This window comes from Kolteria novifilia, assembly GCA_007748055.1.
Lineage (GTDB): Bacteria > Planctomycetota > Planctomycetia > Kolteriales > Kolteriaceae > Kolteria > Kolteria novifilia.
Genome location: CP036279.1, coordinates 5,940,167 through 6,055,509, shown reverse-complemented (window position 1 = coordinate 6,055,509; position 115,343 = coordinate 5,940,167). Strand labels below are relative to the sequence as shown.

Below are 115,343 nucleotides of genomic sequence, written 5' to 3'. Positions count from 1 at the left end.
GCGCCGACGCATCGCTCTTACCCATGTTGCTGGGGAGCTATCGTCGACTTGGGGTGTTGGCTCCCGTCGATGGTGGGGACCCAAACCGCGCGGTTCGGCCCTTTGCCGCCAATCGGCAGGGCTTCGCGGTCGGAGAAGGGGCCGCGATGTTCGTGCTCGAGTCGGAGGAGTCTTGCGCCGAACGCCAGGCAAGAGCGAGGGTCGAGCTGGCGGGCTGGTCGGCTTGCTCGGATCCCTCGGAGATGGTCCAACTTGGCGATTCCCCAGGGGTGCTGACCGAGTGCATCCGCGAAACCCTCGACGATGCCGGGCTCGCTCCCGAGCAGGTCGGGCACATCAACTGCCACGGCACCGCGACGGCCGCGAACGATCCTTGGGAAACGGCTGGGATTCGTGGAGCGTTCGGGGACCACGCCGATGAACTTCGTCTCACCGCGACCAAGGCCGCGATCGGGCATCTCTTGGGGGCGGCGGGAAGCGTCGAACTCGCGGCGACCGCGTTGGCGCTCGAGCATCAGTTCGTGCCGCCGACGTTGAACCTCGACCGGCCCGACCCGGAATGCGACCTCGACTACACCCCGCACGTCGGCACTGCGCGGCCGATGCGGGCGGCGCTGAAGGCGTCGATCGGGTTCGGAGGGCACATCGCCGCGGCGGTGTTGCGTCGTTGCGATGGAAGCAGCTAGTCGGTCCATGGTGAAGGATTTGATCCAGGTGTACTGGAAAGAGCAAGATGGCGGCTTCGCGTTCGAGGGGGGCGCCCTGAGCGGACGCGTCGTGCTGCGGGGCGCCGAAAAGCCCGGTTCTTGGGTCGAATTGGGGCCGAAATGGCGCGAATTCGCGCCGAAATTGCTCGAAATTGGACCGATTTCCTTCCAAACCGTCGCGGAAGCGGTCGAAATCCAACCTCTCGCGGGCGCCGCGTACGTCCAAGAGCCGACGCTGGTGATCCCCCTTCGGATCGAGTCGCCGGTCGGGTTGGCGGGGACGGTTCGCTTCCTCGTCGGGGAAGAAGGGCTCGATGTCGAGCTTCGACTGCAGACCGTCGAGCCGATCACCGACTTGACGGGAATCATCCGAACGTACTGGTCGACGACGGCTCCCCAACTGCCCCTGGCGGGGGAATCGACGGTGGAGCTTGGCCCCAAGCGTGGCGCGATCGCGCTGCTGGGCGAGGCGGAGCGGCTCGGGATCTTCGCCGACCTGCGCGAGACCGGGACCGCGATGGTGGAGGAGTCGGCTCGGGCGATCGACTACCGTCTCTTCGGTCGGCCGCTCGAGAAGGGGGTCGTGCTCGTGGGGCGATTGGCCCTTCGCACGATTGGGAAAGAGGTCCCGGTGGCGGAATTGGAGAAGCGGCACGCCGAGTGGTTGGCGGGGGGCGCCTTTCTTTGAGCCATCGTTGGATTGTCGCCGTCGGGTCAGGCGGGTATCCTGAAGAGACAGGAAGGGCAGCCGCCGGGGTGGTTGCCATCGTGGTTACCATCCCTTGGGAATCGAATTGGAAGGGCCGTCCCCTATGAGTACGGGCACCGACCTTGGCTCGGTCCCGCGCTTTTCATCGCGCGAGCCGGAAGAACAATATCGCCCGATCGCTCCCATGGCCGTGGTGAGCTTGGGGCTCGGCATCTTGTCGATCCTCGCGTTCGGCGGGCCGGCCTTTTGGTTCTTGCCGGCGATCGCATTCATCATCTCCGGCATCACCTCCTATCGGCTCGAACGGGCCAAGCACGAGTACGCGGGTCAGGTGCTGGCGAAAGCCGGCTTGCTCATCTCGCTCATCGCCGGTGCCGGCGCTGTGACGCAGCACTACGTTCGCTGGGGGATCCTGCGAAGCGAGGCCCTCGAGGAGGCCAACAACTTCCTCGACGACTTGCTGACCAACCGTGCCCCCGACGCGTTCTTTCTCACCAATCCGCCGATCAGTCGCGTCGGGTTGGAGGGGAGTCCCGAGGACCTCATCTCCCGCAACAAGCAGGCCTATCGCGATTTTCTCCGCAAGCCGATCGTCAAGGAGCTTGGCGGGAAGCTCGATCAGACGCAAGTGACCCTGCTCGAAACGGTGCCGGTCGGTCAAGAGCGGGGCTACGACGTCATCTTTGTTCGCTACGCCCTCGAGGTGGGTGACAACGTCCTGGAGTGCTCGCTGCAGCTTCAGGGATCGGTCGCCTATAGCGGTGAATGGAGTGGGCGTCAGTGGTATGTCAGCGCGACGCACCTCGTTCCCAAGAGTGAGGCGCCCAAGCCGTAGGGCACTGGTCCATCGCGGACTTGGGGTGCCACTGACCGCTTGTCAGCCAGTGACAAGGGATTCGGGTTGTACAAACACCGAATTCAAGTTGGAGCAGAGCACTAGGGGGCCGTCGCCCCTAGCTGTCCGTTGATTTAGATGGTCCGACGGCGGCGATCGTTCCCGGTTCTCCCTCTGAGGAAACGCGGATGAGACAGCGCAACTGGATACGGTTTCCCAAGGACATTTCCCGGGTGACGCTCAAGCCCCTGGGGGAGGATGCCAGCGGTCTGCGCGAGGCGGAGGTCATCGACGAATCGTTCGGCGGTCTGGGCATCCGCGTTCTCGACGCGGAGGGGCTCGAGATCGGGCAACGGATCGACGTCGTCTACGGCCAAGGCTCGATCACCGCGACGATCATCTACATCGACGACGAAGAGAACGCTTCGTACCGCATCGGCATTCGCTGGATCGAACCACCCGAAGAAGACGAAGACGAGGACGAGTAGTCGTCAGCGCGACCGCGTTCACTTCTTCGCTGCGATCTCCGAATGCTTTGTCAGATCCAAGTGTTCGGGTGGCACTGGCTGCTTGTCAGCCAGTGAGAAGTGACCGTGGATTCACAACCCGAAATCTTGCGTTTGACGCAGCCCTCGCGTCCCGATGGGCAAGTTCGCTATTTGAAGCCTCTTCCCTCAATCATGCGGAAGCGCGCCGAGTCAGTAGCGATTCCCGCAAGCCCGCGGCGAGCGTGGGTATGGCACCCAAGAGCCTTCTGGGCAATTTACCAAGCATTCGTGGCACGAGACGTCGCCGTCCGCTTCGTCGACGAGGGTGTCGACGGTAAGGATCGCGGGAACGGCGCGCTCGTCGAGACCTTCGAATTGAGCGCGGAGGGCGAGTGATCGCGAACGCTCGGTTGGCGAAGGCCGAAACCGCCGCCAGCGCGAAAGTGGACTCGTGACCAAGTGGCGAGTCGCGCGAAACATCAATCGGTTCTCCAGATTCACATGCCAGGAGTTCGCAAGCGGAGGGAGACTACTCGCTTGCTCTTTCGCTGGGAGAGGTACGCCTCAAGCGCAGGCAACAACCCTTTGGGGTGCGTCCATCGAAATGCGAAACACATGCGTCAGCTGATGACGCTGTCGGTTCGCGAACAATAGAAAGGATCAATCTCTCTCGGGAGGAATTCGTCCCGTATGCTACAAACGCGATACTCTACGGCTGTGGGAGGTGTATCATTCCATCCGCACTGGAAGTCTCGGTCCAAAAAAGCGGCTAAACAACTTAGGATTCGTGTAGGTGTGATGAGGATCGGACCCCTTTCGAGGACCTGCGGTGGGCGATCTGGTGAACTTTCTGTTGTCGCTGCTCGTGGTGGGAGCGGCTCTTTACGTGTTTGGGCTGCCGCTGTTGGTGTTGGCGTTTCACCGGATCGAAGCGAACCCCGAAATCGAGATCGTCGATCCCGAGGACAACACGCTTCCCCGACAAGTGAACGATCACTTGGAGCAGGTCGAGGAGGAGCTTCACCAGCTCGACTTCGAGGCCGTCGAGACGCTTTGCCTCCCCAAACAGGCGACCGGGACCGCGACCATTCTTCGCGTCTACATCAACCAACGCGAAGCGTGCGCCGCGATGGCGGTGACGATCTACGGCAAAGCGGCCGAGCATTGGTCGCTGGTGACGCAGTATGTCGAGTTCATGACACAGCTTCAATCGGGCGAGGTCTTCCTCACCGGGAATCCCAACGCGGTCAGCGCCTTCCGGACACCGCCGAACACGTTCGCCCTGCACGTGCCGTGGATCAAGAGCATCGCGACGCTCTACCGCGTGCACGATGCGGTGCTGATGGCGAAGGCTTCCTCGTCGAGGCGGATCCTCACCTTGGAAACGCGCGATCATGGCGACGTGGTGCGTTGGCTGGCGACGGAGCTCGCGGTCGAGTATGACTCGGCGCTCGATGACGGCTACCTGCGATTGACGAACGATGGTACCAGCTACGTCCCGACGTTCGTCGGCACGTACTTCATGACCTGGTCGCAGTTGTTTCCCTTCAAGAGAGTTTTCGAGCGACGTCGCGACGCGCGTGCCCGAGAGATCATCGAGGAGTTGGGCGTGACGGTGGAACGGGAATAGCTCGCGGGCTCGATTCCCTGGTGGCGACCGAACCGCTCACTTGCGCCGTTTCATGCGCGGCTTCTTCTTCGGGCCGGGGCCACGCGGGGGACCGGGACGCTTCGACTTCGCGAGGGTCGCGCGGCGGGTGGAGGCCGACTTGCGGTGCGGGCGGACGACGCGCTTGGTGACTTCGGGCTCCTGGCTGGGGAACGCGAGTCGCCGAAGCATGCTCACTTCCTCCTCCGTGGCGGAGCGGGCGTGGCCGAGCGGCAAGCGACGGATGCGAATCGGCCCGATCGCGCTGCGTTCGAGGGTCATCACCTTGTGGCCGAAGCGAGCGAACATCCGGCGGATCTCGCGGTTGCGGCCTTCGTTCAAGACGAGCCGCAGTCGCGTCGAATCCCCCTTCGACCCGAGGCGATGAATCTCGCGAGCCCGGACCTTGCCCTCGGCGAGCCAAACCCCCTGAAGAAGCTGGTCGATGACGTCCTTGCCGACGCGTCCGGCGACGGTGATCGTGTAGCTCTTGGAGACGTTGAATCGCGGATGGGTCAGCCGGTTGGCCATCTCGCCGTCGTTGGTCAGCAGGATCAGTCCGGTGCTGTTTTCATCGAGACGGCCGACGGTGTAGATGCGTTTGCCGATGGGCGGGAGCAGGTCGAGCACGGTGGGGCGACCGTGGGTATCACGGCTGGTGCAGAGGTAGCCGGCGGGTTTGTTGACCAGCCAGTAGGCCTTCCGCTCGGCGGTGACCGATTCGTGGTCAACCTCGATCGACTGCTTCTCGGGATCGACGCGCAGGCCGAGTTCGCGCACCGGCTTGCCGTCGACGCTGACGCGCCCCGCGGCGATGATCTCATCGCAGTGACGCCGGGAGCCGACGCCCGCCGAGGCGAGGAACTTGTTCAAGCGGACGTGATCGTCCTTCGTTTCGTCCATGGTGTCCGCCAAGTGAGCGCGAGTCCGTTGGGGCGCGACTCCCGCGAGCGACTGCCGTCGATTCCCAAGGGAAGCATTGTACGAATCGGCGAAGATGGGGCGAAAACCGAGGTTCTGAACAATCTGTAGAACCGTCGTATTCTTGTAGTTGGCGTGGATTGGATGGTTGATAGGTCGTATGATGTGCGTTAAAAGGTTGTTTTGAGTGCGGATTGAATCATCTGTGATGTGTTGGAGGCGAACCGTTGAAGAATTATGCGTTTTGGAACAACAAAGGAGGTACCGGGAAAACGAGCTTGGCCTTCCAGGCTTCGAGCATGTACGCTGAGCAGAACCCATCGGAGAAGATCCTCATACTCGATCTGTGCCCCCAAGCGAATCTATCAGAGTTGTTTCTTGGTGGTTTGATGGGGAAAGGAAGTGAGAATCTTACGACCTTGCAAGGAGAGAACCCACGGCGAACGGTTGGTGGCTATTTCGACTTGAGATTGCCATCTCCATACTCTCCTCCAGATTTCGATGCTAAGAATTTCGCCTCGTCTTCAGAATTTGTGGGTCGATGGTGGCTCGGGGAGGTTCCCGAGATTGTGATAGAGAGCGTATTTGAGGGTGCTGGGGTCGCGAAAGCCGTAGGATCGGCGGGTCGTCAATTTGACCTTCAGATTCATTCCCTCGACGGCGCCCGCGGAAATCTCTCCTTTTGCCTCGAACCAATTGAAGATCTGCTCGGCGTGACGCTCGAGGGTTCGTGCCAGGTTGCGCATCGGTTCGATCCGTGTGCTCAAGGCCCGATCGAGCCACTCCTGGAAGAAGGATCCGATCCGCCAGGGAGCCTTGTAGTCCCAAAGCCGCTGGAAGTCTTCCTTCATCAGGTAGCACTTGACCGTCCTGAGGTTGTGCGTCAACAACTCGTTGAGACGAAGGACCTCCTTGCGTTTGAGGTTGCCGCGACGCTTGAGCAGCAGCCAACGCGTCCGCTTGAGCACCTCGAAGCCCTTGCGTTTGAGTTCGCGTGCCTCCTGGGCCCGCACCTTGTCGATCGCCTTGTTGAACAACTGCATGATGTGGAAGCGGTCGAGGATGTGCAGGGCCCCATTGGCCTCGCGAGCGATGACCGACAGGTAGGCCTTCCACATGTCGCTGCAGATGTACTTCAGCCGCTCGGTTCGCCGCCTGCCGAAGAAACGAAAGAAACGACCGAGCGTCTCCTTGGTCCGGTCTTGCCCGACCCAAAGCAGACGACGCGATCCGCGGTCGATCTGATAGACCAGGGTGAAGTACTGATGGCCCTTGCGGTAGGCGACCTCGTCGATGCCGATCGCCTCGATCCCTTCCAGGTCGCGATGGCGGATTCCCCAGCAAACCGCCATTTTCACCGCACGAAAGACGGTGTGCCAACTCGTGCCGAAAATCGCGGCGGTCTCGCGCCAGCTCAAGCGTTTGGCCCAACGGGCAAGGAACCATTGGAAGCTCGACGTCGTCCGCTCCTTGCCCGACGCCCAGGGAATGCGTTCCACCTTCACCCCGCAAGCAGGGCATGCGACCCGCCGCGCCGCGTAGACGAACCAGACCGCCAGGCCCCACAACGGCACGTGCTGAAAACGGCGTTCCGGCAAGTGGTCGTACGTGCCGCCACGATTCCCGCAACCCGAACAGATCGGCCGGCTGCGACGCCGTGGGCGAACCCGAACCAGCAGTCCCTCTTTCGACGAATCGGCCCAAGCCGCCGATTCGTAGACGAAACTCCCGTGACGCTCCAAGGCGTTGAGGATAACCTGAAGTCGCATCCCGTCTCTCGCGGCTGGCGTTTGAAGAAGTCCTTGCAAACTCCATCATGCGCCACTCGAGAGCGGGATGCTCTTTTTGGCCTCCTGCCGACTCCTCTCCTTTCCGCTTGACCAGTGGAACATCCTCCCCGCCAACGGCCAAGGAGGAGTCTTTGCCGGGCGACCGAAGCCGAGCCACGATGGCGAGGATGCAGGGCGAGCGAAGCGAGAAGACCAGGCAAAGCAGCAGCCGGACGCGGCCCTTGGCATACGGCGGTAACCTCCACTACCAAGCGGAACGGAGAAGACACTCACCACCCACAGATTTGGCAATAGAGCCAGAATTTCCTGTGTAGGCCTTTCACGTTTAATTCTTCAATACCAGGAAACATTCTGTTGCTAGCAGGTGATCCAATTCTTGAACTTCAATCGAATGCGATCGCCACACTTGCGAACGCACAGATCCCTGGCCAGAAGCCGTGGCTAGCGGTTGCGGATTGGATTTCAAACTTCATACACAACGTATCAGAAGACTTTGACACCGTGTTCATCGATACAAACCCGAGTTTTGCGATGTACACGCAGATTGCTTTGTCTGCAGCAAAGTCGCTTGTCTTGCCTGTCATGCCTGACGATTCGTCTCGACGAGCGGTTCAAAATGCGATCGCTCTGATTCATGGCCACAGGCTTCCTTCCGAGATGTACTCGGATTACTCGTTCACCACAAAGCTGAAGGACGACAACAGAGAGCTGCCGAGAATTCATCTGCTTGCAAAGAATCGATTGACGCAATACATGGGCGCCGCGTCAGCTTACGGCTCAGTCATGAGAGAGATTGAGAAGTACATTGAAGACGCCATGCGAGATAGGCCAGACATCTTCACCTTTTCGTCAATAGCGAACGGAGTTGAAGACATTCGGGACTTTGGGACGACAGGAGTCGTAGCATTTGCGCAAGGGAAACCATTTACTCAGCTCGCAACAGGAGCACACAATATAAGTGGTCGCAACACTCAAATTACAGGTGAAAACTTGAGGAAGTGTAGAGATGCGATGCAAGGAATCGTGCGACGTCTATAGGTGCCACTCGGTGTTCATTCTGGTGATTCGTTTTTCGAGGTAAGATTGGCGAGATGATCGGCGAGACGCTCGAGGGCGACGGTCGCGGCGACGACGTCGTGACGTTGGGAGGCTTCGCCGAGGAGTTCGACCGCTTGGTCAAGACCTCGAGTCTGGCCGCGGAACCAGGCGCGCTTTCCGGGCCCGGGTCGTTGGGCATTCCACTGCGGGACGAGCCCCGCCAATTCTCGCTGATGAAGCGACAAGGCTTCCCAGTCGTCGTTGTAGAACGCGACGAGGCACTCGCGGAGTCGTTCCTTGGTGGCGACGCGCAAGTCGTCGAGCGAGGCGCTCGGGGCAAGTTCGGTCGGTCCGGCATCGCGCTTCGCGACCGCTTCACAGCCTGTGAGAAGGAGGCAGACGAGGAGGAAGAGGCTAGTTGCCGGTCTGGGAAACCACCGACTGAGGCGGGTTGAAACCGGTGGTTGGCCCGGAGTTCTGGTACGGGTAGCCGAGGAAGTAACGAGCATCGCGGATTTCCGCCTGCACACTCGGCGGCGACGGGGTGGTCGGTACCCGATCTCCAGGCAGCGAAAGCCGTTCCCCGGCACACCCGGCCGAGAGGACCATTGATCCCAGGATAACTAGCTTGGACGTTCGCAACGCTCGTTCCCACCTCTGTTCGGACAAGGCACTATTGACCCTTATCACCCTCTTCGGCAGATCGCGTCGCGAACTTGAATGATAGTCGAAAAAAAAGTTCTTTCCCCTCCGATTCTCGCGAGGAGACAAGTTAGGGGGAAAGGGTGACTCCAAGGATCGTCACCTCGCCACTATTGGGATGCCACGTCGCTTCCGAGGCGGAGGCGGGAAGCAGCACCGTCGTTCCCTTGGGGAAACCGCGGCGTTCGGTGGGACTCTCCAACTCGACGAAGCCGTCGAGGATCATCCAGATCGAGAGCTTGTTCTCGTACGGATTGCGCAAGGGCGCCGAGAATCGGTAGCGGTCCATCGCGAAGAAGGGACTGCGAGAAAGCCCCTGGCCCTGGACACCGTCGGGGAATCCGGCGATCTCGGTCGGCTCGAGCGGGTGCAGGGGGCCGCGATTCCAGTCGATCGACTCGAGCGACTCCTCGATGTGAAGCTGGCGGGGGACGCCGTCGGTGCCGAGCCGGTTCCAGTCGAAGAGTCGAAAAGTGGCGTCGCTGGACTGCTGGACCTCGGCGATCATGACGCCGCCGCCGACGGTGTGGACGGTGCCGGCTTCGAGGAGCAGACAATCGCCCACTTTGGGCTGGAAGGAATAGAGGCACTCGTCGGTAGTGCCCGCCTCGAGGTGCCGCTGCAAGTCATCGCGGGTGACCCCCTCCTTGAGACCGGCGTAGATACGTCCTTCCGGCTGGACGTCGAGGACGACCCACGACTCGGTCTTGCCGCGTTCGTTGCCGAGCAGTCGGGCGGCGGTCTCGTCGTCGGGGTGAACTTGAACCGAGAGGAGCTTCTGGGCGTCGAGGAACTTGATCAGGAGGGGGAATTCATCGTTCTCGGGCCGGTTGGTGCCGTAGAGTTCCGCGGCGCGCTCGGCACAGAGGTCGGTGAGGAGCATTCCCTCGAAGGGGCCGTCGGCGACCCGGCTGACCGAGTGGCGATGAGCGCTGACTTCCCAAGACTCGCCGTAGGAACCGTCGTCGGGGAGGGTCTTGCCGAGAACCGACTCGAGCCGGCGTCCTCCCCAGATTTGAGGGCGAAGGTAGGGATCGAGGACCAACGGTGGAAGCGCCATGTCATCTCCAGCGGTAGAGGCCTACCGGCGCTGACAGGCAAGGATTCGTGTCAGTCCTCGAAGACGAAGTTCACGTTCTGTGATCCGCTCTTCTCGAACCGGCGATGCACGATCAGGAACTGCCTGTCGGCCAGCAATGTGTCCACATCGGCGAAGAACTGCCCAAGCATCGCGGCCTCCGAGGGGAAGAGCTGCTGATCGGGGCTGGGCTCCGAATTCTTCGACAGGAACAAGATATGATACGGCCCCGGCCGTGACACGCTGACTTCGAATTGACCGTCATCGCCGACATACCCGATATCGCCTCCCCACTGGCGGAGCTGATCGAGACCGGGCTTGTGCTGAAGCTGTTGATCTTGCGGCCGCAGTCCGAGCGCTTCGATCCGAACGTTGGGCTTCTTACCCGAGGGGAAGACGACAACGGTGCTTCCCACATCGCCCGCTTCGACACCATCCTTCGCGTATTGAATCGTCCCACGAACCTTGGGCTGTTCCTCGGGCGGAAGTTCCGGGCCGAGATCCTCGACCGCGGGATCCTCGGGCTCGGACTCTGAAGGCGCTTCGTTGACGGACGCGGTTGAGACACTCCGACTGGGAACGACGTAGCGACCAAAGACGACGCCCACGACCAAGGCCACCACCAGGCTCACGGCGAAGATCATCACCGACACCGTCCGGCCCTGGGTCGGTTCGGATGGAGGAGGTGCCAAGAGCGAGGCGTCGCCCGGCAGGGGAGCGGGAGCTTCGGTGCTGACCGGCTCGCTCTTCTCCTTCGGCTTGGGCGTCGCTTGAGGTCGCGGCGTCTTCGGTTCGGGACGTTCGAGCGTGGTCGACGCCGCCGCGGCGGCCGTGGTGGTGGGACGCGACCGCTTCGAGGGCCGGGGACGGGGAGAACCTTCGAGTAAGCTGTCGAAATCGCTCCGCTCCAGGATGGAGGGAGCGGGGGCCTCTTCCCGCGAAGACTCCGCGGGTTGCTCCTCTTCGATGGCTTCGACGTCCGACTCTTGCTCGGAAGCGGCGTTGGGCGCTTCGAACTCATCCTCGTAGGGAACGATATTCTCGGCCCCGCAACGGGGACAATTGATCTCCGTCCCCGCCTTGCGACGGGCGATTCCCATCAGTTGAGCACAGCTCGAGCAGCGAAACTTAATAGGCATTCTTGAAACCGAGTCGTTGAAAGGTCAGGATCAAAGACTGGCACGGAAGTCGTCTCCGACTTGTTTAGGGTACGTCGTCGCTGGCCGATTCTCAATCGTTTCTTTGCGGCGGCGCGGGGGCCGTCCCTTCGATCAGAGCGTTTTCGCCGGTCACGTCGAGTTCGAGGATCGTGGCGCCATGGAGTTTCTTTCCCCCCTTTCCGTTTGGGGATGGTCGGCGGCGCTCGCGGCCCCGGTGGCGATCGTCGCACTCTATTTTCTCAAGCTCAGGCGGCATCCCGTCGAGGTCTCCAGCACGCTCCTTTGGCGTCGCTCGATCGAGGACCTACGGGTCAACACCTTCTGGCAACGACTGCGCCGAAATATCCTCCTGCTGTTGCAACTCCTGGTCGTGATGGCGCTGCTCGCGGCGCTGCTGCGACCGACCCTCGCCGCGACCAAGACCGGACGACGATTGATTTTGCTGCTCGACAACTCCGCGAGCATGTCGGCGACCGATGGTGCGACGAGCGGCGGGGCCTCGAGTCGCCTCCAACTCGCCAAGTCCAAAGCGACTCAACTCGTCGAACAGATGCGCGACGGCGACGCGGCGATGGTCATCGCCTTTAGCAACGTCGCCCGCGTCGTCAGTCCCTACACCGCCAATCAGGCCGAGCTTCGCAACGCGATCGCGTCGATCGAGCCGACCGCAAGGCAGACCGACATCCGCGAGGCGCTTTCGGTCGCCAGCGGGCTCGCCAATCCGCAGAAGGCAGGCGAGGAAGACCCGGAAGCCGTTCCCGCCGACCTCTACCTCTACAGTGATGGTCGCTTCGACACGCCCGAGGAACTCGCGCTGGGAAACCTCTCGTTAACCTACCTCGCGATGGGGACATCCGATCGCAACGCGGGCATCGTCGCTTTCTCCGCGCGTCCCGATCCGCTCGATCCGGATCGGATGACCCTCTTCGCACGATTGGCCAATCCGGGGAGCGAGCCCATCGAGGGATCGGCGGTCCTCGCGGTCGATGGGCGGACGATCGACGTCCAGTCGGTCAAGATCCCCGAGGGAGGCGAGCAGGCGCTGCGGTTCGTTGTCGGTTCGGGCGAGCGGGAGGTCTTCGAGCTTCGCCTCGAGGTGGAGGATGATCTCGCCGTCGACAATCGGGCGTGGACGGTGGTCAACCCGCCTCGCAAGGCCCGCGTTCTGGTGGTGGGGGATGACGATCCGCCGCTCGAGGCGGTTCTTCGGACCGAGGCGATGGGGCGCTGGGCGACGATCGAACGGCAGCCGGCGTCGTTCGCCGATCGCGACCTGGCCAGCGATGTCTCCGTGGCCGACTACGACCTGATCATCTTTGATCGCTGCACGCCCAAGTCGATGCCCGAGACCAACACCTTCTTTCTGGGAGCGTTGCCGCCGACGTTCGATGTTGGTCAAACGGAGATGACCCCCGCTCCGGCGATCGTGACCGTCGACACGAGTCATCCGGTGATGCGTCTGCTCAGCCTCGACGACGTCGCGGTGACCGAGTCGATCAAGGTCGCGCCCCCGCGCGGAGCGAGTCTGCTCGTCGAGAGCGATCGCGGGCCGCTGATCTTCGCGTTGGAACGCGGCGTCATGACCGACCTGGTCCAGACCTTTCCGTTGCTCGGGCTCGATGGGGCTTGGCAGACCGATTGGCCGCTCAAGTTGAGTTTTCCTCTCTATGTCGTCAATGCGATCCGGTTCCTGGGAGGCGTCGACGTCGAAGGAGGACCGAGCACGCGTCCGGGGGAGCCGATCGAGATCCGAACGGGGGGCAGCGAGGAAGTGGCGGTGGTGACCCTTCCCGACCAGCGCCGCGTCGAACTCGAGAAACGACGCGGGGGGCGGGCGATGCTTCTCGAGACGGAGGAGCCCGGGGTCTACCGAATCGAGTCGGACGAGGAGGTACGGCTGAGCACCGTCAATCTCTTCGACCGTGCGGAGACCTCCATTGGGCCGAGGGAAACGATCACCATCGGGGCGGTGGAGACGACCGACGCTCGCAGCGACTTGAGCTTTCGTTGGGAGTTTTGGCGTCCCCTGGCGGTGCTCGCGTTTCTCCTCCTTCTCTTCGAGTGGTACGTCTACCATCGCCGGGTGGCGATCTAGCCGATCATCGCGTCATCGCTTTGATCGTCAGTTCGTTCGAGCCTTCGTTGACGGTCGCTCGCAACGGCGAGGTGGCCTGGGCACGGAAAATCTTGGGAAAGGCTTTCGTGTCACCCTCAGGCTGCTTGCTTCGTTCGGGATTCTTGATCAAATCCTCGTCGGAAGGAGTGCTCATCGGCTTGAGGGGCAAGGGGCCGAACATCACCTGATAGTCTCCGGTGGGGATGGCCGGTCTACCATTGCCATTGATCAGTTTGAACGTTCCGTCGGAGCCGATCTTGCTCCAGCCGCCGAATCCCTTGTTACCGACGAAGGTGATCTTCCCGCCCATGACGGGGTTGCCGTTTAGGAGCAGCTTGCCCTCGACGGTGCCGGAGGGCCCGAGGTCCGAGGCGCCACAACCAGTCACCAGTGTCACGAGCGACAACGTCAGAAGCGACTTGATCGGACAGTTGGTCATCGAAACGAGTCTCCATGGCGATGTTTCGGTTCTTCAGAATTCGACCAGCTCGCCATCGTCGCGCGTTGCCAAGCGTTTGAGCGCCAGCAAGTCAAATCCCTCCGACAAGAAGTGAACCGATCCATCGAGCATCAGGATGTTGGCACCGCCACCGTGAGTGCTGTTGAACGGAAGGTTTTGGGGATTGTTGGAACTGATTCCATCGAGTATGCCGTCCGCTCGCGCGAAGAACTTGTTGCCGATCGGATAGCGAACAGTCGTGAGATTCCAAAGGCGCCCGATGTTGTTGCCCGACGGTTGAGCTCCCATTTGGAAACCGTGACCACAGGATGGACTGACGATCTCTTGCCCGGAACCGTCGATCACGGTGAAGTAGTCGGTTGCTTCGCCGGCGATCATGGTCTTCGCGGTTCCATCGGTGACTTCGGCGAGGCGGATGCTCTCGTTGTGCATCAAGAGGCCTCCTCGTGAGTAGATGGGATCGTTGCTTCCCCTGGCACCGTCGGCGCAGCAATTGGCGCCGGTTTGCGTCCTCGTTTCCGTGAACCCACCGCCAGGAGCGGCACCGGAGACACCCATGTAGGAGGGGTCTTGGGAGAGCATTCCTTCGTCGCCCATTTCGTCCACCGGCGACGACGGACAACGCATGACTGGAAAACGAACACCCCGGAGCAGATCCCTGTTGACGGCCGCGCTCCAACCCGACCACGCCACTTCGGCGTCGAATCCGTCATAGATCGCTTGCTGGTCGAGATAGGGCATCATTCCGATCCACCACGAGTGGCCGATGGAGGCGCCCGATCCGTCGACATTCCCAATCGGCAGCGTCCCGTGCGACTCGGCGTAGGAATTGAACGCCACACCGAGTTGCTTCAAATTGCTCTGGCACTGCATTTTTCTCGCCGCTTCGCGAGCCTGTTGCACGGCGGGAAGGAGCAGGCCCACCAGGATGCCGATAATCGCGATCACAACCAGTAGTTCCACCAACGTGAATCCCGACGTGCCTGGCCGGCGTTTCATGGGATACTCCTTTTGATGAGCGATGGGCGACAAAAGAATAAGGTGATTTGCAGTATAGCTGGTTCGACTCTTGCATGAAAGAGGCGGTCGCTCAACGCGATCAGCCACGCTCTGATCGCCCCCGCCGTCGATTGATCGTCGGTTCGCGCGAACGCGTGTCGCATCCCCCCTCCGGGTGTCACGTTCCCGTCTCGTCGTGGGGACGCGGAGAAGACCCGGTAGGGCGGACCCTTGATCGTGCTTCCTCGGATTTCGCTTCTGACCCGCCTCGCTTGACAACCTCCCCGACCCATCTAGGGTGACACGTCGCTTGACCCACCGAGTCGCTTACCGGCTCGCTCCGTTTCTTCCCGAGGATGCCCTTTTCGGGGAAAGCCTGGGAGGGGCGATTCGCTATAACCCCCGGTAAGCGGACGATGGGGACCGTCGGCTCGAATCGACGAACCCCGTCTTCGCGAGGGGGCTTTCCCTTCCCAGAGATCAACAACCCACGGCGACAATGACGAACACCATGGCAACCGACCCGAGCGAATCGACCGAGCACAAGCAGGAGCCGCCCGCGGACCTTCCCGCGGTCAAGCCACCGACGACGGGCTTCTTTCTGCAACTCTTCGTACTCCCCGCGGTGATCGTCTTTGGGATCATGCTGGTTTGGTTTCTTTTCGGGAAGCTCGCCCACAACGATCGCTCGGTCGAAGGCTACGTCGAAGCGATTAAGAGTGGCGGTGGCGAACGTTGGAAGGCGGCTCACGACCTGACGCACTTGCTGCGTTCGGGGTCGGTGCACACGAAGAACCTCGAACTTGCCGTCAGCCTCAAGGGGTTGCTCGAGAACCAGTTGGCGACTGAGGAAACCGAGGAGAACGGACGTCGACGTCCCAGAGCCGCCGAACCGGACGACGAAGAGCGTTTGCGGCTGGTGGAGTACCTCTGCGGCGCGCTGGGATGCTTCGAGTTCACGATTGGCGTTCCCGCTCTGCGCCGCGCCGCGGAACCCGAGCAGCCCTTCCTGATTCGCAAGGCGGCGTTGGTCTCGATCGCGCGACTCGCCGATCAACTTGGCGACGTCGATGACCCGAACGTCGTTCCCGAGGTCGTGGAGTACTCGCGTGAGGACGATCAGCAGGTTCGGGAGGTCGCGACCTACACACTCGGATTCTTGGATGACAGTCGTTCGGTCTCGGCGCTCAAGGCGGCGCTGAACGACCCGTCGGTTCACGTGAGGATCAATGCCTCGGTCGCGTTGGCGTCCCACGGCGATGAGGCGGCGATCCCGGCGCTAAGCCAACTGCTGGACGTTGCTCAACTGGCCGAGCAATTTCAGACGGAAGGATCGTCCACGGAAGAGGCGAGTGTGGAGAAAGCGAGGCTGACGGTCGCGGTGGCGCTCGCGGCTCTCAAGCGGCTCGCGGAACGCAATCCCAACGCGGATCTATCATCCATTCGTACTAGTGTCGAACGCCTAGCGGGCGATGAGTCGGGCTTTCTGAGGGTTCGTGCGAAAGAGGTCTTGGTCGCGATGCCCGGCGAGGCATCGACGGCCCAGTAAGAGGGAAGTGTGCTCAATGGCTGACAACGACAAGCGTGCTAAAATCGCCAAGGAATTGGCCAAATCCTACAACATGGAACTCGAAACGGTCATCAACTACATGGCCAACTCGGTCGCCCTCGACGGAGTTCGCGCCGAGGAAATCAAGAAGTCGCTCCAGGCGGAAGTTCAAGACGAACTGACGCATGCCTCCCAACTCGCCAGTCGCATCAAGACGATCGGCGGCCGTATTCCCGGGTCGAAGCAGCTCGCGTTCGATCAGGACAGCCTACAACCGCCCGAGGACACGACCGATGTCGTCGCGGTGATCAAGGGAGTGATTGACGCCGAGGATGGCGCGATCAAGCAGTACAACAAACTGATCAAGTTGTGTGATGGGATCGACTACGTGACCCAGGACCTGTGCATCACGTTGCTCGCCGACGAGGAAGAGCATCGGCGGATCTTCACGGGGTACCTCACCGAGTACCAGAAGCGAGGCAGCTAAGCGCAAGCTTCGGCACCGAGTGTAACCGAAGATCGAACTCCTCAACGGCCGGGCACTGTCCCGGTCTATTTCAATGGGAGTGAAGTGGGTCGAGAGCGACGTGTGGCGATCATCAACTGCTGATCGAGAACGACGGGATGAAGATGCGGTCGATCAGCATGCGCTTGGCGGTGAATGAGGTGCGAATCGACTCGAGGATGCGGTACTTGAGGGTCGTGAGCCCGGGCTGGCGAAACTCGCGGTAGTCAGCGCTGCGGATCGTTCGGACGATCGCTTCCCGAACCCGTTGGCGGCGCTTCTCGTAGAGGACGTTGAACTCGGCTTCGCCATCGAAGGGGACCAGGGCCGCGACCGCGACGTCGACCGTCATCGGCGGCCCGGGAAAGCTGTCATTGCGTTCGCGGTACTCGCCCAACGAGACTTCCACGCCGTCGGCGAGCGGTTGTCCATCGACGCCGGTCGCGCGCACATCGGCGACCTTGGGCTTTTTCTCCTCGGCGTCCTTGCCGTCCTCGCTGTCGACGCTGTAGAAGGCAAGCAAGACCCCCTCGAGCAAGAAGATCCCCCCCAAGAGGAAGAGCCCAATATTGCGCTTCACGAATTCCACGTGTTCGCTCCTCGCCCCGAGATCGTCTAGCGATGTCGAGGGCTCCGCTCCTAGATCTGGTAGACGTCGAAATTCGGAATGATCACGCCCTGGACGGAGGGTTTCTCGCGCCCGATGATCTCGCGGATCGCTTTGGTGATCTGCGCCTTGACGTACTCGAGATCGTCCTCGCGCAGATCCTCCGGTCGGGCCTGCCGAATGACAATGGTGATCGCTTCCTTGATCTTGTTCGTGTTAAGCTCGTAGGCGGTCGAGAACTCCTCTTCAAGGCTCTTCTCCACCGCGGCGAAGACCGTGAAGTCGACACGGAGGGGCAATCCGGGCTCTTCGTGGTTGGTGACGGTGAAGCTGCCGATTTCAATCTCAGCCAAATCGACGACGGCGACTTCCTTCTCGGTGTCGGCGGCGGCTTCCTCTCCCGAGGAGAGCACCAGAGATAGGAAGACACCTTCCACGAGTAGCGACGCGATCAGAATGATCACAAAAAATCGGTACTTCTGGAGGAGCTGCATCAGTCGGCCCTTGATCCTACTCTGGGGACTCTTCCTGATCCCGAAGGCCTGTCGGTGCCGGGACTCGTTTGGGTACACCGAGGGTTATTTCAGCTAAACTATAGCTGACGTTCTTGGATGTGTCTGGGAATGGGAGAAACTTCACGAGATTCGGGCACGGAGTGGAGTGACTAGTTGTGGCCACGCTTCGGATGAGGAACGTACTGGAGGCTACGGACATACTCGACGACCCGACGGACGACCTCCTCCGGCTCCTCGCGCACCATCACTTTATCACCATCTCGCAAGGTAAGAAGCGTGTCCGGCGTTTTTTCAATGAACTTAATCAATTCTGAATTAAGCACAAACGCTTGACCGTTCAGTCGCGTCAGTTTGATCACGTCGACTTCCCCGTCATCCGCTCTTCGCCGTTGAGCATCCGCAAGTAGCTCTCGTAGCGCCCCCAAGTAATGAGCCCTTCGGCGACCGCGGTCTTAATGGCGCAGTCCTCTTCATGCAGGTGCTGGCATCCTGGGAACCGGCAGTGAATGGTGAAGGCGCGGAACTCGATGAAATGCCCGTGCACCTCCTCGGGCTCGATGTCGGCGAGCTCGAACTGCCGAATGCCAGGTGTATCGATCACGGTCCCGCCATCCTCCAAACGGAGCAGTTGGGCGGTCGTCGTCGTGTGCTTTCCCTTCCCCGACTTGTCGCTGATGTTCCCGACCTTGAGATGGAGACTGGGATCGAGGGCGTTGAGCAGTGAACTCTTTCCGACGCCGCTCTGCCCGACGATGACCGTCTGACTTCCCGCAAGCATTCGCTTGAGCAAGTCGAGGCCTTGGCCGGTCGAGGCGCTCGCCAGAATGATGTCATAGCCGAGCTGACTGTAGAGACCCATGATGGGCATGATGACGCGCGTCTTAATGAGATCGGCCTTGTTCAAACAGATCAGGGGGCGGACGCCGCCGAGTTCGGCCGTGACCAGGTAGCGGTCGATTAAGTTCGGTTTGAGCACCGGTTCCAAGAGCGAGCCGACGATCAGTACCCGGTCGACGTTGGCGGCGATGACTTGTTCGCGATGCCGGTAGCGTCTGGTCAGCATCCCGCCGCGTGGCTCGACGCTGACGATCATCCCCTCGTCGTTGGGAGCGGGGCGAAACCAGACCCAGTCGCCGGTGGCGATAACGCTGCGTTCGTCGATCTGCAACGACTTGAGCAGCCGACGGGTGTAGCAACGGCGGGTCGTTCCCTCTTCGGTCACCACGACACAGTGGAGCCCTTGAACCATTAGGACGCGGCCTCGTTCGCAATCCTCGGTGACGGCGAGCGAATTGGTTTCGGTGTCGATCTGGACGGTACGCTTGCGGGAGACGCCTCCCTTGGCGCGCACGCGTTCTCCCTTTGCGCTAAGCGCGTCGGCGTCCTCGTCTTGATGATACGCGCGGGTCAGGTCGCCATCGCGCCGTCGGGAGGTGCGATTCTTCTGGAGGGCGACGCGCATCTTTCGTTTCTTCGCCATGTCCTCATGGTAGCAAAATGCCTCAATGAGTGAGGGAGACTTCGCGGTGCGGCAGGTTGGAGGTTGTCCGTCGGGCTTTCGGATTTTGAAGGACGGGTCCTCGGTATCGAGAGCCCGCCCCCTCTTCATTCCCCCTTGGACAAAGGAGGGACACTAGTGCTCCCCCTTGTCCAAGGGGGAGTTAGAGCGGGTCTTCTTCCTCACGCGGATCGATCCAGCTTTCGGCGGTCCCGAAGCCTTGTCCGATGGGAAGCAGGAGGGGGCTTCTTCCAACGTCGTTCGCGAGGGAACCGATGACTTGGCGGCGACCCCAGTCGTCCGGAATCCCCGACGAAGCCTAGAACGAGGTGTTGGCGGCGTCGAAGGGGGCCATTTCGGGAGAGAAGTTCTCGAAACGCGTCAGCTCCTTGCGGAAGGTCAGCCGCACGTCGCCGACCGGGCCACTTCGCTGTTTGGCGACGATGACGTCGGCGAGCCCCGGATTCTCGTCGGCGTTGTACGCGTCGTCGCGATGCAGCAGCAGAACCGCGTCGGCATCCTGCTCGATACTTCCACTTTCTCGAAGGTCGGCCATGCGCGGACGGTGGCCTTCACGCGACTCGACCGAGCGATTGAGCTGCGAAAGAGCGATGACGGGAACGTCGAGTTCCTTCGCGAGGTTCTTGATCCGCCGCGAGATCACGCTGATCTGCTCCTGGCGACTGGCGGTACGGTCGTCGGCCTCGATGAGCTGCAAGTAGTCGATCACGATCATGGAGAGCTTGTCGCCGTGCCGGCGCCGTTCCCGTTCCAGCCGCCGCGCCGACGAAGCAATGCGGAGCATCGATTGCCCCGGCGTGTCGTCGATGTAAATCGGGGCGTTGCTGAGTTCCTCGGAGGCGTGGATGAGCTTCTGCATGTCATCGGCGCCCGTTCGTCCTTTCCGCAGCATGTGGCCGTTCACTTGAGCGCGGGCGCAAAGCATACGCTCGGCCAATTCGAGCGCCGACATTTCCAAGCTGCAAAAGAGGACCGGCATATTGTTCTCGAGGGCCGCGTGCTCGACGAGGTTGAGGGCGAACGCGGTCTTTCCCATCGCCGGCCGGGCGGCCACGACGATCATCTCCGAACCTTTCCACCCGTCGGTCATCTCGTCGAGGTCGGAAAAGCCGCTTGGGACTCCGCCGAGGGCGAGCCCGTCGCGATCGTGCCGCAAGCTAATCCGGTCGAAGACCCCCTTGATGGCCGAGGCCAAATCGATGGTGGTGGCGCTGCTGCCATCCTCGAGGATCCGGAAGATCTTCTTCTCGGACTCCGCCATCAAGTCGTCGGGTCGCGTCGACTCGTCGTAGGCGTCGCGAAGGATCTCGGTGCAGGCATGAATCAGATGGCGCGCGACTGCCTTCTCGCGAACGATCTGCGCGTAGTGCAGGACGTTGGCGGCGGTGAGCGTCTCGTCGTAGATCTCGACGATCGCGGGGGCTCCGCCGACATCGAGCAACTGGCCGCGACGGGCGAGTTCCTCCCCCAGCGTCAACGGATCGACGGGATGGTTCTCGTTGGAGAGATCGACGACGGCCTCGTACATCGTGCGGTGGTGGGCACTGTAGAAGTCGTCGACGCCGAGCTTGGGCAGGACGTCGGCAATGCACTCGTTGTCACGCAGGATGCTCCCGAGCACGGCCCGCTCGGCGGCGAGGTTCTGCGGCGGCAACGTCTCCGAGAGAAGCTCTCGGGTCGACTTGGTCATCTTGCGCGAGGCGCTGCGAGTCGTCTTGGCCGCCATGGGGGGCATCCTTGCGCTGACTGAGATTCGAGGAGAGCGCAGCCGCGTTGGGCGGGCCAATCACTCTCGAGGTGGCTCCGAATCGTGAGGGAGCTAGAGCTTGCTAGGTAATGTCGACGACCTAGATTACTTGGGCGAGCGGCCGCTGGCAACGCCCCAGATCGCGAGATTTCGGTGGTCCTTTCGGGACCTGGACTTGCGCTCGAACCAAGCCGGATGATGTTGGGCTCTCTGGTAGATCAGCCCATTGCTTGACTCTTCGAGGACCGAGCGGCGCGTGTGTCAGGCAGTGGCCCGAGCAACGGGAACATCGTGGTAGCGGGCATCGATGGCCAACGGAAATAGTGGGTCAAGACCCACCCTACTCCAGGTTGCTTTCAGGTAGGTCAGGCCATTGCCTGCCGTTTGGAGAACCGAGCGGCGCGCGTGCCAAGTAGCGGCCCGACCTACGGAACATCCTTAGGAGCGGGCGGCGGTTGCGAAAGGAAAATGGCGGGGCAGGGCCCCGCCGGGCGTCAGGCGGTGGGAGCTTCCGCGTTGTTCGGAACGACCCAGACCTTGACCTCCGAGGTGACTTCGCCGGCAAGCTGAAGCGCGACGTTGTAGAGGCCGAGCTCCTTGAGCGGGCCTTCGAGGCGGACTTGATCCGCGGTGATCTCGAATTTTTCCTTCTTCAAGGCGTCGACGATGTCGGTCGCGGTGACCGAGCCGTAGAGGTGGCCTTCCTCGTTGGCGTTGGCCTCGATGGTCACACTGACCTTCTCGAGCTTCTTGGCCAAGACCTGAAGGTCGGCGACACGAGCAAGACGCAAGGCTTCGACCTTGGCCTTGTGCTTCTCGATGCGAAGAAGGGCCTCGGGCGTGACGTAGGTCGCCATGCCCTGCGGGATCAGATAGTTGCGGCCGTAGCCCGGCTTGACTTCGACGAGGTCCCCTTGCTGCCCGAGATCGAGAACCGGCTCGATGAGGATGAGCTGCATGCCCCCGTGCGGCCCGCGCGGCATCTGACGGCGTTTGCGAATCTTCTTGGGGAACCGATTCACTTCAGGCTCGGTACGCCCCTTCTTCTGCTTCTTCGACTTCTTGCTGGTTTGTTGGGACATCGGATTACTCTCGAAATCAGATACGTCTTACGATTCGTTGGACTGAAGCGCTCCGGCGCCGCGATCGGCGCTGGCCCGGATCAGAAAGGAATGTCCTCGTCTCCCGAGCTTGGACCATCAAAGTCGTTGCTGGGTTGTTGGTAGTCGTCACGCGGGGCCCCTCCGCCCGAGTCACCTTGGTGGTCGGAGTAGGAGGGGGAGCCTTGGTGCGATCGGCCACCGCCGCCGCCACCGGGAGGACCTCCCTCGCCACGCGAGTCGAGGAACTGAAGGTTCTCGGCGACCACGTTGAGCTTGGATCGCTTCTGGCCCTCTTGGGAGGTCCATTGATCGAACTTGAGGCGACCCTCGACGAAGACTTGCCGACCTTTCGCGAGGTACTGATTGGCGAGCTCGGCGGTCCGGCCCCAAGCGGTGACATCGACGAAGACGGTTTCTTCCTGACGCTGACCGTCCTGTCCCTTGCGGTAGTTGTTGACGGCGAGGCCGAGATCGGAGACGGCAGTACCCGAAGGGGTGTAACGCAGCTCCGGGTCGCGCGTCAGCCGACCAATCAGCAAGACTTTGTTCAGGTTTGCCATCGGTCCCTCCTTCGCGAGCGAACGTCAAACGCCGGGTCGGCATGGCCACCAAACGAGTCCCGAGGGGGACTACGCCTTGGCGGTCTCGGCGGCCTCTTGCTTGGTCTCTTCCTTGGCTCCCTCTTCGCCAGCGGCCTCCGCGGCGCCTTCTTCTCCGGACCCTTCCTCCTCGGAGTGGGTTCCATGAAGCTGGGCCAGGATGCGATCGGCGATGCTCGGGTGCAACTTGACCACCATGTGGCGGAGGATCAAGTCGACGGCGAGACGGAAGTCGGCTTCCATCTTCGGAATCCCCTGGGAATCCGAGCGGAAGTAGGTCAGCAGGTAGCCGCCCTTGCGGAACTTCTTGATCGGATACGCGAGCTTCGGCTCACCCCAGTGACGAGAGAAAAGGATCTCTCCTCCATGCCGCTCGATCATGCCATTGGCGGTCGCCATGGAGTTGTCCCAGTCGGACGATGCTTTGTTCGGCTCGATGAGAAACAGACACTCGTAGATGTTGACGGCCAACGGTCTACACTCCTGTGATTCGTCCAGATGGGCCTGCTCTAGTTAGCCCCACACTGTTCCGTTGAATTCGTTCATGGCGTCCAGCACGCCGCGACGACACCACCATTCCACCGCTCGGCCGGCGTCAATGAGAACCTCATCGACGACCTTCTGCTGACTGGCGGAAAAGCCACTTAGCACGTAGTCGGCAGTCTCTTGCGTCTCCCGGGCCGACCCGACGCCCACTCGAAAACGAGCGAACTCCTGGGTTCCCATGTGGGAGAAAATGTCCTTGAGCCCGTTGTGACCGCCTGAACCACCCTTGGCCCGGATCCGAACCCGGCCGATGGGCAAGTCGACGTCGTCGCAGACGACAAGAACATCCTCGGGCGAGAGCTTGTAGAAGCTCATCGCTTGCTTGACGGAGCGTCCGCTCCGATTCATGAAGGTCTGCGGCTTCAACAGCACCATCTTATCGCCGTCGAGCCGACAATCGCAGACCTGTCCATCAAATTGTCGTTGCCACGACGAGGCACCGTTCGAACTCGCCACTTGATCGAGAATCATGAACCCGATGTTGTGGCGGTGACGACGATACTTCTCGCCAGGGTTTCCGAGTCCAACCACGAGCTTCATCGTGTCGTAACCCACTGCCAGAGCAGGGAGTTAGTCGCCATCGCCCTGGTCTTCGCCACCCTCGCGGCGAATGACTTCCGGCTCGGCGGGACCCTCGGACGCCTCGTCTCCGTCGGATTCCTCTTCCGGGGTGGCGACTTGAACCACCACCTGGTCGGCTGGTAGCGTCGGGGCCAACCCCTCGTCCAACTCGAGGTCGCCGATTGTGATCTGCTGATCCAGGTGCAAGTCGTTGATATTGACGCTGATCTGTTGCGGCAGGTTCCCAGCCTGGCACTCAAGCTCCAGGTCGTGAAGCATCTGCTCGACCACGCCACCCTCGTTCACGCCCGGCGCCGAGCCGCGAAGAACGATCGGAACTTCGATCGTGACGCGTTCGTCCTTGTTGACGCGGTTGAAGTCGATGTGGAGAATCTCGCGGCCAAAGACGTCCCACTGGACTTCCCGGATGACCGCCGACTCCTTGGTGCCATCGATGGTCAAGTCGAGCAAGCCGTGGGCACCGTGCCGGATCAACGCTTCCAGCTCCGATGCATTGACCGTCACGGGGACACAGTGTTCCTTGTGTCCGTAAATGATTCCTGGGACGAGACCCTCGCTCCGAAGTCGTCGGGCGGCTCGAGTCCCCTTTTGCTCACGGCGTTCGACAGCTATTGTCGCTGATTCAACCATTGCTCGTTCCCTGTCCGAGTCTTGCCGGACCGATTCGGACGCACGGAACTCGCGGGCGCCCTGGAGGCCTGCGGGAGCGTCCGAACGTCGAACTATCTCAATCGCCTTGGAAGTTACTCTCCGCGATGACTCACGGAGCAAACGGTTCATTATGGAAAACGGCGCACCAATCGCAAGTGTCGGCTTGGAAACTCGCGGCCCTCGCTCAGAATTCCTCGTCAAAGCCCGTAATCGGCTCTCCCAACTCCTCCACGATATAGACATAGGAGTGGGTACGGGGGAGATAGGCGATCCGTGAAGACCGGTCGCGAGGGCCCGTTCGCGGGATATGCCGCTTGCCGTGTAACCCGTGTTCTTCGTTGGTCTTGAAACATATTCTGTTGCTCTGGATCCTTTCGACTTTCGCTCACACGGACAGCATCGACCATGCCGGCAAACCTGACACCCCAGTACAAGAAGGCCGAGGAGAAGTATCGTCGGGCGCAGACCCCCGACGAGCAGATTCTCTGCATTGAGGAGATGTTTCGGGAGCTTCCCAAGCACAAAGGGACCGAAAAGCTCCAGGCCGAACTCAAAACTCGCCTCAAAGAGCTCCGAACCGATGTCGAATCGGGCAAAAAATCCCCCAAAAAGACGCCGCAACAGAAGATTCCCAGGCAGGGAGCCGGCCAGATCCCGATCATCGGCGCCCCCAACAGTGGTAAGAGCCGTCTTCTCGCGGAGTTGACCTCGGCGAAGCCGGAGATTGCGGACTACCCCTTCACCACCCGCGAGGCCCAACCTGGGATGATGACTTGGGAGGATGTCCGGGTCCAACTCATCGACACGCCGCCGCTGGCCGAGCACCAAGTCGACGGCTCGCTGATCAACATGGTGCGCTCCGCCAATCTCGTCGCCCTCTGTTTCGACGGCTCGAGCGACGATGCTCCCGACCAGACCGCCGAGGTGCTGAAGCTACTGCGCGAGCGAAAGATCGAGCTCGCCGGCGACAGCGGATTTTCCGAGGAGGACTTCACCGTCGCGCGGGTGAAGACACTGCTCGTCGTCACCCATGCGGATGATCCGGAGCGCGACGTTCGCTTGGAGTTCCTCGACGAGCAAGTGAAGCGCGATTTCGAGACCGTCGAGGTTGAACTCGATCGGCCGGAGTCGGTGGAAGCTCTTCGCGAGCGGCTCTACCGAGGGCTCGATGTCTTCCGCGTCTACACCAAGTCGCCCGGCGCAAAGGCGGAGTTGAAGGATCCCTTCACGCTTCCCGCCGGCGGAACCGTCAAGGATCTGGCGGGACTCATCCACCGCGACCTGGAGGAGAAGGTGAAGTTCGCGAAGGTTTGGGGCGAGGAGGTCCGCGACGGCCAATCGGTCGGCACCGACCACGTCCTCCAGGACCGGGATCTGGTCGAACTGCACACTTAGCAGTCCTGATGGTCAATTCATTGTCTAAGTGACTTTCGGGTGCCATGCCCACGCTCGCCGTGGGCATGCAGGAAAGACTCACGCTCGCCGTGGGCATGCAGGAAAGACTCACGCTCGCCGTGGGCATGCAGGAAAGACTCACGCTCGCCGTGGGCATGCAGGAAAGACTCACGCTCGCCGTGGGCATGCAGGAGACGCTTGTGATCGGGCAATCTCCCGCACGATCACAGGGGCCGAGATTTCATGAACGAACTTGCCAATCAGGACCTTGGCAGTCCGTTGACTAAAGATGGCCATTTGCCGTCGGCAGCGATTCGATCAACGGGCTGTTGGCCGACGGTGCCAAGGAGGGGCGTTGAGCAGCGCGGCGACGATCAAGCGACTGGGTATTCACTACACGCCGACGGCGCTCGCGGAGTTCCTCGCCGAGCGGGGGTGGGCCTACGTCGACTCGGTTCGTGATCGTACCCGAGTGCTCGACCCGGCATGTGGCGATGGGGAACTTCTGCTTGCCTGTCATCGCGTCGCCCCCACTCCGCGGGCGGGGCAAATCGAACTGACGGGTATTGATCTTGAGGACGAGACGCTCGCGGTTGCGCAAGCGCGGCTTTGCGAGGCGAGGATTGCCCGTCCAACCCTCCGCCGGGGCGACTTTGTCGAGGAGTCGCTTGAGCCCTCCTATGACTTGGTCATCGCCAATCCTCCCTACGTGCGCACCCAGCAACTCGGCGCCGCGAGAACCCGTGAGCTAGCGAAGCGTTTTGGGCTCTCCGGCCGCATCGATTTGGCGCATGTCTTCGTGAAGCGGATGACCGAGGTCGTGCGTCCAGGGGGCGTCATCGCTCTGCTGACGTCGAATCGCTTTCTCTTCACCCGAGCCGGTCGTTGCGTGCGTGAGATGCTCTCTGGGGAGTTCCGCGTCCGCGAGGTGTGGGATCTGGGCGACGCGAAGCTCTTCAAGGCAGCGGTTCTGCCCGCAGTGGTGGTGATCGTTCGCGAGCCGAGCGGGGGGGGAAGCCGGACGCCGTTTGTTCGGATTTATGAGGATGCGGGGGCGGAGGGACCCCCTCCTTCTCCCCCTTGGACAAGGGGGAGCGAAAAGGAAGCCCCTTGGACAAGGGGGAGCGAAAAGGAAGCCCCTTGGACAAGGGGGAGCGAAAAGGAAGAAGGTCTGGCTGAAGCGAACGGGTTGCTCGATTTACTTCGGGCTGGCTGGAGTGGTTCGGTGGCGACTTCCGAGGGGCGGTACCGGATCGAACGGGGGGAGTTGGCGTTCCCCACGGACCCGTCACTACCTTGGTATCTCTTAAATGAGGAGAACGCCGCTTGGCTCGACCAAATCGACCGAGCGAAGGTGGCGACGTTCGGAGATGTGGGCAAGATCCGCGTCGGCATCAAGACGACGGCCGATGTGGTCTTCGTTCGCAACGACTGGGCGTCGCTGCCCGACGATGGGCGACCGGAAGATGAACTCCTACGTCCATTGCTCACTCATCGGGAGGCGGAACGTTGGTGTTGTGCCGGCGAGGTGGTCTGCCGCGTCCTCTATCCTCACGAGATCCATCAGGGTCGGCGGCGGCCGGTCGCGCTCCAGCGCTATCCGGGCGCCGAAGCCTATCTAAAGGAACACGAAGCGATCCTGCGAAAGCGATCCTACGTCACCAAGGCCAATCGCCGATGGTACGAGATCTGGGTGCCGCAGGACCCCGACGGCTGGTCGGAGCCGAAGATCGTCGCGCCGGACATCGCGACGGAGCCTCGATTCGGGCTCGATGAGAGCGGGGCGGTCGTGAACGGCGACTGCTACTGGATCACCCTTCGCGAGGGGCGCGAGGCCGACTGGCTGCTCCTTATGTTGGGGATCGCCAACTCGTCGCTGATGACGCAGTACTATGACGCCCGCTTTCACAACAAGCTCTACTCGGGTCGCCGGCGGTTCATGACCCAGTACGTCTCGGCGTGTCCCCTACCCGATCTCGGTTCGGCGCCCGCGCGGGCGTTGGTCCGTCTGGTCAAGCGGCTCCTCGAGGGGCGAAGCGACGCGCGGGCCGAGTCGCGAGTCAATGAGTTGGCGTGGCGCTGCTTCGGGCTGACCGAGCCGGGTGGTCGACCAGGTGGTCGGCAAACCTAGCATCCCGTCAGAACCTGTTGTTCGGGTGCCACTGGCTGCTTGTCAGCCAGTGAGAACGAGTCGCGCAACTGAGATCCCGAAAGTAGACGGTTGACAGTGCACGAGTAAGTGACCGGGCGTTCAACGAACACGTCGTTGTTTCGTGACAAAGTTACCCAGTCTTGTCTCGTTCTCCTGGTCGGATGCTCCGACGGGGCGTCGTCTTGCAACAACTTCCACGCGCGACGCTTGGGGCTTGTAAGTTTCACAAAGAGAGTCACTTGGGGCCCAAATGGCGGATCATCGGCTTGACCCCGAAACTGGGGCCGCCTATGGTTCGCCCCGCTTGGGCCGGCAACAGAGGCACCGCAACGTGATGAGGCCCATGGTGTTGCGTAAAAACTCAGAGGTTCGGTTCGGTGGGTCGGGAACGCCATGATCGTCGAAACCCACGGCGATGACTTGGTGATCAAGGCACCGGCGAAAGTGAACCTCCACTTGGAGATCTTGGGCAAGCGGCCCGACGGCTATCACGAGCTGGAAACGCTCTTTCTGTCCGTCTCGCTGTACGACACCTTGATCTTTAAGCAGCAGCCCGCCGAGGTGTCGGTTCGCGTTCGCGGATCGTCGCTGGATGGTGGGCGGGACAACTTGGTCACTCGGGCGATCCATTTGGTTCGTCAGGAAGCAGGCATCTCGCATGGCATCTCGGTTGAACTGACGAAGGAGATACCCGCCGCGGCCGGTTTGGCAGGCGGGTCGAGTGATGCGGCGGCCACGCTGGCGGGGCTCAACCAATGGTGGAACCTTGGTTGGTCCCCGGAGCGTCTAGCCGCGTTAGGCGCCCAGTTGGGGAGTGACATCCCCTTCTTTTTCCACACCCCCACCGCCGTGGCGCGGGGGCGAGGAGAACAAGTCGAGCCGTGTCGGTGCAAGACGCCGCTCGACTTTGTCATCGTGAGTCCGGAGGAGGGGCTAAGCACGGCGGACGTCTATCGTCGCGTCGTGGTTCCCCCGAAGCCGGTCTCGATTGAACCGATCCGCTCGGCGCTGGAGCAGGGGGATCGAAGGGAAGTTGGAAAGTTGCTTTTCAATCGCTTGGAGGAGGCGTCGGTCCCGCTGTGCCCGGCCGTCGCCAAGATCAAGCACCGAGTCGGCCAGGATGGGATCGGGCAACTGATGAGCGGAAGCGGAAGTTCCGTCTTCGTTCTGATGGACTCCCCCCAAGCGGCCGAGCGGCTCGGAAAGCAACTCATTGCCGAAAGACTCGGCAGGATCTACGTGGTACAGAGTTCTTCTTGAGACGCCAGAAGGAGACGACAGTGGAGATCACGGAAGTTCGCATTAAGCTCATGGATGACAACAATGAGCGTCTTCAGGCCTTCTGCTCGGTGACTTTCGATGACTGTTTCGTCGTTCGCGACGTGAAAATCATCGAGGGAACCAAGGGCAGTTTCGTTGCCATGCCCAGTCGCAAGCTGACCGATCGGTGCAACTCTTGCGGCTATAAAAATCATTTGCGTGCCCGGTTTTGCAACCAGTGTGGTTCCAAGCTGGATGAAAACCGCGCCACTCGCGACGTCGACGGTCGTGCCAAGCTTCACGCCGACATCGCCCACCCGATCAATTCCGGTTGCCGCGAGCGGGTTCAAGGCGCCATCCTCGCCGCCTACGAGGAAGAGCTGATTCGCTCGAAACAGCCCGGCTACAAGCCGACTTATGACGACTTCGAGCCAGAGTACGACTTCGAGGAGAGCGTGCCCAGCTACGGACGGACTCGTCCCGACCAGGGAGAGAGCCGTTTCCCGGCCAGCTACAGCAGCAAGTAACTCATTCTTACTGCTCTGAAATCGTGGGCCGCACGACCTCCGCGCGAGGGCGTGCGGCCTGCTTGATGCGCCGATTCCCTTCTTTGACACCCGCCTCAACGTGACCTATTCTCTTGCCAGTGCTCCCCTCACTCTCTGGGTGGCGTGTGCGCGTCATCCTGGCGGAAGTTCACCCCGTCTTGCCGCACGAACACTAGCGAGCGAACACAAGGTCTCCACGAGTCAGTCCGTACTTGGCGGACCGCTCATTTGCGGGAAGGGAAATTCGTCATGCTTCGGCAGGTCCACCCCGGTCGGCGCCGTCGCGCCGCGATTATCGTCCTCTCCGCCTTCATGATGGTCTTCCTCATCGGGATGGTGGCGTTTGGGGTCGATTTGGGTTACATCCAGCTCGTGAAAGCGGAACTGCAGCGGACCGCGGATGCCGCCGCTCACGCCGCCGCGATGAACATCGGCATGGGGGAGAGTCAGGCAAGGTTGGCCGCCCAACAAGTCGCCCTTCAAAATCGCGTGGCCGGGCTCGACTACGAGCTTGACGGCACCGCGGTCGACTTCGGTCGACGCGACTGGGACGGCAACGACTTCACCTACAACTGGACCGCGGCGGAGATCAATGCGGTGCGCGTCGTCGCGAGCCGGGACGAGGCCGCTCCCCAAGGCCCGGTGGCTCTCTTTTTCGCCCCCGTGCTCGGCTTCCAAGAGACGATGATCACCGCCGAGTCGATCGTCGCGATCAACCCACGCGACATCGTGATGGTGATCGACCTCTCCGGTTCGATGCACCACGACAGCGAGCCCTGGACGTGGGCGGCCCAGAACGACCTCGGTCAAGATCCCGACACGGGCGAGGGTGGCGGCGACGCCGTTCGTAGCGACCTTTGGGACGACATGGGACTGACCGACGCCGGCATCGATTTCACCGACCTGACGCCGGGAACGTCCGATGATAAGCGAAACAACAACTTCGACTTCCAGGATCGTGTGAACAACCGCCAAGTCGATCTCCCGGTCATGGACATCAACGATGACGGGGTCGTCGACAGCAGCGACGCCCAAGCGTCGGTCGACTTCTACGTCTCGGAGATCAAGAAGCGCTACAGCAACGCGGGCAAGAGTCACAACAACTTCCAGAATTCGGTCGGGCTCGACGCCGATGGCAACATTCAGGCTCGGCTCAACTTCGACGATGTTCGCTATCTCACCAGCGACTCGGACATCATGGGGATGTGGAAGGACCACTCGACGCCGCAAGCGGCCGACCTCGCTCAAGACTATGCCGCCGGCAACACCGGAGCCTCGACCGACAACCGTTCCTCGACGGTCTCGGCGTACGACTTCATCACCGACCAATACCTTTCGACCACGATGCGGCACGCCAAGCCGAGCCTGACCAACGCCGCCACGCGCGACACCTACCGGACCTTCTGGCGCGGCTATCTCTCCTACACCCGCGGCTACAGTAGCGGCTCGGGGTCGAGCAACGGGATCGATGGATTCTCGAACCCCAGCACCAACAGCAGCAACAATAGCCACAAGGACCGCTACGGCTGGGATGGCAACTTTAAGACGGAACTTGCCAATCTCAAGAACGTCGCCAACTACAAGTCTTACATCCAGTTCATGATGGACCACGGGTTCAACATGAAGGTCGGGCTCGAGGACGACGGCAGCGCCGCTCCGCTCTCGGAGATGTTCTACACCCCGATGTCCTCGCGCTGGGCCGACGACACCGGCGACGATTCGAACGCCTATCGCCGCTTCGATTCGGACCTGAACACCTATCGTCCGATCCGCGAGCAGCCGACCGCGGGCGTCTCCGACGCGATCTTGGCGGCCCTCAAGGAGATCAAGGAGCAGAACGCGTCGCTGCACTCGACCATTCGCGACAAGGTGGCGATCGTCACCTTCCACTCGTCCTTCACGCCGATCACGGGCAATGAGACCAATCGCTTCCTCGACCCGGTCGACGACTACGATCAGCTCGTCAGCGATGTGGTGAACAAGGCCTCGCAGTCGCTGCCTAACGCCTACTCGAATGTCGACGGCACCGGCGGTTCGACCAACACGATGTCGGGCTTGCGAAACGCGGGCAACTTCATTGACTCGATGGGCGGCCGCTCGTTCAGCACCAAGTGGGTCGTGCTCTTCACCGACGGCGTTCCCAACGAGATCACCTCGCCCGATTCGATCTCCAATGACGAGTACCACAATACCTTTGTCGACATGGACGGCGATGGCACGAAGGAGACGCAGTACTACTACAGTCAGAACGGCAACGATGCCCGCAATGCGAGTCTCAAGGAAGTCGCCGACCTCGCGAAGGCTCACGATGCCTACGTGCATACGATCACGGCTGGTGCGGGGCACGACAAGGACATCACCAAGAGGATGTCCGCCCTCACCGATGGCGAGTACATCGACTCGGGCAACTACTTCCACGACTACACGGAGCTTCTGATCGAAGCGTTCGAGAGTCTCGCCAACCGTCGGTCAATTCATTTCGGCATCGACGACTGATGTGAGACGGGTCGTTGCCTGTCGCAAGTCGCCTTCGCGGCGAGTCACGATCAACGATGGGTCAGGCCAAGTGCCTGGCCCATGGTCGTTTCTTGGGAGGGTAGTGGTAGGTCAGGCCATGGCCTGACGCGAGTTGCAGCGGACGAGGTCTTGACCCTCGGGGCCCTGCCCACGCTCGTCGCGGGTATACGGGAAACGCCTGCGCTTGGGCAATCTTCCGCACGAATCTGAGGGCCGAGATTGATCAAGAAAGCCGTTCGTTGGCGGCAGCGAATGGTTCAACGGGCAATTAGACAACCCCTTGCGGGGTTGGTGTTCCTTTCGGTCGTTACCCAGGGTGCGCGAAGCGCGACCCTGGGCTTCACCAGAGAACGGCGTTGCCGTTCGGACATTGGAGAGCGGCGTTGCCGTTCGGACATTGGAGAACGGCGTTGCCGTTCGGACATCGGAGAGCGGCGTTGCCGTTCGGACATTGGAGAACGGCGTTGCCGTTCGGACATCGGAGAGCGGCGTTGCCGTTCGGACATCGGAGAGCGGCGTTGCCGTTCGGACATTGGAGAACGGCGTTGCCGTTCGGACATCGGAGAGCGGCGTTGCCGTTCGGACATCGGAGAGCGGCGTTGCCGTTCGGACATTGGAGAGCGGCGTTGCCGTTCGGACATTGGAGAACGGCGTTGCCGTTCGGACATCGGAGAGCGGCGTTGCCGTTCGGACATCGGAGAGCGGCGTTGCCGTTCGGACATCGGAGAGCGGCGTTGCCGTTCGGACATCGGAGAGCGGCGTTGCCGTTCGGACATCGGAGAGCGGCGTTGCCGTTCGGACATTGGAGAGCGGCGTTGCCGTTCGGGCATCGGAGTGCGGCGATATTCGGAAGAGTCGTCTACTTCGATTCATGAAACACAATCGCCCAGGCCCGCGAGGAGCGAACCTGGGCAGTGTGGTGGGATGGTTGGGAGCGACTGACGCTCCACCCTGGCCGAGTGAGTCTGATGTTACTCACCCTGGCCGAGTGAGTCTGATGTTACTCACCCTGGCCGAGTGAGTCTGATGTTACTCACCCTGGCCGAGTGAGTCTGATGTTACTCACCCTGGCCGAGTGAGTAGCCAATCTCGCCGTCGAAGGTGCAAAGGCTCTCGGTCTTGATGAAGTCGATCGACGCCCCGGCACAGCGTTGCAGGAGGCCGACGATCTGCTCGTGCGTGATCGTCTGACCGGCTTCCGGCGCGACGAAGCGGCAACGGGTGTGGTCGGCGCAGTAGGTCTCCGGGGCCCCTTCGGGCCAGACCTTGACGCCCCGGCTGGTGATCAGCTTGAGCTTGAGATCGCCCGCGACGGCCAAGAGTTTCTCCGAGAGCTTGTTGGCATCGCGCGTCGCGTCGCAAACGAAGACGTCGACACCGACCAACTCCTTCTTCTGAGGAGTGGGGGGCGTGTACTCGAAGGGCTTGATCCCGTCGGTGCCCTTCTTGTAAGTGACGGCCGCGAGCTGTTCCGGCTTTTGGCCGAGACGAGCGACGACCGCTTGGGCGAACTCCTTCGTGCCGACCTTTTCCTTGCTGACGCTCTCGTCGTAGATGTCGTAGGTGTGAACGCCATCCTCGATGGTCCGCAGCCACGCGTTGTGGACTCGCTCAGCCATCTCCGCCTCGCCGATATGGACGAGCATCAAGATGCTGCCGAGGAGCAGACCCGACGGATTGGCGAGGTTCTGGCCCGCGCGGCGAGGGGCGGATCCGTGGATCGCCTCGAACATCGCCGCCGTCGGGCCGATGTTCGCCGAGCCCGCGAGACCGACCGAGCCGGCGATCTGGGCGGCGACGTCGGAGAGGACGTCCCCGTAGAGGTTGGGCATGACGATGACGTCGAAGTTCTCGGGCGTGTCGGCGAGCTTTGCGGCGCCGATGTCGACGATCCAGTGCTCGTTTTCAATGTCGGGGTACTTGGCGGCGACCTCGTCGAAGACCTTGTGGAAGAGGCCGTCGGTCAGCTTCATGATGTTGTCTTTGGTGAAGCAGGTGACCTTCTTGCGGTTGTTGAGCCGAGCGTAGTCGAACGCGTAGTGGCAGATTTTCTCGCAGCCGGGCCGCGAGATCAGCTTGAGGCACTGGTAGACCTCGTCGGTCTGACGATGCTCGATGCCGGCGTAGAGGTCCTCCTCGTTCTCGCGAACGATGACGACGTTCATGACCGGGTGTTTGGTCTGGATGAAGGGGTGGTAGGAAACGCATGGGCGGACGTTGGCGTAGAGGCCGAGCGTCTTGCGGACGGTGACGTTGAGGCTCTTGTAGCCGCCACCCTGGGGGGTCGTGATCGGGGCCTTGAGGAAGACCTTGGTCCGTCGGAGCGACTCCCAAGCGGAGGGCTCGATGCCCGAGGTGTGGCCCGCCTTGTAAACGGCTTCGCCGATCGCGATCTCTTCGATTTCGAGCGGGGCGCCCGCTTCTTTGAGAATCGTGAGGGTCGCATCCATGATTTCCGGGCCGATGCCGTCGCCTTTTGCGACTGTGATCGGAATCGTTGCCATCGCGGGCAGGTCCTTTCTCTAGCCTCTGGTCGTTGAATGATCAGAGGCATCTTAGGGAATTTGGCCGCCGCGAGGACGGCTCGGCAAAACGTCCACCTCGCCGCGTCCGGTGAGTCGGGGATATGACTTACCGACCGCTAGCCTCCTCCGAACGGTGATCCGGTCAGACGTTCGTAGGCATCGAGATACTTCTGGCGCGTCTTGACGATGATTTCCTCGGGCATCGCGGGGGGAGGGCTGTTTTTGTCGAACCCGACCTCTTCGAGCCAATCGCGAACGAATTGCTTGTCGAACGAGGGCTGCGGGCCACCGGCCGCGTAGGTGTCAGCGGGCCAGTAGCGCGAGCTGTCGGGAGTCAGCACTTCGTCGATGAGGATCAACTCGCCGGAGGGGAGGTGGCCGAATTCGAACTTGGTGTCCGCGAGGATCAGTCCGCACGACTTGGCGTGCTCGGCCGCCCGGGTGTAGATCGAGAGGCTGCGCACTTCGAGTTGCCGGGTCAGCTCCTTGCCGACGAGCTCCGCCATCCGCTCGCGGGAGATGTTCTCGTCGTGACCACTGGTCGCTTTGGTGGCGGGGGTGAAGATCGGCTCGGGCAGCGGGGAACTCTCGACCAGTCCGCTCGGTAGTTCGTGACCGCAGACGGTTCCCGCCTGGCGATATTCCTTCCACGCCGATCCCGAGAGGTAGCCGCGCACGACGCACTCGATCGGGACGACGTTGGTCTTTTTCGCGAGCATCGACCGGCCCCCAAAGACCTCGGGGTGTTCGGCAAACGCACCGCCCATCTCTTCCAGCGCCATCGAGAGAAAGTGGTTCGGCTCGTTCAGGTGCTGGAACCAAAAGAGACTGATTTGAGTGAGGATTTTCCCCTTGTCGGGGACACCGTTGGGAAGCACCCAGTCGAACGCGCTGATGCGGTCGCTGGCGACGAGGACCAGCCGATCGCCCAAGTCGTAGAGGTCGCGGACCTTGCCCTGGGTCCGAGGTAGTCCGGGGACGCTCGTTTCGAGTACCGCGTTCATGATCGTTATCCGCCACCAGCGCGAGAGTAGTTGGCACCAGCGTGCGTTTTACTCAAACCGGCCGATCTCGTCGCGTTGCGAAAGGGGACGGCGCGCCGATGGGGAAGCGACTGGGACGACGAGAAAACGGTCTTGGGTGCCATGCCCACGCTGCGTGGGCATGCGGGAAGAGCCTGGACGGAGCGAAGTGTGTTCTCCACTCGTGCGACAGAAGGTACCGCTGAGTCCCTGGATCGCCAGATCGCTACGGCGTCCAGAACGACTCGGCGGGGAGGCTGAGTCGTCGCATCACGTCGCGTGTGGTGGAAGGCGTGTCGATCGTCAGTTCGCCGTCGATCACGACATAGCTCAGCCCCGCGCTGCCGAGGACGAGGCGAAGGGTCTCCTCGACGGTCTTGTCGCGGCAGTAGACGTGGAAGGCGATCGCATCGTCGGGCACGTCGAAGTGAATCGTCATGCCGGTGGTGTGATGAAAGAAGAGCGCGACGTCCTCGAGGCTCGCTCCCTTGAAGTCGCAACTGATCTTCCGATTGGCGATCGTCGACCACTCGGCCCGCGACGCTCCGGTCGCGAAGAGGGTCCGGTGCGGCTCCTGAGCGGGTCTGGAAGCCGATTTCCGGGGAACGAAGCTCATCTGCTTGTGCGCCGCACCATCGGTGGGCTCGGGCTTCTGTTCGGGTCGGATGACGTCGCCGGTTGGTTTTTGGCTTTCGTGCGTCGTTTCCTCGACGAGCTTTCGCGTCGATTCGAGCATCGCTTCGAGCCAAGGGGGCGACTGTTTGGTCTGTTCACGCTGCCAGTCGGCGAGCTGGCGATCGGCTTTCGCTTCGCCGAGGCTGGACGGGAGACGTCCCGGTTCCTTGGCCGCATCCCAGTGGGGCTTGCGGACAATCCGTTGGGTCGGTTTCTCGACGGTCACCATGATCACGCCCGGCGGAAGCTGCGATGCGTCGGCCAAGGGGCGAGCGAGAATGAGCGTTTCATCTTCGGCGGATCGTTGCAGGAGCACGTAGCCCTTGTCGCCCATCGCGATCGCGACCGGCCCGTCCTTGACGAGTTCGGCGTCGAGCACGATTTCCTGGGGCGCGGCGGACGGGGCCTCGGGTTTCGCGTCGACGGTTGGGGCTTGTTTTCTCTCGGTGACTTGAACTTGGACGAAGCAGGCACACTCGGAGATCTGCTTCCAGTAGCCCTTGGTCGCTTCGACGAGCTTGGAGGCGGGGCAGCAGGAAGGGCACGAGGAGCACGAGGAGAGCGGGCAGCGGCCCGGTTTCTCCGCTTCTTCCCCGTAGCCTTGGGCGGGCCACAGGGCCAACAGGGCAACGAGGGCAGCTTGGGAGAGACTCGCTGACTTCAAACTGGCGATCATGAAACCTCCATGTCCCATGCGGGAGTGCTGCCGACGACTGTCGGGCATCGGCTCAAGGTGAACCTAGTGCCACGCGCGGACCCATAGTCGACGAGCCAATTGGTGTCAACAGGGCCTGTTTTGTTCCATTCGGGAACGAAACGTCTTAGAAACCGATCGTTTCAGGGCCAAATCGTGTCCGAAATCGCCGCCGAATGGACGGTTTTTGTATCCTGATTCTTTTGGGGAACGCTCGCGCGGGGCCGCTTGTGGGCGCCGAGGCTTCCGATGGCGGTCGGAAGTCGGACGGCGAGCGATCACCCCGACGCGGTGAGCCATCGCGACCCACGCGAGTAATCTTGACGACCCACCGAACTTTGACCGCGCGATCCGCCTCCCGTGAGACTGGGAGGACAGGGGAAAATCCAACGACGAAGGACCAACGATGACCGAGAAGCTCAACAAGTACAGTTCCCGCGTGACTCAACCCCCCGCCCAGGGGGCCTCGCAAGCGATGCTCTACGGCACCGGCATGACCGAAGAGGACATGGACAAGGCCCAAGTCGGCATCGCGAGCATGTGGTACGACGGCAACACCTGCAACATGCACTTGCTCGAGCTCGGAACCTTGGTCAAGGAGAGCGTCCAGGAAGCGGACCTGGTCGGGATGCGGTTCAACACCATCGGGGTCAGCGACGGGATCTCGATGGGGACCGAGGGGATGAACTTCTCGCTACAGTCGCGCGACTTGATCGCCGACTCGATCGAGACCGTCATGGGGGCTCAATGGTACGACGCTCTGGTCTGCATCCCCGGTTGCGACAAGAACATGCCCGGTTCGCTGATCGCGATGGGACGGCTCAATCGCCCGGCGCTGATGGTCTACGGCGGCACGATCTCCGCCGGATGTTCCGATGGGCAAAAGCTCGACATCGTCTCCGCCTTCCAGAGCTACGGCGAGTTTCTCTCCGGTCACATCGACGATAGCGCCCGTCGGTCGATCGTTCGCAAGTCCTGTCCCGGGCCGGGAGCCTGCGGCGGCATGTACACCGCCAACACGATGGCCTCTTCCATCGAAGCGCTCGGCATGAGCTTGCCCTACAGTTCCTGCACTCCCGCCAACAACCCAGGCAAGGCCGAGGAGTGTCGCAAGAAGATCGGACCCGCGATCCGCAATCTCCTCGAACGCGATCTCAAGCCACGCGACATCATGACCCGACGGTCGTTCGAGAACGCGATCCGCTTGGTGATGATCCTTGGCGGCTCGACCAACGCGGTCCTTCACCTCATCGCGATCGCCCGCTCGATCGGTGTCGAGCTCACCATCGACGACTTCCAGACGTTCAGCGACAACACGCCTTACCTCGCGGACCTCAAGCCGAGTGGGAAGTACGTGATGGAAGATCTCCACGCGATCGGAGGCGTTCCAGGCGTTCTCAAGATGATGCTCGCCGAGGGCCTGCTGCACGGCGACTGCATGACGGTGACCGGCAAGACGATCGCCGAGAACCTCGAGGAACTGCCGGGGCTCGACGAGGGACAAGAGATGATTCGCCCCCTCTCCAACCCGATCAAAGCGACCGGGCACCTCCGCATTCTCTACGGCAACGTCGCGACCGAGGGAGCCGTCGCCAAGATCACCGGCAAGGAGGGGCTCAAGTTTGTCGGCCCCGCCAAGGTCTTCGACTCGGAAGAAGAGACCCTCAAGGCGCTCGAGGAGAAGAAGATCGAGAAGGGCGACGTTATCGTCATCCGCTACGAAGGTCCGACCGGCGGTCCGGGCATGCCGGAGATGCTGACCGTTACCTCGGCGATCATGGGGGCGGGACTCGGAACCGACGTCGCGCTGTTGACCGATGGTCGTTTCTCGGGCGGAACCCACGGGTTCGTCGTCGGCCACATCACCCCGGAGGCCCAACTCGGGGGCACGATCGCCTACCTTCAGGAAGGCGACGTCATCACCATCGATGCCGACAATTGCGAAATCAACGTCGATGTCAGTGACGAGGAGATGGCCAGTCGCCGGGCCGCTTGGACGGCTCCTCCCTACGAGGCGACGCGCGGGACGCTCTACAAGTACATCAAGACCGTCAAGTCGGCCGCCTATGGCTGTGTCACCGACGAGTAGACGCTTCCCCAAGTTGTCGCCAGTCGGCGTTCGCTCCTAAAGAGCGAACGTCAGGATGAAGGCGATGATGCCCAAGATCGCGATCACCACGAACCAGATCGGCTTGCCCGCGAAGACCGACGACGAGCCCGGCGTGATGTAGTCGCCACAGATCGGGCATTGCTCGGCATCCTCGTAGACCTCACGGCCGCACGATGGGCAAGTCACGGTTTGGGTGATCAGGTCATCGTCGTCCTCGTTGTCGGGTTCGGGATACTCTCGGTCTTCGAAGGGACGATCACGCACGATTGGGGTCCTCGGCGACGTCATGGCGTTCGGGAAGAGCGACACGACGCTCGCGGGAAAGTGAAAGTAGTTGATCTTCGTCGAGTCGACAGGGAGACGACGTCTCCACCACGAGCCGCATCATAGCGTATCGGTCTCGGGATTGGCGACCTCTTCCGAGACGGTGCGCCGAACGCTGGTTCGGCGACGCTTGCGGATCGGGGCGGGGGCCAACAGCGCCGAGATGATGCCGACGACGGCGACGATCGTCCAGAGCGTCCAACTCGCGACCGGCGCCATGATCACCGCGGGCGCCAGGGCCGTCGACCAAACCATGCCGGTCGGCATGGGGCCCGCCACCGAGAGTCCCTCCCGACGGCAACGCGCGATCCAGCGACGGTCGTGCGCCAGAGGCCAACGAACGCGGAGAAGCGTGAACCCGAGGATGCCCGCCGCCAGCATCACCGGCACGGCCCACGTCCAGGCATCGGGAACTTCGATCCCGAGAACGCTCAACGTCATCGGGACCATCAGCCATGCCGCCAGCGCCGCGAAGGCCGAGTTCTCCAACAGCTTGTGAAGAACCGCGAAGGGGCTCTCCGACGGGAGCATGCCATCGCGGCGGCTCGGATCGCTAAGGACCGCGATCAGAAAGGCCGCGAGCAAGCGTCCGAAGACTTGGAGCCAGACGAACCACGGCGACTCGCCGACAAGTCCCGGCTCTTGAGCGATCCAGATCGCCCAGGCTCCGACCGCGATCGAAACCAGCAGCGTCGTCGCTCCCGGAAGAAACGACCAGTTCTGTCGCTGCCACGCGAAGACCATCACGCTACCAATGCTCGCCCCCGTCAGGACCAACAGCGGCAATTGAAACTCGCTGCGGATCAGGATCGACGAGAGGACCGCGAAGGTGGCGATCAGGCTTCCCTGAAGAATCGTGAGCCAGGAGCCCGCGGCCCGCAGCCGTGCGAAGCGGATCGTCGACGGGAAGGCGACGCCCTCCTCGGTCGCGAGACGGGCGAGAAACTCCCAAGCGAGGAAGCCGACCAGAAAGGCTGGAAGAACGACCAGACCAGGGGTGTAGGGGGCGCAGAGGCCGACGAGGAACGCAATGGTCCAAAGACGCCATGCGGGAGCGGCCCATTGGCCGATCCGGGCGATGGAGAGGCGAAACGGGCGATGAGGCGGGCGACGAGGTCGCGAAGCGTCAGCAGTGGACACGTTGAGCGCCATGGGACTTCGACCCTCCGCTCTCCTCGGCATGGGAGGGTTGGTAGAGAGCATCATGGTCATGACAGAGCAGGCCCCGGACGATCGGGGCGGCGCCGGCATCAGTCGGCTCCCCGCGAAACCCGATCAACGAATGTTCCCCTCCTTCATTCGCCGACGCCCATCAAGTATTGGGTTTGCCCGATGCTTGACCGGACAATGCTTGGGCTCTCCCGACCCCCGATTGGATCGGGAGAATGACCCTTGTCACGTGCTACTTGCGGATGTCGTAGCAGAAGAGATGCTCCTGGTCACGCAGATAGAGCTTGCCGTCGGCGATGACCGGATGGGTCCAGATCCGGCCCTTCTTGCGATCGAACGAGGTCTTGATCGGGATCTCGAAGTTGCCGCGTGGCTTCCAGCCTTCGGGACTCGCCTCGACGAGGAAGCACTTCCCCTCTTCCTGCCCGTAGCAGTAGAGGTTGCCGTCGGCGTAAGCGATCGAGCCCTTGGAGAGGGCGTTGCGTTCGCGCCAGACGAGTTCGCCGGTCAAGAAGTCCTGGCAGATCCAGCCGACCTTGTCGGAGTGGCCGTAGATGTGGCCTTGCCAGAGGACGACGCCGCCGTGGTGGTTCTTCATGACCTTGTTGAAGTAGACTTCCTCGTCCTCGACGGTCGATCCCTTGGGCACGACCTTGACCAAACCGCTGCCGGTGCCGTAGCCGGACGTGGAATAGACGTAGTTATCGTGGAAAACCGGGGTGGGGATAACGGCGACGGAGTTTGCGGTTTTTTCAAAGTTCCACAAGTATTTTCCGTCCTCGAGATTGATCGCGACCAAGCCTTCCTTGCTCATGGTGAGCCCCATCGTCACCTTGCCCACCGTCGCCTTGATGATCGACGAATATTGGGCGCCGGTATCGAACCCGGTGCTCTTCCAGATCGTCTCGCCACTCTTCTTGTCGAGGGCGACCATGAAGTTGGTGCCACCCGGTGTGCAGTAGATTACGTCGCCATCGACGAGGGGAGACTCGGAATAGCCCCACTTGGGGATGCTGCCACCGAAGTCCTCGACGAGGCTCTTCGTCCAAACGACTTTCCCATCGACGGCCGAGAGGCAGTTCAGATTTCCCTCGCCGGAGAGAGCGTAGACCTTGTCGCCATCGATGGTCGGCGTGCTTCGCGGTCCGTCGCCCCATCCATTGACGTAAATCTCTCCGATGGGGGTCGTCCACAGGATCTTGTTGCTCTTGATGTCGAGACCCATGCAGGCCGTTTTGTCGTCGGCGGTGCCGAGAATGAAGAGTCGATCATCGCGCACGGAAGGGCCGGAATAGCCCATTCCCAGGCCAGAATTGCTCCAAACGAGCTTTGGGCCGCCCTCGGGCCACTCGCTGAGCAGGTCGGTTTCGAGAGAGATTCCGTCGCGGTTGATGCCGCGCCACTGGGGCCACGCGTCTTGGTCGGCGGCTTGGGACGTCGGCTTGAGGGAGACGCTGCGCGTGGGGGAGTTCGGTCGCCGGGGCTCGTCTCCCGTCGCCGCGGTGGCGACCAGAAGGAGCATCAAGGTGGTGAGTCGGAATGCGGCCATGGGGTGTGTTCCTCGTGGTTGGCTGATCACCTCGCGTCATCACGTTCGCGCCGATGGCGGTTCGCGATGGACGTCGCTGGGGTCAGTATGGTGGCGTGCCTGGCGCACGGCAAGCGAAAGGGCCGCCTTTCGCGGGTGTCGGGAACGGGGTGACTCGGGGCAACGACGCCGGAGGTGGGCCTTCGTTCCCACACGGCGCGGCGCCATCCCTCGCGACTGTCATTGTTATGTCAGTATGCGGGGACGGAGGGGGCGAGAGGGTGCGCGCGGCGCGGGCCGGAGGGCCGATCGACCAGTGTTTTCCCGAGAAAAAGTCGAAAACTTCCCATTGATTCCCGTTTCGAAGCTTTCTAACATCTAGCCGCTAACGCGTTGGGACAACAAAACAACTTAGATGGAGAATGTAAGGCCCATGGCCAAGACAGCGGCAGCACCTCCCAAGCCAGCCACCAAGTCGCAGATCATCACGGAGCTGGCGGAGAAGACGGGCTTGACCAAGAAGGACGTCCAAGCCGTCTTCGACGAGATGGGCACCATGATCGGCAAGCACCTCAGCAAGCGTGGACCAGGCGTCTTCAGCGTCCCTGGACTCGTCAAGCTCAAGGTTCAGCGCAAGCCCGCCACCAAGGCGCGCCCCGGGAAGAACCCCTTCACCGGCGAAGACATCATGATCAAGGCCAAGCCGGCCCGCAACGTCGTCAAGGCGCTGCCCCTCAAAGCCCTGAAAGACATGGTCTAACAGGTTCCGCTTACGGAGTTCCCCACTCCCTGAGGTGATCTTCCATCCAGCGTTGAGGGGACGTCGACGTCCCCTCGCTCGCTTCTTCACGCGAGACCTCCACCGGGTTCGCCAGGTCTCGATCCCACTGAGCCACGGTCCCGGTCCCTTCCTTGCGACGTCGGCTCTCGACGTTCTCCCCTTCTTCGGCGCCTCCCGCCACCTTCAGCGATCGTCACTCGGCGTGCTTCCCCTTCGGTGGGCGGATTCGCTCCCCAATGCGTTACCTGCTTGATCGCATTGCGGTCGCCTCTTACCATGGTGCGAGCGTGGCGCTGGGCCATGGTCGGAACATCCCTGCTGAAGGAGTTCTGGGTTCCTCTCCCCGATCGCCAAGGGAGTGTGGCGATCGCGAGACTCCGATGAATGAGAGCCTCGACGATCGCGCATCGTTGGAACCCGACGATCGGCAGTCGTCGCCGCCTGTCCGAAACCACGTGCCCGCCCTGGTCGGTCCCTTGGGCGGATTGGAGTTGGACCCGCCCATCACGACCGATGCACTTACCCACCTTACGAGGAGAATTCTCATCGTGGATCATCGAAACCTCCTGAGCCGTTCGCTCAGGCTTCCGGCGTTCGCGGCAGCCCTGGTGCTGTTGCTCTCGCCCGCGGCTCGTGCCGATCACGAGGTCGTCGTCACCAACGGGGAGCACGAACTGCTCGATGCGCCGGTAACGGCGGTGCTTCCCAAGGGTCTGGCAGGAAAGTCGGTTCGGCTTGTCGCCGATGACGGTAAACCAGTGGTCTCGCAGAGCGACAAAAAGGAGGGCAAGCCGGCTCTCACCTGGATCATTCCCAAGATCGCTCCCAAGCAGACCCTTCGCTACAAACTCGTCCCGGGCGAGGCCGCGACCGCTCCCGCCGGGGAAGGGGTCGAGATCAAGGAGACTGGCGAGGGCGTCGAGATCACGATCAACGGCAAGCTCTTCACGGTTTATCGCACGAAGAAGGGCGTCGCCAACAAACCCTACTGGTGGCCGATCATCGGTCCGACCGGCAAACCCGTCACGCGGGCCTACCCGATGGTGGAGGGGGCCGCCAACGAACGCGACGACCATCATCACCACCGCTCGCTCTGGTTCACGCACGAGGACGTCAGTGGGGAGAACTATTGGCATGAAGTCGACAAAGCGGCTTCGACGGTGCACCAGGAGATCGTCGATATCCAGAACGGCCCCGTCTTCGGGGAGTTCACGGCCCGGACCGATTGGATCGATACCAAGGGCAACAAGACGGCCGACGACATCCGGACCATGCGAGTCTACAACGTGCCCGACGCCCGTCTCATGGACGTCATGGTCACCGTCAACGCATCCCAAAAGGAACTGGTTTGGGGCGATCGCAAGGACGGCATGTTCGGCGTTCGCGTCGCCGGGACGATGAAGGTTGATGCGAAGAAGGGTGGCACGATCCGCAACGCCAACGGCGTCGAGAACAAGGAAGCCTGGGGTAAGCGAGCCCCGTGGTGCGACTACTTCGGTCCCCTCGAGGGGGAGACGGTCGGCATCGCCATTTTCGACAAGCCGACGAACCTTCGCCATCCGACCTACTGGCACGTCCGCACGTATGGCTTGTTCACCGCCAACCCATTCGGCATCGGTTATTTCAAGGGCGATCGCAAGAAGTACGACGGCACCTACGTCGTCCCCAAGGGGGATCAGCTTCGCTTCGACTACCGCATCTATATCCACAAGGGTGATACCGAGCAGGCTCATGTCGGCGATGTCTACGCCGCGTACGCCGACCCGCCCGAGGTGGTGGTCAAGTAGGCGGCTCGCCGCCACTCGCTTCCCTGGGTTCGTCGCCATGGCGGATCCGGGGCGTGTCTTCATCTCTTTGAACGCGTTCACGTTCTCTCATCAGCATCGCCAAGAAACGCAAAACGCCGACCCTCCCCCGTGGGGCGAGTCGGCGTTGTCGCATCAGCGATGGTGTCAACGGAAGCTCAGAAGCCGTCGATGACCTGGTTGTCGCGAACGTGAGCCAGTCGCTCGAAGGTGCTGTCGACCGTCTCAAGCGAGTTCGAATCGGTCGTGGCCGCGGGAGCGCGAGTCTGAACGTGGTCGATCGTCTCGCCGATGAACTTCACTGCTCCGTCACCCATGAGGAAGTTTGCGCCGCCTGGGTGCTGGCTGCTGAATCCCATCCGGGCGCTGTTGTAGTCGTTGGCGTCGGTCAGGTCATTGATCGGCCAACCGGTCGTGCCGAGGACCGCACACAGTCCGCTGCCGCGCGACGAGGGGCTCGAGAGGGTAGATCCGGTGAAGCCGAAGACGTTGCCGGCGTAGAGGTTGTTACCTTGAATTCGCCAGGTGCGCTCCCCAATGAGGAAGGTCTTCGTCGTTCCGTCCAAGAGATCATCCAACCCCAGGGGTCGCGCTGTCGCGGTGCCGCCACCACCAAGGCTGAAGACCGGTCCCAGCACCCCGGTCCAGTCGTTGGCGGTGTAGGCATGAGAGGTGCTGCCGACGTAGTTCGAGAGAGCGAGGCTCTCGCCCCCAACTTGATACTGGCTGTTGACGACGTCGCCATTGTCCGAAGGGCAGCGGAAGGCCGCGACGCGCTGCTGCATCTCGGGGAGGACTTCCGCGGCACCCGTCGCGGAGACCGCCTGGCCGAGCGAACGCCCACCAACGTTGAGCCGGTCATAGAGGGCCGACTTGTCGAGGTGGGGCAACAGGTGGGCACCCCAGCTCCAGTAAGTCGAGTCGGCCGCTCCACCGTCGACGGCTCCGACGCCATAGGGGAAGACGCTGTGGCCGTCGAGGTAGTTGTGCATCGCTTCGCCGAATTGGCGGAGATTCGATTGGCACTGCATCCGTCGGGCCGCTTCGCGCGCCTGCTGAATGGCCGGCAAGAGAAGGGCGACCAAGACACCGATGATGGCGATGACCACCAAGAGTTCGATGAGGGTGAACGCCCCGCGTTTGTTTCTCAGCATCCTATTGCTTCCTCAAGCTGCTTTGGTCGACTTCTTCGGCCTAGACGACAGACGAGGCCATCCACGGCATGCTTGACCGGAACATGCCGCTCTCTATTTCCGACGCACCAGACTCTTCGAAGCATGGTCGTCACTAGGAGACACGTAACAATGACACTTGTATGAGTGCGTGCCCTTACGACTCGCGACGGGCATTACATGATGGAGTGTTTGTGGATCCTCTTAGGAGGTAGGATCGCCATCGAGTGACGACTTGCCTCAAAACGGCAACGGACGGCCACGCATGTTGCACTGTGCGACCGTAGTGACTTCAACCTTAGAACCCGCTCGCGCTCAGAAAGTTCCGTCCGTGTTCGCAATTTCTTTGGAATGCGATCATGAGCGTTAGCAAGGAGTTCGATCTTCAAGGAATTGTACCGCGACGAACACCCGTTTTCGTGAATTTTCTCACGCATTCGCGTTGTCGTTGATTTCGTGGTCTTCCTGGCGTCACTCCTTTCGCCACAAGACTCGGTCAATCCGTTCCTCCATTCGGATAAGGTTCTCGATTCCCTCAAAGCAGTCCTTAGATAGGCGTCTTGGTATAGTGAGTGGGTGTTTGCGTGCATTGGCCGGTTGGCCTTAAGGCTCTACCAGCGACATCGTCCCCTGCGAACCAATACGGTTGTTCGGCTTAGAAATCGCCTAGGATCTGTCCGTCATTGATAGAGAAGAGACGCTCATAGGTGCTGTCGACCGGCAAGACGTCGTTGCCACCACCGCCTCCCGTCGATGCGCCCACGTGATCAATCGACTCGTTGACGAATCGCACCGAACCGTCGACCATCAGGAACTGGGCACCGCCGGGGTGATTACTGCTGAACCCCTTGACCGCGTCGACACCCGGCCAATTGATCGGCCAGGTTCCGCCAGCGAGGACGCCGGCGATTCCACGATCGCGATTGTCCTCGGCGTGGCCATTGATGCCAAAGATGTTGCCTGCCTTACGGCTGATGTTCCCGATCTGCCAGGCTCGCTCGCCGATCGCGAACGTCTTACTCGTTCCATCGGTGACGTCGGCCAAACGCACCGTTTGACCTGACCCCAGATAGGGGGTGCCGAGGAACCCGTTCCGGATGTAGCGAAGGCGGGCGTGATTCGAGGCGCCGATGTAGTTTGACGTCGCCAGCGCCTCGCAACCGCTCGTACAGTTGGTGTTTCCTCCGCTGCCGCGAGGGATTTGAAAACCGGTATTTGTCGCGGGACCATTGTCGGTCGGGCAACGAAAGACGCTGATCTTGCGCTGCATCAGGGGAAGCCGTGCCGGGTCGTCGATGACCGCGTCGAGAGCTTCATTGCCGACGTTTAGCTGTTCCCAGAGGGCTTGCTTGTCGAGGTAGGGCAAGAGCATGGCGCCCCAAGCCCAGTTGGCGTTGCTCGTCGCACCGGGATTGTTGTGCCGTCGACCGTGGCCATAGGGGAAGGTGTTGTGGCTATCGTGGTAGTTGTGAAGAGCGGCGCCCAACTGCTTCAGGTGATTCTGGCACTGGGACCGACGTGCCGCTTCGCGAGCTTGCTGGACGGCCGGGAGAAGCAACGCGACAAGGATTCCGATGATGGCGATCACGACCAAGAGCTCAACGAGCGTGAAGGCGCGTCCGGTTGCCCGACGATTCATGGTTGTTTCCCCTTTGTCGTCTCACCAGCGGACTTGCCGCCGCCTCTGACCGGCCAATGTCTCGGTGATCGACGGTTGCCCCAAGATGAGGTGCGGCCCCTCGAGAACCAGTGGCTGATGCGAGATCGTCACCGTAGCCGCTCTAGAAAGCGACGGGCACGACCGGTTCGCATCGTCTCACCGGTAGTGAGTCCGGAGGGCCTAGCCTTGTTTCACTGTGTCTCGTGCCGAGAAGTCCCGGCGTCGTTGAATTCCCCAATCGAGACCATCCGCAAGACAATGCCGATAGAAGCCGGCGGTTGAATTGACTCGTTCGAGACAGCGTTTGTCTTGCTTCCGCGGTTCCTTGGGAAAGGATGTTAACAGTGGAATCAGGGAGGTGCAAGCAGTTTGGAACAAGTTGCTGCATTTAGTGAGAGTGTAATGCCGCTTTTCTGAGCCGGGACCACCGTGAGTGGAAATCATTCGAAACGGTAACAAAGGAAGGTCGGCTCGGCCGATCACTTACCCGACGCATGGTCGGCCGTTGAGAAGGGAGGAGTGGCATAGCCGTTTGAGCGTCATGGAAACAGACGTGGTCTCGGACTGGGGCACTCCAAGTGGTGTTCGGAGTTCCGTCGACCAAGAGCAAGAGAGGAGCATGTTCGCGGAGGAGGGGGCGATTGGTCGTCTCACGTAGAGACTGGATGTTGCAATCTAGATGTCGAGTTCGTCGGCGAGCCCCGAGTGATCCATGATGAAGCCGTAGCGAAGGGAAGGATCCTTGCCCAGCAATGTGACGAACGTCGCATCGGCTTCGACCTCGGAATCGATTTTCACCTCGAGCAGCGTCCGGGTTTCGGGCTTGAGGGTCGTTTCCGAGAGCGTGCGCGCTGGCATTTCCCCGAGGCCCTTGAAGCGAGTGATCTCCGGGCGGGCATTCTTCGGGAGCGACGCGAGGATCTCCTCGCGATGGACATCGTCGTGGGCCCAGTGGGTTTGATCCTTGCCGACCTTGATCTTGTAGAGCGGCGGTTTGGCGATGAAGAGTCGCCGTTGACGAATCAATTCCGGCATATGCCTGAAAAAGAAGGTGAGCAAGAGGGTGGAGATGTGATGCCCGTCGTAGTCGGCATCCATCAACAGGATGATCTTGCCGTAGCGCAGGGTACTGATGTTGAAATTGTCGCCGATGCCGGTGCCGAGGGCCTGGACGATGTCGGCCAGTTCCGCGTGCTTGAGCGCTCGAGCATGGGTCACCCCCTCGCTGTTGAGGATCTTGCCTCGTAGCGGCAAGACGGCCTGGAAGCGGGCGCTTCGTCCCTGTTTCGCCGAGCCGCCGGCCGAGTCCCCTTCGACGATGAAGAGCTCGGACTCCTCCGGCTTGGTCGAGCTGGTACAGTCCGCGAGCTTGCCAGGAAGGTTGACGCGTCGGGTGCCGTGCCCCTTTCGTTTGACCTCCTTGGCGGCATCGCGTGACGCTTGGCGGGCCCGGGCGGCCATGATGATTCGGCCGATGATCCGATCGGCGAGCGACGGATTGTTGTTGAGCCAGTCCTCGAGGGCCGGACGCACGACGCCGTCGACGTTGGCGTTGAGCTCGGGGTTGTTGAGTCGCTCCTTAGTCTGTCCTTGAAACTGCGGTTCGCGGACGAAGACCGAGAGAACGCCGACGACTCCCTCGCGAATGTCGTCGGGCGTGATGGACACTCCCTTGAGTGGGACTTTGTGAGTCTCGAGATAGCCGCGCACCGCCTTGACGACGGCCGAGCGCATTCCCGATTCGTGAGTGCCGCCCGATGCCGTCCGGATGCCGTTGACGTAAGAGCGGATCGATTCCTCGGTCGACTCGGTCCACTGGAACGCGGCCTCGATCCGTTCGCCCTCGCTTCGGATCGCGTGAATGACGACGTCGGCGAGCGGTTTCTTGTTCCCCTCGCCCACGAGCTTGGTGACGTAGTCGACGATGCCTCCAGGATTGGAGAGGGTGTGACGCTCCCCCTTGGTTTCGTCGACAAAGGTGATCTTCAAGCCGCCGTGGATGAAGGAGATGTCCTCGAGGTGTAGCTTGATCGTTTCCGCGACGAACTGGGTGCGTGGGAAGATCTTCTCGTCGGGGCGAAAGAAGATCGTCGTGCCCGTGCCGCGAACCGCGCCCCCCTTGGTCATGCCGTTGACGGGAATACCGCGGCGGAACTCCTGACGGTACTCGCGTCCCCCACGTTTGACGGTGGCGACCATCTCCTTGGAGAGGGCGTTGACGACCGAGGCACCGACGCCGTGCAGTCCGCCGGAGTGCGTGTAGTTGGCATCGGAGAATTTGCCGCCAGCATGAAGCGTGGTGAGGATCAGTTCGAGGGCCGACTTCTTGAACTTCGGATGTTTGTCGATGGGGATGCCGCGGCCGTTGTCGCCAATGCTGACCGATCGACCGTCCTTGTGGAGCGTGACGGTGAGGGTGTCGGCATGGCCGTTGAGGTATTCGTCGACCGCGTTATCGACGATTTCCCAGAGCAAATGGTGCAGTCCCCGGGAGTCGACGCCGCCGATGTACATGGCGGGTCGTTTCCGGACCGGTTCGAGTCCTTCGAGGACTTCGATGTTCTGTGCGGTGTAACCACTCATCCTTGCCGTCGTCGCCTCATGCCTCAACAGTCTTATTCGAGAAGCCACCAGCGTATCTTGCCGCCAGCACTTTGCAAGTCGAGCCCGCTTTCCTGGTGCGGTGCGGCGTGTCCACCGCTTCTGGGAGTGCGTCTCTTCATGAGGGGGTAGCCCCGGTTGCCGTGCTACTGGGGCGGCGCAGCCGCGAGAATTCCTGGGCGGAGGTGGAATCTCGGACGGGGACGCGCGAGCGGCCGTTTCTTTCGAGACTTCCTGAAGCTACGCGTTACCCATTCGCTCACCGGTCATCGGGATTCTCTCCGGATCGCTCGCTTTTGGTGTCCGTGCCCCAAGGACGCGAGCCGCTTCACCTTGAGTCGATCGAGGCTAGCCACTAAGCTTCTTTAGTGAGAGAGTTTAGCCGAGCGAGGAGGTTCGATGCCGAAGGCAGGGCGAAAGACATTCGAGTTTGTGGAGCCAATCGGCATGCGGGTGCTCGTCCGAAAGGACGAACCCAAACGCGAGACCAAGGGAGGGATCGCTCTTCCCGATCAAGCCGAGATTCCGACGATCACCGGCCGAATCGTGGCGATTTCCGCACAAATCGAGAACGACGAGGATATTCCCCTCAGGCAGTACGACAAGATCCTGTTTCACCCCAAGAATGCCATTCCGGTTGACTTCGAACAGGACAACCAACTCTTTGTCATTCCGGTCGAAGATGTCGTGGCGGTCTTCCGACGGGAGAAATCCGAACCTACCGAGGACTAGGCTTCGTCTCAAAAGTTGATCGTCGGCCCGAGGCACAGCGAGTTGGTGGGGGACGAGGAGGTCGAAACAGGCGAATCCGTTGGATTCGTCGATGCAGACCGACAAAGTCCAGCGGCAACGTAGCCAGCCGAAGCCAGAGCCGACTTTTGAGACGGAGCCTAGCAGCCTTGGCCCTCACAATCATTGGGGCCCACTGGCTGCTGGTCAGCCAGTGACGACTGGCCAAGTTTCCACCAACGGGCGCTTCGAACGGTAGGACTAGCGACGTAGCTCGAGAGTGGCTTCCGGTTCCGATCGATTCTCATCCCAAGCCGCGAAGAACTCGGCCATTTTCCACGAGACATCGGGGAAATGCCACGCGATCGTGTAGTGCCCACACGGATACCAAACGATTGGCGGCTTGCCGGCACGCTCCCAAAGCTTGATGCCGCACTTGGTCGGCACACTCTCGTCCTTGCTCGCGTTGAGCATCAACACCTTGCGACCCCGAAGCCGTGATGCGTAGGTCAGCGGATCGTAGGGGGCCATCACCTCGTTGAAGGATTCGCGCGTTCCTCCTCGTCCCTGCCAGATCTTCGAGAACTCCCGCGCCTCGCGTTCCTGGGACTCGTAGAGCAGGTCACCAAAGTCACCTCCCGCGAGAATCAGGCACGAACGGTCGATTCGTGGTTCCAGCGATGCGGTCAGGGCCCCGGCGATGCCTCCCAAGCTCACGCCCGTGATGCCGATGCGGCCATCCATGCTCGGCATCGTCTCGATGAGATCGCACGCCCGGCGCAAGTCGAGCACCGTCTGCCGCATCGCCCGGAGCCCTCGGTCGAGATCCTTCGACACCATTCGCACACGGCCGGTCTTGGGACGGCGTTCGCCGTAGTACGGCATCTTCACGAACATCGACGCGACGCCGCAGCGGCCAAGGATCCGGCAAAGGAATCGCGAGAGTTCAAAGTCCCCGCCGGTGATGTGAAGCACGATCACGCAAGGGAAGGGGCCGGGGCCATAGGGGCGAAAGAGCTCTCCATGAACGGTGTTGTTCTCCGGATGCTGTGTCGTGACCGGCGACGGGAATCGGACCTTCGAACGGAGGATGCCGCTCTCGACGCCGTCGGTTTCAATCTCGTAGGTGAAGTCGTCCCGAGCCAACTGGTAGAGATCCGGTTGATCGTCCGGTTCATCGCGGTCGGGGGTGACGGTTCCCTTTTGGAGGGGCTCGAGATCGTCTTCGCCGAGCCGTGCTTCTCGCCCGGCGAGAAGTTGCTGCAAGTCCCAGCCTTTGGCCGCGAGCCCCTTTCCGCCGATCCACCAACGTTGGGAACTTGGCTGAAAGACGACGGTTCGCGGTTCGCCGCTTTCGAGTGCCTGACGCAGCGAGATCGCTGATTTCGAAACGGGTTTGTTGCTCTCTCTCTCGTCGTTGGGGCGCGCAGGGATCTCACGCTTTTCGGGGGCTTTGCCATCGATGATGTGGAAGCGAACGCCGTCGGGAACGTTCCCTTCCAGGAGGGTTGCCGCTTGGTCGAGGCTTTGGGACTGGCGAAGTGTTTCGCGGAGAAGGAGTCCCGCTTGCACGGAGAATCGCTCTGATTGCATGGCTGGCCCATCGCTCCCCAAGGAGATGGCGATTCCCATGTCGTTCATCCCCGCCTGTCCGAAAACCGATCCGGGAGAGGTGAGCAGAACGTAGGGACGCCCTTCCTTCGGTCGATAGACGACGAAGGGGAGGGCACTGGCCGTTGGAAAGGTGTCGGGAACGACGAGGAGTGAACGTCGATCGGTGCAATCGGGGCCCACGTAGGAGGCGAGTGACTCGGCGTTCGGCAGGGAAAGGGGCTGCAGAAGCAGCAGTTTGTCCGTGGAAAGGTCGGTCCCTTCGGCGAGGCCGCGGAGTTCAGCAAGGAAATCCTTGGGCCACGCATCAGGATCGTTCGGTGCTCCCGAGGGAGCACCTCGTGTTGGAGAAGCGATCGCCCTTCGGATCGTCTCGCGTGAAGCTTGTCCCCGCCGCTTGGCGAACTCGCTGGGGGTTTCTGACTGCTGCACAATCGGTTCGGAAGAAGCCATGGCCACCGCAACACCGAGCGTGGTGAGCAGTAGCAGCGACGTGACGATTCGAAGCATGGACGCCATCCTTGCGTTGGAGAATCGTTGAGGCTTTACCCCGCTTCCGTAGGGTGGGTCTTGACCCACCACGTCTGCGAACCATCTTCCGCGTCAGGCAATAGCCTGACCTACGGTCTTGAGCTTCCCTCTCCCCGTGGGAGAGGGAGCCTCTTGTTCCCCTCTCCCACGGGGAGAGGGGTTAGGGGTGAGGGGGCTTTCTCCAGACAAATCGCCTTGTCCTTCCGGGCGTGTCGTCCCCTCACCCGACTCACTTCGTTCGCCGACCTCTCCCCTGGGGAGAGGTCGGCGAATACCTGACATTCAGGCGTCGTGCAACCACTACCCCCGCTTCAGGCCTCCGAAGTCGCGCAGCTCGTAGCCGATGCCGGTGTAGTCGAGAAGCCGACACAAGGCACGAAGGGCGACGCCCATCCCGTCGGGACCGCTGAAACCGCCGAACTGTCCACCCCCCTTGAGGTGGGGTTCCAAGTCGAGAAAGACGCCGGGGACGCCCATCGCGCTTAGCCGCGATGTCAGGCCCGGGATGTGATCCTTGAAGTCGCGGAAGATCATCTCGTGGCCACTGTCCCCCTCGTCGGCGGGAACGAAGTTCTTCAGGCGCTCCTCGTCGACGTGACCTTCCCAGGTCAGATCGGGGTCGATGCGATAATCCTTGACGTGCATCCAGCCCATGCCGTGACGCATCTTGAGGTACTCCTCGTAGCACGCGGCCGCGGGGAGATTCTGCGACGAGAGATTGCCGCCATCGAAGATGAGCGTCATCGCCGCGCTATTGACATTGTCGTAGAGACGCGCGAGATTGCCGCCGGTGTTACCGAGCAGGTTGGCTTCGATCTCCAAGCCGTAGATGACGCCATTCTCGTGGCACTTTTGGGCGATGGCGCCAAGCTGATCGATCGCCTGTTGGAAGTAGGGTTCGAACTCCTTGCCGCGAGGAGGGTAGAAGGAGAAGCCGCGAATGAGCTTGGTCTGAAATTTGTGCGCCAAGTCGATGGCGTGCTGGACGTCCTCCGCAAGGTACTTGTCGAAGGGGACGTAGACATTACTCGAGCCATCATCCTCGTCGACGAGTTTCACCTTGCCGATCGGCGACCCGATCGAGGTCACTTTCATGTCGTAGCGTTGGTGAAGATCGAGCAGTTTGTTGATCTCCGCGTCGGAGAGCTTCATCACGTTCTTGATGCCGCTGCCGACGTCGACAAAGCGAATGCTGTAGTATTCGAGTCCAAGGGCGGCGAAGACCGCCAGTTGTTCCACCGCGGTTTTCCCGATCGCGCACTCGTCCGCGAATCCGCTGAGAATGACCTTGGGCTTTTCCGACATAGGGGTGTTACCTCGTTCGTTCATCGAAAGTTTCGAGAAAGCCACAGGCTACAAAGTGTTTCGGAGATTTCAAAGAGCGTCCCTCGATCCGAGACTAGCGCGACCGCGTCCTCACACCGTTAGCGAGCCGTGATCTCGATCGAGTCGGAGGCCTCCATGTCGACCCACGAAAGGCCGTGCTCGCGAGAGAGGAGTAGGTGGCGCCGGGCCATGCCGGGATCCGATTCGGGGCAATCGGTGCGGAAGTGCGTCCCGCGCGATTCCGATCGTTCGGTCGCCGCGGCGATGATCAGGGACGCGACGACGAGCATGTTTTGGAGCTCCCACCCCTCCGCGTCGGGGAACTCCCGCGAGAGGACGTATTGGGACCAAAACTGCACGCTCTCGGCCGCGGTGGCGAGTTTGCTGGCGTCGCGTTCAATCCCCACCGAGCGAAACATCATGCTTTGCAAGGAGTTGCGGATATCGGCGACGTCGAGTTCCTGCTCGGCATGCTGGGCGACATCGTGCGACACCGCGAGCGGCCGATAGTCGTCGGCTTCGGCGAGGGCTCGTTCGCTGGCCCCGCTGCCGCAGCGCTCGCCGAAGACGAGGGCCTCGAGCAGACTGTTCGAGGCGAGTCGATTGGCTCCATGCAGGCCGGTGCACGCCACTTCACCACAGGCCCAAAGCCCCTCCAGCGAGGACTTCCCCTGCGCGTCCGTCGCGATTCCTCCCACCATGTAGTGGGCGCCCGGACGCACGGGGATCGGATCGCGCGCGAAGTCGAGACCACACTTGCGACATGCCTTGGTGATGCCGGGAAAGCGTTCGCGCACCTTGTCGGCATTGAGGTGGGACAGATCGAGGTAGACGCACGAGTGTTGCGTCCGCGACATCTGCGTCGCGATCGCCCGGGCGACGACGTCGCGCGGAGCCAGCTCCTTTTGTGGCGTGAACTCGGGCATGAAGCGATGGCCGTTGCAGTCCCGGAGGTAGGCTCCCTCGCCGCGAACCGCTTCGCTGACCAAGGATCGCGACGAGCCGGCGACATAGAGCACCGTCGGGTGGAACTGCACGAACTCCATGTCTCGCAGCGTGGCCCCCGCCCGGTAGGCCATCGCCATGCCGTCGCCAGTCGCGATCGAGGGATTGGTCGTTTCGCGGAAGAGCTGTCCCGAGCCACCCGCCGCGATGACCGTTTGCTTAGCCCAAATCGCTTGGATGGGACCCGACCGGGAATAGGTGAGCGCCCCCACGCAGCGCCCCTCGTTGGTCAGCAAGTCGACGATGAAGGTCTTCTCGTCGACGAGAATGTTGGGACGGCTGCGCACTTCCTCGAGAACAGCCCGCATCACTTCCTTGCCGGTCGCGTCCCCCAAGGCATGAACGACGCGGCTGGCACTGTGGCCCCCTTCGCGCGTCAGGGCCAGATCGCCGTTGGCCTCGTCGAACGCGGTTCCCCACTCGATGAGTTCGCGAACGCGGAGCGGTCCCTCTCGGACGACGAGTTGGGCGATCTTCGGGTCGCAGAGTCCCTTGCCCGCGTCGAGGGTGTCCTGGACGTGGGCGTCGAAGCTGTCTTCCGGATCCCAGACCGCGGCGATGCCTCCCTGGGCATAGTGGCTATTGCTCTTGCGCGCTTTGACCTTGGTGATGATCATGACGCTGCACGCCGGATCGACCGCGAGCGCGGCTCGCAAGCCCGCCAATCCGGAACCGACGATCAGGACGTCGGTGAATCGATGGATGATTCGCTTGGGATGAAAGGAGACAAGGTATCGGGGCGGGTCGCTGGCAAGCATTCCACTCTTCCACGATCTTACGGCTATGCGAGTCGCCCCTGAACCTCGTCGGACGTCCGCCCCACCATGTCTACGGGGGCAGACGGAAATGCCTATTCGGTCGCCGACTTCGGAGCCTGCTTGGGCGCCGAGGGCTTGTTCTTGCCCGCCGTGGCGAGACTGCGCGTGTAGGCCTCGAAGAGTTCCCGGTACTCCGGTGGCGGAGCGACCCGCTGCGCTTCGAGCAGTTTCCTTTCCCCATCGGTGAGGCCACTGCCCTGGCGACTGACGCTCTTGCGGAGGTTGGTGCCCTGGCCGAAGTCGTTTCGGTTCCTGATCGGTGCTTGGGCCGTCACTTCCTTCTGCTTGACGTTTTCGCGAAGGCGGTTGGCGAACTCCCGAAGTTCCTGCTCGGTCATCCCGGTCCTTTTGAGCAGTTCTGGGTCGACCTTTTTGTCCTTGAGGGCGTCCTCGAGCTTCTTGAGGACTAGATTCCCAGCCTTCTTGAGGTCGCGTTCATCGACGGCGTCGCCGGTGTTGTCGACGATCTCTCCCTCTCCTTGCACGTCGGTCCGTTCGCCCTTGGGGGCGTTCGTCGGAAGGCCTGACGGGCTCTTCTGCCCCGGTTGCTTGCCGTTCGCTCCGCCCATTTTCCCTTGCTGTCCTTGCTGTCCTTGCTGTCCTTGCTGTCCTTGCTGTCCTTGCTGTCCTTGCTGTCCTTGCTGTCCTTGCTGTCCTTGCTGTCCTTGCTGTCCTTGCTGTCCTTGCTGTCCTTGCTGTCCTTGCTGTCCTTGCTGCATCGCCTGCTGTTGACCTGGCTGTTGACCTGGCTGTTGACCTGGCTGTTGACCTGGCTGTTGACCTGGCTGTTGACCTGGCTGTTGACCTGGCTGTTGACCTGGCTGTTGACCTGGCTGTTGACCTGGCTGTTGACCTGGCTGTTGACCTGGCTGTTGACCTGGCTGTTGACCTGGCTGTTGACCTGGCTGTTGACCTGGCTGTTGACCTGGCTGTTGACCTGGCTGTTGACCTGGCTGTTGACCTGGCTGTTGACCTGGCTGTTGACCTGGCTGTTGACCTGGCTGTTGACCTGGCTGTTGACCTGGCTGTTGACCTGGCTGTTGACCTGGCTGTTGACCTGGCTGTTGACCTGGCTGTTGACCTGGCTGTTGACCTGGCTGTTGACCTGGCTGTTGACCTGGCTGTTGACCTGGCTGTTGACCTGGCTGTTGACCTGGCTGTTGACCTGGCTGTTGACCTGGCTGTTGACCTGGTTGTTGGCCTGGTTGTTGGCCTGGTTGTTGGCCTGGTTGTTGGCCTGGTTGTTGGCCTGGTTGTTGGCCTGGTTGTTGGCCTGGTTGTTGGCCTGGTTGTTGGCCTGGTTGTTGGCCTGGTTGTTGGCCTGGTTGATTCTGATCGGCGCGGGCCATCGCGGTGCCGTCTTCCGGATTTTGACCGTTCTCTTGCCCGGCGTTTGGCTGCTGGTTCGCTCCCTGTTGGTTGCCCGGTTGTTGTTCGCCTGTCGGACGCTGCTGGCCGCCTTGCTGCTGTTGGTTCGACGCGGTCATGGAGGAACCGGGACGCTCCTCCTGCCCGACGCCCTCTTGAGCCCCGCCGGAGTTGCGATTGTCGCCCTGTTCTTCGCTCGGGCTACCGCTGGCGCTTTGGCCGGCCGTCGAACTCTCTCCCTGGTTGGCCTTGCCGTCGGTGTTGCCTTGAGCGGTCGCGGCGGACTCGCCTTGTCCCTCCTTCTTGGAGCCGGCGGGATTGGCCTGGTCGCCAGGTTGCTGCTTCGACTCGGGCCGGGGCTGGTTGTCGTCGGCACGTCGGGTGGCATCGCCGTTGTTTTGCTCGGCGGCGTTTCCGGGTGTCGAGGCGTCGGGACGAGCCATGTTCGGGTCGTTGCCCTCTTGGCCGGCCCCCTGGTTGGCTCGCGCGAGTTGGTTGCCTTGTTCGTTCCCCTGTTGATCGGGAGAGGCGCCCGGTTGCCGAGCGGCTCCCTGATTCTCTCCTTGGTTCGGCTGACCGTCCGGACCCTCGGCGCCGCCGGTCATTTGGCGTTTCCCGTCAGCACCTTGTTGCTGGTTGCCTTGGTTCGACGCGAGTTGGTTCTCTTGGTTGCCGCCTGGTTCTCCGGTGCCGTTTTGGCCCTCTTGCCCAGGTTGCGCCATCCGCTCGTTCGCGCCGTCCTGTCCCTGCTCACGCTGTCCGGGTGCCTGGTTTTCGCCCTGTTTGGGCTGCTCGCCAGCACTGTTCTGGCCCTCTTGGCCGGGTTGGGCCATGCGCTCATTGGCACCATTCTGCCCCTGGTTGTTGCCGTTTTGGGGCTGATTGCCGGGCTGGTTGGCTCCCTCCTGGCCGGGTTGCTGTTGGCCCTTTTCGCCTTGCTGACCCGCTTGCTTCCCAGCCCCCTGATTGTTCATCCGTTGCTGGTTGGAACCTTGCTGACCCTGCTGTTGTCTTCCGTCTTGCCCTTGCTGTCGCTTGCCATTTTGCCCTTGCTGGGTCTGTTGTTGCTGCTCGTTGCCTTGCTGTCGTTGAGCATCTTGGCCCTGTTGGGGCTGCTGTCCGTTTTGCTTCTGTTGTTGGCTGGCGTCGGCCATCTGCTCTTGCTGGTCGCCCTCGCCGCGCTCGCGGTTGTTCAAGAGATCGTCGAGCCGTTCGAGGGTCTTCTGATCGTCCTGGCTGAGTTCGGGTTCGTTGGCGTTGTCACCGTTGTTGTTTTGGCCGGGCTGTTGCTGATTGGGATTGCCTTGTTGACCTTGCCGCGGTTGGCCGGGCTGTTGCATCGCCTGTTGGCCCTGGCCGCCGTTCTGCTGTTGCTCTTGGCCGGCCTGCCCATCTTGTTGCTGTTGTTGACCGTTGGCTTGTTGCTGTTGGCCGTTCGGTTGCTGTTGCTGCTCGCCGGCCTGCTGACGCTGGCCATCTCCCGGCTGGTTCTGTTGTTGGCCCTGGTTCGGTCGTTTCGCGAGCTCTTCTGGTTCGCGCGGCTCGACGATGACAAGCTTGCGGGCTTGGTCCTTGGTGTCGACTTGGTTGGAAGTGGGGCGCTTCCCGTCGCGCGCGACCGCCCAGTATTCGAGAACGTCGTTCGGTTTGAGATCGTGCTTCTTGAGGTCGAGCATGATGAGGAACTTGCGCGAGGTACCGAGCGGCTCAATGGTCCCATCCGCGGCAGGCTTGGGAAGAACCTCGTCCATGATGATTCGCTCTCGGCTGACGTCGCGAACGACGAACTGCACGCGGCTGAGCCCGAAATCGTCACTCGCCGAGAGTCGGAACAGGACCGGTTTGTCGGCGGGGACCGAGGTGACCAGATCCCGCGGCTCCTCGAAGGAGAGCGTGGGAGGAATGTCGGGGGTGACTTCGATCTTCTTGATGGGCCGGGTGAGCGGATGGCGCCCGTAGAGGTCGGCGAAGTCAATCGAGTAGGTGGCTTCATCGGTCAGCTTCAGCGTCGCCTTGAGGGCGTTGCGGGTTCCCTCGACCGGTTTCATCCGCAGACGCGTCCGTTCCTGGTTGATCGTCAGCAAGAGGCGGCCGGAGTCATCATCGACAGGCGTCGTCGTGATCGCGACGATGTCGACTTCCGTCCCTTCGACCTCCTTGATGTTGCCGTCGCCGAGTTGCTCGCGGGGCTGAAGGCCGGTGTAGGCCGGCGGGCGATAAGTGATGTTGTACGACTCGACCATCGGCGCCGTGACGATACTAACGTGGTAGATCGGGCTGCGGTAGTCGTTGGCTTCCAGGTAGTAGCTGAAGGATTGCTGCAGGTCGTGGCGTTTGAGCTGCCAACTCCCGTTCTCGTTGATCGGCGGTTCGAGTTCCCAGGGCTCCCAGTAGTCGGTCCCCTCGAGCTCCAAGTAGGCGACGACCCGTTCGGGCTGACGTCCTTGGGCGTAGGCGGTGATCGTCAACGCGCTGCCGGAGGGGATCTCCGCTTCGGGAGGATCTTGGGAAATCTCTAGCGTCGTCTCCGTGGGCGGAGCGATCTCGGCCATGGGAAAGAGAACTCGCTGGAACGACGGAATGGGATCCTTGGTGGTGAAGAAGGAGTAGAAGCAGAAGAGGACGATGACGCCGGCGAGGACGTAAAGGGCATAGAGCACCGGCCGCGCGTTGATCGCCTCGTGCAAGTCGATCCGCGAGAGATCCTTGGCCGCCCGCGTCTCGATCACCTTCATGATCGGTTCGGGGATGTCTTCGCCGCGAGCGTGCAGTTGCATCCAATTGGTGATGCTGTTCTTGGTGCGCGGTTCGGCTTTCTCCACTTCGTGGGCCGCATAGAGGGGATTGACGCGGCGCATCGCCGGATAGATCACCGCGTAGGAGACATACGCGATCGTGGCGACGACGAAGAGACCCAACAGGGAAAGTCGGAACGTCATCGAAAGGATGAAGATCTGGTCGAGAATCGCCACCAGCAGGACGTAGCTTATCGCGGCGACGGCGATAATCGTCGCTCCGATCACCACGTCGATCATCTTGATCCGACGCTTTGCGTTGGTCAGTTGGTGGGCGAGATAATCGCGATACTCGAGAACGTGCTGCGAGTCGGTACTCATGGAGTTCCTCGTTGTCGCATCCTGGCGGTGCCCAATGGGGACGCGGAAGTGTCCGACGAAGGCCTCGGGACGTGGCGCACCGACCCACCGCATTATAACGTGGGACGATCGTCGACGCATCCTCGGACGTAAATCCAGAGCAGAAGGGCGGATTGGTCTCCGGACTTCTCGCAAGTATAACGCCCCAGGCGACGAACAGAGTCTCGGTAGCCATCTTGTCGACCAACGAAGGACGAGCGAACGGTCGCCCGTCCACCCCGTCCACGATGTGGGATGCCCTTCGGCCCCCGCGTCCGGGAGATCGTCTATGAGCTTCGAGAGGGAGTTGGAACGCTTCGGACCCGATGCCGGCGCCGTGACTCCATCCCCGTCCGAGGCCGAAGCCTACACCAAGCGGTTGGCGACGTCGCACTACGAGAACTTTCCCGTCCTTTCGGTCTTCGTCCCCAAGGGACTACGACAAGACTTCGCCAACATCTATGCCTATTGCCGATGGTCGGACGATCTCGCCGACGAAGTGGGGGATCGCGACCGTTCGCTGCGGCTGCTCGATTGGTGGCAAGCCGAACTTGAGGCGTGCTACCTCGGGGCTCCTCGGCATCCGGTGATGGTGGCCCTTTCGCGGACGATCGAGGAGTTTTCAATTCCGCGCGATCCCTTCGTGGATCTGCTTGGGGCCTTTCGCCGCGATCAGCGCCAGCAGCGTTACGCGACCTTCGAAGAGCTGCGCGACTATTGTCGGGGATCGGCCGATCCGGTGGGACGATTGGTCCTATATCTCTGTCGGGCGTTCCGGGAGGAGACGGCGGCACTCTCCGATTCGGTCTGCACCGGTCTGCAACTGGCCAACTTTTGGCAAGATGTGGCAATCGACATCGACAAAGGTCGGATCTACTTGCCGGAAGAGGATCGGGAACGATTCGGCGTTGGTGAAAGCGAGATTCGCGACCGCGAGTTCAGCGATCGTTTCGCGGCGCTGATGGCCTTCGAGGTGGAGCGAGCGGAAGACTGGCTCCGACGGGGGCTTCCCGTCGCGGATTTCTTGCCGACGCGATTGGGCATCGTCGTTGGCGGATTCGCTCGCGGCGGGCTGGCGATTCTCCGAAAGGTGAGGGGGATCGGCTACAATGTGCTCGAGCGTCGTCCCAAGGTGACGAAATGGGACCTCGCCGGGGTGCTCTGCCGCTCGGTGGGTTCCCGCGTGTGGAGACCCGCTCGCCAACCATCCGATTCAACGTTGGGAACCATGACATGTCCATCGGGCAGCCACGACTCGTGAGCACGCCGAACGCTTGTGGGCCTTGCGGCACGTCCAGTTCGTTGGCCGCCTCGTACGCCGATTGCCAGCGGCTCGCGAAACGCAGCGCGCGGAACTTCTACTACTCGTTTCTGGTCCTTCCCAAGCCCCAGCGGCTGTCGATGTGTGCTCTGTACGCCTTTCTGCGCAAGACCGACGATTTGGGCGACAGCGAGGAGTCGGTCGAGAGCAAGCGCGCCAAACTCCAGCACTGGCGCTTTCAATTCGACAAGGCGATGGCCGGCGAGATTCCGGAGATCTGTTGGTGGCGCGCCTTCGTCGACACCGTCCAGAAATACCAGATCCCGCGGGCATACTTCGATCACGTCATCGACGGCGTGATGGATGACTTGGTCAAGACTCGCTACGCCTCGTTCGGGGAACTCTACCAATACTGCTACAAAGTAGCGTCAGTTGTCGGCTTGTCGTGCCTGCGGATCTGGGGAGCCACCGACGAGGAGGCGGCGCTTCCCGCCGAGTGGTGCGGGATCGCGTTTCAGTTGACCAACGTGCTGCGAGACGTTGTCGAGGACAAGCAGCGCGATCGCGTCTATCTTCCCCAAGACGAATTGATCCGCTTCGGGGTCGCCGAGGAGGAGCTCGAGGGGCCGCGCGCCTCGGAAGCGTTCGTGGAAATGATGCGGTTTCAGGTCGCGCGTGCCGAAGACTACTACGCCCGCTCGGAGGTGCTCTTCGATCATCTCCCTGGCGACGCGCATGCCGTGCTCCGCGTGATGCGTGATGTCTACCATGGGCTGTTGGGGAAGATCGCGCGGGATCCCTCGCAGGTGCTCAGCCGGCGGGTGAGTCTCAGTCCGGCGCGGAAGATCGCGATCGTCGCTCGTGGCATGTCTTCCCAGTGGCTGACGCGATCGTCCTGAGTCCTAGTCATCCAGAGGGCCTCGGTTGGCTTGCGATGCACTTGCTGGCAAGCAGCCAGTGGGCACCCACCAAGCGATGGTGATGACGTAGAGCCGGCAACGAGTGACCCGGTCTTCATCCTGCGAGTCGTTTTCAAGGAACAATGATGCTTGCCGAGTCGACAAGCCGCGAAGACTCGCTCGCCCCTCGGGTCACCATTGTCGGGGGAGGTCTTGCGGGACTCGCGGCGGCGAGCGTCCTGGCGACCCGGGAGGTCAAGGTCACCATCCTCGAAGCTCGTCCCTATCTAGGGGGACGTGCCTCCTCGTTCCGCGATCCCACCAACGACGCTCTTCTCGACAACTGCCAACACGTCAGCATGGGCTGTTGCACGAATCTCGCCGACTTCTGCGAGCGCGTCGGCATCGCCGACTTGCTCAAGGACGAGGAGACGCTCTACTTCCAGGACGAAAGAGGACGGCTCAGCACGATGCGCTCGGCGCCGCTTCCCGCTCCCTTTCACCTGCTGCCGAGTTTCTTGCGATTGCGTCATCTTTCGCTGGGCGAGAAGGCTCGGATCGCCAGAGGTCTGCACGCGCTCTTTCGGACTCCGACGGTCGGGAGCGACGTCTCGTTCCGTGATTGGCTCATGGCCAACGGGCAGACCGCGCGGACCTGTGATCGGTACTGGGGAGTCATTCTGGTCAGCGCGCTCAACGAGTCGCTCGATCGCATCGATTTTCGCTACGCTCGCCAGGTCTTCGTCGAAGGGTTCGCGATGAACCCGCGGGCATCGGTCGTGAAAGTTCCCTCGGTCACGCTCCACGAGTTCTACGGCGAACGACTGGAACGGTGGCTCGCCGATCACGGGGTCACCGTTCGGCTCAACAGCGCCGTCAAGCTCCTCTCGTCGAATGAGGGAACGATTGGTGATTGCCGGTTGCGTTCGGGGGAGGTCGTCACCGCCGACCACTACATCCTCGCGATTCCCGGTCAGCGGGTACTCTCGCTGCTGCCGGTCGAGTTCGCCGAACACGAGGATGCTCTCGCGAGGATCGGCCAAATGGAATACTCGCCGATCACGAGTGTCCATTGCTGGTTCGACCGGCCGGTGATGGATCTTCCCCATTTGGTGGTGATTGGGCGCAAGATCCAGTGGCTCTTTAAGAGAACCGCCGAAACCTCCGCAACCGCCGCAACGGACGAAGGTTGCTATCTCCAGGCGGTCGTCAGCGCCTCGCGCGAGCTGGTGTCGCTCGGTAAGGATGCGATTCAAGCGGCAATCCTCGAGGAGATCGTGGAGATGTTCCCGGAGGCACGTGACGCGCGGCTCGAGCATTGCCGCGTGGTGACCGAACGGACGGCGACGTTTTCCGTGACACCGGGGATCGATCGGCTTAGACCAACTCAACGGACGGCGATCGGGAATCTTTGGCTGGCCGGGGACTACACCGACACCGACTGGCCCGCGACGATGGAGGGAGCGGTGCGGAGCGGCTATCTCGCCGCCAATGCCCTTCTCAAGTCGCTCGGTCGCGCGCCCCAATCGTTGGCCGAGCCCTTGCCGGCGAGTTGGTTCGCGAGAAAGCTCATCAAGTCCGCCGCCCTTGGCAATGGGTCGAGTAGCTAGACGAAAGGTGCCTCGTTGATGGATGACCGACGTCCAGTGGAATTGGTTGCTCGCGACGGAGAACGCATCCAAGCGGAGTTCCATCTCTGGGAAGCGACCCACGAGGATCCCGAGGAGGTTCGGCTCGACTTGGTCTTCGGACAACGACAAATTCGGTCGATTGGCCGAACCTTCTACGGAGCGATGGTCGCCATTCGGCAGGAACTCGAACGTGATGGGCTTCGCCTGAATTGCTTTGGGGCGAGCAAGACGGTCTATCCGGTCGGGGAATCGCTCAAGCGAAACTACGGGCGAACCGCGTATAAACTCTCGTTTCGCCAGCCCCCTCGCGTGGCCAATCGCGTGTCGATTTTCGAAACCGATCGAACGGTCCAACCAGCCAGCGTGGAGGAACAGAAGGCCTTCTACGAAGAGTGGGAAAAGTCACTTCGCCAGTTCTGACGAGATTAGACCGCCCCGTTTTCACGCCTCTCGTCGGTCTCGCCCGACAAGAGTGCCGGGGCCACCGCCTGGATGACCTGGAGACTTCTCTCCTGAGTCAGGTCGATCTGCGGACCATCCATCAAGACCTCGCCGTCGGGGCCATGCGTCAGCACGACGATGGGCAAGGTGTAGTCGATGCCGTTCGAGCGGACGACGCGCGCCACGGCCTGGTTGCTGAGCAGGACGTCGCTGCCGAGCGGAAAGAGGGAGAGGACGCGCAAGAGAGCCTGAACGAGCTTCGGCTCGAAGGCGCCATCGCGGGTCAAGTCGAGCATGGTTTCGAGTGCTCGGTAGGGAAGAACCGGCAATTGGTGCGGTCGTCCCGTCACCAACGCGAGGTAGGTATCGGCCACACCCAAGATCTGCGAATAGGGGTGAATCTGGCCGCCGTGACAACCCGAGGGGTAGCCTTTGCCGTTGCGACGCTCGTGAACCTGATAGGCGGCGAGTCGCACGACGTGCGGAAGCCCGTGAGCGCGGGCGAGGATCGCGGCAGTGTGCTCGACGTGTCGCGTCACCAGGTCGAACTCGTCGTCGGTCAGTTGCCGGTCGGCTCCACGAACCTCCGGCGGAACTTGGAGCATTCCGACATCGTGCAGGAGGCCGGCGAGCCCGACGAGCATCACGTTTCTCGCGTCGTAGCCGATTTCCGACGCGATCCCCATGGCGAGTGTCGCCAATTGGAGCGAATGGCGAACGAGATAATCTTGGCGATCGCCGATCAGGGCGCTGGCGTGCACGAGATCGGCATCGGCCCGAAGGTGGTCCATATAGCCGAGGATGATCTCGCCGAAGGGCCCGACGTCAATCGGGTCGGAAGCACCCTGCTCCGGTGTCTCTTTCATGGAGGCGAAGATGTCGCGAAGCTGCCGCTCCGAGCGAGCGTCGTGTTCGCTTAGCGACGTTCGCGTCTCCTCGTCGTAGGGTTGTCCTCGCAGGTCGCGAAAACGATCCTTGAAGGGTGGACCGGCGCGAACGACCGACAGGGCGTGTGGCTTGACGAGATCTCGTTCGATCGTTCGGGCGGCGTCGGTTCGAGCGCCTTGGGGAGCGGGCACGCGTGGCGGACGGGCGGACGTGTTCACCCCACGTTCCGCGAGAAAACCAGCCTCGAGATCGGTAAGCTCGACAAATCCGATCTGACTTTGTTGCAACATCCAGAGGAATCGAGGCGTGACGCGCTGCCCCGCCGGGAGCAGGACACTGCCTCCGCGACTTTGGAAGACGTGTTGAGCCTCGTAGCCCAGCGGAAGAGCCATCACCGAGAACGTCCTCGAGCTTCCCGCGGGAGAGACCGGCTGCGCGGTCAGCGGCGTCGACAAGGGGGACGTCAGTGGATGGTTCATCGCGGACTCCGATCTTCGCCACGGGATTCCTTCCGTGGCAAGACGATCGCTCTCATCGTGCCATCTGAGCGATTCCGATCAAGAGGGAGCGAAATCGCTGAGTTAATCGTCGTCTGATATCTAAGTGGCCTTCATAGGGGGCGAGTCGTCGGCGTGAGGCCGGGACCGACGACGGTCATGTGTAGATGGGGACGCTGCGAATCCTCTTCTAGTTTAGATTGTGCCGTGGCTGTTTGACTGAAATCAACCGAAATTCGTCACAAGGAGAACGTCATTCGCTCCAAGAAGTGACCAGGATGGTGATAATGGTGCAAGATCTCGGGCCGGAAGGCCTTCTTTTCAGGCTAACTTGTCAGCCCTTTGGTCAATGCCATGAAGGCATCCTCGAGACTGATCTCTTCCTCCCGGAACAGTCGGAGCCGGAATCCATTCTCGAGCAAGAGAGTGGGAATGAAACTGTAATCGGTCTCGGGATCGTCGATCCGCACCACCAAGTGGTCGACCTTCACCTCGACGTTGCTGATGTTGTCTTGCTTGGCGAGCAACTCGGCCGCCTCGTTGTCCCGATCGCCGGTGCTGATCTGAAGGACCACGTTCTCGCGGACTTGCTTCATCACGTCGGCGACCAGACCATCGACCATCAGCTCGCCGCGCTCGATGATGCCAATTTTGTTGCAGATATCGGCCAGTTCGGGCAGGATATGGCTCGAAACGAGGATCGTCTTGCCCATCGAGCGCAGTTCCTTGAGCAAACCGCGGATTTCGATGCGGGCACGCGGATCGAGGCCGCTGGCGGGTTCGTCCAGGAGAAGAACCTGCGGATCGTGCAGGAGGACTCTTGCCAGTCCGAGACGCTGCGTCATCCCACGCGAGAGGCTCGTCACCAGCGCGTCGCGCTTGTAGGTCAGATCGACGAGTTCGAGCACGTCCTCGCAGATCTTGCGGCGTTGTGGGCCCTTGATCCGGTAGGCCGCCGCGAAGAACTCGAGATACTCGATCACTTTCATGTCGTCGTAGACGCCGAAGAAGTCGGGCATGTAGCCGATCAGCCGACGAATGTCTTGGGCCCCGGTATAGATCGAATAGCCACAGACCGTCGCTTCGCCGTAGCTCGGATTGAGCAGGGTGGCGAGCATCCGCATCGTGGTCGTCTTGCCGGCACCGTTCGGTCCGATGAACCCGTAGACGTCGCCCTTGTTGAGCGTCATGTTCAGGCGGTTGACGGCGTAGAAGTCGCCGTACATCTTCGTCAAATCGCGGGTTTCGATCATGGATTGTCTCTATGGGGTTCGAGGACGACTCGCAGAAAGACGTCGTTGCGGATGTTGTCGGGGAGGCTCGCCGAGGCACCATCCTCGTTCGCGTCCTCGTTGAGCCAAAGGGTGCCTCCGGGGGAGCTGACGCGGCCGAAGACGATGATCTTTCCCAACTCCAGTTGGTCGCTCAAGTCGAGGTCCGAGAGGTAGTTGTTGGGGAAGCCGCGAACGGTCTCGGGCGTCTTCTGGGCGAAGAGAATCGTGCGGACGACGTCGACGACGTTGTTGCGCCGAAGGCTCTCCGCGGCGAGCGAGTAGTCGCTGGTCCCGCCGAGCCGTTGCTTTCCCAGGTACCCGACCAATGTTCGGGAGCGGGTCGCCGCGATATCGACGGCGACGCCCGGTTGCAGCTTCGGCAGAAGATAGACCTGGCCGCCGTAGGCGACCATGACGTCCTCGAGGGGGACCTCGAGGTTGTTGGTGACCGTTCCGGTCAGAAAGACGTCTTCGGCGTGCAAATCCGCATCAAGGACGTTGCCCGCGCGGGCGAGCCACCGCGAAACGAAAGTCTTGACCGACCAGACTTGAATCGGCACGTCGAGAAGGCCCTTCGCGTCGGGCCCTTCGTAGTCGTATCCCTGGCGGCCGAGAAGTCCGACCCCGCCTCGGGAAAGCCCACGCACCGCGTCCTCCGGTGATCCGAGCCAGGAGACCAGACGGTCGGACTGGCTCGCTCCCATCCCGAGATCTTCCCAAGTGCCGTTGGTTCCGAGAGCCGGCGTCGTCGTCAACGAGTAGGTGTCGATCCGGGGACTAAAGAGTGCCATGAAGCTCGAACCGCGCAGCGTCCCCGACTCGGCGTCGACATCGACGATCTGGATCTGGTTGATGCGAAGAGCGTCGCCCTTGATCCAGTGGGCGATGAAGTACGCCGCGACACTGATGACGACCACGAGGGTGGGGAAGGTGATCCACGTCAGCTCAAGTCGCCCCATGCGTTTCAGGACGAAGTAGTCCACAGGGCCGATGAGCAGGATGTAGCCGAAGATGAGGCCGGCCACGAGCCCGAAGGGGACCAGCTTGACGGCGGGAAAATCTTCCAGCTTGCCGAAGAGGAGCGTCGAGAGGTCGCTGACGCCGGAATAGCCGACGCGGCCGACGCCGAAGTTGTCCAGATCGACTTCCTCGGACTTCTTCAAACCCAGCAGCTTCTTCCAGAATGCCTGACGGCCGGTCCACTGCGTGAAGGGTCCGACATCGGTGTCGAACGTCAGGAAGGTGACTTCGCCGAATCCGTAGGCGCCGCTGACGATGAGCGGGCGTCCGTCCTTCTGAAGGACGACCTGGCCGGTGACGTCCTTGAGGTCCGCGATGGTGAGTCCCTGCGTCCCCGCATCGAAGCGTGTCTGGACATCCGCGTAAATCTCGAGGGAATCGGGAACGCGCAGACGGCTCGTTCCGGTGAGCGTTCCCGGCAGCAGAGGGGCGAGAAATCCTTTCGAGACTTCCTGCCAGTTATCCCCACAGGAGACAACCAGATGGCCGCCCTGACGGACCCAACTGAGAAGGGCTTCCGTGCGGAGCGGGGGAATGCGACGTAAGGCATCGGCGTTGCCCGTCGGCAAAACGACGGTGTCGACCGCACCGTAAGCGAACCACTGCGAGGGAAGCTCGGCGGGCGACTGGATCAACACGACGTTGTCCGGCTTGGCCGGTTGGCCGATCTCGTGAGGGCCTCCCGCGGCTTCGAGAAGTCCGGTGGGCCGTCCGAAGCCCACATGCAGCGACTGCTCGAAGTCGAGCAACTTGATGTCGGTGGCGTCGACCAGTCCGAACGAACGACCTTCCAAGGGGGCTCCCTCGTCGCCGTAGAGACCGACGACGATCGCCGAGGTCGGATCGCCCAGCTTGATGAAGTGGTGGATCGTGTCACGACTGTTGGCGGGGACAAAGGACTCACGACCGATCGTCGTCTGCATGTCGTCGCTGTCGGGAGTTGAAAGCCGGATCGCTCGAATCGGATCGTCCTTGGCTTGGACGTCCACGGCGATCGGCACCCAGAAGCCGAGCTTGACGAACCCCTGGAAGCCGACCCGGATGTCCTCGACGTCGGCTTTCCCTTGAGCCTGGGCCGGACTGACCGAAGCGAGAACGACCGCGACGCAAAGTAGAGTACGCGCCCATCGTCGGAAGGACTGCCGGCACGGGTGGGGCAGGGATCGCTCGGGCATGGAACCTTGGGAGAGACGCTCGGTCACGGTTTCTCCGAATCGCTACAGGCACAAGGGCTTTTCAGGCATCCAGGACAACCCACTCCGTACTTGTCGAGGAGGGCCTGGTTCAGATCGACATCCATGACGTTGGCGAGCGTCGCCAGCCACGCCAGCACGTCGGCGAATTCGGCCTGTAGCGCGGCGTGATTGTCGCCCCGCACCTCCGCCGCCAGTTCGCCGATCTCCTCCATCAACCACAGAAAGGTTCCCTCGGCCCCGCGAGCCTGGTCCTTGCGGCCATACATCTGTTGGATGTGCTGCTGGAGTTGAGCAAGCGTCAGGGAACGCTCCGTTTCGGGGGCATCGCTTCCGCTCACTTCTCTTCCAATCGCTTCTTTAATTCTACGGCTTCTGCGTTGTTTGGTTCACTTTTTAACACGCGCTGGAGTGGTGCCTTGGCCTCCTCGGCCCGTCCCGCTTTTACCAGCGCGTTGGCGAGCTTCAGCGCGACTCCCATGTTCTTGGGAGCGAGCGACAGCGTCGCCTCATACTCTTTAACGGCGTCGCCCGCGTTGTCCAGCGCCAGCAGGGCATCCCCTTTGGCTTCGTGAGCGGCGAGGTCGTTGACGTCAATGTACAGCACTTCGTTGGCCCAACGGATGGCATCTTCCCACTTCTCCTCTTGCGATGCCAGCTCCAGTCGCTTCTTCCGCACCGTGATGTCGTCCGCGTCGAGTCGCGAGAGCCGTTCCAGGACACCGGCCAACTTCTCGTCGTCGTCCGACTCGATGTAGACTTTCGCGAGGGCTTCCCACCAGCGGCTACGCCCAGGCTCCTTGTCGCGGGCGATCGTGAAGAGTCGCTCGGCTTCGTCGAAATCGCGCTGGCGAAAGGCGATCCCCGCCATCAGTTCCAACACGCGAGGGTCGGGATCGTCCTCGTCGAGAGCCGGTTCGAGGATCTCCAGCGCATCGTCGATCTTGCCGATGCTGAGCTCCATCCGCGCCAGCACGAAGAGAGCCAGCGGGTGTTTCGGGTTCTTCTCGAGAACCTTCTCCGCGAGGCCGCGCGCTTTGGTGTTGTTGCGACGTTGATGATAGTGCAACGCGAGCTTGGCCGCGAGTTCGGGGTCATCGGGGTTGAGCCGGTGAGCTCGTTCGGCCTCGGCGAAGGAGAGCTCCTTCTCCGTCGGGCCCGACTTGATCGAGCGGACCACCTTCTCGAGGTACTCGCGATAACCCTTCTCGAACTCCTTGACGCTGACGCCGAAGACCTTCGGGATCGCGGCGGGGGTTTCCAGCCCGTCGCGGTAGGCGTCGAGAAGCTTCGCGAGCGTCTCCTCGCCGTAACGTTCGATCATGAACTCGGCGTAGAGCAAGCTCTGGCAGTACGCCATCTGCCAGTCGAGTTGCGTCTTCGGGCGAATGAAGCCCCGATTGATGGTGTCGAGATTGAACAGATCCCCCTTGGGCACGCGTTCGACCAGCAATTCATCCCAGATCTGCGGGCGGGGATAGCCTTCCGAGTAGACCGCGAGCGCTTCGGTGTACCAGTGGGGGATCTTGAAGTCGGTCTGGGCGAGCGTGATGATGTGCGTCACTTCGTGGGTGAGCACGCGAGCCCAGTTGTAGGGTTGACGTAGCGAGCGCGGCGAGGCCATCGCCACGACTTGCCCCGTGCAGGCTCCCACCGTCCCGACCCGAGGGAGGCCAATCACCCGAGCGCTGAACCACTTGTGATCGCTGAGGATCTCGATCTTCGTGCGCCCCTCGGTTTGAAAACCAAGCCGTCGGCACCATTCCTCGTGATTCTCTTCCAGGTACTGGGACATGTACTCGCCGAGGATGCGGTCTTCCTCCGGGCCGACATAGACCTCGTAGTGCTCGGTCACGATCGGATCGTACTTGTCGAGGTGTCGGAGCACCTTGACCATGTTCGCGACGCGGACGTGGAAGGGGTCGAGTTGCCGGGCCTCCTCGAAGACGTCGCGGGCCTCGTCCTCCTTGCCGAGCCGCATATAGAGCATGCCCAAGTCGTTTCGCGGCGCCGCGAGATGAGGAGCGACCTCGATCGCCTTCTGGAGATGTTCTTCGGCGAGGTCGAAGCGACGTCGTTGCTCCAGCAGGCTCCCGATCGCGCCGTGAAAGGTGCCCGCGGCCGGGTTGAGCTTCTCCATCTTCTCGACGATCTTCTTCGCCTCGGCGGGTTCGCCCTGGATGTAGTGGCAAGCCGCGGCGCGGGCCAACGATTCCTCGCTGACGGGATTGATCTCAAGCGCCGGCTCGAGGGCGCTGACCGCTTCGTCGGTCTTCTCGTCGGAAATGAACAGGTCGGTCTTCAGCCGATGGGCCGACGGGAGCTTCGGGTTGATCTCGAGGGCCTGGTTCGCGAAGCCGTGAGCCTTGGGAATGTCGAAGTTGTGCAGCGAGGCTTCCCCGAGAGAGACGAGGACCTCCGCGGCGCTCGGGTTGAGCCGGAGGGCCTCACGCAATGCGGGGATACCTTCGGCTTGGTTGTACTTCTCGAGCAGCAAGACTCCCGAGAACCAGGGAGCCTTCCAAAAGTGCTCGTTGGCGGCGAGGGCGTCGACGAGCAGGGTATTGAGGATGAAGTCGAACTCGTCGGGAAGCTTGTTCCAGCGGGCGTACTCGGCGGCCGCCATCGCGACGAGGAGCAGTTCCTCGGGATCGGTCGGCTGCTTGTCGTTGTAGTAGTGGATGAACCATTCGTAGTCGGCATTGGCGTCGGCCTGTTTCCCGGTGAGGGTCTTGACGCGAGCCTGGATCCAGCGGGCGAGAACGTTGTCGTCGTTGGTCTCGCGAGCGGCGGCGGCCTTGTCCAAGGCTTCCTCGTAACGACCATGGCGTAGGTCGATCTCCGCGAGGGCGGCGAGAAGTCGATCGTTGCCGGGGGCTTTCTCGAGCGCGTCGGCCAGCGTTTTCGTCGCCCCCTCGTCGTCCCCCTGCGAGGCGAGGCATCGGGCGTTGCCAAGAGCGACCTCTTCCGGTTCGCCCTCGATCGTGGCGTAGGCTTCGCGCGCTTCGCCGTACTTGCCTTGAAGCCAGAGGTTGTAGGCGTCCTGCAGCGCGTCGGCTTGGGCGGTGGTGGCGAGCCAAACGATCGCCAGGATCGCCAAGAAGGATCGGCGCGGAGAGGGAAGGATCGCTTTCGAGTCAGATGTCACCGAGTCGACCTCGAACGATGAGTCAGGTGATGAACCAACTCATCAACGGTAGCCGGTTGGCTTCGGTCGATCAACTCTTCGTCGACGCGGCACGGGAGGTGGGAACGCCCCGTCGCTCGCGGAATGACCGCGAACGCTGGAGATCCCCACGCGGCGTCAGTAGGGACGCGGACGCATGTTGCGGCTTTGGCTCTGTTTGCGAGGGGGCTGCTCCGCGATCTTCTCCCGACGTCGTTTGCGACGTGGTGAGAACCGTTCGACCGAGTCCCTGATCTCGGCGGCTTCCTGGGCTTCTCCCCAGAGGACTAGTCGGTAGATGGCATCGGAACCGGTCATCCGATAGGCCGGCTTCTCCGCGTCTTCGGCACTGTCGAGTTCGCAGAATTGCCCAGGACGCATCGTGATCTCGATGCGGGATCCGACGTGGTAGAGTTCCGCGTCAACCGTCCCGATCAGATCGTTGCCCGCCCCGGTGAGGGAAGGGTCGTATTCCCAAAGCTCGAGGGTGGTCGCGGCCCGTTCTCCCGGTTCCAGGACCGTGTACCAGAGTCGTTGGCCCCGCTTGGTGGCGTTTGGCCCCTCGTCCTCGACTTCGATCGTCGATTGGGCGGGCGTTCGCATGCCGAAGGCCCGGTAGAAGATCTCGTCGGCGCCGAGGTCCTGACTCTCGAGGCAATGCAGCTCCTCGACCCGGAGGTAGACCCGGTCGGGGGAACCAGGCGTGGCCCGCACGCTGAAGCGAAAGATCGCGGGATCTTGAGAAGGCTTGGCTTCCGGGGCGGGCGGTTGCGCCGTGGCTCCCTGGCGCCAAGCCAGGCAGACGACGGCGATCGCGACCATCACGGTTCCCCATCCGATCGAGCGGCGCATCCTTGCGGTCATCATGAGTCTCGTCTTTCCTCGGTTCGTGTCCGCGAGCGCGGACGCTGCTGTCGCGCGTGCTCATACCGTTCTACGCGGATCGCTTCAACCGCAAGCTGCGCGAGCAAATGGGGAGGAGAGGGGATTCGGACTCTGGTACTCCCCCTTGTCCAAGGATTGATTCCTATGCTGTCCCTTGTCCAAGGATTGTTTCCTATGCTCCCCCTTGTCCAAGGGGGAGTTAGTGGGGGTCTTCTTGGTAAGGAAACACGGCAGCCGACCCCCCTCTTTCCCCCCTTGGACAAGGGGGGATGGAAGAGGCTTTCCCCTTGGACAAGGGGGGGAACAGGTCGGGACGTCGACCGGTCAGGCGGCAGTTTCGGACTTCGTCGCGGGATCGCAAAGGGGAACGTGGTGGCGGGCGCGATAACGACGCATCCCCCAGTAAATCCCCAGGTAGGTCAGCTTCGCCAAGATCAATCCAAGCAGGATGGAGCCCAGCCAGAGCGGCCAAAGGATCTCGAGGAACTTGACCGATGCCATGTCCAGATACTCGGCCCATGTCCGTTGATCGACGTAAATCAGCTCGGAGAACCACGCGCGCGTGATCATCTTGCTGCCCGTCAACCACGCTCCGACGGCGTAGTTGACGTAGTAGATGGGGATGGCGGTGTAGGGATTGCTGATCCAGACGGTCGCGACCGCGATGAGCTTGTTGGCCCGAAGCAGCCACGCGAAAAATGCCGCCAAAATCATCTGAACGCCCACCGTGGGAGTCCAAGCAATGAACATGCCGAGCGCACCACCCCATGCCATCTGGTGAGGGGTTTCGTCAGCATGGAGAATGCGCTGAATGAGATCGCGCACCTTCAGTTTGATCTTCTTGACCACGCCCTTAAGGCTCTCCACACCTGAGGAACGTTCGCAAGCGTTCGTGACCGGAACGCCGCTAGTGTCCGTCAATCGCCATATCTAGTCTATTCGACAAAATCGTCATAGCCGGAGTCACCGGTTTCATCGATCCAACGGACACGGTCTAGCTGGCGTATCCGTTCCGACCAAATCCCCCGGACCTCCCACGCTCACCAATCAAAGTGTTTCGCCTCGTTTCTCCCCGATGGGGAGCCGATTCGATTCTCCGAGGAGGAACTGCATCGATGGGTGGGCCGTCCGCCGCTCGTTATACAGAGCGAGAAGCTTTCGACTGGATCGTCGAACGACGGCGCGGCTACTCGTGCGTTCGCTCCTTGCCGGTGCCAGGGGCCGAGGGCGCTGTTTCCCCAGATCTCGCCACCATCGTTCTACGGCAGCTTCGAGAACACGCCTCTCATCTTAGCAAAGCTTCATTCTTGGAAGTCGCCCGGTCCGACGAATCCCTCATCGGCCAGTGGGAGCGACTTCAGTGTCGCAAGTATACACTCCTACTGCCCGACGCTGGCCAAGCCCCAACACTCGCCTCCTGCTACCCTCGTGTTCGCGTCTACGCTGGCTCTCTTGCCTCGCTCGCGACCGAGAAAGCGAAGACTTTCGACACATTGCTCGCCCTTTACCCCGAGCAAAGCGGAAGTCCCTTCACACTCAACGTGCGGGTGATTTCGCAACTCCTTCGTAAAAAAGGGGTTGCGATTCTTCATGCCAGCCTCGGTCGGGGAAGGTGGAACGCATCGTTGGCATGCGTGAAGGCGCTCGTGGCGAGAGAAGGGCTTGAGTTGATCGACCGGTACCCGTTGGGCGAATCTCGGGGAAGTCTCCTCGTCGTCCGGAAGGGGGCGGTGGCGTAAGTCGTTTGACGTATATAGGCAACGTTGTGCTGCGGTGCGTCGGCTACGATGCGGAGGTCTCTCGCAGCCAGTCAACCAGTTGCTTCATCCCGGTCTCGTTGTCGACTGCCGGTTCATAACCGAGGTCGCGGCGGGCGTTCTCGATGCTGAAGTAGTGATCGCCCGAGAGCTGGCTCGCCAGGAAGCGGGTCATGCGTGGTTCCTGCCGTAGACGGAGCGTCGCGTAGACCGCTTCCATCACTCCCCCGATCGTCGCCGCCGTGCGGTAGGAGATCGCCCGCCGGACAGGGGGCACGTCCAGGCGAGTCAGCAGATCGTTGATCCAGGTCCAGAGTTCCACCGGCGCTCCGTCGCTGATGAAGTAGGCCTTCCCGGCGACATCGGGATTGGAGTCGAGCGCGTCGGCCGCCAGCAGATGGGCATCGGCGGCGTTGTCGACGTAGGTCAGATCGACGCGATTGGTGCCGCTGCCGACGCGAACCAGGTTTCCCTCCTTGGCCCTGGAGACGACCCGTGGGATGAGATGGGCATCGCCCGGACCCCAGATGAGATGAGGTCGTAGCGACGCCGCCCGAAGCCTGTTGTCCCGCCCGGCCCGGAGAACCTTCTCCTCCGCGATCGCTTTAGTTCGGGAGTAGGCGCAGCCGAACCGCTCGGGGTAAGGGGCCGACTCGTTCCAACCCGCGATGTCGACCTTCCCCTTGGGGAAGACAACGCTGGGGGAGCTCGTGTAGACCAGACGCTCGACCCCGTGCTGCTGACACCCGGCGAGGACATTCTCCGTGCCGAGAATGTTCGTCCGTTCGAAGGAGGTTCTAGGCCCCCAAATTCCCGCCAACGCCGCGACGTGGAAGACGACCTCTCGTTCTTGACAGGCATCGGCGACGACCGCGGGATCGGCAAGATCCCCCCGGACCAGCTCGGCACCATCGCGAACGAGATCGGGATAGTCGCCGCGAGCGAAGACCCGCACTTCGTCGCCCCGGCGCAGGAGTTTGTTCACCAGGGCTCGTCCGAGGAAGCCTCCACCGCCGGTGACGAGTACCTTCATGAACGTTCCCGAAGTTGCTTGTCGGCCCAAAGGGCGAGTTTTTCGCGGAAGATCTTCGCGTTGTGGCGGATGTCGACGGGGAAGCTGCGATGGAACAGAAAGCGCCGGATCGCTCTGGTTTGGTCGTGATCGGTCCCAAAAGCGAGCAATTCGCCCCGAAAACGTTCGATCGCGACCGAATTCTTGGGAAAAGCTCCCTTGATCGGTTCGATGACGATGATTGGCTCCTGCTTGGGAGGCGACCCGATGCCGACCAGCGCGGAACGCCGGACGGAGGGATGGTTGTTGAAGACCGCCTCGCAGCGAACGGTGTGGAGCGTTCCATGAAGGGTTTCGACACGGTGGGCCTTGCGTCCACAGAACCAGAGTCGGCCTTCCTCATCGAGGTAGCCGAGGTCGCCCATCCGGTGCCAAACCTCGTCCCCATCGGCGATCTTGGCGAGCTTGGTCGAACCAGGCCGGTGATCGTATGTCTTGGTGACGACCGGGCCCTTGACGACGATCTCGCCGATGGTGCCATCGGGAACGATCAGATCCTCCGACCAGGTCTCGATCGGTTCGTCGCTCGTCCGAATGATGCGCAACGTGATGTTGGGAAAGGGTTTGCCGACGCAGGTGCCGTTGGCGTCGCGGGTCTTTTCCGCGGTCCGCTCAATCACTTCCAAGCTGTCGATCGAGGCGACCGGTAGGGCTTCGGTCGCGCCGTAGGGTGTGTAGGCCTTGCCGGAGCCGACGAGAATGGCTTGAGTACGCTCGAGTAGGTCGGGCGGGACGGGAGCACCCGCCATCAAGATCCGTCGGAGCGAGGGAAGTCGCTGTTCGCGGCTAATGCAATAACGACTGACGCGTTGCCAGATCGCCGGCGAGCCGAACGACTGGGTCGCGCCAAAGTCCTCGATGGCTTCGACGAACTTCGCGGGATCGACGTTCGCGGGTCGACGGGGATCCATGTCGGGAATGACCGTCGTCACTCCCATGGGGGCGTTGAAGAGGGCGAAGAGGGGGAAGCCGGCGACATCGACTTCGCCCGGCTCGATCCGGTAGTAATCACGCAGATGATCGACTTGCGCCCCAAACATGCCGTGCTCGTAGACGACCCCTTTCGGAATTCCCGTGCTGCCCGTCGTAAAGATAATCGCGGCGGTTTCGTCGGTGCTCGTCTCGGCTTGAGGGAAGGGTTTGGGGTCGCTTGGGAGCAGTTCCGACAAGGTCGGAGCGCCCGTGTGGCGGTAGCGCCCCACGCAAACCCTTTTGGTTAGTCGTGGAAAATGTTGGCGAAACAGGAACCGCATCCAGTGGGCCAAGGGGACCGCGACCATCGCCTCGGGTTCGACCTCACGTAAACACTGTAGGAGGCTTCCTCGTGCCATGCCGGGGTCGATCAGGACCGGAATCGAGCCGGTCTTGAAGAGAGCGAACGTCAGGCCGATGAATTCGAGTCCCGGGGGCACCATCAAGAGGGTGCGCGTCCCGCGGCCGATACCCGCCTTGGTCAGGGCGGCGGCGAAACGGTCACTTTCCCGGTCAAGCTGCTGAAAGGTCCAGTGGACGTAGCTCGTGCGACCGCTTCCGTCGCGACTCGCGGGGAAGACGACGGCGGGCTGGTACGGGCGTTCGGCGGCGACCCGGGGAAGATGCCCAGCGATGTTGAAGACCGGCTTGGTGGCCGGTGTCACGATGAAGTCGGACACGAAACCTTCATCAGGAATGGATGGTGGTGTTCGCAAAGAGGAACATGGTACAATTCTAGAAACGCGAGCAAAAGAGTTGATTCGAGCATCGGGTTGGGTACTCTCGTCATTCCCACCACCCAGTTGATGTGGTCTAACTCCCGCCTTTTGCTACGCAGGAGCGCATACGCGATGCCGCAGGATAAGCAAGGAAGAGAAAAGAACAGCCGCAGCAAGGTCCTCATCATCGATGATGACTACGAGATCGTTTCGTCGATCCGGACCGTGCTCGAAGCCAAGGGATATCGGATCGTCAGCGCCAGCGACGGCAATTCCGGACTCGCGGCCGCCGAGCGGGAGAACCCCGACTTGGTCATCGTCGACATGATGATGCCCAAGAAGAGCGGCTTTTTGGTCGTCGAGAAGATCAAGCGGTCGCCGACGCCGCCCCACATGATCATGATCACCGCCAACGAGGGAAGTCGTCACCGCGCCTATGCCGAGCTGCTCGGTGTCGACGCCTACCTGCGCAAGCCCTTCGCGATGGAGAAGCTCGTCGAGGAAGTCGAACGACTCACATGACTCTTCCGGTCCTGTACGAGGACAACCATCTGCTGGTGGTTCACAAAGAGGCCGGACTACTCGTTCAAGGAGATTCGTCCGGTCAGACCTGCCTGCTCGATCTCGCCAAGGACTACCGCAAACGCACCCGCTCGAAACCCGGCAACGTCTACATCGGTCTCGTGCATCGACTCGACCGCCTCGTCAGCGGCGTGGTCGTCCTTGCGCTGACCAGCAAGGCGGCCTCTCGACTCTCACGGCAGTTTCGCGAAAAGACCGTCGACAAACGCTACCTCGCCATCGTCGAGCGTCCCCGGGGATCGCGGGTCCCCAAGGATCGCGAAGGACATTGGGAGGACTCCCTCCTCGTCAGCCCCGAGGGGCGTGTCTCGGTCGAGACGCGATCGAAACAGGGCGATGAGCCGGCGGGGCGGTTGTCGCGGACTCGATGGGTTCGGCTTGAGGAGACGCCTCGCGAACTCCTGTTCGAACTTCTCCCCGAAACGGGACGCAAGCACCAATTGCGCATCGCTTGCGCGTCGCGCGGGATGCCCATCGTGGGAGATCGGCTCTACGGCAGCCGGCGCCCCTTTGGCGATTCGATCGCGCTGCATGCTCGCCAGATTGCGTTCGATCATCCCACGCGTGATGAGCGAATGAGTTTCGCGTGCCCTCCGCCAACATGCTGGAATCAGTTCTCGTTGTCGGCCCTCGACGCGTTCAATCATGTCGCCGTCGATCATTCGTAGGGTGGGCCTCGGCCCACGATTTGGGACTGGCTCACGTGGTCATTGTTGTCCATGAGGTCATGGTTTCGGTATCTCGAGAAGTTTTTGTGGTTCGGAGACGTTGCCCGAGACATCTTACGGCTTCGCCGCCCCTACCCATAGGACTTGGTAGCGGAGCAATCGGGGCGGTCCAGGGATGTGTGACGTGGGTCTTGAAGCAGCTTCCGAAGACGAGACGACTCCGAAACGTCGCGCTTGACGCGTCTGGAAAGCAACTTTAGGATTCAACACAGGTTGCAACCGGTACCGCTCCTTTGACGCAACCACCGCGTCACGGAAGGGGACGGTGCACCATCGGCCAGCAGTCGCCGTTGGGCCAAATCGTGTGTTGACGTTTCGTTTCGCTTCCGACTTCTTCCGAGGGACCATGCCATGCCGAGGATCACGCGCGTCATCAAAACCGCGCAAGTCGCGGGACTTGCCATCGCGATGTTCGGGATGGGGCTCTCGCCGGCTCAAGCGCAGCGACGACGATCGTCGGCTGAGAAAGCCGCTCCCAAGCTCAGCGCCGCGGAACTTTCCGCCGCCCAGAAGGGCAGCGAACCAATCAACGTTCTGACGCGCGACGGCGTCTACCTCACCGGTCGCTTCTGGAAGCCGGACGAATCCAACAAGGAAACGCCCGTCGTGATGCTCTTGCACATGCGGGGCCGGGACCAGAACGATTGGGCCCCCTACGCTCGCTACCTCTGTGACAAGGGCTTCGCGGTGGCGACCTTCGATTTTCGTGGCCACGGAGACAGCAAACAGGTCAATCCCGATCAGTATGTCAGCCCACGCGACGCCCTTCGCGGTATGCGTCGCCCCTCGAGCGACAATCGCGTCGAGCGCATCGACGAGGAGACCGAGTTCCGCAATGGCCGCGAACTCGCGATGCTCGTCAATGACATCGACGCCATCAAGGAATTCCTCATCGAGCAGAACAATGCCGGAAGGATTAACGTGCAGCGACTCGGGGTCGTCGCCGGCGGACCGATGGCGTCGGCGCTCGCGACTCATTTCGCCGCCCGGGAGTACGCCTCCGAGCGAGGTTGGGTCAAGACGGGGGGCGACTTGGCGACACTCATCCTGATCAGTCCGACGCTCAATTACAGCGGCCTGACGGCGGTTTCCGACTTCGACAAATCGAAGCGCGACGAGGAACGTCTGCCGGTCTTCATCGTCTCCAACGACGATCGTTCCGAGAAGAAGTCCGCCGATCAGCTCCGCCGCAAACTCTGGGTTCCGTTCCTCGGCAAGGGGGGCAAGGCCTCGGGACGCGATCGGCCCGAATCGGGCATGATGCTCGTCAAGAGTAAGAAATCGGGCTCCGATCTCTTCCGTCCGCCCGTCGAGAATGTCGACGAGCTTATTCACGGCTATCTTCACAACCGACTCGTCGACAAGCGCTCCTTTCAGTGGAGGCAGCGGACGAAGGAAGAGGATGCTGGCGGCGGCTTCGGCTCGCAGCGGTAAGCTGGGTCGCAAAGCCACTGATGGTTTACGGGCGGCCCCGCTTGCTTGTCAATCGGAGTGACTCAGCCACAAAATGCCCACGGCGAGCGTAGTCCTCTCTGCATGCGTGGGCATGGCACCCAAGAGGGCAAACACGAATCGCGTGAGCAACGAAGTCATCAGTCAGAACTGACCGGCGGAGATCCACGACGCGGCCGCGAGGGCGGCGGTCTCGATCCGCAAGACATGGCGGGCAATTCGTACCCGTTTCCAGCCGTGCTCGTCAGCAGCGGCTAATTCCTCATCGCTCCAGCCGCCTTCTGGACCGACCGCGACCACGCTCGGGCGAGAATCACCGATCGAGCTGATCTCCACGCCTTCCGGATCAAGCAGCCAACCAGCGTTCGACTCCGCGACGGTGAGCGAAAAGAGGTCGCCCAGGGCTCTTGGCTCGTCGATCTCCATCAGCCAATCGCGGCCACACTGCTTGCAGGCTTCGATGACGCCACGCCTGAGGCGGTCCTGCTTGTTGGCCGTCGCGGTTACCACCGCTCGTGAGGTCGCCAAGGGGGCTAGCCTGCCAACATCGAGTTCGGTGCACTTCTCCACGAGCCAGTTCGCCCGGTCTCCTTTGGGAAGAGCCACCGCCAACGTCCATGGGAACGGAGTTGGGGAAAGTGATGGTTCGCCCTGGATGGCGAGACTGGCCGAACGTCTGCCAAGATCGACGATTTCGGCTTGGACGCGCAAACCCCGCCCGTTGAAGAGCTCCACGATCGTGCCTGGACGGGCGCGGAGCACGTTGCGGATGTGGTGTAGTTCGTCACCTTCGAGCGTGAGCAGGCCGGTCGTCGGTTCGAGATCGCCGGCGAAGAGCCGACGGGTCATTCGAGCGTGGTGATGGAGGTATCGCTATTGGGTTGGCCGACACTGCGCGAATAGCGCGCGAGAATGAGCTGGGCGGCTTGAATCTGTTGCCAACTCAACCGTGGAAGCCTCGCTTCGTGCCCTTCCTTGGGAAGAGTCACGGGACGTGTCGCGGTGGCGAGGAAACGATGCAGATAGTCGAGCACTTCGGAGAGCTGGGCGGCTTGGGCAGGCGAGAGCTCTTCCGGAAGGGGCGGAGGATCGCGTTCGAAGATCTCGATATCTTCCGAACCGACCGCGACCGATCCCTGCGTGCCGCCACCGGCGAGCGTCTTGAATCCCCAAAAGGAGTTCGGGGCCTCGCGCTTCTGGTCGTTGGCCTGTTCCTGTCGCAGCAGATCGGCGACCTCGTCGAGATTGCCGAACATGAGAACCGAACGGCCAACGCTGACGCGATCCCCGGCTCGCAAGAGCCGAAGCTGGATCACCTCGCCATTGACACAGGTTCCGTTGGTGCTGTCCAGATCGGTCAGCACCACGCGACCGTCATCCTCTTGCACCTTGACGTGGTATCGGCTGATCCGCTCATCGTTGAGACGGATAGCGTTCCCCTCCTCCCGGCCGATTGTCACCGGAGTAGGAAGGTTCAGATAACTACGCCCTTTATCCACGCCATCGACGACATGGAAGGAGACGTATGCCATCGAATTCTCCCAAGAGCTTGTTCACGGCGGAGGAGGTTGGCTTGTCGAAACCACGTCGAGCCACAACAAAAGAGGAATGTTCGCGCCACTCGATGGAGCGGGACTGGTCCAGTCGTATCCACGGCGACAGGCTCACTCTCGCCGTCAGACTAGGCGCAAAACTCCTCTTTGAGGCTCTTTCCCTCTCCCAAAGCCTACGTTCAAATCGGCCACAATTCAATTGGGAGCCTCGTGAAACCGTGACGTGATTCCAAAAAGCTCGTCGACGCTCAGCATCTCATACGAGCGCGGCGGTCCTTTTTGATGGGAAGCTAGCTAGCGGAAGGGGCCGTCAACTCATCGAGGGCCTCCTTGGCGGCGACATGTCCGATCGCCGGTTGCTGACACGAAAAATCGCGACAAATGTACAGCGTCGGTTTGTCGTCGAGTGCCTGCTTCCCCTCCAAAAGTTTCACCAATGGTTGACCACCTTCCCCTGTCGGGTCCCAAAAGGCAATCACTTTGTTGGGAAGAAATCGGCCGTGGATCGAACGCAAGATCTCCTGGGACTCTTCCTCTAGCCCGTTCCCCGCGAGAGCCATTTCATACGTCGGACCGAGATGAACCCCGAGCGCGACGAGCATCTGTGCCGAGGCCATCGGGTACTTCTTCATCTGGTCGTGAAAGAGCCGCAGCGTTCGTTCGAGCTTCTCAACCAAGTCGCCGCGATCGGTCAGTTTCGCGAGGCGGGCGAGCGCCGTCGCCGCCATGCTGTTGCCAGAGGGAATCGCACCATCCTGCGGGTCCTTCCCCCGCGTGATCAGGCGTTCGTGGTCCTTCCCGGTGAAGAAGAAACCGCCCTCCTGGTCATCCCAGCACTGATCGACCATCTTGTCGACGAGGTCGAGCGACGCCTTGAGCCACTTGGCGTCGAACGTCGCCTCGTAGAGCGTGATCAGCCCGTTGGCGACGTAGGCGTAGTCCTCCAGGTAGGCGTTGAGCTTCGCCTGGCCATCCTTGTGCGTTCTCAGGAGCAGCCCCTCGGGCGTTCGCATTTGCTCGAGGACGAAGGTCGCCGCGGCGCCGGCCGCTTCAGCGTAGCGTGGGAGGTCGAGGACCGAGGCGGCCATCGCGAAGGCATCGATCATCATGCCGTTCCACGCGGTCAAGATCTTGTCGTCGCGTCCCGGAGCGATCCGCTCGGTTCGACGCTCGAAGAGGACCCGACGACACTCCGCCAAGATACTCTCGAGTTCGTCGACGGGAAGGTCGTGAAGTTTGGCGCATTCCTCAAGGGATCTGGGGAGATGTGGGATGTTGTTCCCCTCCCAGTTCCCCGCGGCCGTCACGTCGTAGCAGGAACAAAAGATCTCCGAACGCCGCGGATCGAGGGCCTCGTCGACCTCCGCTTTCGACCAGACGAAGAACTTGCCCTCAACCCCCTCGGAGTCGGCGTCGAGCGTGCTGTGAAAGCCCCCTTCCGGCGAGGTCATCTCGCGGAGGACGAAATCGAGGGTCGCGATCGTCGCCTCCTTGAAGATCTTCCGGCCGGTCGCTTGGTAGGCCTCGAGACACGCCAACGGAATCAGGGCGTTGTCGTAGAGCATTTTCTCGAAGTGAGGCACCAGCCAGCGCGCGTCGGTCGAGTAGCGATGAAAGCCGCCGCCCAACTGGTCGAAGATGCCCCCGCGGATCATGCGTTCGAGCGAGAAGGTGGCGAGTTGCTCGAAGTCGTCGTTGCCGGTGAGTTGGGCCGCCCGCAGCATCAAGCGATACTCGACCGAGTGCGGGAACTTCGGGGCTTGTCCGATGCCTCCCCAGGTGCGATCGAAGTAGCGCTGCAGTTCCCGCGCCGCGTTCTCGATCAAGTCGACCGAGAGTTCCCCGTCGATGGCGTTGAGTTGGGCGATGTCGTGGAGCCGAGCGACCATCTGGTCGGCGCTTTCGAGCACATCCTTCTGGCGGTTGACCCAGGCCTCGTTGACGGCGTGGAGGATCTCCTGAAAGGAGCGCATGCCGTGGCGCCGCTCGGGGGGGAAGTAGGTGCCGCCGAAGAAGGGCTTCAAGTCGGGAGTGAGCCAGACCGACATTGGCCAGCCGCCGTGGCGGGTCATCAACTGCACCGCGTTCATGTAGATCTGATCGAGGTCGGGGCGTTCCTCGCGGTCGACCTTGATGTTGACGAAGAGGTCGTTCATGACCTTGGCGGTTTCGGGATCCTCGAAGCTTTCTCTCTCCATGACGTGGCACCAGTGGCACGCGGAGTAGCCGATCGAGAGGAAGATCGGACGCTGCTCGGCGCGGGCCTTCTCCAGGGCCTCTGATCCCCAGGGGAACCAATCGACGGGGTTGTGGGCGTGTTGCAACAGGTAGGGGCTCGTCTCGTGCGCGAGTCGGTTGCCGGTGGCCGTCATGCTCTTCATCCTTTGGGTCGCGAGGTGTCCGGAGGCCCTCGGTCGAGTTCACTGACATAGGGATGACATCGGATGGCGCGCGGGCGATTCGCGTCGTCGAGCGGTTCCCAACCCCATATACTAGTCAGCATAGGCGGCGGCGAGTCGTTTCGTCTCGATCGGGCTTGTCTCGATCGGGCTTGTCTCGAGAGGTCGCGGAGCGCGTCGCGTGACCGCCGTCACGAAGGGGAGGGCACCACCATGTCGGAAACCAAGCGTGCGCTCGCGCCAGCCTTCGCCGATTTCGCCGAGATCGATCCGGTGCGCTGTCCCTGCGGCTGGGCTTCTCGGGCGTTGACCGACGTACCTGGAGCACCTGTCTCCATCCACCGGGTGGAGATCGACCACGAGGCTCGGGTTCACTATCACCGTCGGCAGACGGAGACCTACTATTTCCTCGAATGCGACGGCGGCGCCGAGGTCGAACTCGACGGCCGTAGCGTCCCGGTTCGCGCGGGCATGGTCGTCATGATCCCCCCCGGCGTGCGGCATCGCGCGGTCGGTAAGATGACGATTCTCAATGTCGTCTCGCCGCCGTTCGATCCCGCGGACGAATGGTTCGACGACGAGGACGGGCTCGCTTGAGAACGCGTGGTCGCGGTGCTCGTCCACGGCTCGCCGGATGCGCCTGTGGGCCGCGAACCTGTCAACGGGTCGCCGTCCAAACGACGAAGAGGACGATCACCACGATGAAATACCCGACGAGGGACAAGTAAACCGGAAGCCAGGGGCGTTCCTTTTGCAACGCCCCCGTTCCGGCAAGGGTGTACTTGGCCGTTTGCTCCTCGCTGGCCCTTCCGCAGAAGGGGGCCACGGCGTACGCGGCTCCCACCGAGAGCGCGCACCCGGTCACGTTCCACCACATCCAGAAGATTTGGTGTTCCAGTGCGAGCCACAAGAAGACGTTCAGCCCCAACCCCGCGCCGACGCCGATTAGGACCGCCGGGCCGGTAACTCGTCTAGAAAGAACCCCCAGCAGAAACGCCGCCAGCAGCGGTCCGTAGAAGACCGAGCCGATCTTGTTGACGATCTCCACCAGCGTGTCGCGCCCATCCATCTGGCTAATCCAGAGTGCCATCAGGGTGATGATCACCCCCCAGATCACCGTGACGACCTTGCTGAGAAAGAGCGTCTTGCGATCGTCGAGCTTGACCCATTGCTCGATGAAATCGCGCATCGTCACCGCCGAGATCGAGTTGATCGACGAGTCGAGACTACTCATCGCCGCCGCGAGAATCGCCGCGAAAATGACCGATCGCAGTCCCGGCGGAATCTGCTCCATCACGTAGACCGGCACGAAGAAGTTCGGGTCGCCGCGCTCGGCGATCGCTTGATTGATCAGCTCCTGCAGTTCGAGATTGTGGGTGTAGGCTCCCCAAAGGGCCATCCCCAGCAGCAGGTAGAGGCACGTCAACGGAAGTCGCAAAAAGCCGTTCATCACCAGCGACAGTCGCGTCTCGTCGGGGTTCTTCGTCGACAGGGCTCGCTGGACTTGGCTCTGATCGACGCCGTAGTAGGAGACGTAGAGCACCAGCCCGCCGAAGAGGAATCCCCAGAACGCGGTCGAGGATCCGTCCCCGAAGCCGTGGTGAGGATCGATGATCGCGGTCCGTTCCGTCGGAAAGTGTGTGAAAAGTTCGCTCCAACCGCCCACTTCCACCACCGCGTAGCCGACACAGATACCCAGCCCCGCGATCAGGATCACCATTTGGATGACGTCGGACCAAACGACTGCCGCGATGCCGCCGATCGTGTCGTAGATGAGGATCGCCACCCCGAGCAGGATGATGGTCTGCTCCATGTCGAGGTCGAGGCAGACCGACAGCACGATCGACGCTCCGTAGAGCCCCGCCCCCGTCCCCAGCGAACGGCTCAGCAGAAAGAGGGCACTGAGCGCCCGCCGCGTCAGCGCGTCGAAGCGAAACTCGAGGTACTCGTAGACGCTGACCAGTTCCAGCTTGCGAAAGAAGGGCAGTAGCAGCAGAGCCACCAGTGCGATCGCAAGCGGCACCGCCAGTTCATACTGAAGCCAGTTCCAACCACCACCCTGCTTGAGCGCCACCCAGGAGGGAATACCGACGAAACTGTTGCTCGAGGTTTGTGTCGCCATCGTCGAGATGCCGATCGCCAGCCAGGGCAGGTTGCGGCCACCGACGTAGTAGTCTTCATTGTTCGACTGGCCACGGCTGAGGTAGACGCTCAGTCCGATCATCGAGCCCAAGTACGCGAGAATGACCACCCAGTCGATTGGCTGCATGATGCGTCTGTTGCTCCTGGTGGTTTCATGGTTGCCGCCACTGGTGCCCATTTGGCGGAGGCCATGGTTTCCTCTCCGACCGACATCGTCCTCGTGCCAGCGCCGAGTCCGGTCCCCCTTCGCGACAGGATGAACCGGAAGTCGCGATCCGGCAACACCAGCTTTCTATGTTGAAGGGCATGAACACGTTGACGCTCGAATGGATCGACAGGCCGGAATGCTTGCGGCACGCTCTCGCGATTCGCCGCGAGGTCTTTATCGCCGAGCAAGCGGTTCCCGAAGAGATCGAAATCGACGAGCACGATGCCGCGCCGCTGACGTCGTCGCGCGTTCGCCACGCCCTGGCGTCGATCCTAGGAAATCCGGCCGGGACGGCACGAATGCTTCTGCCATCCGACCAAGATCAGCTCGTTCGCGTCGGTCGCGTCGCGGTCCGGCAGCCCCATCGGGGGCAAGGCTTGGGCACGGCCCTGATGCGCTTCGCGCAGGACGAAGCACGGGGACTCGGCTATTCGGGCGTCACCGTCGCCGCTCAAGTCATCGTGCGCGACTTCTACGAACGTCTTGGCTACGTCCCTCGCGGAGAGGTCTTCGTGGAGGCGGACATCGATCATCTCTGGATGGATCTGCGTTTTGACGGCGACCGGGGCTCTCGAGAGTGAGCGATTGATGGCCAGGCGCACCGTCCTGATCACGGGAGGAACCGACGGGATCGGACTCGCGCTGGCGAGGCTCTACGCGTCGGCGGGGGAACGGACGATTGTCGTCGGCCGCCGAAGCGCCGAGGAGGTCCTTGAACGACTTCCACCGCGGGTCCTCTACTGCCAAGCCGATCTCGCACGTCCCGACGCCCCGGAAGTTGTCGAGGCCTTTCTTGTCGAACACGACATCGAGCATCTCGACATCCTTCTCCACAATGCCGGCACCGGCTGGTTCGGGCGGCCGGAGGAACAGTCGGCCTCGTCGATCGACGAGGTGATCGACGTCAACCTCTGGACGCCGATCGCCCTGACGCACGAGCTACTGCCTCATCTCTCGGCCGCGAAGGGCAAGCTTGTCTTCGTAACGTCGATGGTCACGGAACTACCCTCGCCGGAATTCACCGTTTACGCCGCGACCAAGGCGGGGCTCGAGGGATTCGCCCGAAGTCTGCGGATCGAGCTTCAGGGCGAGGTCAGCGTTCACGTCGTCCGCCCAGGCGCGACGCGGACGGGGCTTCACGCGAAGGTCGGTCTCACCAGCGAAGCCGCGCGTCGTCGGGTCTTCGCCCCTGCCGACGAGGTCGCTCAGGGTATCGCTCGCGCGGTCGATCGAGGGCTACCTTGGGCCACGATCGGGATGGTCAATCGGCTGGTTTCGTGCCTCGGACGTTATGGCGAGGACGTGCTCGATCCGTTGCTTCGCTTCGGCCGTCGACCTTGGGGGCGGTCTCGTCGAGAGCCGCGCAAGATCGTTGTCACCGGGGCCGCGGATGGCATCGGGCGGGCGCTTGCCCATCAGTACGTGTCGATGGGACGCGTCGTCTTCGGTATTGACGTCGACGCGGACAAGGGGGCTCGGACGCGCGCGGCGTTGAATAAGCTACCGGGCCATTTCGAGTTTTTGCGCGCCGACTTGGCCGCTCGCGAGACCTATCCGACGATCGCTGGCTGGCTCGAAGAGAAGGGGCCCTTCGACATCGTCATTCACAACGCTGGGATCAACGACGTCGGCCCCTTTCGCGACGCGGATCTCGCCACGCAGCGTCGGCTCTTGGAGGTCAATTTGCGGGCGCCGTTGCACCTGAGCGCCGACTTGCTCGCCAACGAAACGATCTCGGCGCACGGGTCGCTCGTTTACCTATCGTCGCTTTCTCGCTACGTCAGCTATCCGGGAGCCGCGGTCTATGCCGCCACCAAGGACGCCCTTGCCGCTTACGCTCGTGGGCTCTCCATCACCGCGGCCGAACGCGATATCGCCGTGCTCACCGTCTTTCCAGGCCCCACGCGCACCGAGCACGCTCGTCGCCACAGTCCCGACAACAGGACCGAAGGCAAGCGGATGGCTCCCGACGAACTCGCCAAGTCGATCGTCACCGCGATCTCCGCGCGACGCAGTCATCTCGTCCCGGGGCTCGGCAACGCCGCGATCGCCTGGTTGGGACACTGCTTCCCGAGCCTTCCCGAACGAATCATGAAACGCGCGATTTGGGAAAAGGTTCGCGAGAGCGATCCGACGGGCAGGTCTTGACCCACCATTCGTAGGCGCACTCCCGTAGGGCAGGCCATCTGCCTGCCACGTACCACCGGCGGTTCGCTTCACACGGACTTCCGGATCTCCGCCGGGGTCGCTTGGCGTTTGATCGCGTCATCCGAGACTTCTTGCGGCTTGCGCCGCACCGGTAGCGAAGCAACCGGTGCTCGCCAAAGAGTTGGTAGCGAAGCAACCGGCGGTAGCAGTTCCCGTAGGGCAGGCCATCTGCCTGCCACGTACCACCGGCGGCTCGCTTCACACGGACTTCCGGATCTCCGCCGGGGTTGCTTGGCGTTTGATCGCGTCATCCGAGACTTCTTGCGGCTTGCGCCGCACCGGTAGCGAAGCAACCGGTGCTTCCCAAGGAGCTAGTAGCGAGGCAACCGGTGCTCGCCAAAGAGTTGGTAGCGAAGCAACCGGTGCTCGCCAAAGAGTTGGTAGCGAAGCAACCGGTGCTCGCCAAAGAGTTGGTAGCGAAGCAACCGGCGGTAGCCAAAGAGTTGGTAGCGAAGCAACCGGTGGTAGCCATAGAGAGGTCGGTTCAAAAGTCGTAGTCGACGGTTACCCGCCCATCTTTGTGGAAGTCGATCTCGATCTCGCAGCCGTGACCGTACTCGAGCTCGATCTCCTTTCGACCGTAGTCGATGTCGCGGAGGCCGTGCGCGGGGATGTCGATCGTGAAGCAGATGCCGGAATAGGGTTGCTTGAAGGTGAAAGGCCGCATCGGCATGAACGGCTTGTCTCCCTTGAAGCGGATTGGGGGCTTCTCTTTCCGCTCGTCGATCACCAGGTTTGCGGTGGCGGGCGGCCCGACAAGAAGGCCGCCGGCGGCGGGAGCGCCAACGATCACTGGGGCACCATACTCGGCGGGTACGCCAACGAGCGGTTGCGGGGCGGGCCCCGCGGGAGCGACTTGGATCTCCTGCCTCAACGAGTCGAGCACGGGATCGGGAGCCTGTTGATCCGGCGACCACGGCACGAAGGTGCTGCGTGGGGGCCGGCCCATCGCGGGAGCCAACACCGGGCGGACGACCGGCGGCGACTGCGCGACATGGTCTTGTGGGAAGATGATCGGCTCTTCCGCGGAGGATGTCGCCGAAACGACGAAGGCGGCGACGAGACTCGGGGCGAAACGGCGGCTGAACATGGCTCCTCCGCGAGGGCGAGGGTCGAACGATACGGGCGGGCGAGGAGAGAACGCGGCGAACGCCTTCCATCTGGGAACGGACCTCCCAACCATCAACAATCGTGCGTTCTAGATCGAGCGATTCAAATCGTTCTCGCTCGATTGTCAGCGATTGAAACAACTTTGGTTCCGGCAATAGCGATTTCACCGACGACACGGACAAAATCCCGATTCGTCCCGGCAGCCCGGTTCGGATAGGCTAGGTTCTCGTATCGGTCGCGGTCTACCCAATCGGCTCGGTGATGAGGGGCGATGAGCAACACGTCGAAATCTTCCTGGTTTGCCCTGGGTATTCCCGACATCCTCTTCCTCATCCTGGTCTTGGGAATCGTTCAGCGCTCCCAGTTTGGGATGCTCGACGATCCGGGGCTCGGCTGGCACCTGCGCAACGTCGATGCCATGTGGCAGCAGGGGGGCTGGCTCATGGAAGACCCTTTCTCGGGGCCGCGGGCCGGAGCCGCTTGGCGGACCAATCAATGGCTTGGCGACCTCGTCCTACGCCTCGGCGAAGCTTGGGGCGGCAAGGAAGGGATCGCCGCGGTCATGACGCTGTTCCTCGCGTTCATGTACCGGATCCTCTACGGGATCTTTCGTTCGGACGGCCTCTCCTGGCCCGCGGCCTTGTTCTGGACCTTTTGGGGCGTCATGGCGACCGCGCTGAGTTGGGGGGCCAGGCCGAACGTCGCGTCGCTTCTCTTCCTGATGCTTCTCGTCCGCGCCTGCAATCTTTTCCACGAGGGTCGCATCAGTAGACGCCGCATGTTCTGGCTGGTGCCCCTGATGACGCTCTGGGCCAACACGCACGGCGGTTTCGTCGCCGGACTGGTGACGCTCGCCGCCACCGCATTGATCGAACTGGGCATCGGCGTCCTGGCTCCCGAACCGGAGCAGCGAAGCGGCGGGATCGCGCGATTCGTCTTTCTCGTCATCCTGTTTCCCGCGTGCGTCGCGGCGACGTTGATCAACCCGTACGGCTGGGGGCTCTACCCGTGGATCTTTCAACTCCTCGGCGATCCCTTCTTCATGGGGTTACATACCGAGTGGAAGTCCCCCGACTTTCACGCGACCGGCGCGTTTCGCTACGAGTCGTTGATGCTCGCATTGCCGGTCCTGCTGACATTCAGCCGTCGCCGCGTGAACGCGCTGGAACTGGCGCTATGCCTCTTGTGGCTTCACTTCGCCCTGTCGGGTCGACGCTACGTCGCTCTTTGGGTGCTGGTTTCCATTCCGATGATGGCTCGCTTGAGTCTCGAGCTTCCCTTTTGGAAGCGACTCGGCGAGCGGTTTCCGATCTCCAGCGACCTGGCAGCTCTGTTGGCGAAACCGCCGAGCCGGCCCGCTCCCTTCTTCTGGAGCCTGGTCATCGCGGTCGTCTTTCTCGGTTGGGCACGGCTGACGGACGACTACGCCGCGCACAACCAGAAACGCATCCCCACGCAAACGCTCGATTGGTTGACCGAACACCACGGCGAGAAGACGATCCTGCACCACTACAACTGGGGAGGCTACGTCACCTGGTCGGGTTGGCCGGAGACCAAGAACTGGATCGATGATCGCAACGAGGTGCAGGGCGAGGAGCACGTGAAGGACTACTTCTCGTTGCTCGACGCGGCTCCCGGTTGGGAGGAACAACTCGTTCGGGGAGGGGTCGAGATTGTCTGTCTGCCCCGCGACACGCCCTTGGTGAGTCGCTTGCTCGAACATCCGGACTGGAGCATCATTCACGAGGGCAAATACGCCGTCGTGCTCGAGCGAAAGAAGCGGGAAGAGACGCCCGACAACTGATCACCGATGCGGGGAACCTGGACTCGGACGCGAGGCGGAGTTCCTTGGGCGAGGGACCATGAGCGATGTCGTGAAACGAACTTGGTACGCCCTTTCGATCGCCGATGTGCTGTTCCTCGTGCTGATCGCGGGGATAATGCCGCGCGCGAAGAACGGCATGCTCGATGATCCGGGGCTCGGTTGGCACCTTCGCAACATCGACGCGATGATCGCACAGGGCGGCTGGCTCTCTGAGGATCCCTTTTCCGGCCCACGGCGTGGAGCCCCTTGGCGAACGAATCAGTGGATCGGTGACCTCGTCCTCCGCTTTGGGGAGGCTTGGGGAGGCAAGGAAGGCATCGCCGTGGTGGTGACGCTCGTCCTCGCCTTCACGTTCCGCTTGCTTTACGGAATGCTTCGCGTCGATGGGGTTCCGTGGCCGGCGGCCGCGGGGTGGACCGTTTGGGCCGCGACCGCGACCGCGATGAGTTGGGCCGCGCGTCCCAATGTCGCGTCGCTACTCTTCATCATGCTCGTCGCACGGGCATGTGTCGGGTTTCACGAGGGCCGCTACTCGCAGCGACGCATGCTTTGGCTCATGCCGCTGATGATGCTCTGGGCCAACACGCACGGCGGCTTCGCGGCGGGGCTACTCACCATGGTCGGGGCGGGAGTCATCGAACTTGGGATCGCGCTGCTGACTTCGAACGCCGAGACTCGGCAAGCGGCTCGATCGCGGGTGCTCGTTTGGGCCTACCTCTTTCCCGGCTGTGTGCTCGCGACGTGCCTGAACCCGTACGGCTGGACACTCTACACGTGGGTCTTCAAGCTGTTGGGAAATTCGTACTTCCTCAGCTTGCACACCGAATGGTTCTCGCCGGACTTCAAGGCTCCGGGCGGGATTCGCTACGAACTGCTCATGCTCGCGGTTCCGCTGCTTCTCGCGGTGAGCCGACGTCGTCCGAACTTGGTTGAGCTTGGGCTCTCGCTTCTTTGGCTACACTACGCCTTGAGCTCGCGGCGCTTCGTCGGCCTTTGGGTACTCGTGGTGGTGCCGATGCTCGCTCGCTTGTGCCTCGACGTCCCAGTCCTTAGAGATTGGGCTTCGCGCGTTTCACTTTCCGAGGGGCTGAGGCAACTCCTCGCCGGCTCGTCGTCGCGCCCGAGGCCGTTTCTTTGGAGCGTCGCGATCGGGGTGGGCCTTCTCGGCTGGGCACGCGTGACCGACGACTACGCGGGGCACAATCCAAGAAAGATTCCCGATCGGGCGCTCGGATGGCTCATCGAGCATCGTCCCGGTAAAACGATTCTTCACGACTACAACTGGGGCGGCTATGTGACGTGGCTCGGTTGGCCCGAGACGCTCAACTGGATCGACGATCGCACCGAGGTGCAGGGGCGCGAACACATCGAGGAATATTTCTCGCTGGCCAATGCGGTCCCCGGTTCGGAGACGATTCTCGACGAAAGAGGGGTCGAAATCGTCTGTTTTCGGCCGAAAACGCCCCTGATCAGCCGCTTGCTGGACCATCCCGACTGGGAGATGATCTACGAGGACGACGTTGCCGTGATTCTCGAACGACGGATCTCCAGCGAGCCCGCGAAGCCATGAGCGAGTCGGGCAAAAATCCGCTGGCCGAGAGTGTACAATGGGTGAAAGGGATCGGTCCCCAACGGGCCGAACTCCTCGTGCGGCTGGGCGTTCGCACCGTCGAGGATCTCCTCTACCTGCTGCCTCGCGACTATCGCGATTTGCGGCAGATCAGCTCCGTCGCGGATCTCACCGGCGATGGCGAACAGGTCGTCGAGGTCACGCTCGATCGGGCCGAGGTTCGCTATTCCCGCACCGGCAAGGAGTGGGTCGAGGCCCATTTCGCCGACCGCAGCGGCTGGCTGAAGGTTCAGTGGTTCCACCGTCCTGACATCGTCGACATGCTCTCCGGAGAGCAACGCTACCGACTGACGGGCAAGTGCCGTTTCCGCGATGGCCGGCGGATGATGTCCAACCCGCGGATCGAGCCGATGGGCGATTCCGAGGAGCCGACCACCCCCGGCATCGAGCCAGTCTACCCGCTGACCGAAGGGCTCCGCCCCGAGCGCTTGCGGGAGGCGATCGCGTGGTGTTTAGAGCGCTTTTCGGACGAGTTTGAGGACGTTTTGCCCGAAAAGGCGCTCAAAAAGCATCGTTTTCTGTCCATTTCGGAGTCAATTCGGGCCATTCACGCCCCCAATACGATCGAAGAGGCCCATCGCGGGCGGCAACAACTCGCCTACGAGGAGTTCCTCGTCCTCCAGGTCGCGCTCGCCCTCAAACGCAAGTCGCGGCAGCGTCGGCCATGCCCCAACGTCCCCGTCTCGCCCCAGGTCGATGCGCGGATTCGCAGGCTATTGCCCTTCCAGCTCACCCCCGACCAGGACCGCGCTGTCGCCGACATCGTTGGAGACCTTGCCGGTACGGCCCCGATGAACCGGCTCTTGCAGGGGGACGTCGGGTCGGGGAAGACGGCGGTCGCGATCTATGCCCTCTTGGCCAGCGTCGCCGCGGGGTACCAAGTCGCGCTGATGGCCCCGACGGAAATCCTTGCACGACAACATTTTCGGACGCTCGACGGGTATCTCTCGGAGAGCCGAGTCCGCCGTCGGCTGCTGACGGGCTCCCTGCCGGCGGGAGAACGAGGAGCGATCCTCGAGAAACTGCACGAGGGGGAAGTCGACCTCGTTGTCGGAACGCATGCTCTTCTGAGTAAAGATGTTACGTTTTCGAAGCTCGGCCTTGTGGTGATCGATGAGCAGCACAAGTTCGGCGTGCGACAACGGGCGGCGTTCGATGAATTGGAGCCTCAGCCGCACCGCTTGGTGATGACCGCGACGCCGATCCCGCGATCATTGGCGATGACGTGGTTCGGAGATCTCGACCTTTCGATCATCCGCTCCCGACCACCGGGACGCGGCGAGACCGAGACCTACCTCGTCCCCGCCGACGCGCGCGATCGAGCCTACGGGCACCTCGAAAAACAGCTCCGTATGGGGCAGCAGGCCATGGTGGTCTCGCCGCGGATCGAGAGCGAGGAGGAAGAGACCCGCGACCTCGCGTCACTCGAATCGGAACTCGCTGCCCGGTTCGCCGACATCCCGCTGGGCGTCGTTCATGGGAAGATGGCCGACAAGGATCGCGACGGCATCCTGCGCCGGTTCCGCAAGGGCGATCTGCGGCTGCTGCTCAGCACGGTGATCATCGAGGTCGGCCTCGACATTCCCAACGCGAACGTCATCGTGATCGAGCATGCCGAGCGCTTCGGCTTGAGCCAGCTTCATCAAATCCGCGGCCGGGTCGGACGGGGCCAGCAGAAGGGAATCTGCCTGCTTATCGACGCCAGCGAGGACGAAGAGACGACCGCGCGGCTGCGAGACTTCGCCGACACCAACGACGGTTTCCGCATCGCCGAGCTTGACGCCCAGCGCCGTGGCATCGGCGACCCGGTCGGAGCCCGCCAGCACGGGTTCCTCGGCTGCCGCGTCGGCGACTTTCTCCGCGATCGCGCGATCCTCGAGCGTGCCCGCGGCGACGCCCGCAAGCTCATCGACCACGACCCCTCCCTCTCCGACCCCGCCTGGGCCATCCTCCGCCGCACCGTCCTCCAGCGTTACGGCAAGACGTTGTCATTGGCGCTGGTGGGCTGAGGCCTGTAGGTGATCTCTCACAACGTAGGGTGGGTCTTGACCCACACCACTCTTGTCTCGGAGGCTCTTGGCGAGCCAACTCTCGCTCCGTTCGCCTCTGCGAGTATTCAATCGTTTTGGCGCCGATGGCTTGTGCAGAGACTTTGAGTTCGCAGAGCAACGAAGATGGGTCAAGACACACCCTGCTTGGCTTAGCCCCTTACATCAACGCTTACTTTGTCGAGTATCTTATTCAATATGGATGTGACGACGTCCGACGCGGGATGTCCCGGCAACGGACTTTCGACCTTGCCACGAGAGAACAACCCTGTCTTCTGTGGAACAATAAACGCACCTCCAGTAAGTGCATCACGTGCTTCCTCTTGAAATAATTGGTTATAAGCTTCGGCAGTAATCTTTATTCGCATGAACCCAATAGCGAAGTATTCGTACTTTGAGATCTCGTTCAGGCATGACCTGCACAAAGACATTAGAATTGATATAGCAAACACAAAGAAGGACACAAAGCCAAGGCCGACCCAGTACTCGGCCTTGAACCCAAAGGCCGGCTCACTGCTTTTCTGATCTACCACTCCTTTTACGGTGGTGTCTCCATAGACGCAAGAAAGGTATCCCAAAGCCATTAGCCCAGCAATCGCCACCAACAAGACGATCATCGTAATGGTCATCATCACTAAGTAGCGTGTCCGATTATGCTGTATGCATGTTTCGCAATACCTGATGGCCCAGTCGATAACCTCAGCAGCCGCCTTCTTTCTCTCCTCTTCCTTGCGGCTTTCTTCTTCTTTGGCCCGCCTAACATATTCACTTTCAGACGGCAGTTCTTCTGGCAGCTCTTCCTCGCCCTCGCTCACGGCAGAGTTCTCCCTAGGCATTTTCCCAATGGCGACTACTGGACCGTGGCCCCAGACCCACGCTATAGTCACTCAGAGAAGGATACTGGAGTTATCCTCCAGATGACACCGAAGGCCGCCCTTCGATGGCGGCCTTGTCGTTGAGCGACAGATCGCGGCAGCAATACTCAGCTATGCCTTGCAAATCATTTGAAGTCACAATGCAAGAGCACGACCTAGCCAAGCCCGTGACTTCCACTTCGCTACGACTCCATGCTTCAAGCTCGAATAGGGCGCGGCACTTGTCTCCACGATCGATGGGGCCCAAATTGAAGAAAGCCTTTTGGGCTGTCAGCGGCGCATTCTCAATTTCTTGGCTCTATTGCCAAATCTGTGGGTGGTGAGTGTCTTCTCCGTTCCGCTTGGTAGTGGAGGTTACCGCCGTATGCCAAGGGCCGCGTCCGGCTGCTGCTTTGCCTGGTCTTCTCGCTTCGCTCGCCCTGCATCCTCGCCATCGTGGCTCGGCTTCGGTCGCCCGGCAAAGACTCCTCCTTGGCCGTTGGCGGGGAGGATGTTCCACTGGTCAAGCGGAAAGGAGAGAAGTCGGCAGGAGGCCAAAAAAGAGCATCCCGCTCTCGAGGGGCGCATGATGGAGTTTGCAAGGACTTCTTCAAACGCCAGCCGCGAGAGACGGGATGCGACTTCAGGTTATCCTCAACGCCTTGGAGCGTCACGGGAGTTTCGTCTACGAATCGGCGGCTTGGGCCGATTCGTCGAAAGAGGGACTGCTGGTTCGGGTTCGCCCACGGCGTCGCAGCCGGCCGATCTGTTCGGGTTGCGGGAATCGTGGCGGCACGTACGACCACTTGCCGGAACGCCGTTTTCAGCACGTGCCGTTGTGGGGCCTGGCGGTCTGGTTCGTCTACGCGGCGCGGCGGGTCGCATGCCCTGCTTGCGGGGTGAAGGTGGAACGCATTCCCTGGGCGTCGGGCAAGGAGCGAACGACGTCGAGCTTCCAATGGTTCCTGGCCCGTTGGGCCAAACGCTTGAGCTGGCGTGAGACCGCCGAGATCTTCGGCACGAGTTGGCACACCGTCTTTCGTGCGGTGAAAATGGCGGTTTGCTGGGGAATCCGCCATCGCGAGCTGGAAGGGATCGAGGCGATCGGCATCGACGAGGTCGCCTACCGCAAGGGGCATCAGTACTTCACCCTGGTCTATCAGATCGACCGCGGATCGCGTCGTCTGCTTTGGGTCGGGCAAGACCGGACCAAGGAGACGCTCGGTCGTTTCTTTCGCTTCTTCGGCAGGCGGCGAACCGAGCGGCTGAAGTACATCTGCAGCGACATGTGGAAAGCCTACCTGTCGGTCATCGCTCGCGAGGCCAATGGGGCCCTGCACATTCTCGACCGCTTCCACATCATGCAGTTGTTCAACAAGGCGATCGACAAGGTGCGGGCCCAGGAGGCACGCGAACTCAAACGCAAGGGCTTCGAGGTGCTCAAGCGGACGCGTTGGCTGCTGCTCAAGCGTCGCGGCAACCTCAAACGCAAGGAGGTCCTTCGTCTCAACGAGTTGTTGACGCACAACCTCAGGACGGTCAAGTGCTACCTGATGAAGGAAGACTTCCAGCGGCTTTGGGACTACAAGGCTCCCTGGCGGATCGGATCCTTCTTCCAGGAGTGGCTCGATCGGGCCTTGAGCACACGGATCGAACCGATGCGCAACCTGGCACGAACCCTCGAGCGTCACGCCGAGCAGATCTTCAATTGGTTCGAGGCAAAAGGAGAGATTTCCGCGGGCGCCGTCGAGGGAATGAATCTGAAGGTCAAATTGACGACCCGCCGATCCTACGGCTTTCGCGACCCCAACACCCTCAAATACGCTCTCTATCACAATCTCGGCAACCTCCCCGAGCCACCATCGACCCACAAATTCTGAAGACGAGGCAATTTCTTTAGTACAGCCAACGAATAGTGCCACTGAAAGGCAAATCAGGCCGACTGCACGAAGTCGATCCTTGATTGGGCGCAATACAACTCGACGGCAACCGAGAAGGCTCACGCCGATCACGAGTGAAACAATACCGAACAACCATGACCAGTTGATGCCTCTCGGGCGGAGCAAGAGGCACCTCCCGTCCCAGATCTCTAGAAGTCTTCTACGCGACACGTATGTGCGCGAGTCTAATGTTGAAAAGTCCCTTGCTTCGACACTATCGCCATCCACAGAAGTAACGAGCACATAGTGCCCTGGCTCGTCAGCTCTCCTTCCAAAATGATGCGGCGATAGATAAATGATCGCGGGGACATGCGAACTGTTAAGCGGATGCCCTGTGAGATTGACACTTTGCGCGGTGACACCAAAACTGGTAGCGACCTCCCGAAGCTGTCCAATGCTAAGTGATGAGAGATCGGCATCGGGATAGAGATCAAGGACACGGCCTTCGACATCTTTGATTGACAAGGAAAGTCCGAGTTGCTGCAAAGCTCCATATAGAGAAGCTGGACCACAGCCAGGTAGTGGCGCGGAGCCGTCTGCTGCATTAAGGACCGAAAATAGAAGCAAAGCCAACATGCTTCAGTCCTTCCGTGAAAAGCGTCGAGCTGCCAACAGTACCGCCCCAACAAGAATAAGCCCGATAACGTTTATTAGGAGAAGATTCCTTCCCCAGTCAGTCACTTTTAAGGTGTCTGGTCCAATCCTCGTATCTGACAACTTCATTTCTTCAATTGCCTTTTGGTGCTCCGCGCGCTCTTTCAACTCCTTCGCGATCTGATTACGGATCTCTTCTGCTGACATTCCTTCCACAAGGGGAACGTTGTCGACTGCTCGATCGATGTAGTGTGTTCCCTTAGGGAACTGCAACGAAAACTCGCTATCGCTCACAGTGTAGCCAGCCTCAATGTACAAATACTCGACCGTGGAATTCGAAACGGTCTTGACAGGGATGTCGAACATTCCGCCGCGAGCGTAGTGTGAGAACTTCGGCAGTTTCAATCCGGCAACATCCGGCTGGTACTTCTTCGTGACAACTTCGGACGGATAGTCGTTAACCCCGCGATCCGAGTATTTGACCTCGGTGCTCTCCAGTAGCTCAGGAAAATCAGCATTCAGGAGAACTCCGTCGAGAAACCTCCTTCGGCGTGTCTCGAGCCGGACGAGACGTCCTGACTTTTCCAAAAAGTAGGCCTCTTGAAATACCTCATCTCGGAGCATGCCTGAAATGCCATCAATTTGAATTTTACTTTGAGACTCCGTGAGCAGCTTTGCGAAAACGATGAGAGTAGGGTCAGGGGTCGCTTTTCGCCCATTGCTCATTTCGTCGGAGTCGCTCGACATAAACCTGTCGACACTGCAGAACATGTCAGAGTCCGCCCATTCCGCTCGAATTTCGCCGACAGGAGGAAAGAGAAATGGTCCGTAGAACATAGGCGCTTTCCCGACCTGCCCGGTTAGAATACCGTCCGTTTCGCCAGACCAAAGGCGATATGGCCATTCAACCGCTGTCGAGTCAAATGAGTAGACACCGATACTCGCATAGAATTCGATGAGCGAATTGACGTTTGGCACAGGAAGTCCGGGAGGAAGCGTCTCGCCTTCATCTTCCTCGAATCGCAATTGCATTGAACGGCCGTCCGTGACAAACTCGTAGTTGAAGACCTGGGCCTGCACAGGATAGGCAAGCTGCATCTCTAAAGAAGCGATCCGCCTGCCCAGCTGCCTCTTCATATTTCGCTCATTAAGGGAGCCTTGTCCCGTCTCCTCGAAACTCTTTCGGGCTTCCTTTAGCCTCCGCTGTAGCGATTTCACATCAGTAGTCCGATCGACCGAGTGACGGCATCGGACCTTTATCGGCATCAGCCGCTGAATCCGCTGGTCATAAGACTTTTTTAGAGCATCAAACTGATCCAATGCACTTGCGCTGCCAACGAAAAGAGATATCGCTGCGATCAGGCCAAGCAACGGGGAAAATGACAAGAGTCGCACAGGAAGACCCTACAGGAAAAAGGAATCCTATCCGGAAGGAAACGCAATTATAACCGGCAACGTTTGAGCGAAACACTTCGGAATCATGGTATCGAGGAAGGCCTCGCGACAGCAGAGGCAGAACGCAGCGACCATTGCGACACAAGAGAGCAAATCAGTAGATTCGCACACGTGGCACGTCACCATGAATGAAGAGATTAGCAATTAGTTCCGCTGCAATTCCGACAGCTTCTCTCCGTTGGAGTGCAAAGCCTATTACAAATGTTCACTCCGGTCATTGGGTCAACCTGATGTTCCACCTCGGCGAGTTCAACAGTCCCGCAGGCCGCTCCACCGGTTTCGCTGCACGTCCCCAATAGATGCCGAATACTTCTCTTGCAGAACTTGCGATTGCCGGATTGCGAGCATCCATCGTCTCCATTATGGAGAAAATAGCACCCTGCAGTGCCTGCTGTGACCCCCCCCTGGAACGGTCGCGCCCGCTTGGTACCACTGGCAGTCAGAAGGCGGAAGACACCTGTCGCATTCCCTTGGGGTCGTCTCGCAGCACTTACAGAAACCACCAATCAGGCGAGATTCCTCCGTCGCCGAGAGCGCAGCAGGGTAATCGGAGCCCACAAGCAAATTCAACGAAAGTAGCAGGAAAGCACCTGCAACGACTTCAATCCTGGAGAATGAGAACACGAGACAACCTCCTCACAAGGGAAACGAATCTAGGCTTTGTCTCAATACTCGTATTGGAGATCACACCAGAGGTATCGTTGGATGAAGGCCATCTTCACCATGCCACCGAAGTTCTTAGCGGTCTTTTCGAAGCGCGAGAAGACGCGGCGGCTTTCTTTGAGCCAGCCGATGAGGCGTTCGACGATATTGCGGCGTCGATACGCCTCGCGATCGAAGGCAACTGGGCGCGCGTCGCGATCTTCGTTTTCCTTGGAAGGGATCACCGGAACGATCTCTAGACCGAGCAGATATTCATCGATCCAGTCCGCGCGGTATCCTTTGTCTCCACCGAGGGCGACAGGCCAAGCCACCGGCTCGCCGTCACCATCACACAACGTCGCGTCGACTCCTTCCAGCAGCGTGTCGACCACGGTCGATTCGTGCACTTGGCCCGCCGTCAGCGAGAAGTGCAACGGATGGCCGTGGCCATCGCAGAGAATGTGGATCTTGGTCGAGAATCCCCCGCGAGAACGGCCTAACGCGTGGTCAGCGGGCTCGTCGGGATCCCCTTTCTGCCGCCACCGCCAGCACAGCGGTGAGCCCGCACGATCGTCCCGTCGATGCACCACAACTCGTGGTCGATTTCTCCGAGATCGACAAAGGCGCTCTGCAAACGTCGCAACACCTCGTCGAGCGTCCCATCGGAGTTCCATTGATCGAACCTTCTCCAGACGGTCTGCCAAGGCCCGAACTCTTCAGGCAAATCACGCCACGGCGAGCCAGCTCTTAGAATCCAGAGAATTCCGTCAACGATCATGCGAGGATCGCGTTGAGGTCGTCCCATCACCTTCGGTTTCGGAAAGACATCCGCGATCATTTCCCATTCGTCATCACTCAACAGTAAGCGAGCCATCGTTGTGCCTTCCTTGGCTGAACCGTTCATCCGGCTGTAAGCTCGCACGCGACTCAATTCATGGCAATATCACATTTGAGACGAAGCCTAGCCTTTTTCGTCTCCTGGGTGAGTTCACTCAACTCTTTACATAGGTTCTTAGAAGCGATCAAGACAGCATCACCATTGACGGCATCAGGCTATTTGCGTTTGGGCAATGTATCAAATGCTTTCGGATTCTTGCCGTCATAGAAATGAATTGCAGGAAAGTCCCCCTTGCTCCAGTAGACCGCCGTGAGACGTTGATGGCCTTTGTTGTCATACAGTCCTAAGAAGGTATCGCCTCCGAGCTTTGGGTTGAGAATGATCCGAGGCTTCTCGGTTTTGCTGTCAAGAATATCTAGTCGACCAAGAATCGTGATTCGACCACTGCCTCCATCATCGGTGGTATGAAGTCTAACCTTTCCGTTAACGGCTGAAATTGTCTTGGCAGTAATCGTCCCTTCGACTATCGCATCACCCTTGATCCTTAGCTGCCCACTCTCGGCTTTCACAGGCAAGCTGTCGAGTGTTTCCTTTGCCTTACTGGCGGCGTGAACAGCATTCGCAGCAGCGACTCTGGCTTTGTCTCGGTTTTCATTTATCTGTCCAATTGCTTCTCCCGCGATCGACTTGTCAATCTCTTTCTTGACGATCGCCTTGGCGTGACTTCGAATTTCGTAGATCGTGACCCCGAATGCGATCACGAATCCAACAGTGACGGCAATCCACAGATATGAGTGTCTTTTCTGTGCATCACTCACCGTAGATAGTTTGTCATTCATTTGTTCAATGCGACCCGCCAGGTCATGCGAGCAGGCCAGTTGCCCCTCTAGACGGGCAACCTGCTCGCGAAGAGAAGCGATTCGCTCCCCGAAAGACTCATCTTGGTCTGGCATACACCTCTCCCAGATCTTAAGGCACCTGCGGCAAGATGATCCTATCCGCCACATGTCCCACGGTCAAGTCTAGTTGGATCACTCATGCCCAAGAAACAAAAACGGCCGCCCGAAGGCGGCCTATCCGTGGAACGAATTGCTCTACACTTCCACCGTCTTCATGCGTCGCACCGCGGAGAGCAGGGAGAGGCCAAGGTCCCCAGCGTCATCCTCGCCGCAGATGTCGACCAGGGACTCGACCAGGCGATCACCGACGCCATTCGACTTGACGAACCCGTCTTCCGAGGAGTACAAATCGGAGAGCAGAGACGCGACCTTTTCTCTTATCTCGGAATCCTCGTCGGCGGCTACCGGCGAGGATTCGCTCTTTTCATCCCACCAATCGCTCGAAATCAACCGAGTGGGGTGGGTTCGACCCACCACGCATTGGAGACGTAGGCTTCTTGCAGGCCAACACTCGCTCCGTCCGCTTCTTCGGCGGGCCCAATCGTTCGAGGCCCGACGAATCGCGCAGAGACCTTGAATCCGCCGAGTCGCGAAGATGGTGGGTCGAGACCGACCCTACTTGGCCAAGCATGCCGAAGGTATGCGAGTGCATAGCCCAGTGTCGCGTCAGCGCACGCTGGGTAACTGGCGAGGTTCCCATGCGAGAACCCTGCATGGGTTCGACCGAGGTGCCATCATGAAGACGAGACACCGTCTCGGAAGGGTCAAACCCGCTTCGGGGTTTGGAATGGGACGCGTGTTCTTCCCAAGGAGCGCTACGCGACCTTGGGCTGTGTACTGAAACGGCGTTGCCGTAGAAGGCAAGGAGGTTGGGCCTTCATTGGGTGTGAACTTGTCTCACAGATCCCATGTGCCTCGTCGGGTGGTCTTGGTCTCACCGCACGCTTCGTCTCGTAGGCTCCTTGCTGCCCAATTCTCGCTCCGCTCGCCTCTGGGAATGCCCAATCGTAAGAGGCTCGACGAATTGCGCAGAGCCTCCAAGGTTGTTGAATAGCGAAGATGGTGAGTCAAGACCCTCTCTACTTGACTGGGCCAACCTTCACCATCGTGTTCCCATGAACGCATGAGACCGGGAAGCTGTTCGCCATTACTCCGACGGGGCTCTTGTGGCTGCGCCACCCAGATTGGCGAGCAAACTGGGCCACCCGGACTTGGATACCCGGCGGTTTGTGCTGAGACCTTGAGTTCGCCGTGCAACGAAGATGGTGGGGCAAGAACCACCCTGCTTGCTACTTTGCCAAACCCGATCAGTCGACGGGCTTGCCCTGGCCGTCGACGGGGTCGATGATCGTGACGCGGTCACCGAGGAATGTCACCAGATCGGGGAGGTCGTATTCTCGCAATACGCCATGAACCGCGTTGACGACTTGGTTCTGCGTTAGCTTGCCGCGGATGACCTCGGTCCAGGAGATCAGTGGCCGGATCAGCTTGACCTCGTCGATCAACTCCGGCGCGAGGACGGCGGCATGCAGCGCCGGCACGCAGAGTTCATCGGTCGCGACGAGCGAGATTGGGGCACTGGGCTTCCCGTCAACTTCCGCCATCAACTTCGCGATCGCGAGGATTTCCTCCGTTCGCTGGGCCACCATGGAGGTCCCGCACAGATAGGCCAGCACCGCATTGCCCGCGTTGACCCCAAAGCTCTCGTTGTACCAGCGACGGCCTTTCGGCTGCGTCGTGCCGATTCCGGAAACGTCGATCGCCAGCACGGACTGCCCCGCGTCGACGAGCGCCTTTAGGTCAGCGTCGTCATCGACCGCTTTGTCGGCACCGGCCGCATGCAGGTAGAGCGTCGTTCCCGTCGGCGCGCCTTCGGGTTTCAGCCACTTGCCTGTGAGGGGCACTTCCGAGGTCGTCGTGAGCACGACGTCCGTTTGCTGTCCGGGTTCGCTGGCCGAGGCCGCGGCGATCTCTTTCTGCTCCGGGATGCCCAAGGTCTTGCGAACGCGCTCGCGCGATTGTGCCGCGGTCTGGTCGCTCCACTTCTCCGCCCGCACCCTTTCCAGGCGTTGGGCTTCTTCGAGGTTGAGATCGAACGCCGAACGGGCGCCCGGAAGCAACATCACCTGCCCTTGCGGCGTGGACCACATCTCCTCATCGGAGAGCAAGTCGATCTTCGGTTCGGTCACCGCGACATCACGGTCCGCCAGCCAACGCAGCATCCACCGCGCCGCCGCTTCTCGGAGCGGCTTCTTGAAGCCGTGGGTGTCGTCGTTCTCGGCGAGATCCACGCGCTCGCCGAAGCCGAATCGCATGTAGACCCGCTTGGCTTCGCGAAAGGCATCCCACGAGCCGCCGATATCGAAAAAGTCCTTCGTCGCCGTGCAGATCAGCGTTGGACGCGGGGCACGCATGATGATGTAATCCGCGTGATTCATTCCCGCGGCGAGTTGCCCGAAGATGTTTTGTTCGGCGTCTTGTGGTCCGGCGGTGGGCAGCAGTCGCTCGAAGCTGGTGATGTAGCAGCTCGGTGCCGCGGCGACGATCCGCTCGTCGAGCGCCATCAGGTACGACGTCTGCGTACCGCCGCCGCTGTTGCCGAAGCAGCCAACCCTCTTGCCATCGATGTCGGGTCGCGATTGCAGGTAGTCGATGCCCCGCATGCCATCCCAGATTTCATACTGAGCCGTGTTCCAGCCGAGCAAGATCGCCCCGATGCCAACTTGGGTGTGGCCGGTCGTGGAGCTCCGGATGGCGGGCGTTCCGCTCGGCTTAAGCAGTTGCTTGCGTTCGCCCTGGCAGATGGGGTCGATGATGAACGCGGCGATGCCGTTGAGGGCCAACAGGGCACACGACGCCTGATACCCGTCGTAAGCTTTGCCGTTCTCGGAGTGACCACACACGACCAGCACGGCCGGATAGGGTGGGGGGAACTTCTTGTCTTGCGGCAGAAAGAGCGTCCCGGAGACAAAATGCCGCGGCCGGCTTTCGAAGATGATTTTCTCGGCACGGTACCCTTCCCGCTGCACGGTGCCCGTGATTTGGGGGTTGAGCGGCGTCCGTTCTGGAAAGCCGCCGATCGCCTCGGTGAAGTACTGTTTCAACCGCTGCTGATGATGGCGAATGTCGTCGACCTTGGTCCGCTGTTCGTAGGCCTCTCGGCGTTTGGCGAGCAGGGCCTGCGATTTCTCCAGCAGCCGGTGATTCACGATCTCGCTGGGAGAAACCGCTCCCGCCTGCTCCGGTTTGGCGGCGGAGGCAACGAGCGGACAAATCAGCAAGCAAGTTGCTGCGAGCAAATAGCGGTGGTGCATCGGTGGGTCCTTCAGCGTTTGAATGGAGCGAATGCGGTGGGAACTCAGTCGTCAGCCTCTGTGGAGGGGATTGTATGGGTGACGGATCTGACGAGCATAGCAAGCGTTGTCGTGGTCGACGAAGCTTGGGTTGGCATCGCAGGCCGTTGATCTACTCGATGCCGGCTACCCCGGCCAGTTCGTTTCTACTCCTTGTTGGTGCAATGACTTCTGGAAGTCTCTCAGGAGGGGGGACGATTGATGGACGGCATGTGGCGTGGTGCGGTGTTGTCGAACGAAGCTGACGAGACAGCCGGCGGCTTCGCCGATACCCCATTCGACGGGATGGAGGCGGTAACAGCCGTTGGTGATGTGCGTCGTCCCGATGTTCTTGTTGGCCGCGATCAGATTCGTCATCCGTTGGGGCAACAACGCCCCGAGTGGGATCTGAAACGGGAGCGAACGGAAGTCGATGTAGTTTTCGCCGGAGGAACTTGGGTGCAGGTCGATGTGATACGACCCGACGCCTACCGAGTCGGGGAAGGTCGCCGCCTTGACCGACGCGGCGAGTTCGCCGGTCACCATCGACCGGTTGTCGCGACCGACGTGCTCTTCGGTGATCGTGAAGAGTGCCCGAATGCGCCGCGACTCTCGCACGTAAGGTGCCTTGGCCAAGCCGTCTTCGGTCCCCATCAGGTCGCGACGTAGGCAGAGGCCGGGAAAGCCGGTCCCGCCGTCGGGACGGGGCGCCTCGGTCTGGAGCCAGTAAAGCAGCGAGAGGCTCAACTGCTTGGCTCGGGCGATGTGTCGTTGGGCTTCCTTGGAAGAGACACCGACCAGCGGCCCGAGGACGTAGTCGTTTTGCGGCCAGTTCACCAGCGTGATGTTGCCCGCGTACGTTCCTGGTTCGAAGTTTCTCACGTCGGCGATTTGGCGATAGCGAAAGAGGTTGAGCGCTTTCGTCCTGCCCAACGCGGGATCGAAGGAAAGTTCTTTCGGCTTCAGGGTCGACGGGGTCGAGTAGGTGAGATCCAGCAGTCTGCCTGGCCAGGGAGGGCTCATGTTGGGGACGAACTCCGACCAGAACCGATACTCGTCCGGTCGATCGATCACGTGATGCTCGCCGTGCCGGTAGTCGGCCGCGAAGCACATGGTGAAGGCCTGTTGATTGAGCGGGTTGGCGACCTCGGCCGCGTGCAGTTCCCGCGTCTGGTCGCGCGACTCGGCCCCGATCACGAATTCGGTTCTGGTGAGTGGCAGCAGGTCACCCAACTCGCTGGCATCGATGAAGTGCGGAGCGTGGAGCGTCAATTCGCGACCGGTTTTGGAGGAACGGACCTGGACCGCGCGGACCGCATCGCCGGTAACGTCGGCGGCAATCGGTTCGTGCTCGCGTAAGAGGATGCATCGGCCCCCGCTACAGTACGGAGCCAGCAAGCCTTCCAGCACGGCCACCGCCACCCACGGTTCGTGGCAGAGTCGCGAGACACTCCCGTTGCCGGGATTCAAACGCGGGTTGGCTCGGGCGGCCGGGGTGAGCGGATAGTGCCGTCGGTAGTAATCGCGAATCGCCTCGCGCAGCTCCCGGTACGAACGATTCGCTCCGTGGTGTTCGATGTGACCGTGTTCGTCGGGAGGGACCGCCTGCGAGGTCAACTGCCCCCCGATCCAGTCGGTCGGCTCGGTGAGGATCACGCGGAGCCCGTTTCGCAGCGCCGCCAACGCGGCGGCACATCCCCCAAGTCCCGCGCCAACGATCACGACGTCGGCCGCGATCTCCCGAGTCTTCCGGTCGGGGCGAGCCTTCTCTTGTGGCTCGGCGGCGATGGCGAGACGAGGTCCATAGGACCAAGCGGCCGCGGCGCCCACGGCGGCCGAGGTCAAGAATTCGCGGCGATTCTTTGGCATGACGAAGGGACTTTCGGGCCTGTGGGAGAGTTCAAACGTCGAGGTCGTGAGGCAGGAAGGTCGCGTGGTTGAGGGCTGCTAGCATTGCTCCCAATTTGAACCGCGGAACGCCCTGGGTGTCAATCACTCGTTCTGGATATCTGGAAAGGAACGATTCCTGGTTCCGTCGTCCGAGTCGTGTCGCCGGCGTTTGGTGGCGGTGAGACCGAAGTCGGACGAGGCGATGTCGAACGCGCCGTTGGGGGCTCGCGAATGCGTCGCTCTCGCGTTGGTTTAAATGTTGTAGGCCGGTGGCTGGTAAGCGGTGAACCCGACTCGTTGCTTCGTCGAATGATGCTTTCTTCTCGTCGGTGGGAGTCAAATGGCTGACAGACTGACACTAACCCTGTTCAAGGGATGTTCCGCGTCGGAGTTACGTGACGCAATCGATCAGTCGGCGCTCGAGTGCGGCGGCAAGGTCTTCTGGAAGGCGGGGAAGGGCTCGCCGGGCGTCTACCTCGGCCTCTACCACAACGACACCACCCACTCGGCGATCGTCTATCAGGAACCTGCGTCCTGGTTCTTCGACAAGGTCGGGGGACGGCTCGACATCCCCTGGATGGAGCTTCGCGGTCAGGAGGGAAGCCACTGGGACTATTCGTTGATGAAGGGCAGCGAGAGTCTCGGCGCGTACAGCTCCTATCCGCAGTATTGGGACGACGATCCGGAGTTCGTCAAATCACATGAGGGGGATCCGGAGCTGTTGGCGAAGCTGTGGGACGTTCCACTGGAGAAGATCGATCGTTACCACTTGCAGTGGGGCGAGATGCTGTCGGAATCGGAGTTCTCCCTGACGGTCGAGAAGATCCATTCGGAGCACGTGACCGTCGAGCGAAACGATCTCGAGACGTTGCTCAAGGGGGCGCGACCCAAGTACGCCCGGCAAGGCAAAGCCTATCCCCACGACAAGCACGAGTATGGCGACCATTGGCAGATGATGGACTTTCTCCACGCCTTGGGCGGTCAGGATCCACGCGACGAGGGTGACCGGCACCACATCGTCCTTCCGGAACCGAAGCGCCCAAGCCCCAAGTTGTCGTGGTTCCAGCGGCTCTCTCGTGCTTGGCGACGAATGACTCGGTGAGTAGGAGATCCCGTGGATCGTGCTCTCCCGTAGGGCCGGTCAATGCCTCGCGTGTCGGTGGGCCTCTTGTGGCTTCGCCACCCAGATTGGCGAGCAATCTGGGCCACCCGGCCCCAAGTTGTCGTGGTTCCAGCGGCTCTCTCGTGCTTGGCGACGAATGACTCGGTGAGTAGGAGATCCCGTGGATCGTGCTCTCCCGTAGGGCCGGTCAATGCCTCGCGTGTCGGTGGGCCTCTTGTGGCTTCGCCACCCAGATTGGCGAGCAATCTGGGCCACCCGGCCCCAAGTTGTCGTGGTTCCAGCGGCTCTCTCGTGCTTGGCGACGAATGACTCGGTGAGCAGGAGATTCCGTGGATCGTGACCTCCCGTAGGGTAGGTCAATGCCTTGCGTGTCGTTGGGCCTTTTGTGGCTTCGCCACCCAGATTGGCGAGCAATCTGGGCCACCCGGCCCCAAGTTGTCGTGGTTCCAGCGGCTCTCTCGTGCTTGGCGACGAATGACTCGGTGAGCAGGAGATCCCGTGGATCGTGACCTCCCGTAGGGTAGGTCAATTCCTCGCGTGTCGGTGGGCCTCTTGTGGCTTCGCCACCCAGATTGGCGAGCAATCTGGGCCACCCGGAATGGAGCACCCGTTGGAGGTTTCCCTACGCGCCGAGGCAGAGGCCGACGAGTTGGACGATGAAGCCGGCGAAGAGGACGCCGAAGCCGAAGCCGACCCAGCGGAGCGATTTCTTCGTGGCGAAGCTGATCGGCTCGTTGAAGGTCGAGACGCAGTCCTCGCGGTTGTCCCGGCCGAGCCCGGCGATCGCTTGGTCGTGATGCTTGAGGGCCTCGCCGTAGAAGTTGAGGATCGAGGGGAGGCTCAGCATCACCGAGAAGGATCCGAGGATCCCGAGGCTAACGCCGACAATGGAGACGACCGTCGCTGGGGTCACGTTTCTCTCTCCTGAGTCGAAGGACGAGTTGGGGCTCTCGATATCTTCGTACGTTGTGCGTTGCCAGCCACCGGTCATCGGTTCGCGAAGGTGCTGCCTGGTCGCCCTGGCTGACGAGCAGGCCGTGTGAATTGGATGTCTTCGCCTACGCCGTGCTCTTTGTCAAGCGGCGTGGTCCAGCAAGAGATCCTCGAAGCATGGTCCGCGACGAAGTCTCTTGCATGCTGCGCATTCCCAGATTGTCAAGCAATCTGGGCCACCCAGGCACCGCTTCCCAAGGCACTCCCCCGAAGAGACACCGTCAATCTCGCCCTGTTTTATCTACAGCCCCCATTCGCTGTCGTCCACGTTGTAGCGGCTATGACGAATAGAAAGATTTTGATGTCTCATGCCTGTTAAGGATTGCCAACAATCAGGAAAGTGAGTGATCTTGATTGATTTCTGTCATTTTGTGTCGCATAATGCCTCCGATGTCAATCGCTACGGGGAATTACCACACTCGACCAGCAGGACGGGCCATGCTGGCGGAAGAAAGACGCCAAAAACTGTCAGAGATCGTCAGCGAACGAGGCTTTGTTCCGCTTCCGGAACTCGTTCAGTTGATCGGCGTCTCGGAGTCGACCGTCCGAAGGGACCTCGAGCACCTGCACGAGGCTGGGATTCTTCGCCGTACCCACGGCGGGGCGATCGCGGCGGGAGAGGCGGCCGGGGCGCTGACCGCGTTCGATGACCGGACCCTGACGCAGGTTTCCGAGAAGAGGCTCGTCGCCCAGCGAATGGCCGAGATCATCCAGGACGGCGAGACCGTCTTGATCGACGGCGGGACGACGACATACGAGCTCGCGCGGCAGTTGATGGGGCGTCACCTTCAGATTGTCACCAACAGCTTGCCGATCGCGACCCTCTGTGCGGCGTCGCGGGAGATCGACCTGGTGCTGCTGGGCGGTTACGTCTACCCGAAGACGGGCGTGGCTCTCGGCGAGTTGGCGCAAGCGTCGCTTCGCGATCTGCACGCCCATCGGCTCATCATGAGCGTCGGCGGGTTGACCGCGAAGGGGCTCTACAACAGCAACCTGCTTCTGGTCGAGACCGAGCGAGCGATGATGGCGTGTGCCGACGAGATCGACGTCATTGCCGACCACACTAAGTTCGGTCGCCAGGCCCTGACGCACCTTTGCGATTGGTCGGGGGTCGACCGCGTTGTCGTCGACGACGGCATCAACGAGGAACAACGACGCATGATCGGTTCGGAGGTCGACGTCGTCATCGTCGATCGGGCCGATGGTACGCGGATACAGGGAGAGAAGTCATGAGTTTGGCGGCGACTCCCGCCATTGATCGGGAACTGGTCGAACGGCTGGTCCGGAAAATGGTCTACGACCGAGTGGCTCCCAGCGTGGGGGAGGGCAACCGGCCCCGGCTGGTGGTCAACATCTCCGCGCGGCACTGCCACGTGACCCAGGAAGACCTCGAGGTCCTCTACGGCCCGGGCTCGAAACTGACGGTTCACAAGGAGCTGTACCAGGAGGGCGAGTTCGCCGCCGAGCAGACGGTGACCGTGATCGGGCCGCGGCAGCGGATCCTCGGTCCGGTGCGGATTCTCGGACCGTGTCGCAAGTTCACCCAGCTCGAGCTGTCGTTCACCGACGGGATCTCGCTGGGGATCGACTTGCCGGTTCGCAAGAGCGGCGATCATCACGACACGCCGGGCTGCTACCTACAGGGGCCGGCGGGGATCCTCGAACTCAAGGCGGGGGTGATCCGCGCCGAGCGACACGTCCATGTCGGGGACGCCGACTGCGAGTACTACGGAATCAAGGATGGGGATCGGGTGAATCTGCGGATTCACAGTGATTGCCCGACGACACTCGAAGGCTTGCTCGTCCGGCACGGTCCGAAGTTTCGGTTGGAGGTCCACCTCGACACCGACGAGGGGAACGCCTGCAACCTGACCAACGCGAGTCTGGTGGAATTGGTCAAGCCCTAGTGTCCAGATTGGTTCATTCGTCGTCCAAGGATCGCTTGGGTGCGATGCCCACGCTCGCCGTGGGCATGCGGGGTACGCTCGCCGTGGGCATGCGGGGCACGCTCGCCGTGGGCATGCGGGGCACGCCTCTGATTCGGCACGCTCCCGCACGAGTGGGGAACGAGTTTTCATGAAGCGAACTGACCAAGCAGGCTGCTAGGTGGTTGGCGCGAAGAGTCACGGGGTTCCGATGGTGGGGCCCGCGAATGGGTCCATGAAGTAGAGCGAAAGGGAGCAATCTTAGATGGCAAAGCAAAGTCGGCCAATCCAGGCCCTCGGCATGATCGAAACCAAGGGGCTCGTCTCGCTGATCGAAGCGGGCGACGCGATGCTCAAGGCCGCCAATGTCGAGCTTCTCGGCTGGCAGAAGGTCGGTTCGGCCCTCGTCGAGCTGTTCGTCGTCGGCGATGTCGCGGCGGTCAAGGCGGCGACCGATGCCGGTGCCGCGGCGGCCAGCAAGGTCGGTGAAGTCGTCAGCGTGCAGGTCATTCCGCGTCCGCACGAGGACCTGGCCAAGGTCCTGCCCGGGCTTTCCCCGGCGAGCACGACCAGCAGCGTGACGGGCTAACGAACAAGACGGATTGGTTACGAAACAAGCGAATCTAGCGACGGAGAAGAACGATGGCGGGAGCCGGAGAGGCGATTGGTTTGATCGAAACAAAGGGCTTGGTCTGTCACTTGGTGGCGACCGACGCCATGTGCAAAGCGGCCGACATCGAGGTCCTCGAGCAAGTCAGCATCGGTGGCGGCTTCGTCACCACGCTGATCAAGGGCGATGTCGGTTCGGTTCGTGCCGCGGTCGACGCGGGTGCCCAGACGGCGAGCCAGTCGGGCGAGCTGGTCAGTGCCCACATCATCCCTCGGCCCGAGCCGGCGATCATCGGGCTGTTCGTGAAATAAGCTCGGGACCGCTGCCTGGTGGACGACGGCACTGGCTGGCAAGCAGCCAGTGGCACCCGTCAGCAGAGGCGTAGGTCAGGCCATTGCCTGACACATGAGACGAAGAACGTGGGATAAGAGACGAGACGATGAAGATCCTGGTCTCCAATATCGGTTCGACAAGCTTCAAGTATCGCCTCTACGCGATGCCGGAAGAGACGCTCCTGGCCCGTGGTGGCGTCGAGCGGATCGGGGCCGAGAACTCACGCTCGTACGTCATCCGGGATGGGGAGACGACCGAGAAGGTCGCTCCGGTCCCCGATCATGGGGAGGCTCTCTCGGCCTGCTTCGGGCAATTGACCGACCCCGAGACGGGTTGTCTCAAGGAAGCGGGCGAGATCGCGGCAATCGGCTTCAAGTCGGTGCACGCGAAGGGTGTCTCGGGCGTGCAGCTCGTCGACGAGAAGGTGCTCGAGGCGATGGAGGCCTTCGCCAAGGTGGCGCCGGCTCACAACCCGCCCTACGTCAAGGCGATGCGGCAACTGAAGTCGGCTTACCCCGAGCTGCCGCTCGTGGCGGCGTTCGAGACCGGTTTTCACCAAACGGTGCCGCGAGCCAACCGGACCTACGCGATTCCCTACGAGTGGATGACCGACCTGGGCGTGGAGCGATGGGGCTTTCACGGCGCCAGCCACCGCTACATCGCCGGACGGATCGCCGAACTGACCGGCGGGAAGGCGAAACGGGTCATCTCATGTCATCTGGGTGGCAGCAGTTCGATCTGTGCCATCGAGAATGGCAAGAGCGTTGGGGCATCGATGGGCATGAGCCCGCAATCGGGGCTCCCCAACAACAACCGCGTTGGCGACTTGGATGTCTTCGCGTTGCCAGCGATTCTCGAGGGGACGGACAAGTCGCTCGAGGAGGTCCTCGACGTGTTGGCCAACCAGAGCGGCCTGCTCGGGATCAGCGGCGTCGGCAACGACCTGCGGGAGATCGAGGAGGCGGCCGCGGGCGGCAACGAGCGGGCCACGCTCGCGATCGACGTGTTCGTTGAGTCGATTCGGGATTACCTCGGCTCCTACCTGGTACGACTAGGCGGTCTCGACGCCCTCGTCTTCACCGGCGGGATCGGCGAGAACTCGAGCGTGATTCGCGAGCGGGTGTGCCGCGGGCTTGACGGCTTCGGCATCGTGCTCGACGCCTCCACGAACGAGTCATTCAAGGGAGAGGGACGCCTCTCTCCCGAGTTGTCGGCGACCGAGGTGTGGGTCGTGCCGACGAATGAAGAGATCATCGTCGCCCGGCAGTCGTACGAGCGACTGACCGCGAAGGACTAGGGAATGTTTCTGGCACGTGTCAC

93 protein-coding genes and 2 pseudogenes (2 of these 95 running past the window's edge) are annotated in these 115,343 nt (G+C 61.4%); 40 read left to right on the top strand and 55 right to left on the bottom strand.

The window, feature by feature from the left end; translation table 11 throughout:
• The 5 genes from Pan216_RS22255 to Pan216_RS22235 all read left to right on the top strand — a co-directional run.
• On the top strand, positions 1-686 hold the 3' portion of the coding sequence (locus tag Pan216_RS22255) for a beta-ketoacyl-[acyl-carrier-protein] synthase family protein (RefSeq protein ID WP_419192848.1). 670 nt of this gene lie to the left of the window's left edge; 686 of the gene's 1,356 nt are visible here — the last part of the coding sequence; its start codon lies off the left edge, out of view; it ends in the stop codon at positions 684-686.
• A 28-nt stretch (positions 687-714) separates the two neighbouring features.
• On the top strand, positions 715-1,395 hold the full coding sequence (locus Pan216_RS22250; protein ID WP_145261511.1) for a hypothetical protein: 681 nt from the start codon (positions 715-717) through the stop codon (positions 1,393-1,395).
• A gap of 124 nt (positions 1,396-1,519) precedes the next feature.
• Positions 1,520-2,251, top strand: coding sequence for a DUF4190 domain-containing protein (locus Pan216_RS22245; RefSeq protein ID WP_145261509.1), 732 nt, complete (start codon positions 1,520-1,522; stop codon positions 2,249-2,251).
• Positions 2,252-2,439: 188 nt separating this feature from the next.
• Positions 2,440-2,739: a PilZ domain-containing protein gene (locus Pan216_RS22240; RefSeq protein WP_145261507.1), complete on the top strand. Its 300-nt coding sequence runs from the start codon at positions 2,440-2,442 to the stop codon at positions 2,737-2,739.
• An 829-nt stretch (positions 2,740-3,568) separates the two neighbouring features.
• On the top strand, positions 3,569-4,369 hold the full coding sequence (locus Pan216_RS22235) for a hypothetical protein (RefSeq protein ID WP_145261505.1): 801 nt from the start codon (positions 3,569-3,571) through the stop codon (positions 4,367-4,369).
• 36 nt (positions 4,370-4,405) lie between these two features.
• Here the strand turns inward: Pan216_RS22235 and Pan216_RS22230 are convergent, their stop codons facing one another.
• The gene (locus tag Pan216_RS22230) at positions 4,406-5,290 is read right to left on the bottom strand and encodes a pseudouridine synthase (protein ID WP_145261503.1); all 885 of its coding nucleotides are present in this window, start codon (positions 5,288-5,290) and stop codon (positions 4,406-4,408) included.
• A gap of 245 nt (positions 5,291-5,535) precedes the next feature.
• Here Pan216_RS22230 and Pan216_RS22225 point away from each other — a divergent pair.
• A pseudogene (locus Pan216_RS22225) lies at positions 5,536-5,823 on the top strand (ParA family protein); the annotation flags it as partial.
• Between the two features lie 9 nt (positions 5,824-5,832).
• On the opposite strand, the gene Pan216_RS22220 reads toward Pan216_RS22225, so the two are convergent.
• Positions 5,833-7,077 (bottom strand): ISL3 family transposase, encoded by a 1,245-nt coding sequence (locus Pan216_RS22220; RefSeq protein WP_145257924.1) that lies wholly within the window; start codon positions 7,075-7,077, stop codon positions 5,833-5,835.
• Between the two features lie 375 nt (positions 7,078-7,452).
• On the opposite strand from Pan216_RS22220, the gene Pan216_RS22210 reads away from it, so the two are divergent.
• Entirely contained in the window at positions 7,453-8,136 is a 684-nt protein-coding gene (locus tag Pan216_RS22210; RefSeq protein WP_419192847.1) for a ParA family protein, read from the top strand.
• A 14-nt stretch (positions 8,137-8,150) separates the two neighbouring features.
• Here Pan216_RS22210 and Pan216_RS22205 read toward each other — a convergent pair whose 3' ends face one another.
• The 3 genes from Pan216_RS22205 to Pan216_RS22195 form a co-directional block, all read right to left on the bottom strand.
• Positions 8,151-8,645: a hypothetical protein gene (locus Pan216_RS22205; protein ID WP_145261499.1), complete on the bottom strand. Its 495-nt coding sequence runs from the start codon at positions 8,643-8,645 to the stop codon at positions 8,151-8,153.
• 263 nt (positions 8,646-8,908) lie between these two features.
• The gene (locus tag Pan216_RS22200; RefSeq protein WP_145261497.1) at positions 8,909-9,898 is read right to left on the bottom strand and encodes a type I phosphomannose isomerase catalytic subunit; all 990 of its coding nucleotides are present in this window, start codon (positions 9,896-9,898) and stop codon (positions 8,909-8,911) included.
• A 50-nt stretch (positions 9,899-9,948) separates the two neighbouring features.
• Entirely contained in the window at positions 9,949-11,055 is a 1,107-nt protein-coding gene (locus Pan216_RS22195; RefSeq protein WP_145261495.1) for a hypothetical protein, read from the bottom strand.
• Positions 11,056-11,233: 178 nt separating this feature from the next.
• Between Pan216_RS22195 and Pan216_RS22190 the strand changes: the two genes are divergently transcribed.
• The gene (locus Pan216_RS22190; RefSeq protein ID WP_145261493.1) at positions 11,234-13,171 is read left to right on the top strand and encodes a vWA domain-containing protein; all 1,938 of its coding nucleotides are present in this window, start codon (positions 11,234-11,236) and stop codon (positions 13,169-13,171) included.
• Positions 13,172-13,175: 4 nt separating this feature from the next.
• On the opposite strand, the gene Pan216_RS22185 is transcribed toward Pan216_RS22190, so the two are convergent.
• A complete protein-coding gene (locus Pan216_RS22185; protein WP_145261491.1) occupies positions 13,176-13,631 on the bottom strand; it encodes a hypothetical protein in 456 nt (151 codons plus the stop codon).
• A gap of 33 nt (positions 13,632-13,664) precedes the next feature.
• On the bottom strand, positions 13,665-14,651 hold the full coding sequence (locus Pan216_RS22180) for a DUF1559 domain-containing protein (protein ID WP_145264261.1): 987 nt from the start codon (positions 14,649-14,651) through the stop codon (positions 13,665-13,667).
• Between the two features lie 511 nt (positions 14,652-15,162).
• Between Pan216_RS22180 and Pan216_RS22175 the strand changes: the two genes are divergently transcribed.
• Both Pan216_RS22175 and Pan216_RS22170 read left to right on the top strand, forming a co-directional pair.
• Complete coding sequence (locus Pan216_RS22175) at positions 15,163-16,200, top strand: HEAT repeat domain-containing protein (protein WP_419192846.1); 1,038 nt, start codon at positions 15,163-15,165, stop codon at positions 16,198-16,200.
• Positions 16,201-16,216: 16 nt separating this feature from the next.
• Positions 16,217-16,687 (top strand): ferritin-like domain-containing protein, encoded by a 471-nt coding sequence (locus Pan216_RS22170; RefSeq protein ID WP_145261487.1) that lies wholly within the window; start codon positions 16,217-16,219, stop codon positions 16,685-16,687.
• A gap of 112 nt (positions 16,688-16,799) precedes the next feature.
• On the opposite strand, the gene Pan216_RS22165 is transcribed toward Pan216_RS22170, so the two are convergent.
• From Pan216_RS22165 to Pan216_RS22120, 10 genes are all read right to left on the bottom strand, one after another.
• Positions 16,800-17,294: a flagellar basal body-associated FliL family protein gene (locus tag Pan216_RS22165; RefSeq protein WP_145261485.1), complete on the bottom strand. Its 495-nt coding sequence runs from the start codon at positions 17,292-17,294 to the stop codon at positions 16,800-16,802.
• 50 nt (positions 17,295-17,344) lie between these two features.
• Complete coding sequence (locus Pan216_RS22160) at positions 17,345-17,806, bottom strand: flagellar basal body-associated FliL family protein (protein ID WP_145261483.1); 462 nt, start codon at positions 17,804-17,806, stop codon at positions 17,345-17,347.
• 170 nt (positions 17,807-17,976) lie between these two features.
• The gene (locus Pan216_RS22155; RefSeq protein ID WP_145261480.1) at positions 17,977-18,186 is read right to left on the bottom strand and encodes a flagellar FlbD family protein; all 210 of its coding nucleotides are present in this window, start codon (positions 18,184-18,186) and stop codon (positions 17,977-17,979) included.
• Positions 18,183-19,307: a ribosome small subunit-dependent GTPase A gene (gene rsgA, locus Pan216_RS22150; RefSeq protein WP_145261478.1), complete on the bottom strand. Its 1,125-nt coding sequence runs from the start codon at positions 19,305-19,307 to the stop codon at positions 18,183-18,185. Before rsgA ends, Pan216_RS22155 begins: the two co-directional genes overlap by 4 nt.
• Before the next feature lie 337 nt (positions 19,308-19,644).
• Positions 19,645-21,072: a replicative DNA helicase gene (gene dnaB / locus Pan216_RS22145; protein ID WP_419192845.1), complete on the bottom strand. Its 1,428-nt coding sequence runs from the start codon at positions 21,070-21,072 to the stop codon at positions 19,645-19,647.
• Positions 21,073-21,587: 515 nt separating this feature from the next.
• On the bottom strand, positions 21,588-22,175 hold the full coding sequence (rplI, locus tag Pan216_RS22140; protein WP_145261474.1) for a 50S ribosomal protein L9: 588 nt from the start codon (positions 22,173-22,175) through the stop codon (positions 21,588-21,590).
• Positions 22,176-22,255: 80 nt separating this feature from the next.
• A complete protein-coding gene (gene ssb / locus Pan216_RS22135) occupies positions 22,256-22,756 on the bottom strand; it encodes a single-stranded DNA-binding protein (protein ID WP_145261472.1) in 501 nt (166 codons plus the stop codon).
• Positions 22,757-22,825: 69 nt separating this feature from the next.
• Positions 22,826-23,266 (bottom strand): 30S ribosomal protein S6, encoded by a 441-nt coding sequence (gene rpsF, locus Pan216_RS22130; protein WP_419192844.1) that lies wholly within the window; start codon positions 23,264-23,266, stop codon positions 22,826-22,828.
• 42 nt (positions 23,267-23,308) lie between these two features.
• Positions 23,309-23,881 (bottom strand): aminoacyl-tRNA hydrolase, encoded by a 573-nt coding sequence (pth, locus tag Pan216_RS22125; RefSeq protein WP_145261468.1) that lies wholly within the window; start codon positions 23,879-23,881, stop codon positions 23,309-23,311.
• A gap of 30 nt (positions 23,882-23,911) precedes the next feature.
• Positions 23,912-24,553, bottom strand: a complete 642-nt coding sequence (locus Pan216_RS22120; RefSeq protein WP_419192843.1) for a 50S ribosomal protein L25 — start codon at positions 24,551-24,553, stop codon at positions 23,912-23,914.
• 426 nt (positions 24,554-24,979) lie between these two features.
• Here Pan216_RS22120 and Pan216_RS22115 point away from each other — a divergent pair, with 426 nt between their 5' ends.
• The 5 genes from Pan216_RS22115 to Pan216_RS22095 all read left to right on the top strand — a co-directional run bounded on the left by Pan216_RS22115 (position 24,980) and on the right by Pan216_RS22095 (position 32,425).
• A complete protein-coding gene (locus Pan216_RS22115; protein ID WP_145261464.1) occupies positions 24,980-25,969 on the top strand; it encodes a GTPase in 990 nt (329 codons plus the stop codon).
• A gap of 355 nt (positions 25,970-26,324) precedes the next feature.
• Positions 26,325-28,100 carry an N-6 DNA methylase family protein gene (locus Pan216_RS22110; RefSeq protein ID WP_419192842.1) on the top strand — a complete coding sequence of 592 codons (1,776 nt, stop codon included), beginning with the start codon at positions 26,325-26,327 and terminating at the stop codon, positions 28,098-28,100.
• Between the two features lie 414 nt (positions 28,101-28,514).
• Complete coding sequence (gene ispE / locus Pan216_RS22105; protein ID WP_145261460.1) at positions 28,515-29,381, top strand: 4-(cytidine 5'-diphospho)-2-C-methyl-D-erythritol kinase; 867 nt, start codon at positions 28,515-28,517, stop codon at positions 29,379-29,381.
• 20 nt (positions 29,382-29,401) lie between these two features.
• Positions 29,402-29,908: a SpoVG family protein gene (locus tag Pan216_RS22100; protein ID WP_145261458.1), complete on the top strand. Its 507-nt coding sequence runs from the start codon at positions 29,402-29,404 to the stop codon at positions 29,906-29,908.
• A gap of 270 nt (positions 29,909-30,178) precedes the next feature.
• Positions 30,179-32,425, top strand: a complete 2,247-nt coding sequence (locus tag Pan216_RS22095) for a pilus assembly protein TadG-related protein (RefSeq protein ID WP_145261456.1) — start codon at positions 30,179-30,181, stop codon at positions 32,423-32,425.
• A 1,079-nt stretch (positions 32,426-33,504) separates the two neighbouring features.
• On the opposite strand, the gene Pan216_RS22085 is transcribed toward Pan216_RS22095, so the two are convergent.
• The 3 genes from Pan216_RS22085 to Pan216_RS22075 all read right to left on the bottom strand — a co-directional run bounded on the left by Pan216_RS22085 (position 33,505) and on the right by Pan216_RS22075 (position 37,344).
• Positions 33,505-34,950: an NADP-dependent isocitrate dehydrogenase gene (locus tag Pan216_RS22085; protein WP_145261453.1), complete on the bottom strand. Its 1,446-nt coding sequence runs from the start codon at positions 34,948-34,950 to the stop codon at positions 33,505-33,507.
• A gap of 137 nt (positions 34,951-35,087) precedes the next feature.
• The gene (locus Pan216_RS22080) at positions 35,088-35,975 is read right to left on the bottom strand and encodes a phosphoribosylaminoimidazolesuccinocarboxamide synthase (protein WP_145261451.1); all 888 of its coding nucleotides are present in this window, start codon (positions 35,973-35,975) and stop codon (positions 35,088-35,090) included.
• A gap of 244 nt (positions 35,976-36,219) precedes the next feature.
• The gene (locus tag Pan216_RS22075) at positions 36,220-37,344 is read right to left on the bottom strand and encodes a hypothetical protein (RefSeq protein ID WP_145261448.1); all 1,125 of its coding nucleotides are present in this window, start codon (positions 37,342-37,344) and stop codon (positions 36,220-36,222) included.
• A gap of 424 nt (positions 37,345-37,768) precedes the next feature.
• Between Pan216_RS22075 and ilvD the strand changes: the two genes are divergently transcribed.
• Entirely contained in the window at positions 37,769-39,451 is a 1,683-nt protein-coding gene (ilvD, locus tag Pan216_RS22070) for a dihydroxy-acid dehydratase (RefSeq protein WP_145261446.1), read from the top strand.
• A gap of 36 nt (positions 39,452-39,487) precedes the next feature.
• On the opposite strand, the gene Pan216_RS22065 is transcribed toward ilvD, so the two are convergent.
• The 3 genes from Pan216_RS22065 to Pan216_RS22055 form a co-directional block, all read right to left on the bottom strand.
• Complete coding sequence (locus Pan216_RS22065) at positions 39,488-39,736, bottom strand: zinc-ribbon domain-containing protein (protein WP_145261444.1); 249 nt, start codon at positions 39,734-39,736, stop codon at positions 39,488-39,490.
• Positions 39,737-39,856: 120 nt separating this feature from the next.
• Positions 39,857-40,948: a hypothetical protein gene (locus Pan216_RS22060; RefSeq protein WP_145261441.1), complete on the bottom strand. Its 1,092-nt coding sequence runs from the start codon at positions 40,946-40,948 to the stop codon at positions 39,857-39,859.
• 250 nt (positions 40,949-41,198) lie between these two features.
• Positions 41,199-42,515 carry a PQQ-binding-like beta-propeller repeat protein gene (locus Pan216_RS22055; protein ID WP_145261440.1) on the bottom strand — a complete coding sequence of 439 codons (1,317 nt, stop codon included), beginning with the start codon at positions 42,513-42,515 and terminating at the stop codon, positions 41,199-41,201.
• Positions 42,516-42,927: 412 nt separating this feature from the next.
• Here Pan216_RS22055 and Pan216_RS22050 point away from each other — a divergent pair, with 412 nt between their 5' ends.
• Both Pan216_RS22050 and Pan216_RS22045 read left to right on the top strand, forming a co-directional pair.
• Complete coding sequence (locus Pan216_RS22050; RefSeq protein ID WP_145261437.1) at positions 42,928-43,254, top strand: HU family DNA-binding protein; 327 nt, start codon at positions 42,928-42,930, stop codon at positions 43,252-43,254.
• 569 nt (positions 43,255-43,823) lie between these two features.
• Entirely contained in the window at positions 43,824-45,062 is a 1,239-nt protein-coding gene (locus Pan216_RS22045; RefSeq protein WP_419192841.1) for a DUF6807 domain-containing protein, read from the top strand.
• A gap of 176 nt (positions 45,063-45,238) precedes the next feature.
• Here the strand turns inward: Pan216_RS22045 and Pan216_RS22040 are convergent, their stop codons facing one another.
• From Pan216_RS22040 to Pan216_RS22030, 3 genes are all read right to left on the bottom strand, one after another.
• Complete coding sequence (locus Pan216_RS22040) at positions 45,239-46,234, bottom strand: DUF1559 family PulG-like putative transporter (protein ID WP_145264258.1); 996 nt, start codon at positions 46,232-46,234, stop codon at positions 45,239-45,241.
• A gap of 673 nt (positions 46,235-46,907) precedes the next feature.
• Positions 46,908-47,891, bottom strand: a complete 984-nt coding sequence (locus Pan216_RS22035; protein WP_145261433.1) for a DUF1559 domain-containing protein — start codon at positions 47,889-47,891, stop codon at positions 46,908-46,910.
• Between the two features lie 696 nt (positions 47,892-48,587).
• Positions 48,588-50,495: a DNA gyrase/topoisomerase IV subunit B gene (locus Pan216_RS22030; RefSeq protein WP_145261431.1), complete on the bottom strand. Its 1,908-nt coding sequence runs from the start codon at positions 50,493-50,495 to the stop codon at positions 48,588-48,590.
• A gap of 417 nt (positions 50,496-50,912) precedes the next feature.
• Between Pan216_RS22030 and Pan216_RS22025 the strand changes: the two genes are divergently transcribed.
• Positions 50,913-51,245, top strand: a complete 333-nt coding sequence (locus Pan216_RS22025) for a co-chaperone GroES (protein ID WP_145261430.1) — start codon at positions 50,913-50,915, stop codon at positions 51,243-51,245.
• A gap of 258 nt (positions 51,246-51,503) precedes the next feature.
• Here the strand turns inward: Pan216_RS22025 and Pan216_RS22020 are convergent, their stop codons facing one another.
• From Pan216_RS22020 to Pan216_RS22005, 4 genes are all read right to left on the bottom strand, one after another.
• A complete protein-coding gene (locus tag Pan216_RS22020) occupies positions 51,504-53,363 on the bottom strand; it encodes an alpha/beta hydrolase family protein (RefSeq protein ID WP_419192840.1) in 1,860 nt (619 codons plus the stop codon).
• Positions 53,364-53,684: 321 nt separating this feature from the next.
• A complete protein-coding gene (locus Pan216_RS22015; protein WP_145261426.1) occupies positions 53,685-54,689 on the bottom strand; it encodes a sugar phosphate isomerase/epimerase family protein in 1,005 nt (334 codons plus the stop codon).
• 119 nt (positions 54,690-54,808) lie between these two features.
• Positions 54,809-56,473 (bottom strand): L-aspartate oxidase, encoded by a 1,665-nt coding sequence (gene nadB / locus Pan216_RS22010; RefSeq protein WP_145261424.1) that lies wholly within the window; start codon positions 56,471-56,473, stop codon positions 54,809-54,811.
• 92 nt (positions 56,474-56,565) lie between these two features.
• Entirely contained in the window at positions 56,566-61,017 is a 4,452-nt protein-coding gene (locus Pan216_RS22005; RefSeq protein WP_145261423.1) for a DUF4175 family protein, read from the bottom strand.
• Between the two features lie 307 nt (positions 61,018-61,324).
• On the opposite strand from Pan216_RS22005, the gene hpnC reads away from it, so the two are divergent.
• From hpnC to Pan216_RS21985, 4 genes are all read left to right on the top strand, one after another.
• Positions 61,325-62,296, top strand: a complete 972-nt coding sequence (gene hpnC, locus Pan216_RS22000; protein ID WP_145261421.1) for a squalene synthase HpnC — start codon at positions 61,325-61,327, stop codon at positions 62,294-62,296.
• Complete coding sequence (locus Pan216_RS21995; RefSeq protein ID WP_419192839.1) at positions 62,269-63,195, top strand: phytoene/squalene synthase family protein; 927 nt, start codon at positions 62,269-62,271, stop codon at positions 63,193-63,195. The genes hpnC and Pan216_RS21995 overlap by 28 nt, the downstream gene beginning before the upstream one ends.
• A 143-nt stretch (positions 63,196-63,338) precedes the next feature.
• Positions 63,339-64,805, top strand: coding sequence for a hydroxysqualene dehydroxylase HpnE (gene hpnE, locus Pan216_RS21990; RefSeq protein WP_145261417.1), 1,467 nt, complete (start codon positions 63,339-63,341; stop codon positions 64,803-64,805).
• A gap of 18 nt (positions 64,806-64,823) precedes the next feature.
• The gene (locus tag Pan216_RS21985) at positions 64,824-65,246 is read left to right on the top strand and encodes a hypothetical protein (protein ID WP_145261415.1); all 423 of its coding nucleotides are present in this window, start codon (positions 64,824-64,826) and stop codon (positions 65,244-65,246) included.
• A 5-nt stretch (positions 65,247-65,251) separates the two neighbouring features.
• On the opposite strand, the gene Pan216_RS21980 is transcribed toward Pan216_RS21985, so the two are convergent.
• The 9 genes from Pan216_RS21980 to Pan216_RS21940 form a co-directional block, all read right to left on the bottom strand.
• Positions 65,252-66,634, bottom strand: coding sequence for an HD-GYP domain-containing protein (locus tag Pan216_RS21980; protein ID WP_145261413.1), 1,383 nt, complete (start codon positions 66,632-66,634; stop codon positions 65,252-65,254).
• Between the two features lie 344 nt (positions 66,635-66,978).
• Positions 66,979-67,905, bottom strand: a complete 927-nt coding sequence (locus Pan216_RS21975) for an ABC transporter ATP-binding protein (protein WP_145261410.1) — start codon at positions 67,903-67,905, stop codon at positions 66,979-66,981.
• Positions 67,902-70,148 (bottom strand): hypothetical protein, encoded by a 2,247-nt coding sequence (locus Pan216_RS21970; protein ID WP_145261408.1) that lies wholly within the window; start codon positions 70,146-70,148, stop codon positions 67,902-67,904. Before Pan216_RS21970 ends, Pan216_RS21975 begins: the two co-directional genes overlap by 4 nt.
• Entirely contained in the window at positions 70,145-70,408 is a 264-nt protein-coding gene (locus Pan216_RS21965; RefSeq protein WP_145264255.1) for a MazG nucleotide pyrophosphohydrolase domain-containing protein, read from the bottom strand. The genes Pan216_RS21970 and Pan216_RS21965 overlap by 4 nt, the downstream gene beginning before the upstream one ends.
• A 68-nt stretch (positions 70,409-70,476) precedes the next feature.
• Complete coding sequence (locus Pan216_RS21960) at positions 70,477-73,287, bottom strand: tetratricopeptide repeat protein (RefSeq protein ID WP_145261406.1); 2,811 nt, start codon at positions 73,285-73,287, stop codon at positions 70,477-70,479.
• Positions 73,288-73,443: 156 nt separating this feature from the next.
• Entirely contained in the window at positions 73,444-74,172 is a 729-nt protein-coding gene (locus tag Pan216_RS21955; RefSeq protein ID WP_145261404.1) for a hypothetical protein, read from the bottom strand.
• Positions 74,173-74,514: 342 nt separating this feature from the next.
• Positions 74,515-75,039: a DUF2062 domain-containing protein gene (locus tag Pan216_RS21950; protein WP_419192838.1), complete on the bottom strand. Its 525-nt coding sequence runs from the start codon at positions 75,037-75,039 to the stop codon at positions 74,515-74,517.
• Between the two features lie 933 nt (positions 75,040-75,972).
• Positions 75,973-76,980 (bottom strand): NAD-dependent epimerase/dehydratase family protein, encoded by a 1,008-nt coding sequence (locus tag Pan216_RS21945; protein ID WP_145261400.1) that lies wholly within the window; start codon positions 76,978-76,980, stop codon positions 75,973-75,975.
• The gene (locus Pan216_RS21940) at positions 76,977-78,671 is read right to left on the bottom strand and encodes a fatty acid CoA ligase family protein (protein ID WP_419192837.1); all 1,695 of its coding nucleotides are present in this window, start codon (positions 78,669-78,671) and stop codon (positions 76,977-76,979) included. The genes Pan216_RS21945 and Pan216_RS21940 overlap by 4 nt, the downstream gene beginning before the upstream one ends.
• Before the next feature lie 171 nt (positions 78,672-78,842).
• Between Pan216_RS21940 and Pan216_RS21935 the strand changes: the two genes are divergently transcribed.
• The 3 genes from Pan216_RS21935 (at position 78,843) to Pan216_RS21925 (ending at position 81,454) form a co-directional block, all read left to right on the top strand.
• Positions 78,843-79,232, top strand: coding sequence for a response regulator transcription factor (locus Pan216_RS21935; protein WP_145261398.1), 390 nt, complete (start codon positions 78,843-78,845; stop codon positions 79,230-79,232).
• Positions 79,229-79,960 (top strand): RluA family pseudouridine synthase, encoded by a 732-nt coding sequence (locus tag Pan216_RS21930; protein ID WP_145261396.1) that lies wholly within the window; start codon positions 79,229-79,231, stop codon positions 79,958-79,960. Before Pan216_RS21935 ends, Pan216_RS21930 begins: the two co-directional genes overlap by 4 nt.
• 411 nt (positions 79,961-80,371) lie before the next feature.
• Positions 80,372-81,454 (top strand): hypothetical protein, encoded by a 1,083-nt coding sequence (locus tag Pan216_RS21925; RefSeq protein WP_145261394.1) that lies wholly within the window; start codon positions 80,372-80,374, stop codon positions 81,452-81,454.
• Between the two features lie 162 nt (positions 81,455-81,616).
• Here the strand turns inward: Pan216_RS21925 and Pan216_RS21920 are convergent, their stop codons facing one another.
• The 3 genes from Pan216_RS21920 to Pan216_RS21910 form a co-directional block, all read right to left on the bottom strand.
• Positions 81,617-82,321 carry an RsmE family RNA methyltransferase gene (locus tag Pan216_RS21920; RefSeq protein ID WP_145261392.1) on the bottom strand — a complete coding sequence of 235 codons (705 nt, stop codon included), beginning with the start codon at positions 82,319-82,321 and terminating at the stop codon, positions 81,617-81,619.
• Entirely contained in the window at positions 82,318-83,004 is a 687-nt protein-coding gene (locus tag Pan216_RS21915) for an FHA domain-containing protein (protein WP_145261390.1), read from the bottom strand. Before Pan216_RS21915 ends, Pan216_RS21920 begins: the two co-directional genes overlap by 4 nt.
• Before the next feature lie 311 nt (positions 83,005-83,315).
• Positions 83,316-85,397 (bottom strand): thioredoxin domain-containing protein, encoded by a 2,082-nt coding sequence (locus Pan216_RS21910; RefSeq protein WP_145261388.1) that lies wholly within the window; start codon positions 85,395-85,397, stop codon positions 83,316-83,318.
• Positions 85,398-85,637: 240 nt separating this feature from the next.
• Here Pan216_RS21910 and Pan216_RS21905 point away from each other — a divergent pair, with 240 nt between their 5' ends.
• Positions 85,638-86,021, top strand: a complete 384-nt coding sequence (locus tag Pan216_RS21905; RefSeq protein WP_145261386.1) for a cupin domain-containing protein — start codon at positions 85,638-85,640, stop codon at positions 86,019-86,021.
• A gap of 61 nt (positions 86,022-86,082) precedes the next feature.
• Here Pan216_RS21905 and Pan216_RS21900 read toward each other — a convergent pair whose 3' ends face one another.
• Positions 86,083-87,693, bottom strand: a complete 1,611-nt coding sequence (locus Pan216_RS21900; RefSeq protein ID WP_419192836.1) for a sodium:solute symporter family transporter — start codon at positions 87,691-87,693, stop codon at positions 86,083-86,085.
• Positions 87,694-87,872: 179 nt separating this feature from the next.
• On the opposite strand from Pan216_RS21900, the gene Pan216_RS21895 reads away from it, so the two are divergent.
• Positions 87,873-88,355 (top strand): GNAT family N-acetyltransferase, encoded by a 483-nt coding sequence (locus Pan216_RS21895; protein ID WP_145261382.1) that lies wholly within the window; start codon positions 87,873-87,875, stop codon positions 88,353-88,355.
• A gap of 7 nt (positions 88,356-88,362) precedes the next feature.
• The gene (locus tag Pan216_RS21890) at positions 88,363-89,922 is read left to right on the top strand and encodes an SDR family NAD(P)-dependent oxidoreductase (protein WP_145261380.1); all 1,560 of its coding nucleotides are present in this window, start codon (positions 88,363-88,365) and stop codon (positions 89,920-89,922) included.
• 371 nt (positions 89,923-90,293) lie between these two features.
• Here Pan216_RS21890 and Pan216_RS28575 read toward each other — a convergent pair whose 3' ends face one another.
• Positions 90,294-90,470 (bottom strand): hypothetical protein, encoded by a 177-nt coding sequence (locus Pan216_RS28575; protein WP_419192835.1) that lies wholly within the window; start codon positions 90,468-90,470, stop codon positions 90,294-90,296.
• Positions 90,467-91,072, bottom strand: coding sequence for a hypothetical protein (locus tag Pan216_RS28570; protein WP_419192834.1), 606 nt, complete (start codon positions 91,070-91,072; stop codon positions 90,467-90,469). The genes Pan216_RS28575 and Pan216_RS28570 overlap by 4 nt, the downstream gene beginning before the upstream one ends.
• 291 nt (positions 91,073-91,363) lie before the next feature.
• Here Pan216_RS28570 and Pan216_RS21875 point away from each other — a divergent pair, with 291 nt between their 5' ends.
• The 3 genes from Pan216_RS21875 to recG are packed head-to-tail and all read left to right on the top strand — an operon-like array spanning position 91,364 to position 96,556.
• The gene (locus tag Pan216_RS21875) at positions 91,364-92,896 is read left to right on the top strand and encodes a hypothetical protein (protein ID WP_145261375.1); all 1,533 of its coding nucleotides are present in this window, start codon (positions 91,364-91,366) and stop codon (positions 92,894-92,896) included.
• Positions 92,897-92,954: 58 nt separating this feature from the next.
• The gene (locus tag Pan216_RS21870) at positions 92,955-94,487 is read left to right on the top strand and encodes a hypothetical protein (RefSeq protein WP_145261374.1); all 1,533 of its coding nucleotides are present in this window, start codon (positions 92,955-92,957) and stop codon (positions 94,485-94,487) included.
• Entirely contained in the window at positions 94,484-96,556 is a 2,073-nt protein-coding gene (gene recG / locus Pan216_RS21865) for an ATP-dependent DNA helicase RecG (protein ID WP_145261372.1), read from the top strand. Before Pan216_RS21870 ends, recG begins: the two co-directional genes overlap by 4 nt.
• A gap of 191 nt (positions 96,557-96,747) precedes the next feature.
• On the opposite strand, the gene Pan216_RS21860 is transcribed toward recG, so the two are convergent.
• Complete coding sequence (locus Pan216_RS21860) at positions 96,748-97,410, bottom strand: hypothetical protein (RefSeq protein ID WP_145261370.1); 663 nt, start codon at positions 97,408-97,410, stop codon at positions 96,748-96,750.
• A 674-nt stretch (positions 97,411-98,084) separates the two neighbouring features.
• Here Pan216_RS21860 and Pan216_RS21855 point away from each other — a divergent pair.
• The gene (locus Pan216_RS21855) at positions 98,085-99,329 is read left to right on the top strand and encodes an ISL3 family transposase (protein ID WP_145261368.1); all 1,245 of its coding nucleotides are present in this window, start codon (positions 98,085-98,087) and stop codon (positions 99,327-99,329) included.
• Positions 99,330-99,515: 186 nt separating this feature from the next.
• Here the strand turns inward: Pan216_RS21855 and Pan216_RS21850 are convergent.
• From Pan216_RS21850 to Pan216_RS21815, 8 genes and pseudogenes are all read right to left on the bottom strand, one after another.
• A pseudogene (locus tag Pan216_RS21850) lies at positions 99,516-99,965 on the bottom strand (cysteine peptidase family C39 domain-containing protein); the annotation flags it as partial.
• A gap of 3 nt (positions 99,966-99,968) precedes the next feature.
• Entirely contained in the window at positions 99,969-101,120 is a 1,152-nt protein-coding gene (locus tag Pan216_RS21845) for a hypothetical protein (protein ID WP_145261367.1), read from the bottom strand.
• A 983-nt stretch (positions 101,121-102,103) separates the two neighbouring features.
• On the bottom strand, positions 102,104-102,667 hold the full coding sequence (locus tag Pan216_RS21840) for an IS5 family transposase (RefSeq protein ID WP_419192833.1): 564 nt from the start codon (positions 102,665-102,667) through the stop codon (positions 102,104-102,106).
• A complete protein-coding gene (locus tag Pan216_RS21835) occupies positions 102,577-102,954 on the bottom strand; it encodes an IS5 family transposase (protein ID WP_419192832.1) in 378 nt (125 codons plus the stop codon). Before Pan216_RS21835 ends, Pan216_RS21840 begins: the two co-directional genes overlap by 91 nt.
• 179 nt (positions 102,955-103,133) lie before the next feature.
• A complete protein-coding gene (locus Pan216_RS21830) occupies positions 103,134-103,871 on the bottom strand; it encodes a hypothetical protein (protein ID WP_145261361.1) in 738 nt (245 codons plus the stop codon).
• A 141-nt stretch (positions 103,872-104,012) separates the two neighbouring features.
• Positions 104,013-104,267: a hypothetical protein gene (locus tag Pan216_RS21825; protein WP_145261359.1), complete on the bottom strand. Its 255-nt coding sequence runs from the start codon at positions 104,265-104,267 to the stop codon at positions 104,013-104,015.
• An 857-nt stretch (positions 104,268-105,124) separates the two neighbouring features.
• On the bottom strand, positions 105,125-107,131 hold the full coding sequence (locus tag Pan216_RS21820) for an alpha/beta hydrolase family protein (RefSeq protein WP_145261357.1): 2,007 nt from the start codon (positions 107,129-107,131) through the stop codon (positions 105,125-105,127).
• A 165-nt stretch (positions 107,132-107,296) separates the two neighbouring features.
• The gene (locus Pan216_RS21815) at positions 107,297-109,018 is read right to left on the bottom strand and encodes an FAD-dependent oxidoreductase (protein WP_145261355.1); all 1,722 of its coding nucleotides are present in this window, start codon (positions 109,016-109,018) and stop codon (positions 107,297-107,299) included.
• Between the two features lie 361 nt (positions 109,019-109,379).
• Between Pan216_RS21815 and Pan216_RS21810 the strand changes: the two genes are divergently transcribed.
• Complete coding sequence (locus tag Pan216_RS21810; RefSeq protein ID WP_145261353.1) at positions 109,380-110,141, top strand: hypothetical protein; 762 nt, start codon at positions 109,380-109,382, stop codon at positions 110,139-110,141.
• A gap of 643 nt (positions 110,142-110,784) precedes the next feature.
• Here Pan216_RS21810 and Pan216_RS21805 read toward each other — a convergent pair.
• On the bottom strand, positions 110,785-111,075 hold the full coding sequence (locus tag Pan216_RS21805) for a hypothetical protein (RefSeq protein ID WP_145261352.1): 291 nt from the start codon (positions 111,073-111,075) through the stop codon (positions 110,785-110,787).
• 518 nt (positions 111,076-111,593) lie between these two features.
• Here Pan216_RS21805 and Pan216_RS21800 point away from each other — a divergent pair.
• From Pan216_RS21800 to Pan216_RS21775, 6 genes are all read left to right on the top strand, one after another.
• Positions 111,594-112,388, top strand: a complete 795-nt coding sequence (locus tag Pan216_RS21800) for a DeoR/GlpR family DNA-binding transcription regulator (protein WP_145261350.1) — start codon at positions 111,594-111,596, stop codon at positions 112,386-112,388.
• Entirely contained in the window at positions 112,385-113,062 is a 678-nt protein-coding gene (gene pduL / locus Pan216_RS21795; protein ID WP_145261348.1) for a phosphate propanoyltransferase, read from the top strand. Before Pan216_RS21800 ends, pduL begins: the two co-directional genes overlap by 4 nt.
• 283 nt (positions 113,063-113,345) lie before the next feature.
• Entirely contained in the window at positions 113,346-113,669 is a 324-nt protein-coding gene (locus tag Pan216_RS21790) for a BMC domain-containing protein (RefSeq protein ID WP_145261346.1), read from the top strand.
• A 53-nt stretch (positions 113,670-113,722) separates the two neighbouring features.
• On the top strand, positions 113,723-114,001 hold the full coding sequence (locus tag Pan216_RS21785; RefSeq protein ID WP_145261344.1) for a BMC domain-containing protein: 279 nt from the start codon (positions 113,723-113,725) through the stop codon (positions 113,999-114,001).
• 128 nt (positions 114,002-114,129) lie between these two features.
• Positions 114,130-115,320, top strand: coding sequence for an acetate/propionate family kinase (locus Pan216_RS21780; protein ID WP_145261343.1), 1,191 nt, complete (start codon positions 114,130-114,132; stop codon positions 115,318-115,320).
• A gap of 3 nt (positions 115,321-115,323) precedes the next feature.
• Positions 115,324-115,343 carry the 5' end (the start) of a EutN/CcmL family microcompartment protein gene (locus Pan216_RS21775; protein WP_145261341.1) on the top strand. The gene runs 298 nt beyond the window's last position, so the window shows 20 of its 318 coding nt (coding positions 1-20); it begins with the start codon at positions 115,324-115,326; its stop codon lies off the right edge, out of view.

Coding starts and splice junctions, on each gene's coding strand:
- recG (WP_145261372.1), top strand. CDS start 94,484: ATGAGCGAGTCGGGCAAAAATCCGCTGGCCGAGAGTGTACAATGGGTG.
- Pan216_RS28570 (WP_419192834.1), bottom strand. CDS start 91,072: ATGTTCAGCCGCCGTTTCGCCCCGAGTCTCGTCGCCGCCTTCGTCGTT.
- Pan216_RS22035 (WP_145261433.1), bottom strand. CDS start 47,891: ATGAATCGTCGGGCAACCGGACGCGCCTTCACGCTCGTTGAGCTCTTG.
- ssb (WP_145261472.1), bottom strand. CDS start 22,756: ATGGCAAACCTGAACAAAGTCTTGCTGATTGGTCGGCTGACGCGCGAC.
- Pan216_RS22180 (WP_145264261.1), bottom strand. CDS start 14,651: ATGAAACGCCGGCCAGGCACGTCGGGATTCACGTTGGTGGAACTACTG.
- Pan216_RS22005 (WP_145261423.1), bottom strand. CDS start 61,017: ATGAGTACCGACTCGCAGCACGTTCTCGAGTATCGCGATTATCTCGCC.
- Pan216_RS21945 (WP_145261400.1), bottom strand. CDS start 76,980: ATGAAGGTACTCGTCACCGGCGGTGGAGGCTTCCTCGGACGAGCCCTG.
- Pan216_RS21955 (WP_145261404.1), bottom strand. CDS start 74,172: ATGATGACCGCAAGGATGCGCCGCTCGATCGGATGGGGAACCGTGATG.
- Pan216_RS22015 (WP_145261426.1), bottom strand. CDS start 54,689: ATGTCGGAAAAGCCCAAGGTCATTCTCAGCGGATTCGCGGACGAGTGC.
- Pan216_RS21905 (WP_145261386.1), top strand. CDS start 85,638: ATGTCGGAAACCAAGCGTGCGCTCGCGCCAGCCTTCGCCGATTTCGCC.
- Pan216_RS22075 (WP_145261448.1), bottom strand. CDS start 37,344: ATGATCGCCAGTTTGAAGTCAGCGAGTCTCTCCCAAGCTGCCCTCGTT.
- Pan216_RS21830 (WP_145261361.1), bottom strand. CDS start 103,871: ATGCCAGACCAAGATGAGTCTTTCGGGGAGCGAATCGCTTCTCTTCGC.
- Pan216_RS21930 (WP_145261396.1), top strand. CDS start 79,229: ATGACTCTTCCGGTCCTGTACGAGGACAACCATCTGCTGGTGGTTCAC.
- Pan216_RS22095 (WP_145261456.1), top strand. CDS start 30,179: ATGCTTCGGCAGGTCCACCCCGGTCGGCGCCGTCGCGCCGCGATTATC.
- Pan216_RS22185 (WP_145261491.1), bottom strand. CDS start 13,631: ATGACCAACTGTCCGATCAAGTCGCTTCTGACGTTGTCGCTCGTGACA.
- Pan216_RS21800 (WP_145261350.1), top strand. CDS start 111,594: ATGCTGGCGGAAGAAAGACGCCAAAAACTGTCAGAGATCGTCAGCGAA.
- dnaB (WP_419192845.1), bottom strand. CDS start 21,072: ATGGCGGCCAAGACGACTCGCAGCGCCTCGCGCAAGATGACCAAGTCG.
- Pan216_RS21820 (WP_145261357.1), bottom strand. CDS start 107,131: ATGCACCACCGCTATTTGCTCGCAGCAACTTGCTTGCTGATTTGTCCG.
- Pan216_RS21790 (WP_145261346.1), top strand. CDS start 113,346: ATGGCAAAGCAAAGTCGGCCAATCCAGGCCCTCGGCATGATCGAAACC.
- Pan216_RS21890 (WP_145261380.1), top strand. CDS start 88,363: ATGGCCAGGCGCACCGTCCTGATCACGGGAGGAACCGACGGGATCGGA.
- Pan216_RS22020 (WP_419192840.1), bottom strand. CDS start 53,363: ATGCTTCGAATCGTCACGTCGCTGCTACTGCTCACCACGCTCGGTGTT.
- Pan216_RS21845 (WP_145261367.1), bottom strand. CDS start 101,120: ATGAAGAGGCAGCTGGGCAGGCGGATCGCTTCTTTAGAGATGCAGCTT.
- Pan216_RS21910 (WP_145261388.1), bottom strand. CDS start 85,397: ATGACGGCCACCGGCAACCGACTCGCGCACGAGACGAGCCCCTACCTG.
- Pan216_RS21925 (WP_145261394.1), top strand. CDS start 80,372: ATGCCGAGGATCACGCGCGTCATCAAAACCGCGCAAGTCGCGGGACTT.
- Pan216_RS22120 (WP_419192843.1), bottom strand. CDS start 24,553: ATGGTTGAATCAGCGACAATAGCTGTCGAACGCCGTGAGCAAAAGGGG.
- Pan216_RS21975 (WP_145261410.1), bottom strand. CDS start 67,905: ATGATCGAAACCCGCGATTTGACGAAGATGTACGGCGACTTCTACGCC.
- Pan216_RS21920 (WP_145261392.1), bottom strand. CDS start 82,321: ATGACCCGTCGGCTCTTCGCCGGCGATCTCGAACCGACGACCGGCCTG.
- Pan216_RS21855 (WP_145261368.1), top strand. CDS start 98,085: ATGCGACTTCAGGTTATCCTCAACGCCTTGGAGCGTCACGGGAGTTTC.
- Pan216_RS22220 (WP_145257924.1), bottom strand. CDS start 7,077: ATGCGACTTCAGGTTATCCTCAACGCCTTGGAGCGTCACGGGAGTTTC.
- Pan216_RS22060 (WP_145261441.1), bottom strand. CDS start 40,948: ATGGCGCTCAACGTGTCCACTGCTGACGCTTCGCGACCTCGTCGCCCG.
- pduL (WP_145261348.1), top strand. CDS start 112,385: ATGAGTTTGGCGGCGACTCCCGCCATTGATCGGGAACTGGTCGAACGG.
- Pan216_RS21985 (WP_145261415.1), top strand. CDS start 64,824: ATGGATGACCGACGTCCAGTGGAATTGGTTGCTCGCGACGGAGAACGC.
- Pan216_RS22160 (WP_145261483.1), bottom strand. CDS start 17,806: ATGCAGCTCCTCCAGAAGTACCGATTTTTTGTGATCATTCTGATCGCG.
- Pan216_RS21995 (WP_419192839.1), top strand. CDS start 62,269: ATGTCCATCGGGCAGCCACGACTCGTGAGCACGCCGAACGCTTGTGGG.
- Pan216_RS22050 (WP_145261437.1), top strand. CDS start 42,928: ATGGCCAAGACAGCGGCAGCACCTCCCAAGCCAGCCACCAAGTCGCAG.
- Pan216_RS21915 (WP_145261390.1), bottom strand. CDS start 83,004: ATGGCATACGTCTCCTTCCATGTCGTCGATGGCGTGGATAAAGGGCGT.
- Pan216_RS21965 (WP_145264255.1), bottom strand. CDS start 70,408: ATGTATGGCCGCAAGGACCAGGCTCGCGGGGCCGAGGGAACCTTTCTG.
- Pan216_RS22230 (WP_145261503.1), bottom strand. CDS start 5,290: ATGGACGAAACGAAGGACGATCACGTCCGCTTGAACAAGTTCCTCGCC.
- rplI (WP_145261474.1), bottom strand. CDS start 22,175: ATGTCCCAACAAACCAGCAAGAAGTCGAAGAAGCAGAAGAAGGGGCGT.
- Pan216_RS21900 (WP_419192836.1), bottom strand. CDS start 87,693: ATGCAGCCAATCGACTGGGTGGTCATTCTCGCGTACTTGGGCTCGATG.
- Pan216_RS22200 (WP_145261497.1), bottom strand. CDS start 9,898: ATGGCGCTTCCACCGTTGGTCCTCGATCCCTACCTTCGCCCTCAAATC.
- Pan216_RS21810 (WP_145261353.1), top strand. CDS start 109,380: ATGGCTGACAGACTGACACTAACCCTGTTCAAGGGATGTTCCGCGTCG.
- Pan216_RS22025 (WP_145261430.1), top strand. CDS start 50,913: ATGCCGAAGGCAGGGCGAAAGACATTCGAGTTTGTGGAGCCAATCGGC.
- Pan216_RS21875 (WP_145261375.1), top strand. CDS start 91,364: ATGAGCAACACGTCGAAATCTTCCTGGTTTGCCCTGGGTATTCCCGAC.
- Pan216_RS21935 (WP_145261398.1), top strand. CDS start 78,843: ATGCCGCAGGATAAGCAAGGAAGAGAAAAGAACAGCCGCAGCAAGGTC.
- Pan216_RS21785 (WP_145261344.1), top strand. CDS start 113,723: ATGGCGGGAGCCGGAGAGGCGATTGGTTTGATCGAAACAAAGGGCTTG.
- Pan216_RS21980 (WP_145261413.1), bottom strand. CDS start 66,634: ATGAACCATCCACTGACGTCCCCCTTGTCGACGCCGCTGACCGCGCAG.
- pth (WP_145261468.1), bottom strand. CDS start 23,881: ATGAAGCTCGTGGTTGGACTCGGAAACCCTGGCGAGAAGTATCGTCGT.
- nadB (WP_145261424.1), bottom strand. CDS start 56,473: ATGCTTGCCAGCGACCCGCCCCGATACCTTGTCTCCTTTCATCCCAAG.
- ilvD (WP_145261446.1), top strand. CDS start 37,769: ATGACCGAGAAGCTCAACAAGTACAGTTCCCGCGTGACTCAACCCCCC.
- Pan216_RS22195 (WP_145261495.1), bottom strand. CDS start 11,055: ATGCCTATTAAGTTTCGCTGCTCGAGCTGTGCTCAACTGATGGGAATC.
- rsgA (WP_145261478.1), bottom strand. CDS start 19,307: ATGGCGAAGAAACGAAAGATGCGCGTCGCCCTCCAGAAGAATCGCACC.
- hpnE (WP_145261417.1), top strand. CDS start 63,339: ATGATGCTTGCCGAGTCGACAAGCCGCGAAGACTCGCTCGCCCCTCGG.
- ispE (WP_145261460.1), top strand. CDS start 28,515: ATGATCGTCGAAACCCACGGCGATGACTTGGTGATCAAGGCACCGGCG.
- Pan216_RS21870 (WP_145261374.1), top strand. CDS start 92,955: ATGAGCGATGTCGTGAAACGAACTTGGTACGCCCTTTCGATCGCCGAT.
- Pan216_RS22040 (WP_145264258.1), bottom strand. CDS start 46,234: ATGCTGAGAAACAAACGCGGGGCGTTCACCCTCATCGAACTCTTGGTG.
- Pan216_RS22085 (WP_145261453.1), bottom strand. CDS start 34,950: ATGGCAACGATTCCGATCACAGTCGCAAAAGGCGACGGCATCGGCCCG.
- Pan216_RS22205 (WP_145261499.1), bottom strand. CDS start 8,645: ATGCTCGTTACTTCCTCGGCTACCCGTACCAGAACTCCGGGCCAACCA.
- Pan216_RS22245 (WP_145261509.1), top strand. CDS start 1,520: ATGAGTACGGGCACCGACCTTGGCTCGGTCCCGCGCTTTTCATCGCGC.
- Pan216_RS21895 (WP_145261382.1), top strand. CDS start 87,873: ATGAACACGTTGACGCTCGAATGGATCGACAGGCCGGAATGCTTGCGG.
- Pan216_RS21780 (WP_145261343.1), top strand. CDS start 114,130: ATGAAGATCCTGGTCTCCAATATCGGTTCGACAAGCTTCAAGTATCGC.
- Pan216_RS22080 (WP_145261451.1), bottom strand. CDS start 35,975: ATGAACGCGGTACTCGAAACGAGCGTCCCCGGACTACCTCGGACCCAG.
- Pan216_RS22175 (WP_419192846.1), top strand. CDS start 15,163: ATGGCAACCGACCCGAGCGAATCGACCGAGCACAAGCAGGAGCCGCCC.
- Pan216_RS22190 (WP_145261493.1), top strand. CDS start 11,234: ATGGAGTTTCTTTCCCCCCTTTCCGTTTGGGGATGGTCGGCGGCGCTC.
- Pan216_RS22170 (WP_145261487.1), top strand. CDS start 16,217: ATGGCTGACAACGACAAGCGTGCTAAAATCGCCAAGGAATTGGCCAAA.
- hpnC (WP_145261421.1), top strand. CDS start 61,325: ATGAGCTTCGAGAGGGAGTTGGAACGCTTCGGACCCGATGCCGGCGCC.
- Pan216_RS22115 (WP_145261464.1), top strand. CDS start 24,980: ATGCCGGCAAACCTGACACCCCAGTACAAGAAGGCCGAGGAGAAGTAT.
- Pan216_RS22240 (WP_145261507.1), top strand. CDS start 2,440: ATGAGACAGCGCAACTGGATACGGTTTCCCAAGGACATTTCCCGGGTG.
- Pan216_RS21835 (WP_419192832.1), bottom strand. CDS start 102,954: ATGGCTCGCTTACTGTTGAGTGATGACGAATGGGAAATGATCGCGGAT.
- Pan216_RS22055 (WP_145261440.1), bottom strand. CDS start 42,515: ATGGCCGCATTCCGACTCACCACCTTGATGCTCCTTCTGGTCGCCACC.
- Pan216_RS22030 (WP_145261431.1), bottom strand. CDS start 50,495: ATGAGTGGTTACACCGCACAGAACATCGAAGTCCTCGAAGGACTCGAA.
- Pan216_RS21815 (WP_145261355.1), bottom strand. CDS start 109,018: ATGCCAAAGAATCGCCGCGAATTCTTGACCTCGGCCGCCGTGGGCGCC.